This is a genomic window from Streptomyces sp. B8-7, from assembly GCF_058833805.1.
This window is the reverse complement of record NZ_JBYRRL010000001.1, coordinates 285,802-401,144: the sequence shown is the minus strand read 5'-3', so window position 1 is coordinate 401,144 and position 115,343 is coordinate 285,802. Positions and strand designations below refer to the sequence as shown.

87 protein-coding genes, 4 pseudogenes and 2 riboswitches (2 of these 93 only partly in view) are annotated in these 115,343 nt (G+C 73.0%); of the genes and pseudogenes, 43 read left to right on the top strand and 48 right to left on the bottom strand.

What is annotated here, in order from left to right; translation table 11 throughout:
- The 3 genes in view from AC5K6T_RS01750 to AC5K6T_RS01740 are tightly spaced (at most 47 nt apart) and all read left to right on the top strand, a layout consistent with a single transcriptional unit that may run on beyond the window.
- Positions 1–682, top strand: partial view of a cytidylyltransferase domain-containing protein gene (locus AC5K6T_RS01750; protein ID WP_493204992.1) — the 3' portion only. 557 nt of this gene lie to the left of the window's left edge; the window shows 682 of its 1,239 coding nt (coding positions 558–1,239); the start codon falls outside the window, past its left edge; it ends in the stop codon at positions 680–682.
- 13 nt (positions 683–695) lie between these two features.
- Positions 696–1,634 carry an N-acetylneuraminate synthase family protein gene (locus AC5K6T_RS01745; RefSeq protein WP_493204990.1) on the top strand — a complete coding sequence of 313 codons (939 nt, stop codon included), beginning with the start codon at positions 696–698 and terminating at the stop codon, positions 1,632–1,634.
- A 47-nt stretch (positions 1,635–1,681) separates the two neighbouring features.
- Positions 1,682–2,749, top strand: coding sequence for a hypothetical protein (locus AC5K6T_RS01740; RefSeq protein WP_493204989.1), 1,068 nt, complete (start codon positions 1,682–1,684; stop codon positions 2,747–2,749).
- 393 nt (positions 2,750–3,142) lie between these two features.
- Here AC5K6T_RS01740 and AC5K6T_RS01735 read toward each other — a convergent pair whose 3' ends face one another.
- Positions 3,143–5,488, bottom strand: coding sequence for a glycosyltransferase (locus AC5K6T_RS01735; protein WP_493204987.1), 2,346 nt, complete (start codon positions 5,486–5,488; stop codon positions 3,143–3,145).
- Positions 5,485–6,993, bottom strand: a complete 1,509-nt coding sequence (locus AC5K6T_RS01730) for a tetratricopeptide repeat protein (RefSeq protein ID WP_493204985.1) — start codon at positions 6,991–6,993, stop codon at positions 5,485–5,487. Before AC5K6T_RS01730 ends, AC5K6T_RS01735 begins: the two co-directional genes overlap by 4 nt.
- A 207-nt stretch (positions 6,994–7,200) precedes the next feature.
- On the opposite strand from AC5K6T_RS01730, the gene AC5K6T_RS01725 reads away from it, so the two are divergent.
- Positions 7,201–8,367, top strand: a complete 1,167-nt coding sequence (locus AC5K6T_RS01725; RefSeq protein WP_493204984.1) for an acyltransferase family protein — start codon at positions 7,201–7,203, stop codon at positions 8,365–8,367.
- A 258-nt stretch (positions 8,368–8,625) separates the two neighbouring features.
- Here AC5K6T_RS01725 and leuE read toward each other — a convergent pair whose 3' ends face one another.
- On the bottom strand, positions 8,626–9,285 hold the full coding sequence (gene leuE / locus AC5K6T_RS01720) for a leucine efflux protein LeuE (protein ID WP_493204982.1): 660 nt from the start codon (positions 9,283–9,285) through the stop codon (positions 8,626–8,628).
- A gap of 121 nt (positions 9,286–9,406) precedes the next feature.
- Positions 9,407–10,987: an acyl-CoA mutase large subunit family protein gene (locus AC5K6T_RS01715; protein WP_493204980.1), complete on the bottom strand. Its 1,581-nt coding sequence runs from the start codon at positions 10,985–10,987 to the stop codon at positions 9,407–9,409.
- Between the two features lie 79 nt (positions 10,988–11,066).
- Here AC5K6T_RS01715 and AC5K6T_RS01710 point away from each other — a divergent pair, with 79 nt between their 5' ends.
- Complete coding sequence (locus tag AC5K6T_RS01710) at positions 11,067–11,285, top strand: L,D-transpeptidase (RefSeq protein WP_493204978.1); 219 nt, start codon at positions 11,067–11,069, stop codon at positions 11,283–11,285.
- Positions 11,286–11,752: 467 nt separating this feature from the next.
- Here AC5K6T_RS01710 and AC5K6T_RS01705 read toward each other — a convergent pair whose 3' ends face one another.
- From AC5K6T_RS01705 to AC5K6T_RS01695, 3 genes are all read right to left on the bottom strand, one after another.
- Complete coding sequence (locus AC5K6T_RS01705) at positions 11,753–12,895, bottom strand: hypothetical protein (RefSeq protein ID WP_493204976.1); 1,143 nt, start codon at positions 12,893–12,895, stop codon at positions 11,753–11,755.
- Positions 12,895–13,557, bottom strand: a complete 663-nt coding sequence (locus AC5K6T_RS01700; RefSeq protein WP_493207278.1) for an RNA polymerase sigma factor — start codon at positions 13,555–13,557, stop codon at positions 12,895–12,897. Before AC5K6T_RS01700 ends, AC5K6T_RS01705 begins: the two co-directional genes overlap by 1 nt.
- A gap of 564 nt (positions 13,558–14,121) precedes the next feature.
- Positions 14,122–15,300: a helix-turn-helix domain-containing protein gene (locus tag AC5K6T_RS01695; RefSeq protein ID WP_493204974.1), complete on the bottom strand. Its 1,179-nt coding sequence runs from the start codon at positions 15,298–15,300 to the stop codon at positions 14,122–14,124.
- A 146-nt stretch (positions 15,301–15,446) separates the two neighbouring features.
- Here AC5K6T_RS01695 and AC5K6T_RS01690 point away from each other — a divergent pair, with 146 nt between their 5' ends.
- The 7 genes from AC5K6T_RS01690 (at position 15,447) to AC5K6T_RS01660 (ending at position 20,201) form a co-directional block, all read left to right on the top strand.
- On the top strand, positions 15,447–15,584 hold the full coding sequence (locus AC5K6T_RS01690) for a hypothetical protein (protein ID WP_493204973.1): 138 nt from the start codon (positions 15,447–15,449) through the stop codon (positions 15,582–15,584).
- Positions 15,585–16,817: a methyltransferase domain-containing protein gene (locus AC5K6T_RS01685; RefSeq protein ID WP_493204971.1), complete on the top strand. Its 1,233-nt coding sequence runs from the start codon at positions 15,585–15,587 to the stop codon at positions 16,815–16,817.
- Between the two features lie 560 nt (positions 16,818–17,377).
- Positions 17,378–18,175, top strand: coding sequence for a diaminopimelate epimerase (dapF, locus tag AC5K6T_RS01680; RefSeq protein ID WP_493204969.1), 798 nt, complete (start codon positions 17,378–17,380; stop codon positions 18,173–18,175).
- The gene (locus AC5K6T_RS01675; protein ID WP_493204967.1) at positions 18,172–18,948 is read left to right on the top strand and encodes a D-alanine--D-alanine ligase family protein; all 777 of its coding nucleotides are present in this window, start codon (positions 18,172–18,174) and stop codon (positions 18,946–18,948) included. The genes dapF and AC5K6T_RS01675 overlap by 4 nt, the downstream gene beginning before the upstream one ends.
- A complete protein-coding gene (locus tag AC5K6T_RS01670) occupies positions 18,924–19,262 on the top strand; it encodes a hypothetical protein (protein WP_493204966.1) in 339 nt (112 codons plus the stop codon). The genes AC5K6T_RS01675 and AC5K6T_RS01670 overlap by 25 nt, the downstream gene beginning before the upstream one ends.
- Positions 19,263–19,407: 145 nt before the next feature.
- Positions 19,408–19,821, top strand: a complete 414-nt coding sequence (locus AC5K6T_RS01665) for a cysteine peptidase family C39 domain-containing protein (RefSeq protein ID WP_493204965.1) — start codon at positions 19,408–19,410, stop codon at positions 19,819–19,821.
- On the top strand, positions 19,821–20,201 hold the full coding sequence (locus tag AC5K6T_RS01660) for a glutamate ligase domain-containing protein (protein ID WP_493204963.1): 381 nt from the start codon (positions 19,821–19,823) through the stop codon (positions 20,199–20,201). Before AC5K6T_RS01665 ends, AC5K6T_RS01660 begins: the two co-directional genes overlap by 1 nt.
- 313 nt (positions 20,202–20,514) lie before the next feature.
- Here the strand turns inward: AC5K6T_RS01660 and AC5K6T_RS01655 are convergent, their stop codons facing one another.
- From AC5K6T_RS01655 to AC5K6T_RS01640, 4 genes and pseudogenes are all read right to left on the bottom strand, one after another.
- Complete coding sequence (locus AC5K6T_RS01655) at positions 20,515–22,020, bottom strand: AAA family ATPase (protein WP_493204961.1); 1,506 nt, start codon at positions 22,018–22,020, stop codon at positions 20,515–20,517.
- A gap of 100 nt (positions 22,021–22,120) precedes the next feature.
- Positions 22,121–22,480 (bottom strand): annotated as a pseudogene (locus tag AC5K6T_RS01650) (Fic family protein); the annotation flags it as partial.
- An 18-nt stretch (positions 22,481–22,498) separates the two neighbouring features.
- A complete protein-coding gene (locus tag AC5K6T_RS01645) occupies positions 22,499–23,962 on the bottom strand; it encodes an NF041680 family putative transposase (RefSeq protein WP_493204859.1) in 1,464 nt (487 codons plus the stop codon).
- 197 nt (positions 23,963–24,159) lie between these two features.
- Positions 24,160–25,746 carry an IS1182 family transposase gene (locus AC5K6T_RS01640; protein ID WP_493204868.1) on the bottom strand — a complete coding sequence of 529 codons (1,587 nt, stop codon included), beginning with the start codon at positions 25,744–25,746 and terminating at the stop codon, positions 24,160–24,162.
- A 201-nt stretch (positions 25,747–25,947) separates the two neighbouring features.
- Here AC5K6T_RS01640 and AC5K6T_RS01635 point away from each other — a divergent pair, with 201 nt between their 5' ends.
- Together AC5K6T_RS01635 and AC5K6T_RS01630 are read left to right on the top strand one after the other, a co-directional pair.
- Complete coding sequence (locus tag AC5K6T_RS01635; RefSeq protein WP_493204859.1) at positions 25,948–27,411, top strand: NF041680 family putative transposase; 1,464 nt, start codon at positions 25,948–25,950, stop codon at positions 27,409–27,411.
- A 570-nt stretch (positions 27,412–27,981) separates the two neighbouring features.
- Positions 27,982–28,680: a hypothetical protein gene (locus AC5K6T_RS01630; protein WP_493204959.1), complete on the top strand. Its 699-nt coding sequence runs from the start codon at positions 27,982–27,984 to the stop codon at positions 28,678–28,680.
- A gap of 158 nt (positions 28,681–28,838) precedes the next feature.
- Here the strand turns inward: AC5K6T_RS01630 and rraA are convergent, their stop codons facing one another.
- Positions 28,839–29,321 carry a ribonuclease E activity regulator RraA gene (rraA, locus tag AC5K6T_RS01625; protein WP_493204957.1) on the bottom strand — a complete coding sequence of 161 codons (483 nt, stop codon included), beginning with the start codon at positions 29,319–29,321 and terminating at the stop codon, positions 28,839–28,841.
- Between the two features lie 479 nt (positions 29,322–29,800).
- Here rraA and AC5K6T_RS01620 point away from each other — a divergent pair, with 479 nt between their 5' ends.
- A complete protein-coding gene (locus AC5K6T_RS01620) occupies positions 29,801–32,530 on the top strand; it encodes an FG-GAP-like repeat-containing protein (protein ID WP_493204956.1) in 2,730 nt (909 codons plus the stop codon).
- Positions 32,531–33,434: 904 nt separating this feature from the next.
- Here the strand turns inward: AC5K6T_RS01620 and AC5K6T_RS01615 are convergent.
- Together AC5K6T_RS01615 and AC5K6T_RS01610 are read right to left on the bottom strand one after the other, a co-directional pair.
- Entirely contained in the window at positions 33,435–34,037 is a 603-nt protein-coding gene (locus AC5K6T_RS01615) for a hypothetical protein (RefSeq protein ID WP_493204954.1), read from the bottom strand.
- Between the two features lie 155 nt (positions 34,038–34,192).
- Positions 34,193–35,857 (bottom strand): beta-N-acetylhexosaminidase, encoded by a 1,665-nt coding sequence (locus tag AC5K6T_RS01610; protein ID WP_493204952.1) that lies wholly within the window; start codon positions 35,855–35,857, stop codon positions 34,193–34,195.
- A 274-nt stretch (positions 35,858–36,131) separates the two neighbouring features.
- Between AC5K6T_RS01610 and AC5K6T_RS01605 the strand changes: the two genes are divergently transcribed.
- The 9 genes and pseudogenes from AC5K6T_RS01605 to AC5K6T_RS01565 all read left to right on the top strand — a co-directional run bounded on the left by AC5K6T_RS01605 (position 36,132) and on the right by AC5K6T_RS01565 (position 44,317).
- Positions 36,132–36,692, top strand: coding sequence for a 2-oxo-4-hydroxy-4-carboxy-5-ureidoimidazoline decarboxylase (locus AC5K6T_RS01605; protein ID WP_493204950.1), 561 nt, complete (start codon positions 36,132–36,134; stop codon positions 36,690–36,692).
- A gap of 550 nt (positions 36,693–37,242) precedes the next feature.
- Positions 37,243–37,623: a succinate dehydrogenase, cytochrome b556 subunit gene (sdhC, locus tag AC5K6T_RS01600; RefSeq protein WP_493204949.1), complete on the top strand. Its 381-nt coding sequence runs from the start codon at positions 37,243–37,245 to the stop codon at positions 37,621–37,623.
- Between the two features lie 5 nt (positions 37,624–37,628).
- Entirely contained in the window at positions 37,629–38,111 is a 483-nt protein-coding gene (locus AC5K6T_RS01595) for a succinate dehydrogenase hydrophobic membrane anchor subunit (protein ID WP_493204948.1), read from the top strand.
- A gap of 22 nt (positions 38,112–38,133) precedes the next feature.
- A complete protein-coding gene (sdhA, locus tag AC5K6T_RS01590) occupies positions 38,134–39,888 on the top strand; it encodes a succinate dehydrogenase flavoprotein subunit (protein ID WP_493204947.1) in 1,755 nt (584 codons plus the stop codon).
- The gene (locus AC5K6T_RS01585; protein ID WP_493204945.1) at positions 39,888–40,649 is read left to right on the top strand and encodes a succinate dehydrogenase iron-sulfur subunit; all 762 of its coding nucleotides are present in this window, start codon (positions 39,888–39,890) and stop codon (positions 40,647–40,649) included. Before sdhA ends, AC5K6T_RS01585 begins: the two co-directional genes overlap by 1 nt.
- 107 nt (positions 40,650–40,756) lie before the next feature.
- Entirely contained in the window at positions 40,757–41,167 is a 411-nt protein-coding gene (locus tag AC5K6T_RS01580) for a VOC family protein (RefSeq protein ID WP_493204943.1), read from the top strand.
- Positions 41,168–41,732: 565 nt separating this feature from the next.
- Positions 41,733–42,734, top strand: coding sequence for a trypsin-like serine peptidase (locus AC5K6T_RS01575; protein ID WP_493204941.1), 1,002 nt, complete (start codon positions 41,733–41,735; stop codon positions 42,732–42,734).
- Positions 42,735–42,883: 149 nt separating this feature from the next.
- The gene (locus tag AC5K6T_RS01570) at positions 42,884–43,618 is read left to right on the top strand and encodes a TetR family transcriptional regulator (RefSeq protein WP_493204939.1); all 735 of its coding nucleotides are present in this window, start codon (positions 42,884–42,886) and stop codon (positions 43,616–43,618) included.
- 90 nt (positions 43,619–43,708) lie between these two features.
- A pseudogene (locus AC5K6T_RS01565) lies at positions 43,709–44,317 on the top strand (Uma2 family endonuclease).
- A 96-nt stretch (positions 44,318–44,413) separates the two neighbouring features.
- Here AC5K6T_RS01565 and AC5K6T_RS01560 read toward each other — a convergent pair.
- Entirely contained in the window at positions 44,414–45,955 is a 1,542-nt protein-coding gene (locus AC5K6T_RS01560) for an ABC transporter substrate-binding protein (RefSeq protein WP_493204937.1), read from the bottom strand.
- Positions 45,956–46,780: 825 nt separating this feature from the next.
- The gene (locus tag AC5K6T_RS01555; RefSeq protein WP_493204936.1) at positions 46,781–47,020 is read right to left on the bottom strand and encodes an SCO4848 family membrane protein; all 240 of its coding nucleotides are present in this window, start codon (positions 47,018–47,020) and stop codon (positions 46,781–46,783) included.
- A gap of 94 nt (positions 47,021–47,114) precedes the next feature.
- Here AC5K6T_RS01555 and AC5K6T_RS01550 point away from each other — a divergent pair, with 94 nt between their 5' ends.
- Positions 47,115–48,419 carry a D-alanyl-D-alanine carboxypeptidase family protein gene (locus AC5K6T_RS01550; RefSeq protein WP_493204935.1) on the top strand — a complete coding sequence of 435 codons (1,305 nt, stop codon included), beginning with the start codon at positions 47,115–47,117 and terminating at the stop codon, positions 48,417–48,419.
- Here AC5K6T_RS01550 and AC5K6T_RS01545 read toward each other — a convergent pair.
- Positions 48,373–49,302, bottom strand: coding sequence for a YihY/virulence factor BrkB family protein (locus AC5K6T_RS01545; protein WP_493204933.1), 930 nt, complete (start codon positions 49,300–49,302; stop codon positions 48,373–48,375). The two genes, AC5K6T_RS01550 and AC5K6T_RS01545, sit on opposite strands and share 47 nt — an antisense overlap.
- Before the next feature lie 295 nt (positions 49,303–49,597).
- Between AC5K6T_RS01545 and AC5K6T_RS01540 the strand changes: the two genes are divergently transcribed.
- Entirely contained in the window at positions 49,598–50,965 is a 1,368-nt protein-coding gene (locus tag AC5K6T_RS01540; protein ID WP_493204931.1) for an FAD-binding oxidoreductase, read from the top strand.
- A gap of 123 nt (positions 50,966–51,088) precedes the next feature.
- Here AC5K6T_RS01540 and AC5K6T_RS01535 read toward each other — a convergent pair whose 3' ends face one another.
- The 3 genes from AC5K6T_RS01535 to AC5K6T_RS01525 all read right to left on the bottom strand — a co-directional run bounded on the left by AC5K6T_RS01535 (position 51,089) and on the right by AC5K6T_RS01525 (position 54,892).
- Positions 51,089–51,673, bottom strand: coding sequence for a 2'-5' RNA ligase family protein (locus AC5K6T_RS01535; protein WP_493204929.1), 585 nt, complete (start codon positions 51,671–51,673; stop codon positions 51,089–51,091).
- Positions 51,674–52,028: 355 nt separating this feature from the next.
- Positions 52,029–53,105, bottom strand: a complete 1,077-nt coding sequence (gene trpS / locus AC5K6T_RS01530) for a tryptophan--tRNA ligase (RefSeq protein WP_493204927.1) — start codon at positions 53,103–53,105, stop codon at positions 52,029–52,031.
- A 335-nt stretch (positions 53,106–53,440) separates the two neighbouring features.
- Positions 53,441–54,892: a glycine hydroxymethyltransferase gene (locus AC5K6T_RS01525; RefSeq protein ID WP_493204926.1), complete on the bottom strand. Its 1,452-nt coding sequence runs from the start codon at positions 54,890–54,892 to the stop codon at positions 53,441–53,443.
- Between the two features lie 36 nt (positions 54,893–54,928).
- A riboswitch (ZMP/ZTP riboswitch) is annotated at positions 54,929–55,017 on the bottom strand.
- 103 nt (positions 55,018–55,120) lie between these two features.
- Here AC5K6T_RS01525 and rocD point away from each other — a divergent pair.
- Entirely contained in the window at positions 55,121–56,326 is a 1,206-nt protein-coding gene (rocD, locus tag AC5K6T_RS01520) for an ornithine--oxo-acid transaminase (protein ID WP_493204925.1), read from the top strand.
- A gap of 206 nt (positions 56,327–56,532) precedes the next feature.
- Here rocD and AC5K6T_RS01515 read toward each other — a convergent pair whose 3' ends face one another.
- Positions 56,533–57,753, bottom strand: a complete 1,221-nt coding sequence (locus tag AC5K6T_RS01515; RefSeq protein WP_493204923.1) for a helix-turn-helix transcriptional regulator — start codon at positions 57,751–57,753, stop codon at positions 56,533–56,535.
- Between the two features lie 365 nt (positions 57,754–58,118).
- Between AC5K6T_RS01515 and AC5K6T_RS01510 the strand changes: the two genes are divergently transcribed.
- Both AC5K6T_RS01510 and AC5K6T_RS01505 read left to right on the top strand, forming a co-directional pair.
- Positions 58,119–58,397, top strand: coding sequence for a hypothetical protein (locus AC5K6T_RS01510; RefSeq protein WP_493204922.1), 279 nt, complete (start codon positions 58,119–58,121; stop codon positions 58,395–58,397).
- On the top strand, positions 58,394–58,624 hold the full coding sequence (locus AC5K6T_RS01505; protein WP_493204920.1) for a DUF7848 domain-containing protein: 231 nt from the start codon (positions 58,394–58,396) through the stop codon (positions 58,622–58,624). Before AC5K6T_RS01510 ends, AC5K6T_RS01505 begins: the two co-directional genes overlap by 4 nt.
- A gap of 118 nt (positions 58,625–58,742) precedes the next feature.
- Here the strand turns inward: AC5K6T_RS01505 and AC5K6T_RS01500 are convergent, their stop codons facing one another.
- From AC5K6T_RS01500 to AC5K6T_RS01460, 9 genes are all read right to left on the bottom strand, one after another.
- The gene (locus AC5K6T_RS01500) at positions 58,743–59,702 is read right to left on the bottom strand and encodes an ABC transporter substrate-binding protein (RefSeq protein WP_493207276.1); all 960 of its coding nucleotides are present in this window, start codon (positions 59,700–59,702) and stop codon (positions 58,743–58,745) included.
- 80 nt (positions 59,703–59,782) lie between these two features.
- Entirely contained in the window at positions 59,783–61,795 is a 2,013-nt protein-coding gene (locus tag AC5K6T_RS01495; RefSeq protein WP_493204919.1) for an ABC transporter permease subunit, read from the bottom strand.
- A 112-nt stretch (positions 61,796–61,907) separates the two neighbouring features.
- Positions 61,908–63,026 (bottom strand): quaternary amine ABC transporter ATP-binding protein, encoded by a 1,119-nt coding sequence (locus AC5K6T_RS01490; RefSeq protein WP_493204917.1) that lies wholly within the window; start codon positions 63,024–63,026, stop codon positions 61,908–61,910.
- Entirely contained in the window at positions 63,026–64,582 is a 1,557-nt protein-coding gene (locus tag AC5K6T_RS01485; RefSeq protein WP_493204915.1) for a GMC family oxidoreductase, read from the bottom strand. The genes AC5K6T_RS01490 and AC5K6T_RS01485 overlap by 1 nt, the downstream gene beginning before the upstream one ends.
- 38 nt (positions 64,583–64,620) lie before the next feature.
- Entirely contained in the window at positions 64,621–66,129 is a 1,509-nt protein-coding gene (locus tag AC5K6T_RS01480; protein ID WP_493204913.1) for an aldehyde dehydrogenase family protein, read from the bottom strand.
- Between the two features lie 886 nt (positions 66,130–67,015).
- The gene (locus AC5K6T_RS01475; protein WP_493204911.1) at positions 67,016–68,005 is read right to left on the bottom strand and encodes a malate dehydrogenase; all 990 of its coding nucleotides are present in this window, start codon (positions 68,003–68,005) and stop codon (positions 67,016–67,018) included.
- A 745-nt stretch (positions 68,006–68,750) separates the two neighbouring features.
- Positions 68,751–69,992, bottom strand: a complete 1,242-nt coding sequence (locus AC5K6T_RS01470; RefSeq protein WP_493204910.1) for a helix-turn-helix domain-containing protein — start codon at positions 69,990–69,992, stop codon at positions 68,751–68,753.
- 465 nt (positions 69,993–70,457) lie between these two features.
- A complete protein-coding gene (locus tag AC5K6T_RS01465) occupies positions 70,458–70,931 on the bottom strand; it encodes a DUF3017 domain-containing protein (RefSeq protein ID WP_493204908.1) in 474 nt (157 codons plus the stop codon).
- Between the two features lie 25 nt (positions 70,932–70,956).
- Complete coding sequence (locus tag AC5K6T_RS01460) at positions 70,957–71,814, bottom strand: bifunctional methylenetetrahydrofolate dehydrogenase/methenyltetrahydrofolate cyclohydrolase (RefSeq protein ID WP_493204907.1); 858 nt, start codon at positions 71,812–71,814, stop codon at positions 70,957–70,959.
- A gap of 282 nt (positions 71,815–72,096) precedes the next feature.
- Here AC5K6T_RS01460 and AC5K6T_RS01455 point away from each other — a divergent pair, with 282 nt between their 5' ends.
- The gene (locus AC5K6T_RS01455; RefSeq protein WP_493204905.1) at positions 72,097–72,699 is read left to right on the top strand and encodes an RDD family protein; all 603 of its coding nucleotides are present in this window, start codon (positions 72,097–72,099) and stop codon (positions 72,697–72,699) included.
- A 256-nt stretch (positions 72,700–72,955) separates the two neighbouring features.
- Here AC5K6T_RS01455 and purH read toward each other — a convergent pair whose 3' ends face one another.
- Both purH and purN read right to left on the bottom strand, forming a co-directional pair.
- A complete protein-coding gene (purH, locus tag AC5K6T_RS01450; RefSeq protein ID WP_493204903.1) occupies positions 72,956–74,521 on the bottom strand; it encodes a bifunctional phosphoribosylaminoimidazolecarboxamide formyltransferase/IMP cyclohydrolase in 1,566 nt (521 codons plus the stop codon).
- Positions 74,518–75,147, bottom strand: a complete 630-nt coding sequence (gene purN / locus AC5K6T_RS01445) for a phosphoribosylglycinamide formyltransferase (RefSeq protein WP_493204902.1) — start codon at positions 75,145–75,147, stop codon at positions 74,518–74,520. Before purN ends, purH begins: the two co-directional genes overlap by 4 nt.
- A 424-nt stretch (positions 75,148–75,571) precedes the next feature.
- Here purN and AC5K6T_RS01440 point away from each other — a divergent pair, with 424 nt between their 5' ends.
- Complete coding sequence (locus AC5K6T_RS01440; protein WP_493204901.1) at positions 75,572–76,444, top strand: hypothetical protein; 873 nt, start codon at positions 75,572–75,574, stop codon at positions 76,442–76,444.
- A 378-nt stretch (positions 76,445–76,822) separates the two neighbouring features.
- Here AC5K6T_RS01440 and AC5K6T_RS01435 read toward each other — a convergent pair whose 3' ends face one another.
- A complete protein-coding gene (locus AC5K6T_RS01435; protein WP_493204899.1) occupies positions 76,823–78,769 on the bottom strand; it encodes a cell division protein PerM in 1,947 nt (648 codons plus the stop codon).
- Positions 78,770–78,865: 96 nt separating this feature from the next.
- Between AC5K6T_RS01435 and AC5K6T_RS01430 the strand changes: the two genes are divergently transcribed.
- Positions 78,866–80,182 (top strand): sigma factor-like helix-turn-helix DNA-binding protein, encoded by a 1,317-nt coding sequence (locus AC5K6T_RS01430; RefSeq protein WP_493204898.1) that lies wholly within the window; start codon positions 78,866–78,868, stop codon positions 80,180–80,182.
- A gap of 176 nt (positions 80,183–80,358) precedes the next feature.
- On the opposite strand, the gene sucD is transcribed toward AC5K6T_RS01430, so the two are convergent.
- From sucD to AC5K6T_RS01405, 5 genes are all read right to left on the bottom strand, one after another.
- Positions 80,359–81,243, bottom strand: a complete 885-nt coding sequence (gene sucD / locus AC5K6T_RS01425; protein ID WP_493204897.1) for a succinate--CoA ligase subunit alpha — start codon at positions 81,241–81,243, stop codon at positions 80,359–80,361.
- Between the two features lie 27 nt (positions 81,244–81,270).
- Complete coding sequence (gene sucC, locus AC5K6T_RS01420; protein ID WP_493204896.1) at positions 81,271–82,452, bottom strand: ADP-forming succinate--CoA ligase subunit beta; 1,182 nt, start codon at positions 82,450–82,452, stop codon at positions 81,271–81,273.
- A gap of 743 nt (positions 82,453–83,195) precedes the next feature.
- On the bottom strand, positions 83,196–84,362 hold the full coding sequence (locus AC5K6T_RS01415) for a VWA domain-containing protein (RefSeq protein WP_493204895.1): 1,167 nt from the start codon (positions 84,360–84,362) through the stop codon (positions 83,196–83,198).
- The gene (locus tag AC5K6T_RS01410) at positions 84,359–86,848 is read right to left on the bottom strand and encodes a DUF5682 family protein (protein ID WP_493204893.1); all 2,490 of its coding nucleotides are present in this window, start codon (positions 86,846–86,848) and stop codon (positions 84,359–84,361) included. Before AC5K6T_RS01410 ends, AC5K6T_RS01415 begins: the two co-directional genes overlap by 4 nt.
- A gap of 141 nt (positions 86,849–86,989) precedes the next feature.
- A complete protein-coding gene (locus AC5K6T_RS01405; RefSeq protein ID WP_493204892.1) occupies positions 86,990–88,354 on the bottom strand; it encodes an ATP-binding protein in 1,365 nt (454 codons plus the stop codon).
- Between the two features lie 185 nt (positions 88,355–88,539).
- On the opposite strand from AC5K6T_RS01405, the gene AC5K6T_RS01400 reads away from it, so the two are divergent.
- Positions 88,540–90,000, top strand: coding sequence for an SWIM zinc finger family protein (locus AC5K6T_RS01400; RefSeq protein WP_493204891.1), 1,461 nt, complete (start codon positions 88,540–88,542; stop codon positions 89,998–90,000).
- 193 nt (positions 90,001–90,193) lie between these two features.
- Complete coding sequence (locus AC5K6T_RS01395) at positions 90,194–91,942, top strand: DUF5691 domain-containing protein (protein ID WP_493204890.1); 1,749 nt, start codon at positions 90,194–90,196, stop codon at positions 91,940–91,942.
- Between the two features lie 523 nt (positions 91,943–92,465).
- Here AC5K6T_RS01395 and icmB read toward each other — a convergent pair.
- Positions 92,466–92,882, bottom strand: a complete 417-nt coding sequence (icmB, locus tag AC5K6T_RS01390; RefSeq protein ID WP_493204889.1) for a coenzyme B12-dependent isobutyryl CoA mutase small subunit — start codon at positions 92,880–92,882, stop codon at positions 92,466–92,468.
- Between the two features lie 524 nt (positions 92,883–93,406).
- Between icmB and AC5K6T_RS01385 the strand changes: the two genes are divergently transcribed.
- Positions 93,407–94,294 (top strand): esterase/lipase family protein, encoded by an 888-nt coding sequence (locus AC5K6T_RS01385; protein ID WP_493204888.1) that lies wholly within the window; start codon positions 93,407–93,409, stop codon positions 94,292–94,294.
- Positions 94,295–94,775: 481 nt separating this feature from the next.
- Positions 94,776–96,548: a M23 family metallopeptidase gene (locus AC5K6T_RS01380; protein ID WP_493204887.1), complete on the top strand. Its 1,773-nt coding sequence runs from the start codon at positions 94,776–94,778 to the stop codon at positions 96,546–96,548.
- Between the two features lie 142 nt (positions 96,549–96,690).
- Here the strand turns inward: AC5K6T_RS01380 and pcrA are convergent, their stop codons facing one another.
- A complete protein-coding gene (gene pcrA, locus AC5K6T_RS01375) occupies positions 96,691–99,234 on the bottom strand; it encodes a DNA helicase PcrA (protein WP_493204886.1) in 2,544 nt (847 codons plus the stop codon).
- A 229-nt stretch (positions 99,235–99,463) separates the two neighbouring features.
- Positions 99,464–99,630, top strand: a riboswitch (cyclic di-AMP (ydaO/yuaA leader).
- An 8-nt stretch (positions 99,631–99,638) separates the two neighbouring features.
- Here pcrA and AC5K6T_RS01370 point away from each other — a divergent pair.
- Positions 99,639–100,838 (top strand): C40 family peptidase, encoded by a 1,200-nt coding sequence (locus AC5K6T_RS01370; protein ID WP_493204885.1) that lies wholly within the window; start codon positions 99,639–99,641, stop codon positions 100,836–100,838.
- A gap of 421 nt (positions 100,839–101,259) precedes the next feature.
- Positions 101,260–102,258, top strand: coding sequence for an SLAC1 family transporter (locus AC5K6T_RS01365; RefSeq protein WP_493204884.1), 999 nt, complete (start codon positions 101,260–101,262; stop codon positions 102,256–102,258).
- Here AC5K6T_RS01365 and AC5K6T_RS01360 read toward each other — a convergent pair.
- A complete protein-coding gene (locus AC5K6T_RS01360) occupies positions 102,236–102,616 on the bottom strand; it encodes a hypothetical protein (RefSeq protein WP_493204883.1) in 381 nt (126 codons plus the stop codon). The two genes, AC5K6T_RS01365 and AC5K6T_RS01360, sit on opposite strands and share 23 nt — an antisense overlap.
- 709 nt (positions 102,617–103,325) lie before the next feature.
- Between AC5K6T_RS01360 and AC5K6T_RS01355 the strand changes: the two genes are divergently transcribed.
- Positions 103,326–104,408, top strand: coding sequence for a C40 family peptidase (locus AC5K6T_RS01355; RefSeq protein WP_493204882.1), 1,083 nt, complete (start codon positions 103,326–103,328; stop codon positions 104,406–104,408).
- Between the two features lie 679 nt (positions 104,409–105,087).
- On the opposite strand, the gene AC5K6T_RS01350 is transcribed toward AC5K6T_RS01355, so the two are convergent.
- Both AC5K6T_RS01350 and AC5K6T_RS01345 read right to left on the bottom strand, forming a co-directional pair.
- Positions 105,088–105,357: a DUF397 domain-containing protein gene (locus AC5K6T_RS01350; protein WP_493204881.1), complete on the bottom strand. Its 270-nt coding sequence runs from the start codon at positions 105,355–105,357 to the stop codon at positions 105,088–105,090.
- Positions 105,344–105,451, bottom strand: a pseudogene (locus AC5K6T_RS01345) (DUF397 domain-containing protein); the annotation flags it as partial. The pseudogene AC5K6T_RS01345 and the gene AC5K6T_RS01350, both read right to left, overlap by 14 nt.
- A 142-nt stretch (positions 105,452–105,593) precedes the next feature.
- On the opposite strand from AC5K6T_RS01345, the pseudogene AC5K6T_RS01340 reads away from it, so the two are divergent.
- Together AC5K6T_RS01340 and AC5K6T_RS01335 are read left to right on the top strand one after the other, a co-directional pair.
- Positions 105,594–105,932, top strand: a pseudogene (locus AC5K6T_RS01340) (ATP-binding protein); the annotation flags it as partial.
- A gap of 305 nt (positions 105,933–106,237) precedes the next feature.
- Entirely contained in the window at positions 106,238–107,674 is a 1,437-nt protein-coding gene (locus AC5K6T_RS01335; RefSeq protein ID WP_493204880.1) for a hypothetical protein, read from the top strand.
- Between the two features lie 34 nt (positions 107,675–107,708).
- Here AC5K6T_RS01335 and AC5K6T_RS01330 read toward each other — a convergent pair whose 3' ends face one another.
- From AC5K6T_RS01330 to AC5K6T_RS01320, 3 genes are all read right to left on the bottom strand, one after another.
- On the bottom strand, positions 107,709–109,415 hold the full coding sequence (locus AC5K6T_RS01330; protein ID WP_493204879.1) for an IS1182 family transposase: 1,707 nt from the start codon (positions 109,413–109,415) through the stop codon (positions 107,709–107,711).
- A gap of 744 nt (positions 109,416–110,159) precedes the next feature.
- Positions 110,160–110,777 carry a YdeI/OmpD-associated family protein gene (locus tag AC5K6T_RS01325; RefSeq protein ID WP_493204878.1) on the bottom strand — a complete coding sequence of 206 codons (618 nt, stop codon included), beginning with the start codon at positions 110,775–110,777 and terminating at the stop codon, positions 110,160–110,162.
- 60 nt (positions 110,778–110,837) lie between these two features.
- Complete coding sequence (locus tag AC5K6T_RS01320; protein ID WP_493204877.1) at positions 110,838–111,782, bottom strand: alpha/beta fold hydrolase; 945 nt, start codon at positions 111,780–111,782, stop codon at positions 110,838–110,840.
- 192 nt (positions 111,783–111,974) lie between these two features.
- Between AC5K6T_RS01320 and AC5K6T_RS01315 the strand changes: the two genes are divergently transcribed.
- The gene (locus tag AC5K6T_RS01315) at positions 111,975–112,961 is read left to right on the top strand and encodes a helix-turn-helix transcriptional regulator (protein ID WP_493207274.1); all 987 of its coding nucleotides are present in this window, start codon (positions 111,975–111,977) and stop codon (positions 112,959–112,961) included.
- A gap of 153 nt (positions 112,962–113,114) precedes the next feature.
- Here AC5K6T_RS01315 and AC5K6T_RS01310 read toward each other — a convergent pair whose 3' ends face one another.
- A complete protein-coding gene (locus AC5K6T_RS01310; RefSeq protein WP_493204876.1) occupies positions 113,115–113,858 on the bottom strand; it encodes a LuxR C-terminal-related transcriptional regulator in 744 nt (247 codons plus the stop codon).
- Positions 113,855–115,147 (bottom strand): ATP-binding protein, encoded by a 1,293-nt coding sequence (locus AC5K6T_RS01305; protein WP_493204875.1) that lies wholly within the window; start codon positions 115,145–115,147, stop codon positions 113,855–113,857. Before AC5K6T_RS01305 ends, AC5K6T_RS01310 begins: the two co-directional genes overlap by 4 nt.
- Positions 115,148–115,327: 180 nt before the next feature.
- Between AC5K6T_RS01305 and AC5K6T_RS01300 the strand changes: the two genes are divergently transcribed.
- Positions 115,328–115,343: the beginning of a PspC domain-containing protein gene (locus AC5K6T_RS01300; protein ID WP_493204874.1), read on the top strand. The gene runs 1,559 nt beyond the window's last position; the window shows 16 of its 1,575 coding nt (coding positions 1–16); its start codon is at positions 115,328–115,330; the stop codon falls past the right edge of the window.

The window sequence follows — 115,343 nt, the reverse complement described above, 5'->3', positions numbered from 1 at the left end:
GGAGACCGGCGCCGCCTACGCCATGGACGCGGCCGGCTTCCGCACCCACCACCACCGCTTCTTCGGCCGCACCGAGCTCGTGCGCACCGACCCGGCACGGGTGCTGGAGATCGACGACCCGCACGACCTGGCGCGGGCCCGCGCGCTGGCGCCGCTGTTCGACGCGGACCGCCCCGGCGCGCTGCCCTCCTTCGACGACATCGACGCCGTGGTCCTGGACTTCGACGGCACCCAGACCGACGACCGGGTGCTGATCGACTCCGACGGACGGGAGGTCGTCTCCGTGCACCGCGGGGACGGGCTCGGCATCGCCGCCCTGCGCCGGAGCGGCCTGCGGATGCTCATCCTGTCCACGGAGCAGAACCCTGTGGTCGCCGCCCGCGCGCGGAAGCTGAAGCTTCCCGTGCTGCACGGCATCGACCGCAAGGACCTCGCACTGAAGCAGTGGTGCGAGGAGCAGGGCATCGCGCCGGAGCGCGTGCTCTACGTCGGCAACGACGTCAACGACCTCCCGTGCTTCGCCCTGGTCGGCTGGCCCGTGGCGGTCGGCAGCGCCCACGACGTCGTACGCGGCGCCGCACGCGCGGTCACCACCGTCGCCGGTGGCGACGGCGCGATCCGAGAGATCGCCGGCTGGATTCTCGGACCCTCGCTCGACTCTCTCGACCCCCTCACCAAGTAAGGAACTCCCTGACATGAGCACCAACTCCCGTCTGCGCAGCTTCGGTTCGCGCGAGGTCGGCCCCGGCAGGCCCGTCTACATCTGCGGCGAGATCGGCATCAACCACAACGGTGAGCTGGAGAACGCCTTCAAGCTCATCGACGTGGCCGTCGAGGCCGGCTGCGACGCCGTGAAGTTCCAGAAGCGCACCCCGGAGATCTGCACCCCGCGCGACCAGTGGGACATCGAGCGCGACACCCCCTGGGGCCGGATGACCTACATCGACTACCGCCACCGCGTGGAGTTCGGTGCGGACGAGTACGGCCGGATCGACGCGTACTGCAAGGAGAAGGGGATCGACTGGTTCGCCTCCCCGTGGGACACCGAGGCCGTCGCCTTCCTGGAGAAGTTCGACGTCCCGGCCCACAAGGTGGCGTCCGCGTCGCTGACCGACGACGAGCTGCTGCGCGCCCTGCGCGCCACCGGCCGCGCGGTCATCCTGTCCACCGGCATGTCGAGCCCGAGGCAGATCCGCCACGCGGTGGAGGTGCTGGGCAGCGACAACATCGTCATGTGCCACGCCACCTCCACCTACCCGGCGAAGGCCGAGGAGCTGAACCTCCGCGTGATCAACACGCTGGAGAAGGAGTACCCGAACGTCCCGATCGGCTACTCCGGCCACGAGACGGGCCTGCAGACCACGCTGGCCGCGGTCGCCCTCGGCGCGGTGTTCGTCGAGCGCCACATCACCCTGGACCGCGCGATGTGGGGCTCCGACCAGGCCGCCTCCGTCGAGCCGCAGGGCCTCACCCGCCTCGTCCGCGACATCCGCACCATCGAGGCCTCCCTCGGCGACGGCGTCAAGAAGGTCTACGACTCCGAGCTCGGCCCGATGAAGAAGCTGCGCCGCGTCACCGGTGTCGTCGCCGAGGCGGAGATCGCCGCCGCAGCCGGCGAGCCGGTCCAGGTCTGAGCAAACCCGGATCACGATCCATCTACGACGGGACGGTCGTACCGCGAATGAGCCCCCGCGCCGGTGAAGCCGGCCCCCGCACTCTCGCGTTCATCGAGAGCCCGGTACAGCTGCTGAACGTACTGGAGTGGGCGCACACCCGTGCGCCCGGCGCGGGGCTCACACTCGTGGTCCTCTCGCCCGTCGACCCGATGACCCGCGGCCAGCTCCGCCGGATGTCGGAACTGGCCCGCGAGGAGGGCTACGAGGTCCGCTGGGAGGAGGCCCGCGGCGGCACCGCGGCCCCCTTCCAGACCGTCGGCGGCCTGATGGGGCCGCTGCGCCGGGCGGACCGGATCGTCCTGGGCGACCCCTTCTCCCGGTACGTCCAGCTGCTGCTGACCTTCGCCTCCGCGAGCGAGGTCGTCGTCGTCGACGACGGCACCGCGACGATGGAGTTCATCACCCAGCTCGCCCGCGGGGAGCGGCTGGTGCGCTGGCACCGCAAGGGCAGCCGGCGCGGGCCGCGCGACCTGGTGCTCGCCCCGGTGTCCGCGGCCGCGCGGCGCCGCCTCACGCCGGGGGCGGGGCGGGGCGTCGAGGTGTTCTCCTCGATGCCGATCGAGGAGGCCCCAAAGGGGGTCACCGTCACCGCGAACCGCTTCGCGTGGACCCGGGCCCGGTTCGGGCCGCCCCGGCTCACCAAGGGGGCCGACATGGTGGGCACGTCGCTGGTCGAGACGGGCGTGGTCGACGGGGACAGCTACCTGGAGGCGGTCGGCCGCCTCGCCAAGATCCACGGTGTGGCGCGGTACTTCGCCCACCGCCGGGAGAGTGCGGAGAAGCTGCACCGGCTCTCGGTGGAGACGGAGCTGGAGATCGTCCGGCCCGATCTGCCGCTGGAGCTGATCGCGCGCCGCGGGCCGATCGGGCGCACGATCCTCAGCTTCCCCTCCACCGTCGTGCACACGTTGCCGCTGGCGCTGGCCGGGACCCAGGTGCGGGTGGCCGTCTGCGACATCGACCCCGCGTGGCTGACCCGGAGCGCGTCGCCCCGCGCCCAGGGCTTCCTGTCGGGCGTGACCGGCTCCGCCCGGGACGTCCACCGCCTGCGCGCCGTCCCCCACCCGGGCTGACGGAGCCTGCGCCCCTCCGCCCCTTCGCCCCTTGAGCCCCTCCGCCCCTTGAGCCCCTGCAGCCCCTTCGGCCGGCTGCGACACGGTCGCGGCTCCCCGGCTGCGCCTCCGCCGTTCACCGGCTGCGGGTCCGTCGTGGCCGGTCGCGCGGTTCCCCGCGCCCCTGGGGCGCGCCCGCACGGCGTTGCCCCGCCGAGGCCTCTTGCCGCCCCTCCCGCCTGCCGCCCGCCGACTGCGGCGCCGTCCTGGCCGCCCGCGCGGTTCCCCGCGTTCCTGAGGGCGGAGCTCGCCTGAGCGAAACGGCGTCCGCCCGATGTGGCGCGAGCTGGGGGTGGCGTGGGGGAGGGCCCCCTCCGGCCGGGGTGCGGCGCGGTGGGGGCCCTCAAGGGGGTGTCAGGCCAGGAGGGTGCGGAGGTCTGCCGCGTTGGCCTGGGTGATCTTCCAGAGTTCCTGCTGGCGGGCGTGGACGTCGGCGACCGTCCCGGCGTGGTCGGCGAGGAGGTCGGTGGAGCGTTCGACGAGGCGGGCGGCGAGGTCGCGGTCGTGGACGGACACGCCCCACTCGGGCCGCTCGATGTCGGCGAGGAAGTACGCCATCTTCGGGTGCGAGATCAGGCTGATGACGGGCGTGCCGCAGCCGAACGGGATCATGCCCGCGTGGCCGCGCATGCCGATGACCAGCTTGGTGCGGGCGTAGAGGTCGCGGATCTCGTCGTTCTCGAAGTCGTACATCGGGATGACGGGCAGCGACACCCCGTGGACGCGGCGCAGGTCGAAGGCGAGCTTCTCGTCGTCGAGGGAGTGCGCGACGATCTTCACCTCGGCGAGGGCGCCGAGGCCCTTGACGGCCTGCGCCATCTGGGCGAGGAAGTAGCCGTAGTCGTGGCCGAAGCGCAGGCCCGCGCGGTCGTAGGCGGCGTTGACGAGGATGGTGTCGTCGCGCTGGGCCGGGTCCTTCCAGTCGGGGACGAGCTGGCGGGTGACCGTCGTCGGGCAGGGCTGGAAGCGGACCTTGTGGTGCAGGTGCTCGGGGATCATGGCGCGCACCTTGGCGATGGAGCCGTGGTTGCGCAGGCCGAAGAAGGACGACTTCTCCACCAGCCTGCGCAGCGACTCGCGGAAGCGCTGGGCGCGGTAGGACTGCCCGTCGAAGGCGTTGAAGCCGACCGCGTACACCGCGACGGGCACGTCGATGCGGTCGAGGAGTTCGTCGGGGACGTTCCACTGCCAGGCGCTGTTGCCGTTGGGCATGGTGTCCGGGATGAACAGGCCGCCGCCGCCGATGACCAGGCCGCGGCGGGAGTTGACGCGCTCCAGGGCGGCCTCGTCGAACAGCCGGTGGGCGTGCACGGAGTGCCAGCGCCGGGGGCCGGGGTCCGGGTCGAAGGCGAGCCGGACGCTCTCCGGCAGGAGCTTGTCGCCGGCGTTGCCCTGGCGGTCCATGTAGAAGGCGACGTGGGCGAGCTGCTGGTCGGCGCTGCCCTGCTGCTGGGTGGGGACACCGAGGGCGCGCTGGTGCCAGATGCGGCTGGCGCGGTGCGTGGGGTCGACGGTGAGGCCCTGCAGGGCGTGCCGCTGCGCGGTGGCGTCGTCGCCGTGCACCCAGGCGATCTGGGCCAGCCGGGCGAGGGCGGTGGCGGCCCGGTTGGGGGCGGCGCAGGCCAGCAGGAGCTGGGCGCGGGCCTCGTCGTAGCGGGAGACGCTCATCAGGGCGTGTCCGTACACCTCGTGCGGCCAGGCCTCGTCGACGGGTATGTGGACGCGCTCCATGATGTCGACGGCGGCCTGGTACTCCCCGGCGCCGATGTGGGCGAGGGCGACCCGGCGGGCGGTGTCGACGTGGCCGGTGCGTTCCACGTGCGGGGTGCCGAAGTGGACCAGGAGGTCGCGGTGGAGGGTGCCGCCGCCGGTGAGGTAGGCGGCGTGCAGCTCGGCGTCGCTGAGGTCGAACTCGCTCCAGCGCTCCTGGGCCCTGGTGTAGCCGGCCTCGCCGCCCTGCCAGGGCTTGTGGCGGCCGGTGAAGTGCAGGACGGCGGTGTCCTCGGGGACCTCCAGGTCGCCGGACAGGCGGCGCTTGACGAAGTTGTACCTGGGGTCGAGGCGGACGAAGTCGCCGTCGAGGACCGCGTTGAGGATGCCCTGGTCGTGCTTGTCGAGCTCGTAGGAGCCCTCGCGGCCGACCTTGTCGATCTTCGCGTAGAACGCGTCGGTGAGGTATTCCCGCTGGATGACGAGCAGGCCGGAGTTCAGCTTGTGCTGGCCGTAGAAGAACTGCGGTACGGCGGCCAGGCCCTCGCGCAGGCAGAGCAGTTCCGCGAGGGAGCCGAGGACGACCATGTCGGTGTCCAGGGTGATCACGGTGTCGTAGTCGCGGATCTTGAAGACGTCGAGGATGAAGTACGCCTTGCGGACCAGGTAGTTGTCCTGGTCGCCCTTGGCGTACGAGTCGTAGTGGTCGGCGTCGACGCGGCGGAAGTCGACCCGCGGGTGCAGGGCGCGGATCTGCGCGACGGAGGACGGCTTGAGGTCGTCGTGCAGGACGATGAAGTCCTCGCACACGCCCGGGTTGGTCAGGGCGAGGGAGCGCAGCAGGACGAGGAAGCCCGGCAGGTAGTTCTCGTCGACGAAGCTCGCGAAGGCGATGCGGCGCTTGCCCGTGAGGGTGCGGGCGTCGGTGGCCGGGGCGGCGCCGGCCGGGGCGGTCCGGCTCGGCGCGGCGGATATGGGGGTGGCGGTCATCGCAGGGAGATCCTCATGCCGGAGACGCTCTGGGCCCGTTCCATGACCCACGCCTTCTCGCTGGTGTATTCGTGCACGGACGTGATGGGCATCTTCATGGCGGCGTCGATGCGGTAGGCGCCGGACTCGTAGAAGTCGAAACCGATCAGGTCCAGGGTGGGGCTGACGTCGAGGAAGTCGAGCAGCCACAGCATGTTGAAGCCGCTGGTGGGGATGGCGGGCCAGACGTCGGTGCCGAGCTTGCCGATGTTGCGCACCGGCCAGCGCAGCGACTCGTCGCCGAGGTACTTCTGGGCGCCGGGCACGAGCCGGGTGCGCAGGGAGTACTTCCAGTCGCCGGAGATCCCGCCGAAGATCAGCCGGGTGTCGACGTGCTTCTCCCAGTTGAAGCCGTGCTTGTGGATGGTGGCGTGGATGTCGGTGCGGCGGCCGGTGTGGGCGGCGTCGATCCGGTACGAGTTGAAGCGGACCACGAGGTCGTAGGCGTCGATCTCGGCGCCCATCGCACTCGTGCCGACCTTGCCGGAGTTGGCGATGAGCGCGATGGACCTGCCGGCGATGCGGTTGCGGAACTCGCCGAGGCTGATCCACTCGACGCCGCCGTAGGTGGGGTCGGGCACCGGGCCGCGCATGCGGTTGCGCCGCTGCTCGGCGAACAGGCCTATGGCCTCCGTGAGTTCGGCCGTGGGCCGGGCCTGAGCGCCGGTGGCGAGGTCCAGGTAGTGGCCGAGGGCCTCCTGGAAGTCCGGTTCGGGCGCGTCGGCGGCGTCCATGGCGAGCAGCGCCCCCACGAGGCGGGCCTGCGCGCTCTCCCAGTCGCCGTCCGCCTGCGCGGCGAGTCCGTCCGCCCAGCTGTCGGTGGCGGGCCGGCCGGCGAACTGCGCGGCGGCGGGCACGGTGGTGCGCAGCAGGGCGAGCAGTGCGGACCGCTTGTCCTCGGCGAGGCGCAGGCCGGCCACCTTGGCGCGGACCCCGAAGCCGTCGTCGTCGGTGAGCGCGAGGTAGCGGTCGAAGGCCTCGACGGCCGCGGCCGGGTGGCCCATGGCCTCCAGCAGGCGGCCGCGCAGCCGCCAGCCGGCGCGGGAGTTCTTGCGCAGGGTCAGCACGGTGTCGCTGATGAGCAGCGCGAGGTTCAGCTCGTCGTCGTACCCGCAGTCCAGGGCCTTGGTGCCGACACCGAGCAGGGCGTCGAGGAGGTCGTTGCCGACGGTGGCGCCGGAGCCCTTGACGCTGCGTCGGAGCAGCGCGCCCGCGCCGCTCGGGGCGGGCGCGGCCTGCTCCTGCGCGGCCCAGAGGGCGAGCAGCCGGCGCAGCTGCTCGGCCAGGGCGACCCGCCGGGGGTCGAGGCTGCCGACGAGCTTGCCGCTGTGCACGGCGCACGCGCGCAGGCAGTCGTCCAGCTCGGCCGGGGTGACCTGGGCGGTCGGCGGGCCTGCGTCCGTGGGCGCGGATGATGCCAGATCCCCGGTCCGGGGACGTGACCATCTGCTGCGAACCCTCGTCATGGTGCTCCTGCTCTGGGGTGAGGCTGAGAAGGCAAACAAGATGCCAAAGCATGGGTGAAGGTCCCTGAACAGTAAGAAACCAATGCGACGGGAAGGTGAACCACTCGGGACCGGCGAGCAAATCGTGCCTCGCTCGAACGGAATTCCGCGAGGTGACATCTAGGGTTGGCCTGTTGACATCTCCGGTGACTGACGAGGAATGGCTCCATGACCGAAACGGTCGTCGGAACTCCGGCGCCCCAGCCCGCCCCGGCCCCGGCCGGCGGGATGTCCCGCGGGAACGTTCCGGCGAAGACGGAAAAGCCCGGGGGACGGCTGCGCGCGCTCGACGGACTGCGGCTGCTGGCCGCGCTGATGGTGGCCTTCTACCACTACGGCGGCCGCGGCGGCGAGATCACCCGGGCCTGGGGCTCCTCGCCGAAGACCCAGTTCCCCACGCTGCACGCGTGGTTCGCCTACGGCTGTCTCGGCGTGGAGATCTTCTTCGTCATCAGCGGGTTCGTGATCTGCATGAGCGGCTGGGGCCGCCCGCTGCGCTCCTTCTTCGCCTCGCGCGTGTCGCGGCTGATGCCCGCCTACTGGGTGGCCGTCGTCCTCGTCACGGCCGTGTTCGCGCTGCCGGTGGTGGCCTACCACGCGGTCTCGCCGAGCGACGCCCTGCTGAACCTGACACTGCTTCAGCAGCCGCTGGGTGCCGACCGGGTGCTCGGGGTGTGCTGGACGCTGTGGGTGGAGGTCCGCTTCTACGCCCTGTTCGCGCTGTGCATCGTGCTGCCGGGCGCGAACCGGCGGCGGGTGGTGCTGTTCTGCGTGGTGTGGACGATGGCCGCGGCGGTCGCCGACGCGGCGGGCGAGCCGCTGCTGGACCTGGTGCTGATGCCCGAGTACGCGCCGTTCTTCATCGGCGGCATCGGCATCTACCTGCTGCACCGCGACCGCAGGGACGTCACCGCGTGGGGCATCGTCGCGGTGAGCTGGCTGACCGGGCAGCACTACGCGGTCGCCGACCTGTGGCACCGGCCCGGCCCGGGCCACTTCTCCTACCGCTCGGCGTACGTGATCATCGCGGTCGTCACCTTCGGCTTCGTCGCGGTGCTCGCGGTGGCGCTGGGCTGGCTGCGCCGGGCCGACTGGCGCTGGCTGACGGTCGCGGGCGCGCTGACGTACCCGTTCTACCTGGTGCACGAGCATCTGGGCTGGGTGGCCGTGGAGGCCTTCCACCAGCGCCTGGGGATGCCCGCCCATGCGACGCTCGCCGCGACACTGGCGTGCATGCTGCTCCTGGCGTGGCTGCTGAACCGGTGCGTGGAGCGCCCGGCGACCCCGCTGCTGCGCGACGCGCTGGCCCGTCCGCTGCCGTACCCGAAGCACTGAGCTCGGCCCTCCCCCGGTCCCCGTCCGCCGGGGGCCGGCCGCACCGGCCCCCGGCGGCCACGCGCCCGGGCCGCCCCCGGGCCGCGGCCCGAGGGGCCTCGCGCCCGGTCCGTGGCCGCGGGCCTCCCCTTCGGGACCACCGACCGCCCGGCCGCCTCCCACGGCCGCACTCCCCGCGCGGCCGTGCGCGGCGGTGCGCGGCGCGTGCGGCGGTGTGCGGCGCGTGCGGCGGTGTGCGGCGCGTGCGGCGGTGTGCGGCTACGCGCCCGCGAGGGACAGCTTCACCGCGAAGCCCAGGAAGACCGCCCCCGCCGCGGACGTGGCGCCCGCCGCGAGCCGCCGGCGGCGCCGGAACGCGTCGGCCAGCCGCGTGCCGCCGAATATCAGCAGCGACAGGTAGAGGAAGCTGGCCGTCTGCAGCAGGACGCCCAGGACGACGAAGGACAGCGCCGGGTAGGCGTAGTGCGGGTCGACGAACTGCACGAAGAAGGAGATCAGGAACAGGATCGCCTTCGGGTTGAGCAGGGAGACGATCAGCGCCCGCCGGTAGGGGCGCTCCTCGGCCGCCGGGTCGGCCGCCGCGGCGACCGCCTCCGCCAGGGGCCGCTCGGCACGCGTCCGCCACATGCCCCACGCCGAGCGCAGCATCCCGAGCGCCATCCAGGCCAGGTACGCGGCACCGGCGTACTTGACGACCATGAACAGCAGGGGCGTGGTGGTGAGCACGGAGGCCGCGCCGAGCGCCGCCAGCGTCATCAGGACGGCGTCCCCGGTGAAGACGCCGGCCGCGGCCAGGTATCCGGTGCGCACGCCCTTGCGGGCGGCGACCGAGAGGACGTAGAGGGAGTTGGGGCCGGGCAGCAGGACGATCAGGACGAGACCGGCCAGATAGGTGGGGAGGTCGATGACTCCGAACATGGAAGGGAGTGTCGCACGCGGATACGACACTCCCTCCGGACTCCCCCGGAGTCCCCCCCCCCGGACTCCCCCCGGACTCCCCCGGCCGTCCGGCAGTCGGTCAGCGGGCCCGCCCGATCGGTCAGAACGCGTCCGAGGGGACGTACGTGCCCCACACCGCGCGCAGGGCGTTGCAGACCTCGCCGACGGTGGCGCGGGCCTTCAGGGCGTCCTTCATCGGGTACAGGACGTTGTCCTCACCCTCGGCGGCCTTCCGCAGCGCCTCCAGGGCGGCGTCCACGGCGGCCTGGTCCCGCTCGGCGCGCAGCGTGGCGAGCCGCTCCGCCTGGCGGGCCTCGATGGCCGGGTCGACCCGGAGGGGCTCGTAGGGCTCCTCCTCGTCGAGCTGGAAGCGGTTGACGCCGACCACGACGCGTTCGGCGGAGTCGGTCTCCTGGGCGATGCGGTAGGCGTTGCGCTCGATCTCGGCCTTCTGGAAGCCGTGTTCGATCGCCGTGACCGCGCCGCCGAGGTCCTCGACCTTCCGCATCAGCTCCAGCGCGGCCGCCTCCACCTCGTCGGTCATCGTCTCGATGACGTAGGAGCCGGCGAACGGGTCGACGGTGGCCGTGACGTCCGTCTCGTAGGCCAGCACCTGCTGGGTGCGCAGCGCCAGCCGCGCCGACTTGTCGGTGGGCAGCGCGATGGCCTCGTCGAAGGAGTTGGTGTGCAGCGACTGGGTGCCGCCGAGCACGGCCGCGAGGCCCTGGACGGCGACCCGGACCAGGTTCACCTCCGGCTGCTGCGCGGTGAGCTGCACGCCCGCGGTCTGGGTGTGGAAGCGCAGCATCATCGACTTGGGGTTCTTCGCGCCGAACTCCTCCTTCATGACCCGGGCCCAGATCCGGCGCGCGGCGCGGAACTTGGCGACCTCCTCCAGGATGGTCGTCCGGGCGACGAAGAAGAACGACAGGCGGGGCGCGAAGTCGTCGACGTCCATGCCGGCGGCGACGGCGGTACGGACGTACTCGATGCCGTCGGCGAGGGTGAAGGCGATCTCCTGCGCGGGCGAGGCACCGGCCTCCGCCATGTGGTAGCCGGAGATCGAGATGGTGTTCCACTTGGGGATCTCGGCCCGGCAGTACTTGAAGATGTCCGCGATCAGCCGCAGGGAGGGCTTGGGCGGGAAGATGTACGTCCCGCGCGCGATGTACTCCTTCAGCACGTCGTTCTGGATGGTGCCGGTGAGCTGGTCGGCGCTGACGCCCTGCTCCTCGGCGACCAGCTGGTACAGCAGCAGGAGCAGCGCGGCGGGGGCGTTGATCGTCATCGACGTCGACACCTTGTCCAGCGGGATGCCGCCGAACAGGACCCGCATGTCGTCGACCGAGTCGATGGCCACGCCGACCTTGCCGACCTCGCCGTGCGCGATCGGGGCGTCGGAGTCGTGGCCCATCTGGGTGGGCAGGTCGAAGGCGACCGACAGGCCCATGGTGCCGTTGGCGATGAGCTGCTTGTAGCGGGCGTTCGACTCGGTGGCCGTGCCGAACCCGGCGTACTGGCGCATGGTCCAGGGGCGGCCGGTGTACATCGACGGGTACACACCACGGGTGAACGGGTACCTGCCCGGCTCGCCCAGTTTCTCCGCCGGGTCCCAGTCCTGGAGCCCGTCCGGCCCGTACACGGGCTCGATGGGGAGTCCGGACTCCGACTCGCGTGCCATGGTGTGCCTCCGCGTCACTGAACTACCTGCCGGTACGGCAGGCCTTCGCCACGGACTGTAGCGGCGGGCGTGCTCCCCGGTGGAGTGCCCCACGCTGGGACCTTGCTCACAACGTGGCAACGTCGTGCGCGACCGGTCAGGTGCGGCGGTGCACTGCTCGGCGCACTGCTCGGCCGACTTCGCCGCCCGCGGCTACGCGGGTGCCTCGCACGGCTGTGTGAACGTACGCGACCAGGCGGCGATCGCCGGCCTGTTCGCCCGGGTGCGCAGCGGCGACAAGGTCGTCGTGCACCGGTGAGGAGTGTGGGCGCGGGTGGGACCGGGGGAACGTGTCCCACCCGCGCCGGGTGCACGAGCCCTGGGGTACGGGGGGAACCCCGGCTCTGTGCGAGGGCCGATGACCAGTCGGCTCACCTACTACTGCGCCACCCCGCGAGAAAACGTCACACCTACTCGGGGGAAACCTCAGAAGACCCCCGTCACCGCAGCTCAGACCGTTTTCGCAGGCGCGGGGAACCGCCCGGCCGGCGAACGCCGCACCCGCACCCGCACCCGCACCCGCACCCGCACCCGCACCCGCACCCGCACCGGAGAACGAGCGCGCCCCTCAGGGGGACGCGGGGAACTGTGCGACCAGCCCTTCAGGAGCGCGGGGAACTGCCCGACCGCCCCCCTCAGGGGTTCGGGGAACCGCACGACCGGCCGCACACGACCCGCGCCCGGCCCACGGCCGAGCACGACTGCCGACGGCAGGCCCCCGCGGCGTCAGCCGCGCTCACCCGCATCCCGGGCGTCCGAGCGGCCCCACCGCCCGTGCGCACGCCCGTGCCCCTCGTCCCCGTGCCCCTCGTCGTGCCCGTGCCCCTCGTGCCCGTGCCCCTCGTGCCCGTGCCCCTCGTCCCCGTGCCCCGGGTGGTGGTCCCCGGAGCCGGAACCCCCACCCCTCCGATCGCTCTCGCGATCACCCTCGCCCCGACCGCCCTCGCCGCCGTCACGCTCGCCCCGACCGCCCTGGCCCCGGTCGCCCTCGCCCCGGCCCCGCTCTCCGGAGCCGTCCCGCACACCGCTCCCGCCGGCGGCGGCGGAACCGGCCTCCGCGAGCAGCCCCTCGCAGTAGGTCCGCACCCGGCCCGCGCCCCCCGCGGCGCCTTCCAGCGCGTGCTGCAGCCTCGTGGCGAGGGGCCGCCCGTCGCGTACGGCACGGCAGGCGGCGACCGTCTCCCCGTCGGTCGGGGCACTCCCGCCGCCGCTCCCCCTGCCGTCGCCGGGCACGGTGGCGGTGGGCCGTTCACCGGGCGCGTCGCCGCCGTCGCGGGCCGTGTCACGGCCGGCCCCGGCACGGGACCCGGCCCCGGCACCGGCGCCCGCACCGGGGCCGCCCCCGGGCGTACCCGGCAGGCCGGTCCCGTCCGGCGACGCCGTCGCCGGCGGACGCAGCGAGGCCTCGTCCGTGGTGACCGAGGCGACGGGACCGGGTGCGGTGGGCTCGAACGGCGTCGGCAGCACTCCGGTTCCGGTCGCGACGGCCACGCCGCCGACCGTGCCGACGGCCAGCGCGGCGGCCAGGACGTAGCGCAGCGGGCCCGTCCAGCGCGGCCGGGCCGCGGCCGGCGCGGCGGCGCCGAGGCGGTACAGCCCGGCGTCGCGGCCGCCGCCCCCCAAGGCGCCGAGGACTTCGGCACGGGCCGTCGTACGGTCCGCGCGGGCAGCCCGGAAGGCGGCCAGCGCGGCGGCCTCGCCAGGGAGTTCGTCGCTGGTCGGAGGGGGTTTCGCGGAGAGCTCGCCGAGTGCTTCGGCGAGTCTGGCGGCCTGCTCGCGCGCGTCGGCGCCGACAGCCTCCGGTGGCTCTCCGCGCAGCATGCGCTCCGCTGTTTCGCGGTCCAGCCACCCGTACTGCTCGTCGGCCATCACATGTCCTTCTGCGTCCTCGCGCGCGGATGCGTCACACTCGCGGACGTCACCGTCCGGTCGTGTGGTTCTCGCGGTGAGGGCATGGCGTCGAGCCCGCCGGTGGATTCCGGATCGTCGCCGAGCAGCTCGGCGAGCCGTTTCAGCCCGCGGTGCGCGGCCGTACGGACCGCTCCGGCGCGCTTGCCGAGCGTCTCGGCGGCGGACTTGGCGTCGAGGCCGACGACCACCCGCAACACGACGGCCTCGGCCTGTTCCTGCGGGAGCCGGGCGATGAGGGAGAGGGTGCGGCCGGTGGCCAGGGCCTCGATGGCCTCTCCGGCGGTGTCGGACTCCGCGGCCTTGCCGGTCAGCTCGGTCTCGTCCCCGCCGATCGCCGGCCGGCGTCCGCGCATGCGGATGTGGTCGAGGGCGCGGTTGCGGGCTATCCGGGCGGCCCAGCCGCGGAAGCGGTCGGCGTCGCCGTCGAACCGGTCGAGGTCGCGCGCTATCTGGAGCCAGGCCTCGGACGCGACGTCCTCGGCGTCGGGCTCGCCCACCAGTGTGCGGACGTACCCGAGCAGCCGCGGGTGCACCGCGCGGTACACAGTCCGGAACGCGGTCTCGTCCCCGTCCTGCGCCGCAAGCACCGCGGCAGTCAGCTCCGCGTCGTCCCCCAGCACCGCGCCCCTCTTGCGCACCGATCAGGTCGTACGCCGCCCCAGAGGTCACCCCGACCTGGCAGTCCGGCGCGAAAGGCACGTTACGGCCTGAAACCTCTCCTCGTCCATGCGCTCAGCGGACAGGTACAAGATGCAACTAACTCGTGACGCAGTGGTCGGCTGCGGGGTGTGACACAAATCGCGCGCCCGGCGCTGAAGGGAGTACGGGCCGCCGCGCGGCCCGTCCGCGCGACGGCCGGGGCCTCTCCTGTGGGGGGTGGCGGCCCCGGCCGTCTCGCGTACGCCCTGCCTTCTCGCCAGGCATGTGCCAGGAGGCGGGGCGTCTGTGTGACCAACGGCGTGGCCAACGGGCCGGACGACTTGACCGCCGCCCGCGACGGCGTCAGCGGCCTCGCCGTGTGCTACCGGATCGAGTGCGGCGTCGGGAAGATCGCGGCATACCTGAGTGGCAGGCCCGCGTGGACCGCTACGACGCGTTGGCGGACCAGTCGGCCATGCAGTGAGAGTCGACGACGCGAGGAAGGCTCCGATGGAGGCGGGGCCCTCGTCTACTTCAGAGATCGCTCACGAGGCGAGCCCTGTCCGCTTGGCCATCGTCATCAGGTCGGGGCGGCTCCGCTGGTGCATGACGAAGAGAACTCGCAGCACTTCGCGGCTCATCGGGTGGATCTCGGCCATCTGTGGAGAGATCTCGAACGCCTTCTTCAGTGCCTCCTCCGCGCCATGAAGATCCTTGGTGGCGAGCCTGGCCCTGGCCACGTCGATGTAGAGGCGCCCCACGCGGTTCGGCTTGAGGCCCGGCGGCGGAGTCAGCATCAGCGGGTCGGACATCGCGGTCGCCTTGTTCGGCTGATCCAGCTCGATATGGGCCGCGAGTTCGTAGAGGGCTGTATTCCCGGCACCGAAGGTGAGGTTGTGCCGCAAGAGGTCGCCGTCGAGCTGTCCGGCGAGCGTCTTTGCCCTGAGGAGGTGATCCGCGGTGGCGTTCTTGTCCTTGTGGCGGGAAGCGAGCACGACTCCCCGGAGGTGGAGCGAGCCGAGCGCTATGACGTACTCCGGCCCGTTCCCTCCGGCGGACTCGTACTTCGAGATGGCACGCTCAACGATCGCGAGCCCGTCGTCGTACTGCCCCGCCGACTGGAACGTTCCGGCCTCATTCCACGCGGCTGCGGCCTCGGCTGTCGGGTTCCAGGTCTGCTGGGCGGCCCACTGCTGCCGGGAGACGATCATGTCCGCGAGATCCGGCTGCGCCAGGCGGTGAGCCACTGCGTAGGCGCATCCGTACAGATCAGCCACCTGCCCCCAGGCTTGAGCATCGCCCCTTGCGTCGATCGCGGTCGCTGTCGCCTGCCCCAGCAGTTTCGGCAGAACTCGCAGCAACTGGAGGTAGCGGGTTTCCGCCCGCAGATCGGCCGCACCTTTGAGGCTGGCCGCGAGCTCGTCAAGCGGCGGCGTGTCCTCCTTGGGCAGAGTGTGCCGACGAACGGCACCACGCAGGTCATTGAGGAGATCGGCTTGCTCCGAGGGCCCGAGAAACGGCTGCCCGTAAATGCGGGCGGTGGGGACGTGGAGAGCCTTCGCGATGGCCGCAACCACGGGAGGTGTGGCCGGCCGGAGCCCAGTCTCGACCTTCGTCAGATAGGAGACGGAAATCTTTGCTTCCCGAGCCAGCTTCGTTTGGCCCATCTCACGAGCCTTGCGCAGTACGGCGATGTTCTCACCGGCGGTGGGGGTGCTCTCCATGTAGCTACTCTTCCATGTCAAGAAGCCCGGCAACAGCAACTAGAGCCTGGCGCATTGCAGTTGTGCAAGCGCTGTGTTAACTGATCTTGATCCTCCACGGTTCTCTAGTTACAGACAGTGAGCCGACTGCAACAAGGAGGTACCTCGTGCGCACCTGGTGGATGCTCAAGGCCGACGGTGGCAACGCCCAGGACGACTCGAACAGCGGGAACAAGCACGGCGGCGGCGGTTCCGACGAGGGCGGTAACACCAACGACGGCCAGGGTCCGGCGGACGGCAAGTAGATGACCGAAGAGACCGCGACCCCCGCCACGCAAGAGTCCCTCGCGACGGAGCTGGTCAGCAAGGGGGTCCTCACCTCCGACTGGCTTCCCGCCTTTACGGCCTGCCCGAGGGACAAGTTCCTCCCGGACGCGATCTGGCCCGGCCGGGCCGGCATGAACCGTCAGGACGACCGTGTCTTACGCTCCGAGAGCCCGGAGCTGTGGCGCCAGGCCGCCTGGACGGACGCGCCGATCACGACGCAGTGGGACCGAGGCAGCTACGACGGGGCGGGGCGTGGGCGCACGCCCACGTCTTCTTCGTCCATGCCGACGATGGTCTTCTCGATGCTTCACGACCTCGACGTGGAGCCTGGGCACCGCGTGTTGGAGATTGGCACGGGTACCGGGTGGAACACCGCGCTGCTGTGTCACCGACTCGGTGACCAGAACGTCTTCACCGTCGAGGTCGACCCCGAGTTGGCTCAGGCCGCGCGGGGGCGCCTCTACGACTGCGACTTCGCTCCCCGCATCATCATCGGCGACGGGACCCACGGGTACGGGAAGAAGTCGCCGTACGACCGCATCCTCGCGACCTGCTCGGTCGGCGAGATTCCCACCCAATGGATCGGCCAGGCCAAGCCGGGTTCGATCATCGTCGCCCCCTGGGGACCGGGGTACGGCGGCGAGGGGGTAGTCCGACTGACGGTCGACGAGTCCGGCGTCGCACATGGGCACTTCACCCGGTCATCGGCGTTCATGCGCATCTCGCGGCAACGCAAGCAGTTCCCCCAGATCCCTGACCGTCTCGGTGGTCAGGACTGGCCGGCCGACGCCGACCTGACGGTCACCGAGTTGTCTCCGGACAACGTGGGCGACTGGATTCACATGTTCGCCATCGGCGTTCAGGTTCCGGATCTGTTCTGCCGCGTCGCCTATGGCGAGCCGGTGGAGGACAGGGACCCGGACCAGACCGTACGTGATGGCTGGTACCGGCTCTGGCTCGGCAGCACTCGTGACGCCTCCAGCTGGGCCACGGCCGACTACGCCCCCGACCTGGACAACTACGTGATCGCGCAGTCCGGTCCCCGTCGGCTGTGGGATGAGCTGGAAGCGGCCTGGCGCTGGTGGGACGGCCAGGGCCGTCCCGGATTCGAGCGCTTCGGCCTCACGACGACGGGTGGCGCCGACTTCACCGTGTGGCTCGACTCGGCCGACAACCCGGTACCGAGGCAGGCCGGAGGCTGTACCGCCTGACGTGTGCGCCGACTTCCGCCCCGCTGTTCTCGGGGCGACGGAAGCGGCCACCAGCCAGCCCGAGAAGCCCCCTGCCCCGCCCGCGCGGTCCGGCCAAAGAACGTCGCAGGCGAGGCAGGTCTCAACTCGATCACCCAACGAGGGAGGAAGGGCCTCCTCATGCGTGACCGGAACCAGCTTGCCCCTCCGAGTAGGCCATCCGTCAAGAAGTGCACCTCACGCAGGCCGAGGACCACCAGGTCGATCGGTCGGTGGAAGGTCACTTCGGACGGCTGGTTCTGGGGCGGCCTCCTTGCCCTCCTTGTCTGGGGATCTATCTGCACGTTCCTGGTGATGGTCGTCACGGGACAACTGCAACCGGGAATCGAGTAGCCAGCTCCTCACCTCGCCACGTCGGCCGGCCTTCCTGCGTCGCGGCTGCCGTACCGAACTGAGGTGAGTGCAGATCCCCGCCCGCTGTCGCCTTGGGTACCCGACCTGGCTCCCCCGTCCGGTCAGAATCCGCGGCAGCGGGCGGGCTCCAACATCATCGCCCCGCAAGGGGACCAAGGAGCTCTGCTATGCATTTCCGCAAGATCCATGGAGCGGGGAACGACTTTGTCCTCCTGTCCGACCCCGCACCCAGTAGCAATAAGGACTGGGCGAAAGAAGTCGAGCGGCTCTGTGCCCGCCGTACCGGAATCGGCGCTGACGGCCTCGTCGTGACCAGGCGCCGCGACGACGACGGGCGGCTCCTCGAAGTCGAGTGCTTCAACGCCGACGGCTCGACCGCCACCATGTGCGGCAACGCCCTCCGCTGTACGGCGTGGAACGCGCACCAGCTCTACGGGGTCACGGAGTTGCAGCTCATCATGGCCGGGGTGACCCACGAGGCCGCGGTGCGGCGGGACGCCGTGTGGGTCACCGCCGAGGTCGGCACCCTCCAGCCCCGGCTGGTGAGCACCGTGATCAAGGGGCGTCTCGCCTGGTTCGATGGACTCCACACCGGCACCGAGCACGTCGTCGCCTTCGTGCCGGATGTCGATGCCATCGACGCCGTGACCGTGGGACGCCTGATCCGGTATCACGAAGCGCTTTCCCCGCTCGGTACGAACGTGAACTTCGTGCAGTCGGCCGGCCCCCAGACGCTGAAGATCCGCACGTACGAGCGCGGCGTCGAGGCCGAGACCCTCTCCTGTGGCAGTGGGGCGGTCGCGGCGGCCGTCGTCGGCACCATGCGCGGACGGGTCGCCGACGGCACCGTGACCGTTCAGAACCGGGCCGGAGAGCCGCTGATCGTTCGCCCCCACGCCGACCGCCCGCAGACCAGGTGGGTCGGCGGTCCGGTCACTCAGGTCTTCGAAGGAGTTCTCTCGTGACGAAGTTCCTCGACTCCACCGATGCGGAGTCCGTGCAGCGTGCCACCGGATGCTTGAGGGGTTGGAGGCGTGAGCACCAGGGTCTCAAGGTCGCGGTGGTGTACGGCCCCCTGTCCGCCGAGGACCAGCTCTACTCGACGAAATGCCCGGTCGAGCAGAGGTCGAGCACGGCGCTGGCCGAGTCGCTCGCGAGCCTGGGGGTCTGGTTCAAGATCCTCGACCCGACCAGCCCCGACTTCATCGAGGAGGTGAGTCGCTACGACGTGGCCCTGTCCAACCTCCACGGCCCGTTCGGAGAGGACGGCAAGTTCCAGGGCCTCATGGAGTACCTGCGCGTGCCCTACTGCGGGAGTGGCGTCCCCGCTTCGGCAGTGGCCGCCGACAAGATCCTCTGCAAGCGCGTCATGGAGACCCTCGGAGTCCCGACCCCCGACTGGCGCGTCTGGTCCGGCGGCCCGGCCGAATGGGATGGCGGCAGCGTCATGGTGAAGGACCCGCTTGGGGGGTCCAGCGTCGGCATGACCCTGGTGCATGAGGAAGTGCATCTCGCGGAAGCGCTCAGGGCTGCCTCCGGCGCCGACAACCGCCAGGTGCTCGTCGAGACCTACACGCCCGGCACGCCGGTCACCGTGGGGATGCTGGAGCTGCCCACAGGTGAAGTGCTGGTCTTCCCCCCGCTGGAGACCCGGGTACACGAGGCCGAATACTACGAGCCGAGACGAAGCTCGACGCGGACTCGAAGGGAAGCGTGTCCGTCGAACGCGCCGACCTGACTCCCGATGTCCTGATGCGGCTGATCGGCCACGCGAAGACGCTGTGGGAGGGGCTCGGCCTGCGCGGTCAGGCGAGGGTCGACTTCATGGTCACGGGGGCCAGTGAGCTGTACGCGCTGGAGGTGAACACGACGCCAGGCATGTCATGGGGCAGCAACTACATCGTCGGTGCCGTGCTGAGCGGCCTCAACCACAGCGATGTGGTGCTGGCGATGCTCCACGAGGCGCTCACCCGCCAGCCGTACGATGTCCCCCTGCCCGCTCCCGTGTTCTCCGGCACCACGGCGACCCGGGAGACCGCTGTCTCGCTGTAGGAGCCCTGCCGCTGTGCCGCGCGTCCACGATGTCCCCCTGTGCCGTCAGCTCATCGCCTCTACCGAATGGGATCAACACGGAGGCTGGGCACTCGGGGACAGGATCGAATGGTCCAACCGGGCGTGCGGCCTGGCGTCCCTCCGGATGATCCTGCTCGCCTACGGTCAAGAGGCGCCCACGGTCACGGAACTCCTGAAACTCGCGGTCAAACACGAAGTTCTGACACCTCGCGGAGCGCTCCACGCGGGTATCGCAAGCCTGGCGACCGACCTGGGAGTTCCGTCGGCCGCCGAGCCGGTACTCGCCGAGGAGCTGACGAGGCGACTCGACACCGCGCCGCTGATCGTCTCCGTGACCGAGCAACTCCCCGATGACGGCCGCAAGGGTGGCCACTTGATCATCCTTCGCGGCTACGAGGACGCCCCGGACCCGATCATCCACTTCCGTGACCCGTCGGCCTGGGGCCAGACGCATGACCGAGCCCCGCTCAGCCGCCTGGCCCACTCGTACACTGGCCGCGCGATTACGTTCGCGCCCCTGATCGACGGAGACTCCTGATGACCGAGGCGGGTGCCGAAGCGCCTGAGACGGCCGGCGGCCGACGGATCGCCGTGCTCGGGGAAATGCTTGAACTGGGCGACGAGTCCGTGGAGGCGCACCGCGAGGTGGGCCGTTTCGCTGCCGAGGCCGGCATCGACCTCGTTCTCGCGATCGGCGGAGACCTCGCAAAGCAGCTCGCCCTCGCCGCTGGCGACGCGGGTGTCCCCGATGTTGCAATGGTGGGTGACATCAAGACTGCCGCGGCCTTCCTGCACACCATTCTTCAGCCGGGAGACAAAGTGCTCGTCAAGGCGTCACGCGGCGGCCAACTCTGGCAGATCGCCCAGTCCCTTACGGGGCAGCCCGTGACGGACCTGTCCGGCAACCATCTGCCGTAAGGGACCACTGAACTGCGCGTGCAGGCGCTGTACTCCGGTCAGGCATGTGACCAACGCATGACCAACAGCGGCCGGAAACAGGCAGAAACACCGAGATCGGGGCCGAACCCGAAGCGAACCGGAAACCCCTGACCAGGCCGCAAAAGCCCAGGTCAGGGGCCCTTCAGGCACTAATACAGCCAGGGGTGGCGGCCCCGGCCGTCGTCCAAGGTCCACCGCTCCCACCCGCGCGCCGCGGCGAGCCGGTGCCCCGCGCGGCCACTGCCCGGCCGGCCCAAGCCAACCCGGGGCTGTCCCGGACGGCATCCGGGTTTCAGCCGCTGTAGAGCGTGGACAGATCGACCAGGAGGAGGTCGTCACGGCGATCGGCCAAGTCCACCAGGTCCGGGTAGAAGCCGTGCAGGGAGTACAGGGCCAGGGTGCTGGCGGCTGTGTCGTAGCCCTGCTCGGCGAGCAGACCACGGATGCGTTCCAGTCGCTCCAGGTCACCGGTCCCCCGGCGGGCAGCGGTCGCCTTGGCCTCGCCCAGCAGCGCGATCCTCGCCCGGGGAGCCTGCGGGCGCTCGCCGGCAGCCAGGGCGATGACATCGACCTCGTGCTTCGTCCGGGCGGCCTGGTCGGCGACCTCGGTGGTGCCGACCGGGCCGGGCAGTCCACCGGGCAACAGGGCGTGGGCGTAACGGCGGGTGAAGTCGCGTGCCAGATCCTCGAAGTGAGGTCCGAGGATCTTGGAGTTGAAGGTCGGAGCGGCGTGCTGCCACACCTGCTCGGCGAGGCCCTGCTCCACGGCGGCGGCCTGCGGGAGGGTGACGAGCTGGTTGAAGCGGATGACGGGGTCGGCGAGCGTGATGACGGGGTGCCTGGGGCGGAGGATGTCCTGTTCCCGCCGGATGTATCCGGTGGACTCCAGAACTCCGAGGGGGTGGGCGACGGCGTTGCGTGGGCGCTCCAGGGCGGCGCCGATCTTGCTGGGTGTGGTGGCCCCGTTCGCGATCGCGGTGAGGATGTCGTAGTACAGCGTGTGCTGCGTGATCCTTGGGTCCTCGCGCAGCAGGTACTCGGTCTCGGTCCGCGAGTACACCGCCCGCCCCGGGTCCAGCAGCGTCCGGGTGAGCCAGGAGTCGAAGCCGTCGTCCGGATGCGGTCGCCCCGCCACCGGCCGGTAGCCGGGGGCCCCGCCCAGGACCGCGTGTACCTTCAGCGCGGTCATCGGGTCGGTGATCTGCCAGAAGGCCCGGCTGTCGCGGTAGTCGAAGGCGCCCAGCCGTAGATCGACCACGGCGCGTCCCCGCAGCGGCTTGGTACCCGAGAGCAGTTCGTGCATGACGCTCATCGCCGAGCCGCACAGGATCAGCCGCGGACCCGGCCCGGCACCGGGCCGGACACCGCGCTGGCGCTCGTCGTAGAGCTGCTGCAACAGCCCCGGGATCTCGGGCGAGTGCTGGAGCAGATACGGCAACTCGTCGATCACCAACAGCGGGTGCGCCGAACGGGCCGTCACCTCAAGGGCGTTGGACAGGACGTCACGCCAGTCGGTCAGGCGCAGGCTCCCCGGCCGCAGGCCGGCGTGGGTGGCGACCGCGTCACTGAACCGCTGGATCGCGATCAGCCGCCCCTCCTCCCGGACCGCTGCGACATACAGGCCGCCGACCTGCTCGGACAGGGCATGCAGAAGGTACGACTTGCCATGCCGTCGTCGCCCCGACACGATGCCGAGCCGCATCGCCGGGTCCGGATCGGCGAGGAACTCCGCGAGCAGACCCCACTCCCGGTCCCGGTCGACCACATCGTCCGGCTTGACCGGCAGGCTCTTCGTCACTCGCCCCTCCCACACCTCGGGCCACACCTCGGGCACGTACGGAATCCGTCTAAGTGTACTTCGACGGATTCCGTCGTACTCGAATCACCCGCTACCGACAGAGCCCTCCCTCTCTCGCGATCACGAGCGTCTGGAGGGACCGGGACATGCGGCCGTTCCCGTCGGCCCACGGGTGGATGGCGACGAGGTGCAGATGCGCCATGGCGGCCCGTACCAGCGGATGGGCGTCGTCGTCCGCGTTCAGCCACTCGACCAGTTCACCCGTCGGCGCGGGCGCCTCGGCCGCGTCCGGCGCCGTGTGGACCGCGATGCTGGGGTCGCGGGCGTCCGTCACGTACCCCGCTCCGCGCCGCCACTGCCCTGCCGGCCTGCGCGGGGTGTGCCGGTGCCCCCGCAGCATCCAGTGGAGCGCGTTGAGCAGTTCCCTTCCATGGCGGAAGTCCGCGACATCGGGCAGCGTCTACTCCTAGCTTGTTTTTTATGGTTTGCGAGCTTTGAGTTGATTACGTTCCGCGATACTTTCGGGCCGCCTGGTCGTTTTGCCCACGTCGTAACGAGTGGCGGGCCGTCGGTTCTTGGAGCCAAGTGGGCGTCCTGGGCCTGGAGTTGACGGTTTGGGTGCACGGGCCGGATTGTGCAGGTGGGGGCGGATGTTCCTGAACCCTCGGCGGACTCGGGCCGGGGTGAGCCGGCCGGGCTCGGCCGGCTTCTCCCAGGGGCGGCGGAGATCTGCGGCGAGGGGCCGGGTGAGCCGGAGCTGGGTGTGCGCGGCGATGACGATCCATGTCCACCGGTCTGCCGCCTCGGGAGTACGGAGCCGGGGACGCGTCCAGCCGAGCGTCTGTTTCTCAAAGCGGAAGGTGTGTTCCAAATCGAAGCGACGAAGGAAAGCCTGCCAGCGCAGATCGACTTCTTCGCCGGCCATGCCGGTCTTCGAGGACCACAGCCACAAGGGCAGCGGCTCACGGTCGCCGGGCAGGTGGTCGACCTTCAGCCGGATCAGGGTGCCTTCGATGACGGGGAGTTCACCGTCGTGGTCGATCCATGCGGAACGAGTGGTGAGGCGAGGATGGATCCGGTCCCAGGCCATCGCCTGTGCGGTGCCGTAGCGGTCGGTGACCTGCACGGTCTCCGCGTCGGGCTCGCCCCAGGTGTCGGGCCTGGCGAAGCGGAACTCCTTGCCGTGCTTCGGCGGCCTGCCGCCCTGGGGGTAGGCCAGGGCGTACTGCTTGAGCGAGGGTGCCGGACGGCGCATCACCCGGTCCGAGCGCATCCGCCCGAGCACCTCGACGGGGAGCCCGTCAAGGAGGTAGGCCATGCGCGGAGCGTCGTAGCCGGCGTCGAAGACGACCAGGATGTCCGGGTCTCCCTCCTCCCACTGGCCGCCGTCGACCAGGTCGGTGACAACACGGCGGACCTGGGCGGCGGTGACCTCGGCGACGTCGTCGTCGGGGCCGAGCCGGACCGCGTCGAGCAGCTGGCACCACGAGGTGCGGCCCGTCTCCAGCGCGGCCACGAACGAGTACGGCCAGCCAGGGATGAGCTGGTCCGAAGAGCGTCCCGAGCGTCCGTAGACATGACAGAACAGACGGTCCGGGCTGGTCGGCGCGTCCGGGCGCAGCCACGCGGAGACATCGACGGCCAGGACCAGACGGTTGTCGGCGGCCTTGGGCTGCGGCAGCATCGCCAGAGCCTTGCGCAACCGGTCTGCGTCGATGCGGCCCCGGTTGAGCGCATCGTACATCGCTCCGTGCCCACGCCGGTGCTCGGCCAGCAGTGTCAGGTCGACCGGCGAGGTCACCGGCCCGTCCTCGCAGAGCATCGCGTCCGTGAGTTCGAACAGCGCGTCCCCGCGCCGGGTCAGACACGCGAACAGGTCTTCCCGAAAGTGGGACGTGAAGTCGAACGCATCCCGCCGGGCATCGTGGTCCAGCACACTCACCTCTGCAGCCTTCGTATGAACGTGATTCCGTGGCGGAACGCATGGTCATACGAAGGCCGTCAGCATGCCCGGCGAATCCCCAGACGAGCGAGCCTGTACGAGGCAACGTTCGAGGCCAGAGGTAAAAGAACAAGCCTAGAAGGCTGCTGAAAATCTTGTTGGGGGCTGTCCGGCCTGAGGCCGGATGGCCCCTTTCCCTATGCGGTGGCGGGGGTGAGGTGCCAGGTAGTGCTGGTCCGGGTGAGTCCGAGGTTGATCAGTCGGCGGAGGTTGAGGGCGGCGGCGCGGTGGTGGAGCCAGATGTTGTTGGCGATCACGCCGCGGTGGGGGACTCTGCGGTTGCCTTTGCCGACGAGCCAGGCGATGGCGCGTTCGACGGGGGGCCGCCATCGGCGGTATTCGTCCTGCCAGGCGGGGTCGGTGGCGGCCTGGTGGCGGGCGGCGGCCAGCAGTTCGTGCTGGGGGTGGACGTTCACGGTGCGTCCGGTCTTGGAGGTGGTGCAGCGTTCCCGCAGGGGGCAGTCGGCGCAGAGGCGTTTGAACTGGGCGGTGCGGGCGCCGTCTGCTTTGACCTGCCCGAGGTTGGCGGTGTGTCCGGCCGGGCAGGTCGCGGTGCCGGCGGCCAGGTCGAGGCGGAAGTCGTCGATGGTGAAGCCGCCGGGGACGGCCGTCCGGATCGGCGGCGGTTTGATCACCAGGGTGTGGCCCTGGCCTTGAAGGCGCTCGCGCAGTTCGCCGGTGCCGTAGGCGGAATCGCCGAGCACGGTTAACTCCGTGCCCTCTTCTTCGTCGGCCAGCAGGTCGGCGGCGATGGCGGCCTCGTGGTTGCCGGGCCCGTAGCCGCCGGTCAGGGCGACGGCGGTGAACAGTGCGGTCTCCGGCTCGAAGGAGACATGTCCTTTGAAGCCGTCCTGGTGGCGGGTGCGGTTCTTGTGGATGTGCCGGGCGTCGGGGTCGACGGTGGACACCGTCCGGTCGGGTGCTGTGCGCTTGGCGATGCGCCAGCGGCCGTCGCGGCCGTCGGAGTCCTTGGCGGGTTCCACGTCCTGTCCGGCGACCAGGGCCAGCAGGCCGACGGCGTCCGCCGCCTTCTCGCCCAGGTTCTGCTCGGGCAGGTGTCCGAGCAGGTTGAGGGCGTCGGTGACCAGCGCGTCGACCAGCGCGGCGCGGGCCGTCTCGTCGTCCCAGGCGATCCTCGGTTTGCCCGGGTTGGTGTAGTCGTGGGCCGTGCACCACCGGCCGGCCGTCTCCTGGCCGCCGGGAACCTCTCGGATCACCCGCCGGATCGCGGAAATGATCTGGGTGACGGTGTCCTGGGTGGCCACCGCGTCATCGAGGACGGTGGAGTCCAGCGCCCGCCGCTGCTTGCCCTTGAGCACCCCGGTCGCGGCCACGACCTCCTTGACCTTGGTGAAGATCCGCGTCGGATCGGCCGAGTTGCGCAGGCGGCGCCGGAAGTACGTCAACAACGACGGATCGAACGCGGTGTCGTGCAGGCCGAGCCCGCAAGCGGCCTTCCACCGCAGGTCACACCGCAATTCCTGAACGACCTCGAAGTCCGACAGCCCGTGCAGGCTCTGCAGCACCACGGTCGCGGCCAGGACCTGTGGCGGCAGACTCGGACGGCCGTTGGACGAGGGATACATGTCCGCGAACATCTCCGCCGGGAACAGCACCTCGCGGTGCTCGGCCAGGAACGCGAACACACTCCCCGCCGGGATCAGCTCCCGGCACGTCTCCCACACATCCGGCCCGACCGGCTCCCCGGCCCATTCCCCCTGCATGCCTACAAGACTGGCCCCGACTCCACGGAGCCGGGGCCAGAACACCAGATTTTCAGCAGCCTTCTAGCTTGTTCTTTTACCTCTGGCCTCGAACGTTGCCTCGTACAGGCTCGCTCGTCTGGGGATTCGCCGGGCATGCTGACGGCCTTCGTATGACCATGCGTTCCGCCACGGAATCACGTTCATACGAAGGCTGCAGAGGTGAGTGTGCTGGACCACGATGCCCGGCGGGATGCGTTCGACTTCACGTCCCACTTTCGGGAAGACCTGTTCGCGTGTCTGACCCGGCGCGGGGACGCGCTGTTCGAACTCACGGACGCGATGCTCTGCGAGGACGGGCCGGTGACCTCGCCGGTCGACCTGACACTGCTGGCCGAGCACCGGCGTGGGCACGGAGCGATGTACGATGCGCTCAACCGGGGCCGCATCGACGCAGACCGGTTGCGCAAGGCTCTGGCGATGCTGCCGCAGCCCAAGGCCGCCGACAACCGTCTGGTCCTGGCCGTCGATGTCTCCGCGTGGCTGCGCCCGGACGCGCCGACCAGCCCGGACCGTCTGTTCTGTCATGTCTACGGACGCTCGGGACGCTCTTCGGACCAGCTCATCCCTGGCTGGCCGTACTCGTTCGTGGCCGCGCTGGAGACGGGCCGCACCTCGTGGTGCCAGCTGCTCGACGCGGTCCGGCTCGGCCCCGACGACGACGTCGCCGAGGTCACCGCCGCCCAGGTCCGCCGTGTTGTCACCGACCTGGTCGACGGCGGCCAGTGGGAGGAGGGAGACCCGGACATCCTGGTCGTCTTCGACGCCGGCTACGACGCTCCGCGCATGGCCTACCTCCTTGACGGGCTCCCCGTCGAGGTGCTCGGGCGGATGCGCTCGGACCGGGTGATGCGCCGTCCGGCACCCTCGCTCAAGCAGTACGCCCTGGCCTACCCCCAGGGCGGCAGGCCGCCGAAGCACGGCAAGGAGTTCCGCTTCGCCAGGCCCGACACCTGGGGCGAGCCCGACGCGGAGACCGTGCAGGTCACCGACCGCTACGGCACCGCACAGGCGATGGCCTGGGACCGGATCCATCCTCGCCTCACCACTCGTTCCGCATGGATCGACCACGACGGTGAACTCCCCGTCATCGAAGGCACCCTGATCCGGCTGAAGGTCGACCACCTGCCCGGCGACCGTGAGCCGCTGCCCTTGTGGCTGTGGTCCTCGAAGACCGGCATGGCCGGCGAAGAAGTCGATCTGCGCTGGCAGGCTTTCCTTCGTCGCTTCGATTTGGAACACACCTTCCGCTTTGAGAAACAGACGCTCGGCTGGACGCGTCCCCGGCTCCGTACTCCCGAGGCGGCAGACCGGTGGACATGGATCGTCATCGCCGCGCACACCCAGCTCCGGCTCACCCGGCCCCTCGCCGCAGATCTCCGCCGCCCCTGGGAGAAGCCGGCCGAGCCCGGCCGGCTCACCCCGGCCCGAGTCCGCCGAGGGTTCAGGAACATCCGCCCCCACCTGCACAATCCGGCCCGTGCACCCAAACCGTCAACTCCAGGCCCAGGACGCCCACTTGGCTCCAAGAACCGACGGCCCGCCACTCGTTACGACGTGGGCAAAACGACCAGGCGGCCCGAAAGTATCGCGGAACGTAATCAACTCAAAGCTCGCAAACCATAAAAAACAAGCTAGGGCGTGTTTCGAAAGTCCCGCCTGCCTGGCGGCGTCTGGCACGCACGCTCGCCGCGTTGTCGGGCTCGCCCCGATACATCCAGTATCGGGGCGACCCTCCGCCTTGCGATCGCACGCACCAGACGCCGCCAGGCCTGCCCTTCGGGCAGACGACGCTACTTTCGAAACACGCCCTAGCTGGCCGACGCGGTCCTTCCGGCCCCGCCCCGGCACGGACACGGCCCCGCCGCTGCCTCCCACGACTCGGCCCCGCCGCATCACCAGGTCCGTCCGCAGCCGGGCGTCCGGGCATCCCGGTCGCCGGCGGCTGCGGCCGGCCGCAGGCCCTCGGCCCTGGCGGGAGCCGTCCCGTGGCATGCGCGCCGGGGCGCCGACTTCTCCTCGAAGCACCCGGGCCGCCGAAGCTCAACAGATGCTCTGTGATCGGTGAAGATGAGCGGCGGCCCCTCCCGGATCGGGCGGTTCCGGACCTATCTTGATCACCTTCGGTGACTGACCACGCACCGACGGGCGTCGGTCGTACCGGCGCCGGCACCGACACGTACGGGGGAACGACCGATGAGTGATGTCGCGCAAGGGCGGGACTCACGGCGCACGGCGTTCGTCGTGACGGGGATTCTCTCCGTCGCCTGCGCACTGCTGGCGACCGGATGCTCCGACGCGGATTCCCTCGGGCGCGTTCACCACGACGACTCCGGCAAGGGCGGCCCGCTCTCCGCCGGCTCCGGCGAAGGCATTTCCAGTCTGTACGCACCGGAGACGGTCCCCTGGTACGGAAGCTTCGGTTCGTTCCTCCTGTGTGCTCGCACGCCGGGGGACGAGATATCCCTGCGCAGCATCGACTACGAGGCGGATGTCGAGCCGCTTGAGGTGCGCACGTTGCTGAGGACCGTCCGGAAGGACGAGCTCGCCTTGGCCGAGGACGGCTCGCTCACCGAGGAGACCTCCCCGTTCACCACCGCGCTCGGCCGTCCTCCCAGGTTCGAGGAGTTCGGGAAGGCCGAGGCCGGCACCTTCACCTCGAAGATCAACGGCCACCGCATCACCCAGTCGTGCGGGGACGCCGAGGGCGACAACGGCTACACCGAACTCGTCTTCGTGATGAAGTTCGGCAAGGAGGGCGGGCACGTACCGCGTGCCTCGATCGACTATGTGGCCGACGGCGGTCGGTACGTCCTCGAACTGAAGTGGGCCATGACCGGCTGCGGCACGAAGATCCCGATCCCGGGGGACGAGCTCACGGAGAACGCCTGCTGAGCGCTCCGCCGGAGGGCATGCCGCGATGTGGAGTCGGTCCACCGAGGCGCCGTCGTGGCAGGCCCCGCAGTTCCCCGCGTCTCAGGGCGCTGCCGGACCGCAGCGGACTGCGCCAGGCCTGCTCAGCGCTGCGAGGTGTCGGACCGACTCCGCACGCGTCAGGCGTCCGGCAGGAGGACGACGCCGTCCTCGTCGGCGTGCAGGACGTCGCCGGGACGGAAGGTGACGCCGCCGATGGTGACGGGGACGTCCACGGCGCCCTCGCCCGCCTTGCTGCTCTTGCGCGGGGTGGTGCCGAGGGCCTTGACGCCGAGTTCCAGTCCGGCCAACGCGACCGCGTCCCGTACCGCGCCGTGCAGGACGAGGCCGGCCCAGCCGTTGTCCCGGGCGGATCCGGCGATGAGGTCGCCGACCAGCGCCGTGCGCAGGGAGGCTCGCCCGTCGACGACGAGCACGCGGCCCTCGCCCGGGGTCCGCAGCAGTTCGCGCAGCAGGCCGTTGTCCTCGTGACAGGAGACGGTCCGTACGGGGCCGGCGAAGGAGCGGACACCGCCGAACTGGCGGAACTGCACGTCGCAGACGCGCAGTGCGGTGCCGTACCGGTCGACCAGGTCGGCCGTGGGGACGGGGGCCTCGGGCATGGTGCTACCTCACGGTGGGAGCGGGCGGCTGCTGGGCTTGCGCGGGGGCGTTCCGGGGCGTGCGCGGCCCGTGTGCGGCGGCGCGCGTGCGCAGTCTCTCGGACGCGTGCGCGGTGCCCCGGACGCGTGCGCGGTGCCCCGGGGCAGACGGTACCGTCCGGCGGTCTTCGCCCGTCCGCCCGCCGGACCGGGTGACCGATCCCACACACCGCGCGCGGATCGGCCGCACAACCATCTCACGGCCCAGGAGTCTGTGGTTGCGATGCGGGTGACACCTCGGCGGGCCGTCGTGCCCGGAGAGATCCGGAGAGATCCGGAGAGATCCGGAGAAGTGTCGTCCGCACCTGGTCCCCGTGGCGTCGGAAGGCCGTCGACACGTCCGAGATCTTCTTCTAGGGGTGGGAGATTTGAGTCCTCGAAAGGCCCATGCGCGCAGACCGCTGCGCCTGAGGCGGAGAGCCTGGCTGACGATCGGAGCCGTGGTCCTGGGCGGCGCCGGCGTCGTCACCTACGCCTCCGCGAACGAGCCGGCGGCGTCGGACGCCAAGTCCCGGCACCGCCGCGCGGCCATCCACACGCTCAAGCTCGCCGACGAGGGCCGCGGCCGCAAGGGCCTGAACCGGCGTACCACGCAGCGGTTCAGCGCGGTCCTGCTCACCTGGGACGACGCCGACCGGCAGGCCGAGGGCACGCCGCAGGTGCGGACCCGGGACGCCGAGACCGGGGCGTGGTCGGGGTGGCGGACGGTGGAGGCGGAGCCCAGCCAGGCCGACGGCACGGAGGGCGAGCGCGCGGCCCTGCGCGGCGGCACCGAGTCGGTGTGGACCGGCGACTCCGACGGCGTCGAGGTCCGGCTGGTGAACGCCGACGGCACCGAGGCCACCGGGCAGCCCGCCGGCATGGACGTCAAGCTGCTCGACCCCGGCAGCGAGCCCGAGGGCGCCCCGGTCACCGCCCTGGAGCCGGCCGCCTTCACGGCGCGGACCACGGCTCAGACCAGGGCACAGAGCACGGCTCAGAGCGCGGCACAGAGCGCGGCGCCGACCGCCACCGAGGCGGCCGGGTCGACCGGGGTGACCGACGCGGGCACCGAGACGGCCGCGGAAGCGGCGCCCGCCTCCGGGACCGTCTCTCCCGGCGCGTCCGGCGCGTCCGGCGCGTCCGACGCGCCGCCCGCCGCGCAGCAGGCCGCGCCGGACGCGGACGGCCCGGACGGCTCCGCGGACGCCGCCGCGGACGAGGCCGAGCCCGAGCCGACGCCCACCGTGCCCGCGCCGCGCCCCTCCACCGTGGCCAAGCCGCCGATCATCACACAGGCGGAGTGGGGCGCGTCGACCGACTACGACGGCACGCCGTCCTACTCCGACGGCATCAAGGCCGCGGTCGTCCACCACACCGGGGTGGACTCCGACAACCAGGTGTCGTGCGCGGAGTCCCGCGCCCGGATGCGCACCATCCAGCAGGAGCACTTCAGCCGCGGCTACTACGACATCGGCTACAACTTCGTCGTCGACCGGTGCGGGCAGATCTTCGAGGGCCGCAGCGGCGGCATGGACCTGCCGGTGGTCGGCGCGCACGACGCGGGCTTCAACACCGACACGCTCGGCATCTCCTACATCGGCAACTACGAGACCGCCCGCCCGAGCCGGGCCGCGATGGACGCGATCGCGCGTGTCATCGCCTGGAAGTTCGGCATGTACGGCATCGACCCGGCAGGCCGGGTCACGCTGACGTCGCGCGCCCCCAAGGGCTACAGCGGCAACAAGTACGAGGAGGGCCGGCAGGTCGAGATGCCGCGCGTGCTCGGCCACCGCGACACCAACGCCACGGCCTGCCCCGGCGCCCACCTGTACGGCAAGCTCGGGCTGATCCGCACCCTGGCCGGGCTGCCGGGCGTCTCGCACGCGCTGGCCACCTCGGACTACAACGGGGACGGCGTGGGCGACCTGGTGGCGGGCACCCCGAAGGGCGAGCGGGTCGTCATCGTGCCCGGCAGTGTCGAGGGGCCGGTGAAGTCGGCGCGCAGGGTGATCACCCAGAACAGCAAGGGTGTCCTCAACAAGACCGAGAGCGGCGACGGGTTCGGCTGGTCGACCGCCTGGGGCGACGTCAACGGCGACGGCTACGCCGACCTCGCGATCGGCGCGCCCGGCGAGGACGACACGTACGGCCACCCGAACCGCGGCCTGGTCACGCTGCTGTACGGCCCCGGTCTGACGACGGGCTGGGCCTACACCACCTCCGGGGTCAAGGAGACCGGGGCGGGCCTCGGCGCGGCCGTCGCGGTCGGCGACTTCAACGGCGACGGCCTGGCCGACGTGTTCGCCGGGGGCCAGGGCAACGGCGGAAGCTACCGCGTCCGGCTGACCGGCAAGGGCCTCACGTCCGGCACGATCACCGGCTCGTCCGGCTCGCTGTCCTACCTGGACGCCGCGACCGGCGACTTCAACCGGGACGGCTACACGGACCTGGCGCTCAACTACCGGGATGCCTCCGGCACCGGCCGCGTGATGCGGTTCGCGGGCTCCGCGAACGGCCTGACCAAGGCGGGCGTGCTCTCCGTCCGCGGCGGCCGGTCGATCGCCGCGGGCGACGTCGACGGCGACGGCTACGACGACATCGTGATCGGCCAGGCCGTCGCGAAGGAGTCCGGCGGCGCCCAGGGCGGCCAGGTCACGATGCTGTTCGGCACCTCCTCCGGCTTCACCACCAAGGGCATGAAGGTGCTCCACCAGGACTCCGCGGGGGTGCCCGGCACCGACGAGTACCTCGACGGCTTCGGCGCCTCCGTGTCGCTGGGCGACTACGACGCCGACGGCTACACGGACGCCCTGGTCGGCTCCCCGTACGAGGACATCAACCGCAGCGGTGTCCGCCGGGGCAACGCGGGCGCGGTCACCCTGCTGCGGGGGACCTCCTCGGGCCTGACCGGCTCGGGCGGGAAGTTCATCTCTCAGGACACCTCCGGCATCCCGGGCGGCACGGAGAAGGACGACCAGTTCGGGTGGTCGGTGTCGCTGTCCGACCTGTCCGGCTACGGACGTGCCGACCTCACCATCGGTGCCAAGGGGGAGAACACCTGGGACGGCCTCCTCACGTACGTGCCGAGCAACAGCACCGGCATCGGGCTGTCCCAGGCGGTGATCTACAGCAAGACGTACCTGGGCACACCGACCGACGGCCAGCTGGGCTGGACGCTCGCGCCCTGAGGAGCCGGCCCCTCCGACACCGGCCCGGCACCTCCCGGCACCGTCCGGGAGCCGGCCGGGGCCCCGCCGCGGGTCCCGGCCGGCCCGCGTCCGGGGCACCGACCGGCGTACCGGACACCGAGCCGTGTCCGGGGCGGCCCGGCCCGCGTACGCGCGCTCGGACACCACGCCGCAGGGGCGCGGGGAACCGCGCGACCGGCCACAACCCGCACACGCGCGGTCAGGCAGCACCCCGCAGGGGCGCGGGGAACCGCGCGACCAGCCACGACGGCGCCGCAGCCGACCGACGCCACCGCACGGCACCACCCCCGGACAACCCGGCGCACCTCCCGGGAACACCGGCACACCCCCCAGGCACCAACCCGCACCCACGCGGTCAGGCAGCACCCCGAAGGGGCGCGGGGAACTGCGCGACCAGCCACGACGGCGCCGCAGCCGACCGACGCCACTGCACGGCACCACCCCCGGACAACCCGGCGCACCTCCCGGGGACACCGGCCTGCGCACACGGCGCACCGGACCGCGTGCGGGACACCGGAGCCACCTCGTACAGGCCACCGGACCGCGTACGGGAGCGGTCAGGCCGACCCACGAACCCGGCGGGCCCGGACCTCCTCCGGCAGGCGCCGAGGCCGGGCCCGGGCCTCCGCCCCCGCAAGGCCCCCGTCCGCAAGGTCCCCCGCCCGCAGGGCCCCGCGCGGGCGGCCCCGCCCACGGACAGGCCGGCTAGGGCGTGTTTCGAAAGTCCCGCCTGCCTGGCGGCGTCTGGCACGCACGCTTGCCGCGTTGTCGGGCTCGCCCCGATACATCCAGTATCGGGGCGACCCTCCGCCTTGCGAACACGCACCAGACGCCGCCAGGCCTGCCCTTCGGGCAGACGACGCTACTTTCGAAACACGCCCTACTAGGCCTCCTGCTTGCGGCTGCGGCGGGAGACCACCGCGCGCAGCACCCGGCGGCCCTCGGTGCTGACCTCGAGGGCGCGCCGCAGCCCGGCCGCGCCGTGCGCGGCGAGCAGTTCCAGAACGGCGGCCTGGCGGCGCAGCTCGGCCTGGACGAGCGGCGACATGCCCTCGGTGCGGCCCTCGCGGTGCGCCTCGACGCTCCCGGCCGGGTCCTCGGCGGTGTCCGCGGCCGGGCCGTCGGCGGGATCGAGCAGCCGGTGGACCCGGAGCGAGGCGACCGAGCAGGCGTCCGCCCAGGCCCGCAGCGCGGGGTCCGAGCGCGCGGCGGGGGCGGCGGCCAGCATCCTCCGCACCAGGGCGGCGGCCTCGTCCGGACCGCCCTCGTCCTCCCCGGTGTCCGGCACGCCCAGCTTGGCGCGGACCTCCTCCAGCAGGCCGCCCCAGGCGTCCGGGTCGGCGCCGTCGGCGAGGCTGGCCCACAGCGGGCGCAGCAGCTCCTCGTCGGCGTCGCCGAACAGGGGCACGCACCGATCCAAACAAGCCAGCCCGCTGGCGGCCAGTCCGCGCTCGTCGGCCTGCGCGATCAGTTCCACCAGACTCATCCACGCCTCCCTCGACGGGGCGCCATCCGTCACGGAGCCCGCACTTTCCCTTTCTGCGCGTAACGGCCCGGTTGTGTCACAGGGGCGGCGTGCCGCGCCGGCCGGGGTGCCGGAAGGAACCGGAAGAGGATGTTTTCGGCCAGGCCTGCCGGCGTTCAGTCCAGCCGGTCGGCGAGTGCGCGGAACTCCGTCCAGCTGAGGGCGGGGGTGTCGGCGTCCCAGAGTTTCTGCGCGGTCGCCCGCAGCGGCATCCGGATGCCGGCCGCGACCTGGGCCTGGGTCTGCGAGCCGGCCAGGTCGCACCAGACGGCGAAGGTGGCGCCGAGGATCTGCCCGTCGTAGCGGGCGGGGACGGCCTCGGTGCCGCGCAGTACGCGCGGGGTCCACTGGCCGTATATCCGCTCGCCCGTGGGATACACGAAGGTCTGCGGCTCGCCGAGGACGTAGTAGAGGAACTCGTCGTTGTAGTTGACGACCTTGCGGCCGGCCGACAGGTACTCGGCGGGCTGCCGGGCCCCGATCTCCTTGCCCGTCCAGTAGGCGACCTGGATGTCCTGGTCGGGGGTGACGTGCGTGTCGCGCTGGAAGCCGTCGTTCCAGGCCCGCGGGTCGCGGCCCAGCTTCCGGACGGTGGCGGCGCGGTCGTTGATCCAGCCGGTGGCCAGGTCGGCGACGCCCGCCCGGGCGCCGTAGGCCTTGCGGGCGGCGGCGGCGAGCTGCGGGTAGGAGGCCTCGGGGTCGGCGGCCGTCAGGGCGCGGTACTCGTCGCCGCCCAGGTGCCAGGGCCGGCCGGGGAACAGCTCCGCGTACTCGGTGAGCAGGTCGTCGACGAGCTCGGCGGCGGCCGGGTCGGATATGTCGACGGCGCCGGTGGCGGCCACGCCCTGAGCGTTGCGCAGCTGGAGGCCGGGGTGGGCGTCGATGACCGCGCCGAGGTGGCCCGGGGAGTCGATCTCGGGCACGACGGTGATGTGCCTGCTCTCCGCCAGCGCCACGATGCGGCGTACCTCCGCCTTGGTGAGGTGCTGCGCGGAGACGATCTCGGGGTGGGTGTCGGACTCGATGCGGAAGCCCTGGTCGTCGGAGAAGTGCAGGCCGAGCTGGTTGTACTTGAGGTCGCCGAGCTCGCGTATGCGGTCCTCGATCCAGCCGGCGGTGAAGTGCTTGCGCGCGATGTCCACCATCAGCCCGCGCACGGGCTTGGCGGGCTGGTCGCGCACCACGCCCTCGGGTGCGGCGCCCTCGCCGCGCACCATCTGCTTGAGGGTGCGGGTGCCGTAGAAGACGCCGGCCTCGCCGGGTCCGGTGACGGTGACGCGCCCGTCGCGGACGGTCATGGCGTACGACTCCGCGCCGCCGTCCCCGCCGCCGAGCGTGAGCAGCACGTCGCCGGGGCGCGGGTCCCCGGCGTCCGCGGCGTCCCCGCCGTAGGTGAGGCCCAGCTCGCCCGCGAGCAGGCGGCCCTCGTCGCGGAGGGCGGCGTCGCCGACGACGACGCGGTAGGCCTTCTGCGGCTTCCAGCCGGGCCCCCGGGCGGGGGTGTGTCCGTCCACGGCGGGGATGGTGCGCGGGGCGCGGGAGAGCGGGTAGGTCCGGGTGGGGCTCGGCGAGGGCGTCGCGCCGGAGCGGGCGGAGTCGCTCGTGCGGGTGACGCCCGGGGAGGCGGTGGCCCGGGAGCCGCCGTCACCGCCGGACGCGGCCCAGACGCCCACGCCCGTGCCCACCACGGCGACGGCCGCGCCGACCGCCAGGGCCCGCTGCCACCCGTTCCGTTCCGCTCGCGCCGGGGCCTTCGCCCGGGAGCGCCTGTGCCGACTCACAGGGCCAACCTACGACCGTTCGGGGCGCCTCTGGTCCATCCGAGATTCCAAAACTCTCCCTTACGGGTGAAATTCGGGCATCCGTCGGACAGGTGATGACCGGTCTCGATACGGTGGTGACGCATCTCTCGCACCATCTCCCGCTGACGCCGGACCCCGTGCCGCCCCGTTGCCGTCCCGCCGCCCTCCCCTGCCCCGCCGCCGGCCCTCCCTTCTCCCGTACCTGCCGTCCCACCTGCCCCTTTCCTGCTCTCCCACCCCTTTCTGCCGAAACGTGACTCGTCTCCTTCCCGAGCAGATCCGCGCCGAGCCGTCCCCGCTGGAGCGCTTCAACTCGATCCCGGCCGCCGAGGCCCGCCGCATCCTGCTGGGCTGCCTGCACAGCCCACACTGGGCCGAACGGGTGACCGCGCACCGGCCGTACCCCGACCTGGGCTCCCTGCTGGCCGCCTCCGACGAGGCCGCCTACGACCTGGCCCCCGCGGACCTCTCAAAGGCCCTGGCGGGCGAGACCCTCGCAGCGCTGCCGGAGGACGCGTACGAGGCGGCGCACCTGGCGCTGGGCGCGGCCCACGCGGCCTACGAGGCGAAGTTCGGGCACGCCTTCGTGATCTGCCTGGACGGCACGCCGCCCGCCGAGGCGCCCGACCGCACCCTGGAGGCCATCCGGTCACGATTGGCGAACGATCCCGAGGACGAACGGGTGCTGGCGGCGGAGGAGCTGCGGCGGCTCGCCGGGGGCCGCCTGGCGGCGCGGCTCGCCCCGGGCGGGCCGGCGGCGGACGGACGGCGGCGGACCGGCCCACGGCGGGGTGACCGGCAGCGGACCGGCTGACGGCGCACCGGCCGGCCACGGCCCCGCCTCCCGGACCGCCCCGCCCGACCGCCGCCCGACCGCCGCCCGACGGCAGGCCGGGAGGCGGACGCGAGCACGGCGACAGGCCGGGAGGCGGACGCGAGCCCGGCGACAGGCCGGGAGGCAGGCCGGGGAGACGGCCCCGGGCGGCGGACCGCCCCACGGCCAGGGCGGGGCGGGGCGGGGCCGGTCACGGCGAGGGCCTGGGCGAGGCAGCAGGAGCGAGGCAGCAGGAACGAGGCCGCCGGGGCGGAGCGGCCGGAACGAGGCGGCCGCCGGGCCGGGGTCCGCGGCTCCGTCGCGAGGCGCGACCGGCCGTGCGCGGCACGCGACCGGCCTCCGCCGCAGAACCCCGCAGATGCCCAGAAAATCACCCGTCCGCGTGCCACTTTGATCACAGAGGCAGGCCCCGCCTCAGCCCGGCCGCAGCGCGTCGCTACGATGCTGGGGGCCGGTGGACCGTACCCGGCCGGGCCCGACCGACAGTGAAGCCGGCGCGGCCCTAGTCCCCGCTCCCGGAGGGTCTTCCGTGCCGGCTGGAACGCTGTACCGCGGCCGGGAAGGAATGTGGTCCTGGGTGGCTCACCGAGTCACCGGCGTCCTCATCTTCTTCTTCCTGTTCGTACACGTACTGGACACCGCTCTCGTGCGTGTCTCCCCCGAGGCCTACGACAACGTCGTGGCCACGTACAAGACGCCGATCGTCGCGCTGCTGGAGTACGGCCTCGTCGCCGCCATCCTGTTCCACGCGCTCAACGGTCTGCGCGTCATCGCCGTCGACTTCTGGTCGAAGGGCCCGCGCTTCCAGAAGCAGATGCTCTGGTCCGTCGTGGGTCTCTGGGTGGTGCTGATGGCCGGTGCCGTCTACCCCGTCCTCGGCCACGCCGCTCGTGAACTGTTCGGGAGCTGACGCGCATGTCCACGACTGAAATCAAGGCCTCCGGCATCGGTCCCGTGGAGGGCGAGCCCCTCTACGGCGTCGACAACCCGGCGCCCCTCATCGAGGCCCCCCGCAAGCGCACCCAGAAGACGCCGCGCTCGACCCGCGGCAACTTCGAGATGGCGGCCTGGCTCTTCATGCGCCTGTCCGGCATCGTGCTGGTCGTCCTCGTCATCGGCCACCTGGTGATCCAGCTCGTGCTGGACGGCGGCGTCTCCAAGATCGGCTTCGCGTTCGTGGCCGGCCGCTGGGCGAGCCCGTTCTGGCAGGTCTGGGACCTCGGGATGCTGTGGCTGGCCATGCTGCACGGCGCCAACGGCCTGCGCACGGTCATCAACGACTACGCCGAGCGGCCGAACACCCGCCTGTGGCTGAAGGGCCTGCTCTACACCGCCACGGTGTTCACCATCCTGCTGGGCACGCTGGTGATCTTCACCTTCGACCCGAACATCCGCTAGGCACGGGGCTGAGGAATACCTGATGAAGATCCACAAGTACGACACCGTCATCGTCGGTGCGGGCGGCGCCGGAATGCGCGCCGCGATCGAGTCGACGAAGCGCAGCCGCACCGCGGTGCTGACGAAGCTGTACCCCACCCGGTCCCACACGGGCGCAGCGCAGGGCGGCATGGCCGCCGCGCTCGCCAACGTGGAGGAGGACAACTGGGAGTGGCACACCTTCGACACGGTCAAGGGCGGTGACTACCTGGTCGACCAGGACGCCGCCGAGATCCTGGCGAAGGAGGCCATCGACGCCGTCCTCGACCTGGAGAAGATGGGCCTGCCGTTCAACCGGACCCCGAACGGCACCATCGACCAGCGCCGCTTCGGCGGCCACTCCCGCAACCACGGCGAGGCCCCGGTCCGCCGGTCCTGCTACGCGGCCGACCGCACCGGCCACATGATCCTCCAGACGCTGTACCAGAACTGCGTCAAGGAGGGCGTGGAGTTCTTCAACGAGTTCTACGTCCTGGACCAGCTGATCACCGAGGAGGACGGCGTCCGGAAGTCCGCCGGCGTGGTCGCCTACGAGCTGGCCACCGGCGAGATCCACGTCTTCCAGGCGAAGGCCGTCATCTACGCCTCCGGCGGCTGCGGCAAGTTCTTCAAGGTGACGTCCAACGCGCACACCCTGACCGGTGACGGCCAGGCCGCCGTGTACCGGCGCGGCCTGCCGCTGGAGGACATGGAGTTCTTCCAGTTCCACCCGACCGGCATCTGGCGCATGGGCATCCTGCTCACCGAGGGTGCCCGCGGCGAGGGCGGCATCCTGCGCAACAAGGACGGCGAGCGCTTCATGGAGAAGTACGCGCCCGTCATGAAGGACCTCGCCTCCCGCGACGTCGTCTCCCGCTCCATCTACACGGAGATCCGCGAGGGCCGCGGCTGCGGTCCCGAGGGCGACCACGTCTTCCTGGACCTCACCCACCTGCCGCCGGAGCAGCTGGACGCCAAGCTGCCGGACATCACCGAGTTCGCGCGGACCTACCTCGGCATCGAGCCCTACACGGACCCGATCCCGATCCAGCCGACCGCGCACTACGCCATGGGCGGCATCCCGACCAACGTCGAGGGCGAGGTGCTGTCGGACAACACCACCGTCGTGCCCGGCCTGTACGCGGCCGGCGAGGTGGCCTGCGTGTCCGTGCACGGCGCCAACCGCCTGGGCACCAACTCGCTGCTGGACATCAACGTGTTCGGCCGGCGCGCGGGCATCGCCGCCGCCGAGTACGCGCAGCGGGCCGAGTTCGTCGGACTGCCGGAGCACCCGGCGACGTTCGTCGAGGAGCAGATCGAGCGGCTGCGTGCCTCCACCGGCACCGAGCGCGTGGCGCAGCTGCGCCGCGAGCTGCAGGACACCATGGACGCCAACGTCATGGTGTTCCGCACCGAGCAGACGATCAAGACGGCGGTCGAGAAGATCGCCGAGCTGCGCGAGCGCTACAAGAACGTGGCGATCCAGGACAAGGGCAAGCGGTTCAACACCGACCTGCTGGAGGCGATCGAGCTGGGCAACCTGCTCGACCTCGCCGAGGTCATGGCCGTCTCGGCGCTGGCCCGCAAGGAGTCCCGCGGCGGTCACTACCGCGAGGACTACCCCAACCGCGACGACGTCAACTTCATGCGCCACACCATGGCGTACCGCGAGGTCGGCGCCGACGGGTCGGAAACCGTCCGTCTCGACTACAAGCCGGTCGTCCAGACCCGCTACCAGCCGATGGAGCGTAAGTACTGATGGCAACCCCTGTTCTGGACAAGGCCGAGGCGGAGGCCGCCGCGTCCCCCTACATCACGGTCACCTTCCGGATCCGCCGCTTCAACCCGGAGGTCTCGGCCGAGGCGACGTGGCAGGATTTCCAGCTGGAGATCGACCCCAAGGAGCGCGTCCTCGACGGCCTCCACAAGATCAAGTGGGACCTGGACGGGACGCTGACGTTCCGCCGCTCCTGCGCGCACGGCATCTGCGGCTCCGACGCCATGCGGATCAACGGCAAGAACCGCCTGGCGTGCAAGACGCTGATCAAGGACATCAACCCCGAGAAGCCCATCACGGTCGAGCCCATCAAGGGCCTGACGGTCCTGAAGGACCTGGTCGTGGACATGGAGCCGTTCTTCCAGGCGTACCGGGACGTGATGCCCTTCCTGATCACCAGGGAGACCAACGAGCCGACGCGCGAGCGTCTGCAGTCGGCCGAGGACCGCGAGCGCTTCGACGACACGACGAAGTGCATCCTCTGCGCGGCCTGCACCTCCTCGTGCCCGGTCTTCTGGAACGACGGCCAGTACTTCGGCCCGGCGGCCATCGTCAACGCGCACCGCTTCATCTTCGACTCGCGTGACGAGGCCGGCGAGCAGCGCCTGGAGATCCTCAACGACCGTGACGGCGTGTGGCGCTGCCGTACGACGTTCAACTGCACGGACGCGTGCCCGCGCGGCATCGAGGTCACCAAGGCGATCGCCGAGGTGAAGAAGGCGCTGATCACGCGCCGCTTCTGAGCCGGTGGAGCCCCGCGCCGGGGGCCCTGCTCCGTCCGGAGCAGGGCCCCCGGCGTTTTCCGCGCCCCTGCGGCCGCCCGGCGCCACCGGGGACCTAATCTGACGACATGTCAGACGAAGAGTCGTACGAACTGCTCGGGTTCGACCACGTCCTCCTCCCGGTCGGGGATCTCGCCGAGGCCGTGGACTTCTACCTGCGCGCCGGTCTCACGCTCGGCTTCCGGCTCGACGAGGCCGGGATCGCCCTGCTGAGGGTGGGCGGCGAGATGCCGGGCGTGCTGCTCCGCCGGGAGGACGGGCTGGGGCACCGGCCGCCGCCCTGGCCCTCGGTGCGGGTCTGGCTGGAGGTGCCGGACGCGCGCACGGCGGCACGCAGGCTGCGGGAGGCCGGGGTCGGCCTGCTGGACGAGCCGTTCTCCGGGGCGACCGGGTGGACGACGGAGGTCGCCGACCCCTGGGGCAACGTCATCGGGTTCACGGACTACACCAAGCGTCCGGAGCTGAGCCGGAGGCCTTGAGGCGGCCGGCCCGGCGGGGGCGAGGCGGAGGCGGTCGGGTGCGGGGCGCTCCGCTGGGGGGCGCTCCGCTGGGGGGCGCGGGTGACGTGGGTCGGCTGCGGCGCCGTTGTGGCCGGTCGCGCAGTTCCCCGCGCCCCTTCCGGGTGCGGCCCCGCCGGTGGACCCCGCCCGGCACGCCCGGCCGACCCCGCACAGGCCCGCACCGGGCACCCCGCCGGGAGCAGCCCCCCCCCCCGATGACGCCGGTCGGCTGCGGCGCCGTCGTGGCCGGTCGCGCAGTTCCCCGCGCCCCTTCCGGGTGCGGCCCCGCCGGTGGACCCCGCCCGGCACGCCCGGCCGACCCCGCACAGGCCCGCACCGGGCACCCCGCCGGGAGCAGCCTCCCCGACGGCGCCGGTCGGCTGCGGCGCCGTCGTGGCCGGTCGCGCAGTTCCCCGCGCCCCTTCCGGGTGCGGCCCCTTCGAGGTGGCGCGATCCGGCGTGATTTTGACATGCACCCTTCCAAAATGGGGGCGAGGTTGGCACGCTGCCCCCCGCAGCTCGACCCCACACAGAAGGAGTTCGCGTGCGAGGCATATCCCGCATACCCGGAACCCTCCTCGGCGCCCTGACCGGCGTCACCGCGCTGCTCGTCACCGGTGTCCTGGCCGGCCCGGCGGCCGCCGCCCCCGCGGCCCCGCCCGGCCCCTCCGAAGCACGCGTCCCGGCCGCAGCGCAGCAGAAGGCGCGCGACTTCTGGACGCCGCAGCGGATGCGCGAGGCGAGGCCGCTGGACCTGCTGAGCGTGGGCAGGCACGCCGCGGCCGGCGCCGCCCCCCGCGCGGGCACGCCCAGCACGGTCCCGCCCACCACGGCCCGGCCGGGCCTCGACCTCGGCGTCCAGGCGTTCCCCAACGGCGGCGGGGCCTGGACCGGCGGCGGCAGGGTCGTCTCCACGGCGGGCCGGGTGTTCTTCACCTACCAGGGCCGCACGGCCTCCTGCTCCGGCAACGCGGTCACCAGCACCAACCGCAGTACGGTCATCACCGCCGGCCACTGCGTGAAGCTGGACGGCGCCTGGCACACCGACTGGGTGTTCGTGCCGGGTTACCACGACGGCCAGGCCCCCTACGGCCGGTGGAGCGCCGCCAGGACCCTGTCCACCCCGCAGTGGACCGCGAGCGAGGACATCAACTACGACATCGGCGCGGCGGTGGTGTCCCCCCAGGGCGGGCAGTCGCTGACGGACGTCGTCGGCGGGCAGGGGCTGGCCTTCAACACCGGCTACAACATCCCGATGTACTCCTTCGGCTTCCCGGCCGGCTCCCCCTACGACGGCGAGAAGTTCATCTACTGCAGCGGCAACACGAGCCGGGACTTCCTCTTCTCCCGCGACCACGGCATGGCCTGCGACATGACCGGCGGCTCCAGCGGCGGCCCCTGGTTCACGCAGTTCGACGAGGCCACCGGCACCGGCCTGCAGTCCTCGGTGAACAGCTTCAAGTACAACTTCCTGCCGAACCGGATGTACGGCCCGTACTTCGGCGCGGACGCGCAGAACCTCTACCAGACCGCGCAGTCCTCCTGACGACGCCCCGGAGGCGCCCCCGAAGGCACCCCCGAACGCACCCCCGAGACGGGGCGCGAGGGACCGCGTGGCCGGCCGACGGCGCCCCTGCCGCCGGCCGGCCGGCGGCCCGGTCCCGGCGCCTCCGGCCGAGAGCCTAGGCTCAACGTGTGCCCTCGAAGAACGACCGTCCCGAGCCCAGCAAGTCCGAGCAGACCCGCGCGCTGATCCTGCGGACGGCCATGCGGCTGTTCCAGGAACAGGGCTACGACCGGACGACCATGCGGGCCATCGCCCGCGAGGCCGGGGTCTCGGTCGGTAGCGCGTACTACTACTTCGAGGGCAAGGAGCACCTGATCCAGGGCTTCTACGACCGGATCGCCGCCGAGCACCGGGCGGCGGTCCGGGAGGTCCTGGCCCGCGAGACCGACCTGGAGGCGCGCCTCGCGGGCGTGCTCACGGCGTGGCTGGACATCGCCACGCCGTACCACGAGTTCGCGGTGCAGTTCTTCAAGAACGCCGCCGACCCGGACAGCCCGCTCAGCCCCTTCTCGCCCGAGTCGGAGCACGCGCGGGCGGAGGCGGTCGCGGTGCACCGGGAGGTGCTGGCGGGTGCGACCCGCACCAGGGTCCCGGAGGAACTCCGGGACGCCCTGCCCGAACTGATGTGGCTCTCCCAGATGGGCCTGGTGCTGTACTGGATCTTCGACCGCACCGGGGGCCGCGAGCGCAGCTACCGCCTCGCCCGGCGCGGCGCCCGGCTGACCGCCCGCGGAGTGGCCCTCTCCCGATTCCGGGTCCTGCGCCCCCTGGTCCGCGAGGTCCACGAACTGTTCACGGACTTCCTGCCCGGCATGACCAGGTCCGCGCCGGCCCCCGCCCCGGACCACGGGAACGGCGGATGATCCCGCTCGGGTGAGCGGTCCGCAGCGGGACAGGCCGGCGGCGGCGCACCTACGATGACGTTCTCGGCACCAGCCCACGGGAGGCACGTGTTGTCCGCAGCATCCGTCGAGCGGGCCCATGAGCACCGTCCCCTCCTCGGGGAGGCAAACCGGCTCAAGGAGTGCAATCCGGGCTACGGCGTCGAGATCGTCGGAGGCCAGATCCTGGTGAGCCCGCCCCTGGACGGCCCGCACGCCCGCGTGCTGACGCAACTCATGCGCCCCTTCGTCACGGCGGGGCCGGACGACGACGAGACCTGCGTGCTGCAGGGGTGGGGCTGTGGCTTCCCAGCGGCGCCGAGGACTACGCCGTCCCCGGCCTCGTGGTCGTCGACGCCGACTTCGACGACCGTCCGGCCGAGAACAACTGCCACGCCCCGGCCTGCTTCCGCCTGGTCCTGGCAGTGACGTCCGGCAACCTCCGGACGGCCCTGCGCGTCGAGGTCGCCTCGTACGCCGGGGCCGGTGTCCCCGTGTACGTGATCGTGGATCGCACGCACCAGCGGCTCCACATCCTCACCGAGCCCGCCGGGGGACGAGTACACGGGGCACCGCGTGCACGCCCCCGGCGAGGTGGTGTCGCTGCCCGACACGATCGGTGCCAAGGTCTCCCCCGACGCGGAGCAGGTCCTCAGGGCCGGTCGGCCGACGGCCGGTTGAGGGGGTCGGGGCCGGCCTCCCCCGTCGGCTGCGCCTCGTGTGCCGGGGGCTGCCCGGGGCCGGGAGTGAACCGGCCTCCGCGCGCGGGCGTGTGCGTCAGATCCAGTCCAGGCGCCACAGGCGGAAGACGCCGGTGCCGTCGGAGAGGTACTGGCCGCCGCCGACGTCCAGGCTGGTGACGACGTACTCCTTGCCCTGCCACAGCGGGATGACCGGGACGTCTTCGGCCACGGCCCGCTGGAGTTCCTTGAAGGACTTCACGGACTCCCCCCGGTCGGCGTGGCGCTGGCTCTCCCGGACGAGCCGGTCGACGGTCTTGCTGGAGTAGCCGGTGTTCATGGTGCCGTCGGTGCCGACGAGGGGGGCGCCGAAGGTGTCCGCGTCGGGGTAGTCGGCGACCCAGCCGACCGCGTAGGCGTCGAGCTTGCCGCCCACCCAGCGCTTCTGGAAGTCGGTCCACTCGTACCCCTGGAGGGTGACCTCGAAGAGTCCGTCCTTCTCCAGCTGCTTCTTGATCGCGCGGGCCTCGGCCTCGGCGGCGCCCCGTCCCTCGCCGTAGCCGTAGGTGAACCGGACGGGGAGGTTTACGCCGGCCTCGGTGAGCAGGGCGCGGGCCTTGGCAGCGCTCTGCTGGGGGTAGGCGTCGAAGAACGAGGTGGTGTGGCCGGTGATGCCGGCCGGGATGAGCGAGTAGAGCGGGTCGACCGTGCCGTCGTAGACGTTGACGGCGATGTCCTCGCGGCTGATCAGCCAGGCCATGGCCTTCCGGACGCGCACGTCGTGCAGGGGCCTGCCGTCGCGGGTGTTGAGGTAGAGGTTGCGGATCTCCGCGCCGTCCGCCTCGGAGAAGCGGATCCCCGGGTCGCTCGGGGAGAGCCCGGCGAGGGTCTTCGGCGGCAGCTGTCGGGCGGCGACCTCGACGTCGTGGGCCTTCCAGGCGTCGCCGAGGGCCTCGGAGTCCTCGAAGTAGCGCAGTTCGACGGGCTTGCCGGTGGTCTTCAGAGCGCCGCGGTAGCTGCCGTTGGGCCGGAGGACCGCGCTCTCGTCCTCGGTGAAGGAGGCGAGGGTGTACGGGCCGGTGCCGTCGACGGCGTCGCCCTCGCGCAGGGTGTCGGCCGGGTACTTCTCGCGGTCGACGATCGCCCCGGCGCCGGTGGCGACCTTGAGCGGGAACGTGGCGTCGGCGGAGGACAGCCGGAAGGTGACGGTGCGGCCGTCGGCCTCGACGGAGTCGAGCGTGCCGAACAGCGAGGCGGGGCCGACGTCGGAGTTGATGCGGACCATCCGGTCGAAGGAGAACTTCACGTCCTCGGCGGTCATCTCGCGCCCGCTGGGGAACTTCAGCCCCTCGCGCAGTTCGCAGGAGTAGACGCGCAGGCCGGTGCCGTCGAACGCGCACGAGTCGGCCGCGTCGGGGACGGGTTCGCCGCTGCCCGGCTCGAAGGTCAGCAGTGACTGGAACACGTTGCTGAACAGAGCCCAGGAGCCGGCGTCGTAGGCGCCGGCCGGGTCGAGCGACGTCACCGCGTCGGTGGTGCCGACGGTGATCGGATCGTCTCTCTCGTCGTGGGACGGCAGCAACTGCCAAGCCCCCACCCCTACCACCGCGATCACCAGCAGTGTCACGAGAATGCGCATGCGAACCGACCGCACCCGTGCCCCTCCCCAGGCCTGTCCCAGACCGCCTCCCCAGCGGCCGCGATCAATTAATCACATCGGACGGAAGTGGCGGAAGAGTCATCAGGGGGGTTGAGGAAGAACTTACCCGAAGTTGTTATCGGAACGTTTCAAAGGCCGTTCTCGGCCAAATCGAATCGGGTCGGGCCGGCTCCCCGTGTGCGGGACCCGGCACACGGGGGCCGGCCCGTGGGAGCCCTGCGCACAGGGGCCCCGCGCACGGGGCGGGCAGGGGCCGTACGGCCGCGGGCGTGACGGGTCCGCCGGGCGGTACGGCCGTACGGCCGCAGGGCGCGGCGGCGACGGGGAGGCGGCTGCCGGGAGTACGGCGCGCGGAGGAGGCGGCCGCGGGGCGGGAGGCCGCGGGAGGCGGGAGGCCGCGGGAGGCGGGAGGCCGCGGGAGGCGGGAGGCCGCGGGAGGCGGGAGGCCGCGGGAGGCGGGAGGCCGCGGGAGGCGGGAGGCCGCGGGAGGCGGGAGGCCGCGGGAGGCGGGAGGCCGCGGGAGGCGGGAGGCCGCGGGAGGCGGGAGGCCGCGGGAGGCGGGAGGCCGCGGGAGGCGGGAGGCCGCGGGAGGCGGGAGGCCGCGGGAGGCGGGAGGCCGCGGGAGGCGGGAGGCCGCGGGAGGCGGGAGGCCACAGAAGCCGCGGGGCCGCCGGGTGCCGCCGGGTGCCGCCGGGTGCCGCCGGGTGCCGCCGGGAAGGGGACAGCCCGCAGAGGGGCGGCCCGCGAGGGAACGGCCCGCAGGCGAACGGCCCGCGGGGTACGGCCCGCGCGGGCGCGGCGGCGTTATGACGTCCGGCGCAGTGCGCGCAGTCCGCGCAACCCGATGCCGCCGATGACCGTCCCCAATACGAAGGAGACGACCGCCAGCAGCAGGTGCACCCAGAAGTACCCCGTCGGGTCGCCGTCCTCGAAGGCGAGCCCGCTGCCGTCCTTGACCAGGTTCTTGACGAAAGTGATCCAGATGAACCAGCTCCACACCCCGAAGGCGAGCAGGAACCAGGACACGGGGCGGCTGAGTTTCATACGTCCAGTATCACCGTCGGGGAACCCGGCCCGGTCCGGGGGCGGGGAGGGGCGGCGTGCGGTGCGGCAGGCCGGTGCCTGTACGTTCTCGGTCGTGCCCGCATCCAAGAACACGGTGAGGCGGTCCCTGCTGGTCGCGTCCGCCGCCGCGCTGCTGTCCGTCCCGCTGACCGCGCCCGCCGCCCTCGCGGCGCCCTCGCCGGCGCCGACCGGTTCGGCGAGCCCGTCGGCGTCGGCGACTCCCCCGGCGGCCATGTCGACCGTCGGCGGCGCCCGGCTCGGCCGGCCCGGCACCCAGGTGGAGCTGGCGCCCGGCGTGCCGGTGCTGCCCAAGGACCTGACCGCACGGTCGTGGATCGTGGCCGACGCGGAGTCCGGGGAGGTGCTCGCGGCGCACAACGCGCACTGGCGGCTGGCCCCGGCGAGCACGCTGAAGATGCTGTTCGCGGACACCCTGCTGCCGAAGCTGCCGCCCGGCACGGAGCACAAGGTGGTCCCCTCCGACCTGGCGGGCGTCGGCGCCGGCTCCAGCCTGGTCGGCATAAAGGAGGACGAGACGTACACCGTGCACGATCTGTGGCTGGGCGTGTTCCTGCGCTCCGGCAACGACGCGGTGCACGTGCTGTCCGCGATGAACGGCGGCGTCGACGCCACGGTCCGGGCGATGAACGAGCACGCCGAGGAGCTCCAGGCGCTGGACACCCGGGTGGTCAGCCCCGACGGCTACGACGCCCCGGAGCAGGTCTCCTCCGCCTACGACCTGACCCTGTTCGCCCGCTCCGGGCTGCAGAAGAAGGACTTCCGGGAGTACTGCTCCACGGTGCGAGCCCAGTTCCCCGGCGAGACCGGGAAGGACAAGAAGGGCAAGCCGGTCCGCAAGTCCTTCGAGATCCAGAACACCAACCGGCTGCTGACCGGCGACTACGACATCTCGCAGTACCAGGGCATCGCGGGCGTCAAGAACGGCAACACCACCAATGCGGGCGCGACCTTCACCGGGGTCGCCGAGCGCGACGGCCGGGTGCTGCTGGTGACGGTGATGAATCCGGAGAAGAGCGACCACAACGAGGTCTACAAGGAGACCGCCCGGCTCTTCGACTGGGGCTTCAAGGCGGCCGGCAAGGTCGAACCGGTCGGCGAACTGGTGGCCCCGAGGGGAGCGACGGGCACCGGGTCCGGCGCCTCGCCCTCCACCGGGGCGGCCGGCGCGGACGACGGCGCCGCCGCCGGCGCGGGGGACGGACGGCAGCAGGCGGCGGTCGGGGCCGCCGGCTCGGGCTCCGGCGGCGCGGGCGTCGCGGTGGCGGTCACCGCGGGTGTGCTGGCGCTGCTGGCGGCCGGGGTGTTCCTGGTCAACCGCCGGTGGCCGGTGCCGGATCGGATGCGCCGTCGCCGGTGACCTCGCCGGGCCCCTCCTCGGCCGCCTGCTCGGCGCCGGCGTCCTGCGTCGCCGTCCAGGCGGCACAGAACAGCAGCAGCTTCGCCATGAAGTTGATCCACAGCAGCAGCGCCACGGGCACTCCGAACGCGCCGTACATGCTCTTCGCCGCCACGCCCTGGATGTAGCCGCTGAGCAGCAGCTTCAGCAGCTCGAAGCCGACCGCGCCGATCAGCGCCGCGACCAGCAGGCTGCGGCGCTGCGGCTCGACGCGGGGCAGCAGCGTCAGGACGTAGAGCAGGACGAGGAAGTCGGCGAGCACGGCGACGGCGAACGCGGCCATGTGCAGCAGGACGCTGCCGGCACCGCCCTTCTCGATGCCCAGCAGGTCGACGATCCAGCCCACCGCGCTGGAGGCGATCGCGGACACCACGAGGGTCAGCAGCACCGCGCCGCCGAGCCCGAGCAGCACACCGGCGTCCTTCGCCTTGCGCAGCAGCGGGTTGTCCTCCTTGTCGGGCAGCTCCCACACCGCGCGCAGGCACTCGCGCATGGAGCCGACCCAGCCGATGCCGGTGAGCAGCAGCAGGGCGCCCGCGATGAGGCCGACCGTGCCGGCGTTGTCGATGAGTCCGCCGATGTTCAGCTGGTCGGAGATGCCGGGCACCTGCTCGGCGATCTTGTCCTCCAGCTCGTCCTGGCGGCTCTTGCTCAGGGTGGCGGCGCCGATCGCGGCGGCCAGGGTGAGCAGCGGGAACAGCGCGATGAAGCTGACGAACGTCATCGCGGCGGCCAGCCGCGTCCACCGCACGCGGTCCAGCCGCTCGTACGACCACCAGGCGTGCGTGGTCATGAGCCAGGTGATCGCCGGTCCGGCGACGGGGAGCTTCTTCAGCCAGTCCATGATCCGACTCTGCCCTGTGTGTGGAAGACCGATGTGCGGTCCGTCCGGCCCGCCTCGGCGGCCCCGACGGTCCTCGTGCGGATGCGGGTACCCCGCGAGCCGGGGCGCTCACCGCGGGCCCGCCCGGAGCGGCCCGGGGCGCGCCGGGCGTCCCGGGGACGCATCGCCCTCACTGTTCACCCCGCACCACGGGTCATTTCGGCCATATGGGTCGACATACCATTAATCACCCATTCTGGTCAGTACAGGGATGTTCCCGAACTGGTCACCGCCGTACGGCGATACGGTCGCCGACATGTCTGCCGACACCGCTCCCCTCGACGGGCGGGGTCGCACCGCCGAGTGCGCCGCCCGGCCGGTCCGCCCCCGCAGCTACGCCGAGGCCGTCGCCGCGGTCCGCGCCTGCGGCCCCCGCGGCGGTGTCCCGCGCGGCCTGGGACGGGCCCGCGGGGATGCCGCGCGGAACGCGGGCGGCGTCGTCCTCGACCTCACCGCGCTGGACCGCGTGCACGCCATCGACGCCGGCGAGGGCGTCGTCCTGTGCGACGCGGGCATCAGCCTGCACCGCCTGGCCAGGGTGCTGCTCCCGCTGGGCTGGTGCCTGCCGGTGACTCCCGGCACCGGCCGGGCGACCGTCGGCGGTGCCGTCGCCGCGGACGTCCACGGCATGAACCACCCCTCCGCCGGGTCCTTCTCCCGCCATGTGCGGGCCCTGGAACTCCTCACGGCCGAGGGGGAGATCCACACCGTCGCCCCCGGCACGCCCCTGTTCGAGGCGACGGCCGGCGGGATGGGCCTGACCGGGGCGATCCTCACCGCGACGCTGCGCCTGCACCCCGTACGGACCTCGATGATGACGGTCGACACCGAGCGCGCCCGCGACCTCGACGACGTCCTGGCCCGACTGGCCTCGCCCGGCCCCGGCCACCGCTACGCGGCCGCCCGGCTCGATCCGTTCGCACGCGGCGCGGCCGCCGGCCGGGCGGTGCTGGTCCGCGGCGGCCACACCCCCCTCCAGGCCCTGCCGGCCCGCGCGCGCCGGGACCCGCTCGCCGTCCGTCCGGCCCGGGTGCCGGCCGTGTCGGCCTTCCTTCCGGACGACCTGTTCGGTCCCCGCACGGCAGCGCTGCTGCACGAGCTGAGGTTCCGTACGGCGCCCCGCATCCGGACCCGGCGGCTCCAGCCGATGGACGCCTTCCTCCATCCGTCGGACCCGTGCGGCCCGTTCGGCGGGCCGCACGGCGGGCTCCGGCCGCCGGGCCGGGGCCGGGCCGTGCCGTACCGGATCGCCGTCCCGGACGGCCGCGAGGACACCCTGCGCCGGATCGTCGCCCGGATCGCCGAACGCCGCTGCCCCGGTCCCCCGCCGGTCCTCCGCCGGCTCGGCGAGGCCGGTCCGGGTCTGCTGTCCTTCCCCGTCCCCGGCTGGTCCCTGTCGCTCGGTCTGCCCGCCCGGCTGCCCGGCCTCGCCGCCTTCCTCGACGGCCTGGACGAGGAGGTCGCCGCCGCCGGCGGACGGGTCTGCCTGGCCGACGACACCCGGCTGCGGCCCGAGCTGCTCGCCGTGATGTACCCGCGCCTGGACGCGTTCCGCGCCCTGCGCGCCGAGCTCGACCCGCGCGGCGTGTTCGCCTCCGGACTGTCCCGCCGCCTCGCCCTCTGAGGGCCGGCCGTGGTCCCCGGCCGGGGAGCGCGCGGCGGAGGCGGTGCACCGGGGCCGCGCCCGGTGCCGTCCCGGGTACGGCACCCGCCGCGCAGGGCGTTCCGCTGGCTGTCGCCCCGGTGCTCAGTGGGCGGGCAGCGGGCCCTGCTCGACGGAGCGCGACGTGGCCTGCGGCGGCACCACCGAGCCGCCGAAGGGGTGCTCGCGCAGCTTGCGCCACACCCCGTCGGCGCCCTGCTCGTACAGGGCGAAGCCGGTGCAGGGCCAGGCCGCCTCGTACGCGGCGAGTTCCGCGAAGGCCCGGTCCATGGCCTGCTCGTCGATGCCGTGCGCGACGGTGACGTGCGGGTGGTACGGGAACTGCAGCTCGCGCGGGACCGGGCCGGAGGCGTCGCGCACCTGGGCCTGGAGCCGGGCGCACTCCTCGGCGCCCTCGACGACGTTGACGAACACCACCGGCGACAGCGGGCGGAAGGTGCCGGTGCCCGACAGCCGCATCGGGAACGGCCGGCCGGCCGCGGCGACGCGCGTCAGATGCGTCTCGACCGCCGGCAGCGCACCGGCCTCGACCTCGGTCGGGGGCAGCAGGGTGACATGCGTGGGGATGCCGTGAGCGGCGGCGTCGCCGAAGCCCGCGCGCCGTGCCTGGAGCAGGCTGCCGTGCGGCTCCGGGACCGCGATCGACACACCGATCGTTACGGTCCCCACGTCGTCTCCTGTCGTCGAGTCGGCTGTCGGGCCGGCTGCCGGTACGTGCTGCCGGTCACATGCTGCTGGTACGTGCTGCCGGTACGTGCTGCGGGGTTACGTGCTACGGGATACGTGCTGCGCGTTTGCGTGCTGCTGGCTTGCGTGCTGCTGGTTTGCGTGCTGCTGGTTTGCGTGCTGCTGGTTTGCGTGCTGCGGGTACCGCCTGCCGATACCGGCGGGCCGGGCGCGAGCCCGGCCGTCCGGCTATCGACTGTACGGCCACGACCGCGCCCCGGGCAGGCGCAGCCGGAGTGATGTGCAGCGCTCCGGCCCGGCCGTACGCGTGTGCGGGCGCGCGCGGCGCGCGCCCGGCTCAGTGCTTGGCGGGCAGGAATCCCACCCGGTCGTACGCCTGCGCCAGGGTCTCCGCGGCGACGGCGCGCGCCTTCTCCGCGCCCTTGGCGAGGAGCGAGTCGAGCGTCTCCGGGTCGTCCAGGTACTGCTGGGTCCGCTCCCGGAACGGTGTCACGAAGTCGACGACGACCTCGGCGAGCTCCGTCTTGAGCGCGCCGTAGCCCTGGCCCTCGAACTTCGCCTCCAGGTCGGCGATCGTCGCGCCCGTGAGGGTGGAGTAGATGGTCAGCAGGTTGCTGACGCCCGGCTTGGCCTCGGCGTCGTAGCGGATCACCGTGTCGGTGTCGGTGACCGCGCTCCTGACCTTCTTGGCGGTGGCCTTCGGCTCGTCGAGCAGGTTGATGAGGCCCTTCGGCGTGGACGCCGACTTGCTCATCTTGATCGCCGGGTCCTGGAGGTCGTAGATCTTCGCCGTCTCGCGCAGGATGTACGGCTCGGGGATCGTGAAGGTGTCCCCGAAGCGGCCGTTGAACCGCTCGGCGAGGTCGCGGGTCAGCTCGATGTGCTGGCGCTGGTCCTCGCCGACGGGCACCTCGTTCGCCTGGTACAGCAGGATGTCGGCGACCTGGAGCACCGGGTAGGTGAACAGGCCGACGGAGGCCCGTTCGGCGCCCTGCCTGGCGGACTTGTCCTTGAACTGCGTCATGCGGGAGGCCTCGCCGAAGCCGGTGAGGCAGTTCATGATCCAGGCGAGCTGGGCGTGCTCGGGCACGTGGCTCTGGACGAAGAGGGTGCAGCGCTCCGGGTCGAGTCCGGCCGCGAGCAGCTGCGCGGCGGCGAGGCGGGTGTTGGCGCGCAGCTCCTGCGGGTCCTGCGGGACCGTGATCGCGTGCAGGTCGACGACCATGTAGAACGCGTCGTGGGTCTCCTGCAGGGCCACCCACTGGCGGACGGCACCGAGGTAGTTGCCGAGGTGGAACGAGCCGGAGGTGGGCTGGATGCCGGAGAGCACACGCGGACGGCTCGGCACGGCGGTGCCGTTCCCCTGGGGGCTGTGCTGGGCGGCGGAGGGGCGGTCAGAGGCCATGCTCACCATTCTCTCAGGTCGCGGGGAGCGCTCGGGCCCCGGTCGGAAACAGCCGGGATCCGGTTCGCCTGCGGCGGTGTAACAGGGCCGGGCCGGGTGTACGGGCGGACCGGGCCCGGCCGCTTCCGGCGCGGTCCGCCGCGGCCGGCTACCGCCGCCGGGGCGCCGCCGGGCGGGGACGCCGCCGGGGCGCCGGGAGGCGGGGCGTGCCGCCGGGACCGCACCGGGCACAGCGGCGGGCACGGCGGCGGGCGTGCCGCGCCCGGTGCCGGGACGGGGACACGGCGCGCGGCGCCCGCCCCGGCGCCCGCCGCCGCGGGCCGGGCGCCCTGCGCGGCGGGCCGTCAGCCGAGGTCGACCTCGGGGTAGAGCGGGAAGCCGGACACCAGGTCGCCCGCGCGGTGGGCGATCTCCTCGGAGATCTTCGCGTCGAGGACGTGGGCCGCCTTGGAGGGGGCGCCGGACTTGGTGGTGCCGGGCTCGGTGGCGGTCAGGACACGGTCGATGAGTGCGGCCACCTCGTCCATCTCGGCGGTGCCGAGGCCGCGGGTGGTCAGGGCGGGCGTGCCGATGCGGATGCCGGAGGTGTACCAGGCGCCGTTGGGGTCGGCGGGGACGGCGTTGCGGTTGGTGACGATCCCGGAGTCCAGCAGGGCGGCTTCGGCCTGGCGGCCGGTGAGGCCGTAGGAGCCGGCCACGTCGATCAGGTTGAGGTGGTTGTCGGTGCCGCCGGTCACCAGGGTGGCGCCCCGGCGGGTGAGGCCTTCGGCGAGGGCGCGGGCGTTGTCCACGATCCGCCGGGCGTAGTCCTGGAAGGAGGGCCGCCGGGCCTCGGCGAGCGCCACCGCCTTGGCGGCCATCACGTGCGGGAGGGGGCCGCCGAGGACCATCGGGCAGCCGCGGTCGACCTGGTCCTTGAGGGAGTCGTCGCACAGCACCATGCCGCCGCGCGGGCCGCGCAGTGACTTGTGGGTGGTGGTGGTGACGATCCGGGCGTGCGGGACGGGGTCGAAGTCGCCGGTCAGGACCTTGCCCGCGACCAGGCCCGCGAAGTGCGCCATGTCGACCATGAGGGTGGCGCCCACCTCGTCGGCGATCTCCCGCATGGTCCGGAAGTTCACCAGGCGGGGGTAGGCGGAGTAGCCGGCGACGATGATCAGCGGCTTGAACTCGCGGGCCTGGGCGCGCAGGGCGTCGTAGTCGATGAGGCCGGTGGCGGGGTCGGTGCCGTAGGAGCGCTGGTCGAACATCTTGCCGGAGATGTTCGGGCGGAAGCCGTGGGTGAGGTGGCCGCCGGCGTCCAGGGACATGCCGAGCATGCGCTGGTTGCCGAAGGCCTGCCGCAGTTCGGCCCAGTCGGCCTCGGTGAGGTCGTTGACCTGGCGGGCGCCCGCCTTCGCCAGGAAGGGGGCCTCGACGCGGTCGGCGAGGACGGCCCAGAAGGCGACCAGGTTGGCGTCGATGCCGGAGTGCGGCTGGACGTAGGCGTGGCGGGCGCCGAAGAGTTCGCGGGCGTGCTCGGCCGCGAGGGACTCGACGGTGTCGACGTTGCGGCAGCCGGCGTAGAAGCGGCGGCCCACGGTGCCCTCGGCGTACTTGTCGCTGAACCAGTTGCCCATCGCGAGGAGGGTGGCCGGGGAGGCGTAGTTCTCCGAGGCGATCAGCTTGAGCATCTCGCGCTGGTCGTGCACCTCCTGGCCGATGGCGTCGGCGACCCGCGGTTCGACGGCGCGGATCACGTCGAGGGCGGCGCGGAAGGCGGTGGACTCGGTGGACAGGGGCTGCTGCTCCGGCATGGCGGCCTCCGGGGTACGTGGGTGTGTTCACGGTTCACGGCTGGCCCAGGCGCGCGGCACTGATCTCCAGGCGGCCGCTCCCCGATGGTCGGTCCCATCTCAGCACGCCAGTCACGGCCCGCGGCCAGCCTACCGGGCGTCTCCTCGCGCGCGGCTCCCGCGTCCACCATGCGGGCGACGGTAGGAAGGAGGCCCCGCCTTCTGTCTGCCACCCCCTGGGGAGACGCCATGACCGCGACCGAAGCCCTCATCGCCGCCGCCGAGGAGCACAGTGCGCCCACGTACCACCCGCTGCCGGTGGTGGTGGCCGAGGCCGAGGGGGCCTGGATGACCGATGTGGAGGGCCGTCGGTACCTGGACCTGCTCGCCGGGTACTCGGCGCTGAACTTCGGGCACCGCAACCGGCGGCTCGTCGACGCGGCGAGGGCGCAGCTGGACCGGGTGACCCTCACCTCGCGGGCGTTCCACCACGACCGGTTCGCGGCGTTCTGCGGTGAACTCGCGGAGCTGTGCGGCATGGAGATGGTGCTGCCGATGAACACCGGCGCGGAGGCGGTGGAGACCGCGGTGAAGACCGCCCGGAAGTGGGGCTACCGGGTCAAGGGCGTGCCGGCCGAGATGGCGAAGGTCGTGGTGGCGAGCGGCAACTTCCACGGCCGTACGACGACCGTGATCAGCTTCTCGACGGACCCGGCGGCACGGGCGGACTTCGGACCGTACACGCCGGGCTTCGAGATCGTGCCGTACGGGGACCTGACGGCGATGCGGTCGGCGCTGACGGAGAACACGGTGGCGGTGCTGCTGGAGCCGGTGCAGGGCGAGTCGGGGGTGATCGTCCCGCCGGCCGGCTACCTGCCGGCGGTGCGGGAACTGGCGCGCGAGCGGAACGTGCTGTTCGTGGCGGACGAGGTGCAGTCCGGACTCGGGCGTACGGGGCGGACGTTCGCCTGCGAGCACGAGGGGGTGGTGCCGGACATGTACGTGCTCGGCAAGGCCCTCGGGGGCGGGATCGTGCCGGTGTCGGCGGTGGTGTCGAGCGCGGAGGTGCTCGGGGTGTTCCGGCCGGGCGAGCACGGGTCGACGTTCGGCGGGAGCCCGCTGGCGTGCGCGGTGGCGTCGGAGGTGGTCGCGATGCTGCGGACGGGCGAGTTCCAGGAGCGGGCGGCCCGGCTCGGCGAGCGGCTGCACGGGGAGCTGGCGTCCCTGGCCGGGACCGGCGCGGTGACGGCGGTGCGCGGACGCGGGCTGTGGGCCGGGGTGGACGTCTCCCCGGCCCTCGGCACCGGCCGCGAGATCTCCGAACGCCTCCTGGACCGGGGCGTCCTGGTCAAGGACACGCACGGCGTCACGATCCGGATCGCGCCACCCCTGGTGATCTCCGAGGAGGACCTGGACTGGGGCCTGTCCCAGCTGCGGGAGGTGCTGACGGGGTGAGGGTGGTCGGCCGCGGCCCCGGTGTGCGCCCGCCGACCACCGGCACCGTCCGGCGCCGCGCCCGTACGCTGGTGGTATGGCTGAGCACTTGGGCGACCGGCTGAAGCGTCTGCGCCAGTGATCCGCACTGCTCCGGGTGACGCACACAGCCGCCGGCCGAGTGCCTCGGGGGCCCCTGTACCCGCGCGGCCGGAAGCCGACGGGTGTCAGGCGGGGTGTTCCGCGAGCAGGGCGTCGACTTCCGGTACGCCTGCGAAGTGCCGCAGCCGGGTGAGGACCGCTCGGGCCCGCTCGGCCGTGCGGTGGGAGGCCACTTCGGCGGAGATCGCGATCACTCGCCGGGCCACGTCGGTGGCCTCCTCCGGTTCGTTGGCGTCGCAGAGGGCGACGGCGAGCCAGGAGAGGTACAGGGCCATCTCCCGCATGTGCGTGGCGTCGTAGGAGCCGAGCACCTCCCGGAGCAGCGGCACGGCACGCAGCGGACGGTGCAGTTCGGTGTGGACGCGGGCCTCCATGACGCGCAGTTCACCGGCGTCGACCCAGTAGAAGTAGGCCGGGGACTCGGTGCCGTCACTGTGCTCACCGAGGGCTTCGGCGGCCTCGCCCAGCGCTCGCACGGCCTGCTGGCCGCCGTGGTGCCCGCCGCCTGCCTTGGTGTGCGCCCATGCGATGCGGTCGAGGTACAGGGCGCGGGCCTTCGGGGGCGCTTCGGCCCTGCTGTCGTGGAACGCCGCCCGGGCGAGTGCCAGGCCTTCGGCGGCCCGGCCGGTGTTGCTCATCTGGTAGGCGAGCGAACCGGCGAGGTTGCCGGCGAGCGTGTGGTCCTCGGCCTGCCGGGCCGCGCCGATTCCCAGCCGGTAGATGCGCTCGGCGTCCTCGTGCTGTCCGGCGTCGCTCGCGATCCACCCGGCGATCTGCGCCAGCTCGCCGATCTGCCGCAGGAGTTGCCGTCCCGTTTCGGCGGTGTGCGCGCCCTCCCGGTAGAGCCGTACGGCGGAGCGCAGCTCCCGGAGCGCGGGCCGGATCAGGTCACCCCCGGCCAGCACGTCGTCGGCCAGTCTGAGTCCGTGCACGCGCTGCTGGAGGTCGTGGACCTGCCCGATGCCGATACGCCGCCCGGTGCGGGTGCCGGGCGCGCCCAGCGGATCGTTGCCGGGCAGGAGGTCGGCGAGGGCCGGCGGCGGGGCGGGGGGCGGGGCTTCCTGCGGCGCCCGCAGGGCTTCCACGGGGACGCCGAGGGAGGTGGCGAGGGCCGGTAACCACTCGCGCGGTGTGCGCCTCCCCGTCTCCCAGCGGGAGATCTCCTGACGGCCGACCGGTTCGCCCCGTACGGCCGCGACGCGGCAGACCTCGTGTGCCAGGCGGGCCTGGCTCCACCCGCGCTGTTCCCGGTACCGCCGGATGTTGGCCCCGATGAGGCTGGTCATCCCCTCATTCTGGCCGACAGCGGGCCTACGTGTGGCCGCTGTGCGGACCCTCGCGGGGGCGGGAGGCTCCAACCGGCAGCAAGTGCCCCCGCGACGGCCGACGGTGCGCGGGCGTGGACCACCCGAAGGAGTCAGGCAGCGATGGCAGACGGTACGCGGTGCCCGCGGAGTGCGGGATGCGAGCCGGGGACCGGCACGGACACCGACGCACGCCGGTGGGAGTACACCACCTACGCCCCGGCCGGGGAGGTCTGCCCGGCGTGCGGGGAGGTGATCGGGAGCCTGGAGAGGTGCCGTCGGGGCATACTGCCGCGCGGGGTCGCGGCGTACTGGCACGCGGGGTGCGCCGGGCAGGGGGGCGGGCGGTGACGCCGGGTCAGGGGCAGGGGCGCGCCGGCCCGGGGGCGGAGCCCGGGGCGGGTCTGCCGCGCGGCTGGCGTGCCTTCTCCTCGCGGGCCGACGGGCGGGACGCCCCGTACTGGTACGCCGTGTCGCCGTACCCGGTGGACGCGCTGAAGGCGGAGTGGGGCGGGGCGGCGCATCCGCTGTGCCGGACCGTGTCCGCCGCCACCTGGGCCGAGCTGTCCGCCGAGGTCAGGGCGCAGGCGGAGTGGTACGAGCGGCTGACCGGAGGCCCGGCGTGACCCGGGCGGTGCTGCGGTTCGTGCCGCACACGATCCGGCATGTCCCCGAGGGCGGGGCCGTGTTCGAGGCGTGCTGCGCGGCGCCGGGCTGCGGTGCGGGGTCCGGGCCGCGGCCCGCTCAGGAGGCGGTCCTGGACTGGTGCCTGCGGCACACCGGGCGCAACCCCGGGCACAACCTGTTCCGCCGGGTGGTGACCGATCTGGCCCGGGTGACGCGGGAGGAGTGAGACGACCGGGGGCCCTGCCGCGCGTCCCCCGGGAACGCCGGACGGCCGGGCTCCCCACGCAGGTGGGGTGCCCGGCCGGTCAGCCTGGTCGCGGGGCGGGGCCGCTCCGCGGCGGGGGTCAGCTCTTGGGGAGCCACGCCTTCCAGACGTCCTCGTTGTCCTTGGCCCACTGCTCGGCGGCCTTCTCCGAGCTCATCTTCTTGTCGGCGATGAGGGCGGCGACCTCGTTCTGCTGCTCGTTGGTCCACTTGAAGTTCTTCAGGAACTCCGCGGCCTTCTCGTTGTTCTCGGTGAAGTCCGCGCTGAGGTACTTCTGCAGCGGGGTCTCGGCGTAGCCGCAGGCGATCTTCGCCGGGTCGGAGTCGCAGCCCTCCTCGTAGGCGGGCAGATTGACCTCGACCAGGTCGAGCTGGGAGTTCAGCCACTGCGGCGTCCACCAGTAGCTGATGAACGGCTTCTCGGCCTTGTAGCTCTCGCGGATCTGGGTGATCTGCGCGGCCTCGGAGCCGGCGTAGACCGTCTTGAGGTCCAGCTTCAGGTTCTTGATGATCGCGTCGTCGTTGGTGGTGTACGACGGCGAGCCTTCCAGCAGCTGGCCCTTGTCGCCGCTCTCGGCGGTCTTGAACAGGTCGGCGTACTTGTTGAGGTTCTTGTAGTCGGTGATGTCCGGGTGCTCGTCGACGAGGTACTTCGGCACGAACCAGCCGATGTGGCCGGTGACACCGAGGTCGCCGCCCTCGACGACGGACTTCTTGTCCTCGACGTACAGCTTGACCTTCTTCGGCGCGCCGCCCCAGTCCTCCAGCAGGGCGTCGGCCTTGCCGCTGTTGAGCGCGTCGAAGGCGACCGACTCGTCGAGCTGGGTCAGCTTGACCTCGGTGTCGAGCTCGTTCTCCAGGATGTACTTGGCGACGGCGGCGTTGGCCTCGGCGCCGACCCACGACGGAACGGCGATGGTCACCGTGTCGGAGCCGCCCGACGAGGCGTCGGTCTTGGCGGCGCTGCAGGCGCTGAGGCCGGTGACGCCGAGGACGGCGACGGTGGCGGTGGCGGCGCGGAGGAGGTGCTTTCTGTTCATCATGGGTGTGTTTCTCTCGTTCGGTCGAGCAGGAGGGTGGGTCCTGCGGGACGGCGGGGACAGACGGGGGCGGATGCCGGTCAGCGGGAGCCGGACGGGCGGGTCGAGCGCTGCGTGGTGCGGTCCAGGACCAGGCCGAGCAGCACGATCGCGACACCCGCGGTGAGGCCGACGCCGAGCTGGCTCTTCTGCAGGCCGTAGACGACGTCGTAGCCGAGGGCGCCGGAGCCGACGAAGCCGCCGACGATGACCATGGCCAGCACCAGCACCACGCCCTGGTTGAGGGCGAGCATCAGCGCGGGCCGGGCCAGCGGCACCTGCACCTGGCGGATCTGCTGGAAGGTGCTGGCGCCCATGGAGCGGGCGGCCTCCAGGGTGGCGCCGTCGACCTGGCGCAGGCCCTGGATGGTGATCCGGACGACGGCGGGCAGCGCGTACAGCACGGCCGCGGCGACGGCGGCGGAACGGCCCACGTTGAACAGGGCCACCACCGGGATCAGGTAGATGAACTGCGGCAGGGTCTGCAGGGTGTCCAGCACGGGCCGCAGCAGCCGTTCCAGCAGGGGTACGCGGGCGGCGGCCACGCCGATCGCGAAGCCGAGGACGAGCGTGACGGCGACGCCCGCGATGGCCTGGGACAGGGTGTCCAGGGAGTGGTCCCACACGTCGATCACGCCGACGCCGGCCATCGCCAGGGCGGCCGTGCACATCGCGCCCCAGCCGCCGGCCAGCAGGGCCAGTACGGCGACCAGCAGGACCAGCGCCCACCAGGGGGTCGAGGTGAGCAGGTCGCGGAGCGGGTCGAGCACCCAGGTGGTGAAGTTGTCGGCCCAGGTGCGGGTGCCGCCGACGACGGGCACGCCCTCGGCGAGGTGGTCGGTGCACCAGCCGACGAAGGTGTTGACGGGGCGGGCGATGTCCGCGGTCCACGCCTCGGGCCACTCGGCGATCAGCAGCAGCCAGCCGACGGTGCCCGCCACCGCGGCCGTCACGGCCGCCACCGCCCAGGCGCGCACACCGTGCAGCCAGCGGGAGCCAGCCGGGGCGGCGCCCCCGCCGAGCCGTTCGCCGGCCACCGCGGTGATGCGGTCCAGCCAGACGGCGAGCAGCACGATCGGGATGCCCGCGGCGAGGGCCTGGCCGACGTCGACGGTGGACAGCGCCCGGAACACCTCCTCGCCGAGGCCGCCGGCGCCGATCACGGACGCGATGGTGACCATCGACAGCGCCATCATGATCGTCTGGTTGAGGCCGAGCAGGATCTCCTTGCGGGCCAGCGGCAGCCGCGCGGTCAGCAGCCGCTGCGCCGGGCTGGTGCCCAGCGACTCGGCGGCCTCCATCACGCCCTGGTCGGCTCCGCGCAGACCGAGCGCGGTCAGGCGGGCCATCGGCGGGGCGGCGTAGATGATCGTCGCGATCAGCGCGGACGGTACGCCGATGTCGAACAGCAGCACCAGCGGCAGCAGGTAGGCGAACGCCGGCATGATCTGCATGGTGTCGAGCACCGGGCGCAGGATCCGCTCGAAGCGGTCGGAGAGCCCGGCGGCGAGCCCGAGCAGGGCGCCGATCACGGCGGAGACCGTGACCGCGACCGACATCAGGGCCAGCGTCTCCATGGTGGCGTGCCACATGTCGAGCACGCCGCACACCGCGAACGCGGCGAAGGTGACGCCGGCGAGCTTCAGCCCGCGCCGGTCGCGCAGACCGCCGATGCGCCAGGACAGCAGCACGGCGACGGTGATCACCGGCGCCCAGCCGAGGGTCTGCAGCAGGTCGCTGGTCCAGGCGACCGAGCCGTCGGCCCAGTTGCTCAGGTGCAGCAGGAAGTAGAGGAACACCGGGTTGGTGTCCCGGTTGTGCACGACCCAGCTGTAGGCGTCGTCCAGGGGGGACTTGACGTCGACGGTCAGCTGGTCGGGCCAGCCGCCGCTGCCCCACAGCACGGCGGCGAGCGGCACCAGCACGACGGCGGCGGCCAGCAGCGGAAGCATCCGGCGCACCAGCGGGTGGGTGAGCGGCGACAGCCGGGTGGTGCCGGTGGACTCCTCGGCCGGGGGCCGGCGCGGCGGGGCGGGGGTGACGACGGCGCTCATGCGGTCCACCCCCCGCTATGCGTGACGGCGCTCCGGGCGGCGGCGCGTGCGGGGACGCGTGCCGGCTCGGGGGCGGCGGGGACGCTCAGGGGGCGTGTGTCCGGGGTGCGTGTCACGCGGCCACCTCCTCGCGCTCCAGGCCGGCCACGACCCGCAGCAGGTCGGCGTGGTCGACCTGGCCGAGGCAGCGGCCGTCCTCGACGACGCAGGCGGCGCGGCCGGTGCGGGCGACCCTCTCGATGGCGTCGGTGACGACGGTGCCGGGGGTGAGCGCCGAGGGGTGCTCGGGACCCTCGCAGCCGCCGGGGCGCATCGCCGTACGGACGGTCATGACCTGCTCGCGGGGCACGTCGCGGACGAAGTCGCGGACGTAGGCGTCGGCGGGCGAGCCGACGATCTCCTCGGGCGTGCCGAGCTGCACGATCTGGCCGTCCCGCATCAGGGCGATGCGGTCGCCGACGCGCAGCGCCTCGCTCAGGTCGTGGGTGATGAAGACCATGGTGCGGCCCTCCTCGTGGTGCAGGCGGATGACCTCCTCCTGCATGTCCCGCCGGATCAGCGGGTCGAGCGCGCTGAACGGCTCGTCGAACAGCAGCACCTCCGGGTCGGAGGCGAGCGCGCGGGCCAGGCCGACGCGCTGCTGCTGGCCGCCGGAGAGCTGGCCGGGCCGGCGGGCCTCCAGGCCCTCCAGGCCGACCTTGGCGACCATCTCGGCGGCGCGCTCGCGGCGCTGCGCCTTGGGCATGCCCTGGATCTCCAGGCCGTAGGCCACGTTGTCCAGGACGGAGCGGTGCGGCAGCAGGCCGAAGTGCTGGAAGACCATGGCGGCGCGGTGCCGGCGCAGCTCGCGCAGCCGGTTCTTGTCCATGGCGAGGACGTCCTCGCCGTCGATCTCCAGGGTGCCGGAGGTCGGTTCGATGAGCCGGGTCAGGCAGCGCACCAGGGTGGACTTGCCGGAGCCGGACAGGCCCATGACGACGAAGACCTCGCCCTTGCGGACGTCGAAGGAGACGTCCCGGACGGCCGCGGTGCAGCCGGTCGCGGCACGCAGGTCGGCCTGGGACAGGCCGGCGTACTCCGGGTTGCCGGGGACGCGGTCGGCCTTCGGGCCGAACACCTTCCACAGCTCACGGACGCTGAAGACGGGCGGCGCGGCGGCGGCGCCCGCGTCCGCGGGGGTGCCGCCGTCCTCGCCGAGGACGGGCTTCGCGGGGTGGGATATGCCGCTCATCAGGCCTGGTTCCCTTCACTGGGGCCGGCCAGCAGCTCTGCTGCCTTCTCGCCGACCATGAGTACGCCGATCATCGGGTTCACCGAGGGCAGGGTGGGGAAGACGGAGGCGTCGACCACGCGCAGGGCGTCGAGGCCGCGGACCCTCAGCTCCGGGTCGACGACGGCGAGTTCGTCGTCGGCCGCGCCCATCCGGCAGGTGCCCGCCGGGTGGTAGACGGTGTGGTGGGCCTTGCGCAGCAGCTCGCTGAGCTGCTCGTCGTCGGTGACCTCGGGTCCGGGGAAGACCTCCCGCTCCAGCCAGCCCGCGAACGGTTCGGTCTTCGCGATCGCGCGGGCGATCTTCACGCCGTCGACGAGGGTCTGCGCGTCGTAGCCGTCCTCGTCGGTGAAGTAGCGGAAGTCCAGGGCGGGCTTGGCCTCGGGGTCGGCGCTGGTCAGGTAGAGCCGGCCGCGGGCGCGGGACTTGGGGATGTTCGGGGTCATCGACACGCCGTGCGCGGGGCGTTCGTAGCCCAGCCGCTCCGGGTTGTCGGTGAACGGGATCTGGTAGAAGTGGAACATCAGGTCGGGCAGGTCCTGCGTGTCGTCCCGGCGCACGAACAACGCGGCGTCGGAGTCCATCGCGGAGTTCTCCGGCAGCGGCCGGTTGGTCTCCCAGACGATCACCGACTCGGGGTGGTCCTGGAGGTTCTCGCCGACGCCGGGCAGGTCGTGCACGACGGGGATGCCGAGCTTCTCCAGGTCGCCCTTGGGGCCGATGCCGGACAGCATCAGCAGCCGCGGCGAGTCCACGGCTCCGGCCGAGACCACGACCTCGCGGCGGGCGGAGATCAGCTGCTCGGTGCCGTCCTTGGTGCGCACGTGGACGCCGGTGGCGCGGGTGCCGTCCAGCTCCAGCCGGTGGGCCCAGGTCTCCAGCAGCAGCGTGAGGTTGGGGCGGTCGCCGGCCTCCATGTGCGGGTGGAGGTAGGCGACGGAGGCCGAGGAACGCTTGTTGTTCTCGGGGTGGTAGGCGAGGTCGAGGAAGCCGACGCCCTCGTGGAAGGGCTTGGCGTTGAAGCCGGTGACCTCGGCGACGCCGGTGGCGGCCTTGGTCGCCTCGATCCAGTCCTTGGCGATGGCGTTCTGGTCCTGGTCGGCGACGCGCACGATGTTGTTGCGCAGCCGCGCGTAGTACGCCTCCATCGGCACCGCGCCCCAGCCGGTGGCGCCGGCGGCCTCCCACTCGTCCCAGTCGGCGGGCAGCGGCTTGAACGCGATGAGGGTGTTGTGCGAGGAGCAGCCGCCGAGGACCTTGGCGCGGCTGTGCAGGATGTGGGAGTTGCCGTTCGGCTGCTCCACGGTCGTGTACTCGTAGTCGAGTTCGCCGCCGAGCAGGCCCATCCAGCGGCGCAGGGTGAGGACGTCCTCACGGTCGATGTCGCTGGGGCCGCCCTCGATGACGGCGACGGTGACGTCGGGGTTCTCGGTGAGGCGGGAGGCGATGACGGAGCCTGCGGTGCCGCCGCCGACCACGACGTAGTCGTAGAGGTGCTCAGGGGTGGTGTCGGACACGGGATGTTCTCCGGAAGTCTGCGGTGGGGGGTGGACGGTCAGCCGGCGAACCAGCGGACGGGCTCGGGCGCGAGGTTCTGGTAGACGTGCTTGGTCTCGCGGTACTCGGCGAGCCCGGACGGGCCGAGCTCGCGGCCCGTTCCGCTCCTGCCGAAGCCGCCCCACTCCGCCTGCGGCAGGTACGGGTGGAAGTCGTTGATCCAGACCGTGCCGTGCCGCAGCCGGGCGGCGACCCGCCGGGCGCGCCCCGGGTCGGCGGTCCACACGCCGCCGGCCAGGCCGTACTCGGTGTCGTTGGCGAGGGTGACGGCCTCGTCCTCGGTACGGAAGGTCTCCACGGTGAGGACCGGGCCGAAGACCTCCTCGCGGACGACCTTCATGTCGCGGTGGCAGCGGTCCAGGACGGTCGGCTCGTAGAAGTAGCCGGGCCCGTCGGGGCGCTTGCCGCCGGTGCGCAGCACCGCGCCCTCGTTGAGCGCGGACGCCACGTACGCCTCGACCTTGTCGCGCTGCTGCTCGGAGACCAGCGGGCCGCACTCGACGCCGTCGTCGGTGCCGCGGCCGAGGCGGATGCGGGAGGCACGCCGGGCGAGTTCGGCGACGAAGCGGTCACGGACGGACTCCTCGACGATGAGGCGGGAGCCGGCCGAGCAGACCTGGCCGCTGTGGATGAAGGCGGCGTTGAGGGCCTGGTCGACGGCCGTGTCGAAGCCCTTCTCGGTGGCGCAGGCGTCGGCGAAGACGACGTTGGGGTTCTTGCCGCCGAGTTCGAGGGCGACCTTCTTGACCGTGACGGCCGCGGCCTGGGCCACCTTGACGCCGCTGACCAGGCCGCCGGTGAAGGAGACCAGGTCGACGTCGGGGTGTTCGGCGAGGCGGGCGCCGACGGTGTGGCCGGGCCCGGTGACGAGGTTGGCGACCCCGGCCGGCAGGCCCGCCTCGGCCAGCAGGTCCATCAGGGCGATGGTGGTCATCGGGGTGATCTCGCTGGGCTTGACCACGAAGGTGTTCCCGGCGGCCAGGGCCGGCGCGATCTTCCAGCTGGCCTGGAGCAGCGGGTAGTTCCAGGGCGTGATCAGCGCGCACACGCCGACGGGCTCGTGCACGACGACACTGTGCACGTCCGGGGTGCCGGCGTCCACGACGCGGCCGGGGGCCTCCGCGGCGACGAGGTCGGCGAAGTAGCGGAAGGCGGCGGAGACGCAGTCGATGTCGATACGGCCCTCTTCGGCGGTCTTGCCGGCGTCGCGCGCCTCCAGCAGACCGAGCCGCTCACGGTCGCGGTCCAGGAGGTCGGCGACCCGCCGCAGCAGGGCGGCGCGCTCGGCGACGGGGGTACGGGGCCAGGCCCCCTGCCCGCCGTCGAAGGCGCGGTGAGCGGCGGCCACGGCCAGGTCCGCGTCCTGTGCGTCGCCCTCCGCGACGACGGCGAAGGGGATGCCGTCCGTCGGGTCGAGGATCTCGCGTGTGGCACCGGCGACCGCCGCGTGCCACTGTCCGGCCACGTGGACGGTCTGCCGAGTGCGATGTTCCGCTGTGTCCGCCATTGCTGGGTTCTGCCTTCCGTTCCTGTTTCGTTCCCCTGTGTCACGTCTGTGTCACCCTCGGGGACCGGGAGCGCCTGCCCCCACCTGCACCGGGGCATGCCGAATTGGTGGCGGAAAGTGTTCGGCGTCACTGAAAGTCCCCGGGTACGGGCCCGAAGGGCGGGTGCATACACGAACGAAACGGGCAAACCTACGGTCGGGCGCTCCGGAGCGAAGACGACGCCACCGCCTCGGCCGGTTCGGCATCGCGACAGCACAGAGTCACCGTCCGACCACGTCACGGCACCGCCGCACCGCGCTGTCACGGTGCGGCCGCACCGCGGCCTCGCCGCATCGCGGTACCTCCGGACCGCGGCATCGCCGGACCGCGGCACCGCCGCACCGCGGCATCGCGGCATCGCCGCACCGAGCGGCCTCGCCGCACCGCGGCACCACCGCATCGCGGCACCACCGCACCGCGGCATCGCGGCATCGCGGCGGCATGGGCGCCGGCGCGCCACGGGCACCGGCGCGGTGGGACCGGGAAACGCGAAAGTCCCCCTCCGCCAGAGGCGGAGGGGGACTTTCGGCGATGGAGCGCTGGGCAGGCCTTGCACCTGCATCTCCCCGCAGGAAGCGGGGCGTCTTTCCTTGGACCACCAACGCACGGCCGGTTCCGGGTGGTTCCGGCGACCGGTGCGTGATCAACTCTAGCGCATGATCGCGGACCCGGTCACACACCGGCCGGACGTCGCGGAGCCCGCCCGGGACGGAGGCCGCGGACGACGGTCTCGGAGCGGCACCGGAACCCCGGCCGGGCCCCACCGGGATCCCGGCCGGGTATCGCCCCGGAGCCCTGCTCCGGGCCCCTGGACCGGACCCCGGAGGAGAGCCTCGTACGGCGGACTCAGATGAGGCCGAGGGCGCGGACCGCCTCGCGCTCCTCCGCCAGCTCCTTGACGGAGGCGTCGATGCGGGCGCGGGAGAACTCGTTGATCTCCAGGCCCTGGACGATCTCGTAGGCGCCGTCCTTGCAGGTGACGGGGAAGGAGGAGATGAGGCCCTCCGGGACGCCGTAGGAGCCGTCCGACGGGATGCCCATGGACGTCCAGTCGCCGTCGGCGGTGCCGTTGACCCAGGTGTGGACGTGGTCGACGGCGGCGTTGGCGGCCGAGGCGGCGGAGGACGCGCCACGGGCCTCGATGATCGCCGCACCGCGCTTGGCGACGGTCGGGATGAACGTGTCGGCCAGCCACTGCTCGTCGTTCACGACCTCGGCGGCGTTCTTGCCGGCGAGCGTGGCGTGGAAGATGTCCGGGTACTGGGTCGCGGAGTGGTTGCCCCAGATGGTCAGGCGCTGGATCTCCGACACCGGCGTACCGGTCTTCTTCGCGAGCTGGGTCAGCGCGCGGTTGTGGTCGAGGCGGGTCATCGCGGTGAACCGCTCGGCCGGCACGTCCGGCGCGGCGGCCTGCGCGATGAGCGCGTTGGTGTTGGCCGGGTTGCCGACGACCAGGACCTTGACGTCGTCCGCGGCGTGGTCGTTGATGGCCCGGCCCTGCGGCTTGAAGATGCCGCCGTTGGCCTCCAGGAGGTCGCCGCGCTCCATGCCCTTGGTGCGGGGGCGGGCGCCGACCAGCAGGGCCACGTTCGCGCCGTCGAAGGCGACGTTCGGGTCGTCGCTGATCTCGATGCCGCGCAGCAGCGGGAAGGCGCAGTCGTCCAGCTCCATGGCCGTGCCCTCGGCGGCCTTGAGCGCCGGGGTGATCTCCAGCAGGCGCAGGTTGACCGGTACGTCCGCGCCGAGCAGCTGGCCGGAGGCGATGCGGAAGAGCAGGGCGTAACCGATCTGGCCGGCCGCGCCGGTGACGGTGACGTTCACGGGAGTGCGGGTCATGGCGTTCTCCGTATGAAGCTGACATGGGGCGGCACTGCCCCGGTGCGGACGTACAGATGATCGATCTCTTGGTATCAAGAGATCCAGCGGTCAGGCTATCGCGCCCGCGTGATCCCCGTCGTCCGGGTCGGTGTGGCCCGGCCCACAGGAGTCACGTACCGGCCAGGACGGCCCCGGGGGGACGCGGGCGACGGCCGTCCGCCCGGGGGAGGACGGGCGGTCCGGACGCCGAACGGGCGTGCCGAACGGACCGGACTCCTGAGGGGGCACCGCACACATGCCCCGGATCCGGTCACCCATGCCTGCCCGTCCGGCCCCGGCACCCGGCCGGCCGGGGCGGCGGAGCGGGGGGGGCGCCGGATCGGTCTGCGGCCGGGCGGGACGGCACCGCGAACGCGTGGGCGGGGGCCGGGAGGACCGAGGGGCGTGCGCCGCACCGCGCGGGGCAGGGCCCGGACGCCCGGGCGGGCGGACCGCCCGCGCGCCGGTCCGGGGAGGGCGGAGACGACGCCGCGGCCCGAAGTGCCGGGGATCCGCGCGGACACATGCGCTCAGGCTCCGGTCCCGCCGGAGCGGCCGGGAACACCCGGAGGCCTCGGCCCGCGTGCCGGAGTCCGGCGCGTACGGCCGCGGGCATCCGGCGCCCCGCCACGTCGCTCGCCGGCGGCGCGCCCGGAGGGGCCGCCGGCCCGGGCCCCGCCACGGAAGCGGCGTTCCCGGCCCGGCCCAGCGGCCGGGGGCGGCGTCACTCCGTGCAGGTGGTGGTGCCGGCCGCGAGGGCCGCGCAGGCCACCGCCTCGGCCGCGTCCCGCACGGCCACCATCGGGGTGTACGCGCTGGTGTCGCCGGCCTCGGTGACGGTGCTGCGCCGGCTGCTCGTACCGACCTTGACCGTCACCTCGTCGCCCTGGGCGGCGGCGGTGATGCGGCCCCACGCGGCCTGGCACGTCTCGCTGTAGCGGACCTCGACGACGGTCGTGCCGGCCGTGGCGGTGGCGGTGGTGGTGACCAGGTCGCCGCTGCACCCCATCGCCTCGGCGTCCTCGCCGGTGCAGCTCGCGCCGACGCAGTCCACCCCGGGCGGCAGCACGGGCTCCTCGGTCACGGTGGGCGAGGCCGTGGGCGCGGCGGCCTCGCCGTCCCGGCCGCCGCGGTCGGCGAGCAGGTACGCGGCGGCCAGCACGACCACCAGGCCGACGGCACCGGCGACGAACATGGCCGGCCGGCGGCCGCGGCCGCCTCGTGCGGCCGCCGGGGAACCGCCCGGCGGCGCCCCGAACGCGCCGCCGGAACCCGGCGTGTCCTCGGCACGGCCGCCGCCGTCCGCCAACCCCGCACCCGCCCCGTGGCCCGCGGCCGGGGCGGCGGCCGCGGCCGGTGCAGTGGCGGGCCTGCGGCCGGTCGGGGAAGGGCCCCGGTAGCCGGCGACGTTCCAGGAGTTGACGCCCGAGGGCTCCTCGCCCGCGGGCGTCCCGGCGTCGCGGAGGTCGGCCGCGGGCCCCGACGGCTGGACCGGGACGCCGGGCACGGCACGCCCGGCGTGTCCGGGGACCGGCCCGCCCGCGGAGTCGTCGGCGCCCGGCGCGACGGTCGCGGAGCCGCCCCTGCGGGACGTCCCGGCGCCCTTGGCGTTGCCCGGAGGCGGCCCGAACTCGCTGAGCGCGGCACGCGCCTGCGAGATCCTGATGGCTTCCATGGTCATGTCGTGGCGCATCTCCGCACGGCTCCAGGCGCGTTCGGCGAGCTCCCACATGGTGGTCAGGTGGACCGGGTTGGTGCCGGTGACCTCGGCGAGGGCGACGATGGCTCCCTTGGGCGCGAGCAGCCGTCCGTTCAGGTAGCGGTCCCAGGACGTCCTGCTGTAGCCGGTCTGGTCGGAGACCGCGGCGACGCTCAGGCCGCTGCGGTCCACCAGGCGCCGCAGCTGACTGGTGAACTCCCTGATCTGCGGATCGAGCTCATCGGGCAAAGCCTTCCAGCGAGGCATCGCTCTCCCCCTCTTCCCCCCGGTACGTGCTCATGGTGTGCCCCCGTGTGACCGCCCTGCCGCCGGGTCGCGAGCCGGCCATCCACAGGGATGCGCGGTTCGGGATCCCGGTTCCCGGGGTGCGGGGCGCACGGGGCGCGTTCCGCGGGGGTGCTCCGTCGCACTCCGTCGGACCGCGGTCCAGTGTTCCACCGATTCCGGCCGGAGACAGCCACACCCCGGACGTGACCTCCGCCCGGCGGCGAGGGGCCGCGCCGCGCGCCGACGGGCCGGCCCCGACGGTCCCGACGGTCCCGACCGTCCCGACCGTCCCGACCGCACACGGTATCCACCGGCGGGCGGGCACGTCGGGTCCGTGCCGCGGACGTATCCGTACATCGACACAACGGACACCGGCACGTGACCTTGCCGCTGCGCGTCGCTCCCGCCCCGCCCTCGTGCCGGGCCGTGCGGGCCGGCGGCGCGTCAGTTGTCGACGGTGAAGTGCAGCGTGTCCTTCAGGAACGGGATCTCCAGCCACGGCTTGGGCTGGACCATCAGCGCCAGCAGCACGATGGCCAGCCCCAGCACGCCGTACGTCACGATGTCGGTGAAGCGGGAGCGCACCGCGAGCATGCCGACCCGGGGCAGCAGCCAGCGCAGGACGGCGCCCGCGAGCAGCGCGGCACCGATCAGCAGCGCGCCGACCCGGAAGTGGTCCAGGGCCGTGACCAGCAGGCCGACGGCGACCGTGCCGAGCACGGCGAGCAGGGGCCACTGCCGGGCGGGCGCGACACCGGACGCGGCGCGGCCGCCGCCCTCGGGCCGCGCGGTGTCGCGGGTGATCCGCGGGAAGCGCCGCGTCGTGCGCCGTGGAGGGTCCTCGGCGTCGGGGGCGTCGGGGGCGTCGGGGGCGTCGGGGGCGTCGGGGGCGTCGGGGGCGTCGACCGCGTCCCGCACCCGGGGCGCGGCACCCTCGGGCCGGCTACCGGCCCGCACTGCGCTCGGCCGCCTCGACGACGTTGACCAGCAGCTGGGCCCGGGTCATGGGGCCGACGCCACCGGGGTTGGGGGAGATCCAGCCGGCCACCTCCCGCACGTCGGGGTGGACGTCCCCGACGATCTTGCCCTCGGCGCTGCGGGAGACGCCGACGTCGAGCACGGCGGCGCCCGGCTTGACGTCCTCGGCGCGGATCAGGTGCGCGGAGCCGGCCGCGGCGACGATGATGTCGGCGCGCTTGAGGTGCGAGGACAGGTCGCGGGTGCCGGTGTGGCACTGGGTGACCGTGGCGTTCTCGGAGCGGCGGGTCAGCAGCAGCGGCATCGGCCGCCCGATGGTGACCCCGCGCCCGACCACGACGACCTCGGCGCCCTTGATCTCCACGCCGTGGCGGCGCAGCAGGGTGAGGACGCCGTTGGGCGTGCAGGGCAGCGGGGCGGGCTCGTTGAGGACGAGCCGGCCGAGGTTCATCGGGTGCAGTCCGTCGGCGTCCTTCGCCGGGTCCATCAGTTCCAGGATGCGGTTCTCGTCGATGCCGCGGGGCAGTGGCAGCTGCACGATGTAGCCGGTGCAGGCCGGGTCCTCGTTGAGCTCGCGGACGACCGCCTCGATCTCCTCCTGGGTGGCCGTGGCGGGCAGTTCGCGCTGGATGGAGGCGATGCCGACCTCCGCGCAGTCGCGGTGCTTGCCGGCGACGTACTTCTGGCTGCCGGGGTCGTCCCCGACGAGGATCGTGCCGAGGCCGGGCGTGACGCCCTGCTCCCTCAGCGCCGCCACGCGGGCGGTCAGGTCGGACTTGATCGCGGCTGCGGTGGCCTTGCCATCGAGAATCTGGGCGGTCATGGCCCCATCCTCCCGGATGACGGGCCCGCGGTACCAATCCGGTCCGCCCTCCGTGCGGAGACCGGGCCGACGGCGGCCACCGCCCCGGATGTCCAGACATGATCATATTGTTGCACTTGCACAACGTCTTTCGATCTGACTGGACAAGAAGTTGCCTCTCCGATCACGATGAACGGCGCAGCATCGCGGTCCGGTTGGGGGGCAAACCGCTCAGATCCTGACGTTCCTCCGTTCCATCCGCGTCCCCGCACCATCAGCAGTGTCAACGGAGGAAAAACCGCCATGAGTTTCGGCGCGCCCAACTCGCCCTACGGCCGGCCCGACGACGGGCAGCAGGGCTACGGCCAACCGCAGACCCCGCCGGGCGTCCCCCCGCAGGGCGTCCCCCCGCAGCAGCCCGGCTACGGCTACCCCCAGCAGCCCGGTTACCCGCAGCAGCCCGGATACCCCCAGCAGCCGGGGTACCCGCAGCAGCCCGGCTACGGCTACGGCATGCCGCCGGCCTACGCGAACTGGGGCCAGCGCGTCCTCGCCCGGCTGGTCGACAGCCTGATCTACATGGTTCCGTACCTGCTTGTCCTGTTCGGCGACAACAGCCCGTTCCTCGCCATGATCGGCTTCCTCGGCTGCGTCGGCGTGTTCGTCTGGCTGGTGATCATGGAGGGCAAGACCGGCCAGACCATCGGCAAGAAGGCGGTCGGCATCCGCACGCTGAAGGAGGAGACCGGGCAGCCGCTCGGCGGCGGCATGGCGTTCGTGCGCCAGCTGGCCCACTTCCTGGACAGCCTGCCCTGCTACCTCGGCTACCTGTGGCCGGCCTGGGACTCCAAGCGCCAGACCTTCGCCGACAAGGTGTGCGGCTCGATCGTGATCCGCTCGAACTGAGCCCGTCCGGCCCGGTCCGGTCGGATCGGGCCGGGTCAGGTCGGATCGGGCCGGGTCAGGTCGGATCGGGTCAGGTCGGATCGGGTCGGGGCAGGTCACGTCAGGTTCGGTCCCGTCCGGGGCAGACCTGGCCGGACCCGACCCGACGGCTACGACGGAGGGCGGCCTCCACCCCGCGCGGGGTGGAGGCCGCCCTCCGTCGTACTGCCCGACGGCCGGTCGCCGGGCGCTCGGCGACCGGCGACCGGCCGGAGCGTCAGTGGAAGAAGTGCCGCGTCCCCGTGAAGTACATCGTGACGCCCGCCTTCCGCGCGGCCTCCACGACCTGCTCGTCGCGGACCGAACCGCCCGGCTGCACCACGGCCTTGACCCCGGCCGAGACGAGGATCTCCAGTCCGTCGGGGAAGGGGAAGAAGGCGTCGGAGGCGGCGTAGGAGCCGCGTGCCCGGTCCTCGCCCGCCCGCTCCACCGCGAGCTTCGCGGAGTCGACGCGGTTGACCTGGCCCATGCCGACACCGACGGAGGCGCCGTCCTTGGCGAGCAGGATGGCGTTGGACTTCACCGCGCGGCAGGCCCGCCAGGCGAAGGCCAGCTCGGCGAGTTCCGGCGCGGAGAGCGCCTCGCCCGTCGCGAGCGTCCAGTTGCCGGGGTCGTCGCCCTCGGCCTGGAGGCGGTCGGCGGCCTGGAGCAGTGCGCCGCCGTCGACGGCCCTGACCTCGACGGGCGCGGCCGGGGCGGCCGGTGCCCGCAGGACGCGGATGTTCTTCTTCCTGGCGAGGGCCTCCAGCGCGCCCTCCTCGTAGTCCGGGGCGACGATGACCTCGGTGAAGATCTCCGCGACCTGCTCGGCCATCTCCCTGCTGACCGGCCGGTTGACGGCGATGACCCCGCCGAACGCGGACAGCGGGTCGCAGGCGTGGGCCTTGCGGTGCGCCTCGGCGACGTCCGCGCCGACCGCGATGCCGCACGGGTTGGCGTGCTTGATGATCGCGACAGCCGGCTCGTCGTGGTCGTACGCGGCACGGCGCGCGGCGTCGGTGTCCGTGTAGTTGTTGTACGACATCTCCTTGCCGTGCAGCTGCTCCGCCTCGGCCAGGCCGCCGCCCGTGCCGTCCACGTAGAGCGCCGCCGGCTGGTGCGGGTTCTCGCCGTAGCGCAGGGTGCTGCGGCGCTCCCAGGTGGCGCCCAGGAAGTCGGGGAACGGCGACGCGTCGACGGGCGCGTAGGACGACGCGAACCAGCTCGCCACCGCCACGTCGTAGGCCGCCGTGTGCTGGAACGCCTCGGCGGCCAGCCGCTTGCGGGCGGCCAGGTCGAAGCCGCCGCCCCGGACGGCCGCCAGGACGTCGGCGTACCGGGCGGGGCTGGTGACCACGGCCACCGACGGGTGGTTCTTGGCGGCCGCGCGGACCATGGACGGGCCGCCGATGTCGATCTGCTCGACGCACTCGTCGGGCGACGCTCCCGAGGCGACGGTCTCCCGGAACGGGTAGAGGTTCACGACCACCAGGTCGAACGGCTCCACGCCCAGCTCGGCGAGCTGCTCGCGGTGGCTGTCCAGCCGGAGGTCGGCGAGGATGCCGGCGTGCACCTTCGGGTGCAGGGTCTTCACCCGGCCGTCCAGGCACTCGGGGAATCCGGTGAGCTCTTCGACCCTGGTGACCGGGACCCCGGCCGCGGCGATCCGCCCGGCGGTGGACCCGGTGGAGACCAGCTCGACGCCGGCCTCGTGCAGCCCCCGCGCGAGGTCCTCCAGACCGGTCTTGTCGTAGACGCTGACGAGCGCCCTGCGCATCGGCCTCTTGTTGCTCTCGGCGGTCACTGGATAACTACCTTTCGTCCCTCGATGCGATAGCCGTTGCGGGCGAGCCGCCCCACGACGTCGACGAGCAGCCTGCGCTCGACTTCCTTGATGCGCTCGTGCAGAGCGCTCTCGTCGTCCTCGTCCCGGACCTCGACCACGCCCTGGGCGATGATCGGTCCGGTGTCGACGCCGTCGTCGACGAAGTGGACGGTGCAGCCGGTGACCCTGGCGCCGTACGCGAGCGCGTCCCGCACGCCGTGGGCCCCGGGAAAACTGGGCAGGAGAGCCGGATGGGTGTTCACGAACCGGCCGCCGAAGCGGGCCAGGAACTCCTTGCCGACGATCTTCATGAAGCCCGCCGAGACCACCAGGTCGGGCTGGTACGCGGCCACCGCCTCGGTGAGCGCGGCATCCCACTCCTCGCGGCCGGCGTGGTCCTTGACCCGGCACACGAAGGTCGGCAGCCCGGCCCGCTCGGCACGGGCGAGCCCCTCGATGCCCGCCCGGTCGGCGCCCACGGCCACGACCTCGGCGCCGTACGCCTCCGGGCCGACGGCGGCGATCTCGTCGAGGAGTGCCTGGAGGTTGGTGCCGGATCCGGAGACCAGCACGACGAGGCGCTTGGCCACGGGCTTGGCGGCCACGGCGGGGCCCTTTCTCGGGGGTGCGACGGGAGGGGCCGGGGTGCACGTCCGTTGCGTCTGTACGTTCGTACGAATGCTTCGCGCCCTCCGATACGGGGAAGCCTACGAAGCGGTCGGCCGTCAGCAACGATACCGGCACTCCGGGCGGCCCCCACGGGACGGGGGCGTGGCCGGGAGGTAGCGTCTGGGGGAGCCGGACCGGGAACGTGCCTCGCGCGCGGTGCGTTGAGCAGTCGACGGGCCCGGTCGAGCTGGCATCGTCGGTCGTTGTCGCGCCGCCGTCGCCGCCCGTCCGTGTCAGCACCAGCCAGGCCAGTCGTCACCGCGTTCCTCACCGCCAGTCCCCGTCACCAGTCCCCGTCACCAGTCCTCGTCACCAGTTGTCATCACCAGTTGTCATCACCAAAGGGAAGACGCTCTCTTGATGCCGGATCGCAGCCTGCGACTTCTCACGCTCCCCCCGCTGTCGGCGCAGGGAGGGGGGAGCGGCGGCCTGCTGCTGCGGGAGCGCCCCTCCTCGCCGCCCGACGCCCCCTCGGGCGGATCGTCCTCCGGGTCCTCGGGGTCCGCAGGGTCTTCGGGGTCTTCGGGGTCCTCCGGTTCCCCGGGGGCGTCCGGTGGTTCCGACGACCGCGGCCGCGAGGGCGGGCCCGGCCAGGACGACAACCCCTTCGCCCCGCCGCCGGAGGGCACCCCGGACCGACCGTGGCAGCCTCGCCACCGGCCGTCCGGCGACGACTCCGGCGAGGGCTCCGGTGACGACCGTGGCGACGACTCGTCCTGGGGCCCCCGGTGGAGCGACCGCCAGCCCGGCCGCTCCTCCGGCGGCTTCGGCGACCGACCCCGCGGCGACCAGAACGGCGGCCCCGGAGGCGGCCGGCCGGGCCCCCCGATGCGCTGGGACCCCACCGACCCCGCCCAACGCCGCGCACGCTACGCGCTGCTGTCCGGCATGTGGGCCTTCTTCTTCGCCCTCTTCGGCTGGCCGTACGTGGCCCTGCTGCTCGGCGCGCTCGCCCTGTACTGGGGCATCAGCTCGCTGCGCACCCGCCCGCGCACACCCGACCCGGACCAGCCCGCCCCCGCCCCGCAGGGCCGTCCGCAGACCACCGCCGCCGTCAGCGGTCTGGTCACCGGGTCCCTCGCACTCGCCCTCGTCGCGGCGACCTTCACCGCTCAGCTCGTCTACCGCGACTACTACACCTGCACCAAGGACGCCCTCACCAACGAGGCGAAGCAGGCGTGCAGCGAGCTCCTGCCGGAGGAACTGCGCGGCGTGCTGGGGACCGACAGCTGAGACGCTGACCGCAGAGGTCCGCCGCAGGGGCACGGCCTGCCGCCGGTCCGGCACGCCGATACGGCGGCGAGACCGCCAAGCAGACCGGACCGGACCCGCCGCGGCTCCACCGCGCCCTGAGGGGACGCCGGGAACTGCGCGGACAGCCACGACGGCGCCGCGGTCGCACGACGGCGCACCGCGGCACCTTGAGCGGGGAGCCTAGGGCGTGTTTCGAAAGTAGCGTCGTCTGCCCGAAGGGCAGGCCTGGCGGCGTCTGGTGCGTGCGATCGCAAGGCGGAGGGTCGCCCCGATACTGGATGTATCGGGGCGAGCCCGACAACGCGGCGAGCGTGCGTGCCAGACGCCGCCAGGCAGGCGGGACTTTCGAAACACGCCCTAGTCGCATCGGCCCGGCAGGTCGGTCGGCGGCGGCTCCCCCGGACTCCCCGGGACCCGGCCTTCCGGAATCGGGCTCCCCGGGGCCGGACCTTCCGGAAACGGGCTCCCTGGGGCTGGGCTCGCTCCGGCCGGACTCTCCTGTCCTTGCCCCTCCTTCTCCGGCGCCCCGGGGGTCTGGCCCGGTGCCGCCGCCTCCTCCAGGGCCCTCCAGCGGGCGCGGCGCGAGTCGTCATCGTGCCGGAAGTCGTGCCGGAAGTCGCGCCGGGAGTCGCGCCGGGAGTCGTGCCAGGGCGGGTGCGGGTGCGGCACGGACTCCGGGTGAGGACCGGCCGGGAGCAGATCGTACGGCTCCTCGGCCGGGTGCCCGTCCGGGGCGGCGCCGCTCTCCGGGCCCCCTGGTTCCCCGGGCCCCGCGGACCCCGCGTCCCCACCGTCGGCCGGCCCACCGACCGGCTGCGCTCCATCCGCACCAGCCGCATCACCCGGAGACAGGGGCGTCGTCGTCCGGGCGCGCTGCCGGGCGATGCGTACCCGCAGCGGCACCCGGTCACGGCAGCGCCACGCACGCCCGGTCACGGCCACCGGCAGCGCCACCAGCCCGCCCCAGAGCAGCGCCGCCACCCCGGCCTGCCACCACACCGGGCCGAACCGGGCGAGCGCGGCCACCCCGAGCGGGCCGCCCGACAGTGCGGCCGCCCCGGCCAGCCCGGCAGCGCACAGGGCGACCGCGACGCCGGTCACCCGCACCAGCCGGCCCCGGGACCACACCTCTCCGCCCGTCCGCCCGCCCGTCCGCGAGTCCGTCCGCGGGTCCGTCCGCGGGTCTGTCCGCGAGTCCGTCCGCCGTTTCGTCCGTCCGGCCGGCCGCCCGTGCCGCGCATCCCTCTTCCCCGGCGCCGCCGCGCGGGCCGTGAACCAGCCCAGCGCCATCCCGGCCGCCAGCGGCACCCCCGCCGCCGACCAGGTCAGCGGCGAGCCGGGACCCGGCTCCGGGACCGCCGCCAGCAGCGGGAAGGGCGGCAGCAGCGGAGCCGGGTCGGAGTGCAGCGGATGCGTCAGATGCCCGGCCGCCAGCGCGAAGCCGGGGCCGAGGGCGTAGCAGGCGGACCAGATCACGGCGTTGGGCAGCAGGGCCAGGCAGAGCAGCAGCACCGCGAACCGGCCCGACCAGCCCTCCGTCAGCTGCGCGAAGGACGCTCTGGCCGCCTCCCCGTGCCAGACCAGGGACGCCGCGAGCAGCAGCGCCCCGCCGCCGAGGTGCACGCTCAGACCGACCGCCGCCGACCGGACCGCCGTGGCGAACCGGTCGCGCCGGTCCGGGTCCAGGGCGCGGCGGCGCGGCCCGGCGGGCAGCAGGAGCAGCAGCCCGGCCAAGGGGTCTCCGGGGCGGCCGTACGCCGTCCACACTCCCGCCCCGGCCGCGGCCGTCGCGACGAGCGGCAGACAGACGCAGGTCCAGGGCCAGTCGGGGCGCAGGTCGCCGCCCGCCGCGTACAGCGCGGCGAGCGCGGCGACGGCCAGATAGCCGAGCACCACCCCCGCCCACGCCGTACGCCATCCCACCGGCGGCGCGTCCTCCGTGCCGTCCGCAGCGTCCCGCGCCGCCCGGTGCAGCAGCCACAGCGGCAGGACGAGCAGCAGCAGGGGAACCACTCCCACCGGGGCGGGCAGCCCGGAGAGCGTGTCGGCGCGGACCAGTTCGGCGCCGTGCGCCAGCAGCCACAGCGCGGCCGCGACATGCAGCGCGCCGCCCGGCCCGCCGTCGGGGTACGGCGAGCTGACCCACAGCAGCATCACCGGCACCGCGCACATCCCGAGGCCGAGACCCGCGGCCAGCGCACCACCCAGGAGGCTGGCGGCCACTCCGGGCGAACGTCCGCGCATCCGGGTGAGCAGGAGCGACAACGGCGGTCGACGTGCGGTCAGCGGCATCACGCCCGTCATGCTCCCAACGACACGCGCTTTCCCGTCGTAACGGGCAAACCTCCGACGTGTCACCCAATATATGTTTATGTTCCTTATTGCCCGAAGGGGCGCCCTGTGACACAGAGCCCTGCGACCCCCCTCCCGCCGCCGAAGGAACGCCGACGCCTGCGTGAGGCCGCCTCACTGACCCAGAGTCAGCTCGCGGAGCGGATGGGTGTCTCCCGCGAGACGGTCCGTGCGTGGGAGACCGGCCGCACCACGCCGCGCGGCCGCAAGCGGGAGGCGTACGCCAGGCTCCTGGCCACGCTCGACCGCGCCCCCGCCGAGCCGCAGACCGTGGGAGCCGTTGCCGCCGGGGCGGCGTCCGGTGGACCGGCGTCCGGCGCGGAGGCCGCTGTGACGGCACGTCAGCCGGAGGACCACGGGGGAGGCAGCGACAGCGGGCGGGACGGTGCGGTCGAGGCCACGCTGGGCGGTGCGGTCGAGGCCACGCTGCGGCAGCCTGCCCTCCCCGCGGTGAAGGCCGCTCCCCGGCCCCTGGCCGCGCCCGCGCAGGCGACGACGGCAACGGCGGCAGGCGCGGTGACGACGGCCGCGGCGGCACCGGCGGGGTCCGGGCCGGAGACCGGGAGCCCCCTCACGCCCGACCAGGCCTTCGACGCGCTGTACTCCCTCTGCGCACCCGCCCTGGTACGGCAGACCTATCTGCTCGGCGGGCGGCGCGAGCTGGCCCGGGAGGCGGTCGAGCGGTCGTTCCAGCTGGCCTGGGACCGCTGGCCCGAGGTGGCCGTGGACCCGGACCCGGCGGGCTGGGTGCGGGCGGCGGCGTACGAGTACGCCCTGTCCCCCTGGCACCGCTTCCGGCCGCGCTACCGGCATCCCGAGCCGCCGCCGGCCGACGCCTCCGACCGCGCCCTGCTGGACGCCCTGCTGCAGCTGCCGCCGCCCTACCGGCGCACGCTCGTCCTGCACGACGGGGTGGGGCTGCGGCTGCCCGAGACCGCGGCGGAGACCGAGGCGAGCACGCCGGCCGCGGCGCACCGCCTGCTGCACGCGCGTGCGGAGGTCGCGGCGCGGCTCCCTGAGCTGTCGGATCCCGTCGTGCTGGGCCGGCGCCTCGCCGAGCTGGCCTCCACCGAGCGGCTGCGGGCCGCCCGGCCCGTGGTCGTCCGGGACGGCAGCGAACGCCGGGCGCGGTTCTGGACCCGGGCCGCGATCGCCGTCACGGTCGCGATCGTCGGCGCCACCGCGCTGACCGTGCGCACCGCGCCCACGCACTACGAGCCGCCGGTCGCACCGGGCGAGACCGTGCGCGGCCTGCCGCCCAGGTCCGCGCCCGGCCCGCTGTCGGAGGCGGAGCTGGAACTGCGCGCCAAGCTGCGGCGGGAAGCGGCGAACGGCCCGGAACGCCTGATGCCGATGAGCCGATGAGCCGGTGAGCCGGTGAGCCGGTGAGCCGGTGAGCCGGTGAGCCGGGACCGCCGCGGCGGCCGGTCCGGTCACGGTGCCGCCGACGGGCGGACAGGCGCGAGGCCCGCGCCCCGGACGGGGTGCGGGCCTCGCGCCGTGCGGCGTGCGCCTGGGACGTGCGCCTGAGGGCGGCGCCGTCAGCCGGCGAGGATCTCGCGCGCCAGCTTGGCGGTCTCGGTCGGGGTCTTGCCGACCTTGACCCCGGCGGCCTCCAGGGCCTCCTTCTTCGCCTGGGCGGTGCCGGAGGAGCCGGAGACGATGGCGCCGGCGTGGCCCATGGTCTTGCCCTCGGGCGCGGTGAAGCCCGCGACGTAGCCGACGACCGGCTTGGTCACGTTGTCCTTGATGAAGGCCGCGGCCCGCTCCTCGGCGTCGCCGCCGATCTCGCCGATCATGACGATCAGGTCGGTGTCGGGGTCCTCCTGGAAGGCGGCCAGGGCGTCGATGTGCGTGGTGCCGATGATCGGGTCGCCACCGATGCCGACGGCCGTGGAGAAGCCGATGTCGCGCAGCTCGTACATCATCTGGTACGTCAGCGTGCCGGACTTCGAGACCAGGCCGATGCGGCCCGGCTTGGTGATGTCGCCCGGGATGATGCCGACGTTCGACTGGCCCGGGGTGATGATGCCGGGGCAGTTCGGGCCGATGATGCGGGTCTTGTCGCCCTTCTTGCCGGCGTACGCCCAGAAGGCGGCTGTGTCGTGCACGGCGATGCCCTCGGTGATCACGACGGCCAGCGGGATCTCGGCGTCGATGGCCTCGACGACCGCGTCCTTGGTGAACTTCTCCGGCACGAAGATGACGGAGACGTTGGCGCCGGTGGCCTCGATGGCCTCCTTGACGGTGCCGAAGACCGGTACCTCGGTGCCGTCGAAGTCCACCGTGGTGCCCGCCTTGCGCGGGTTCACGCCGCCCACGACGTTGGTGCCGTCGCCGAGCATGAGCCTGGTGTGCTTCATGCCGGTGGCGCCGGTCATGCCCTGGACGATGACCTTGCTGTCCTTGTTGAGCCAGATAGCCATGGTGTGTTGTGTCCTCGTCCTGAGTGCTTAGTTGGCGGCGTGGGCCAGCTCGGCGGCCTTGGCGGCCGCACCGTCCATGGTGTCGACGCGCTGCACCAGCGGGTGGTTGGCGTCCGTGAGGATCTGCCGGCCCAGCTCGGCGTTGTTGCCGTCGAGACGGACCACCAGCGGCTTGGAGACGTTCTCGCCGCGGTCCTCCAGGAGCTTCAGCGCCTGCACGATGCCGTTGGCGACCTCGTCGCAGGCGGTGATGCCGCCGAAGACGTTGACGAAGACGGACTTGACGTCCGGGTCGCCGAGGATGATCTCCAGGCCGTTGGCCATGACCTGGGCGGAGGCGCCGCCGCCGATGTCGAGGAAGTTGGCGGGCTTGACACCGCCGTGGTTCTCACCGGCGTACGCGACGACGTCCAGGGTGCTCATGACGAGACCCGCGCCGTTGCCGATGATGCCGACCTCGCCGTCGAGCTTGACGTAGTTGAGGTTCTTCTCCTTGGCGGCCGCCTCCAGCGGGTTGGCGGCGGCCTTGTCGTGGAGCTCCTCGTACTCGGGGTGGCGGAACTCGGCGTTGTCGTCGAGCGACACCTTGCCGTCGAGGGCGAGCACCTCGCCGGAGGCGACCTTCGCCAGCGGGTTGACCTCGACGAGGAGGGCGTCCGACTTGATGAACGTGTCCCAGAGCCTGACCAGGACGTTGACGACCTTGTCGGCGACCTCGGCGGGGAACTTCGCGGCCTCGACGATCTCGCGGGCCTTCGCCTCGTCCACACCGTCGATCGGGTCGATCGGGGTCTTGGCGACGGCCTCCGGACGCGTGGCCGCCACCTCCTCGATCTCCACGCCGCCCTCGACGGAGGCGATGGAGAGGAAGGTGCGGTTGGCACGGTCGAGGAGGAAGGAGACGTAGTACTCCTCGACGATCTCCGGCGCGGTCTCGGCGATCATGACCTTGTGGACCGTGTGGCCCTTGATGTCCATGCCGAGGATGTCCGTCGCGCGCGCCACGGCCTCGTCCGGCGTGGCGGCGAGCTTCACGCCACCGGCCTTGCCGCGGCCACCGACCTTCACCTGCGCCTTGACGACGGACTTGCCGCCCAGACGCTCGGTGATCTCGCGCGCCGCCTCAGGCGTGTCGATGACTTCACCGGCCAGCACCGGTACATCGTGCTTGGCGAAGAGGTCCCTCGCCTGGTACTCGAACAGGTCCACGCGCTTCCGTCCCTATCAGTGATCTCGCGGTTCGTTGGATGCGTGGGCGTGCCGCGAAGGGCAACGTGACGTCCGCTGTGTCACAAGGGGGGCGCACACGGTGACCGAGCGCGCGGCATGTCCGTCTCGCAGGTTATCGCTGCTTCCGGGAGGCCTCGAAATCAAGGGTCGCCCCTGAGCGGTGATACCTGTCACACGATGCCGCACCCGATGACACGCCGTGCCGGTGGGCCGGCGCCGGGGGTGAGGCCCCACCGGACCGGGGTCGGCCCGGTGGGGCCTGGTGGGGCCTGGTGGGGCCTGGTGCGGCGCGGTGCCCCGCCTCCGTGCGGAGGCGGGGCCGGGGATCCCCCGTCCCCGGGGAGGTTCCCGGTCCCGTGGCCGCGGCCCGGGCCCGGACGCGTCCGACGGCTTTCGGCCGTCCGGGGGTGCAAAGGCCTCGGGTACGGGGTCCCGGCGCGGCGGTGTCGGCGCCCCCTGGCAGGCGGGGGATTCCGGCCGGAGGCACGCTCCCGCCGACGGGCACGGTCCGGCCGGGGTCCCGCCGGACGGCGGGAGGTGCGGGCAGGGCGACACGTCCGGGCAGGCCGGTGCCACGACGGCCGGGGCGGCGTTCCCGCCGACGGGCACGATCCGGCCGGGGTCCCGCCGGACGGCGGGAGGTGCGGGCAGGGCGACACGTCCGGGCAGGCCGGTGCCACGACGGCCGGGGCGGCGTTCCGGCGGAGCGGCCGGCGGGCTCGTCACACGGTGTCCGGCAGCGGCAGCGGACGCTGTTCGATCGCGGCGGCCATCACCTCCGGGAACAGGTCGGGCGTGCAGGCGAAGGCCGGCACCCCCAGCTCGGCCAGCGCGGCCGCACGCTCCCGGTCGTAGGCCGGGGTGCCCTCGTCCGACAGCGCGAGCAGGACCACGAACCGCACCCCGGACGCCTGCATCGACGCCACCCGCCGCAGCATCTCGTCGCGCAGGCCCCCTTCGTACAGGTCGCTGACGAGCACGACCACGGTCTCCGCGGGGCGGGTGATGCGCTGCTGGCAGTAGGCGAGCGCCCGGCTGATGTCGGTGCCCCCGCCGAGCTGGGTGCCGAACAGGACGTCGACCGGGTCGTCGAGCCGGTCGGTGAGGTCGGCGACCTCGGTGTCGAAGACCACGAGCCGGGTGCCGAGCGACGGCAGGGACGCCAGCACCGCCCCGAACACCGAGGCGTACACCACCGACGCGGCCATCGACCCGGACTGGTCGACGCAGAGCACGACCTCCTTGCGCACCGACCGGGCGGCCCGCCCGTGGCCGACGAGCCGCTCCGGCACGACCGTGCGGTGCTCGGGCAGGTAGTGCCGGAGGTTGGCGGCGATGGTGCGGTTCCAGTCGATGTCCTGGTGGCGCGGGCGCCGGACCCGGGAGCTGCGGTCGAGGGCGCCGCCGAGGACGGCCCGGGTCCGTGCCGCCAGCCGCTTCTCCAGGTCCTCGACGACCCGGCGGACGACGGCCCGCGCGGTCTCCCGCGCGGCCTCGGGCATCACGCCGCCGAGCGACAGCAGCGTGCCGACCAGATGCACGTCCGGTTCGACCGCCGCCAGCATCTCCGGTTCCAGCAGCAGCGTGGCCAGGCCGAGCCGGTCGATGGCGTCGCGCTGCATGACCTGCACGACCGAGGCGGGGAAGTACGTGCGGATGTCGCCGAGCCAGCGCGCCACAGAGGGCGCCGACGCCCCGAGGCCCGCCGCCCGCTCGCGGCCCTCGCGCGGCCGGTCCGGTGCGCCGTAGAGCGCGGTGAGTGTCCCGTCCATCGCGGCGTCCCGGCCGTCGAGCACACACCCGGTGCCGTCGGCCGCCTCCCCGCCCAGGACGAGCCGCCACCGCCGCGACCGCTCCCGCGCCGCCGCGTCGTCCCCTCGCTCCGTCATGCGCCCACCTCCCTCGGTTCGGTGTCGTCGAGCCCCAGCAGGAGCCGGACGGCCGGCAGCACCGCGTCGGCCCGCCCGGCGTCCAGGCCGTCCGCGAAGCCCGGCGCGGGCCCGGTGGCGGCCGCGGCCCGCCCGCCCGGCCCGCCCCGGACCAGTTCGCCGAGGGTGCGGCGCACGCCGGGCTCGAACCGGGCGAAGGTACGGCGCAGCAGCGGCAGCACATCGGTGAAGGCCGCGGCGGGCACCCCGGTCAGCCAGCCGTCGACCAGGTCGAGCAGCGGCCCGTCGTGCACGAGCAGCAGCCCGCCGCCCGCACCGCCGGCGAAGCCCTCGATCCAGGCGGCGGCCTCGGCGGGCGGGGTTCCCCGGGACAGCGCCGCCCCCATCAGCCGCGCCGCCTCCGCCCCGGGCAGCCCGCCGCCGTCGAGCAGCAGCCGGACGGCCCGGCCCCGGATCGCGCCGGGCACGGTGTCCCGCCGGGACAGCACCCCGAGCACCGCCCGCCACCGGGTCCGCAGTCCGGCCCGGCACGCCGGGCCCGGCAGGTCCTCGTCCGCCAGCAGCCCCACCGCCCCGTGCACGGCGTCGACGTGGCCGCGCATCTCCTCGGCCGCCTCCACGCCCAGCCCGGTGCAGGCCGGGGGCAGTCCGACGAAGACCCGCCCGGCGAGGCCGGCGGTGACCTCCGCGAGGGCGCCGGTGTCGGTTCCGCGTACGTCCCCGTAGCGCAGCGCCCGGACCAGGGCGGGCAGGGCCTGCGCGAGATGACCGACGTCCGTGTCGAGCGCGGCGCGGTCGGCGAGGGCCCGCATCACCGCGGGCAGCGCCTCCGGCAGGGCGGCCGGCAGGCACCGCTCGGCCAGCGCGGTCACCTCGGCCAGGGTCGGCGCGGCGGCCGCGTCGGCCTCCGCGCGGGCCTGCGCCGCGGACCGCACGGTCGTGCCCCACACCCCGGCCTCGGCGACCCGCAGCGACAGCTCCGGCTCCCAGGCCAGCCGCCAGGTCTCCCGGAACGTCCCCGTGCCGCCGTGGGAGGCCAGCGGCTCGCCCCACGGCACGTCCAGCAGCCGCAGCCGGTGCAGGAGTCCGCTGCGCCGCGCGTCGGTCTCCTTGCGCAGGTCGAGGTCCAGTTCCCGCGGCTCCGCCGCCGGCCGGAGGCGGAGCCGCCGCTGGAGCCGGTCGAGGTCCCGCTGCAGGGGCACCGCCGGCGCCGAGGCGGGTACCCGCCCCAGGACGTCGCCCACCACCAGCCGGTCCCGTATCAGGGCCATCGGCAGGTCCGAGCCCTCGCACATCACCGCCCGGACCGCGTCCGTGGTCTCGCTCAGGCCGGGCAGCGGGCGGCCGCGCAGCGCGGCGAGGGTCCCGGCCAGCCGCACCGCCTCGATGACGTGCGCGGGGGAGACGGCCCGGCCCTCGTCCCGCAGCAGCCCGGCCGCCCTGGCCAGCCACCGCTCGACGGGCCGGTCCGGTGCCTCGAACAGGTGCCCGTACCAGCCCGGCGCGTCGACACCCGCCCCGTACCCGCCGGCCCGTGCCAGCCGGCGGTGCGTCCACGGCACCCAGGTCAGTTCGGCCCGTACCTTGGCGAGCCCCTTCAGCAGCGCCCGGTCCGCGGCGAGTGTGGTGCGCCGCCGCAGCGCGGGAACGTGCCACGCTCCGCACACCACGGCCACCCGGTCGCCGAACTCCCGCCGTGCGGCCCGCACCCGGAGCCGCATGTGCGCCTCCCGGAGGAGGTCCCGGTCGTGGCCCGCGTCGCCGTACTCCTCCCGCAGCGCGCCCATCGCCTCCTCGACCGCGGCGAACGGCGCGAGCGGGTCGGCGCGGCCCGGGCCCCGGTGCTCGACGACGTCCTCCCACCAGCGTTCGGGGTCGTCGTGGCCGGCGAGACCGGCGAGCACGGCGAGCGGATCGAGCCGGACCGCACCGGCGGGACGGGGCCCGCCCGTCGGCCCGGCCGCCGCGGTGGGCCCGGGCCCACCGCCGGGCCCGGCCGCCGCGGCCGTGGGCCCGGCCGCCGCGGCCGTGGGCCCGGCCGCCGCGGCCGTGGGGTCGGCGGGCGTGGCCGTGGGGTCGGCGGGCGTGGCCCCGGCGGCGGGCTCCGCCGCCGGGGCAGGCGTGTCCTCCGGCACGGCCCGGGCCAGCGTGTGAGCGGCGGGCAGGTCGATGAAGCGCACCGGAACGCCGTGCTGAAGGGCCCAGCGCAGGGCCGTCCACTCCGGGGAGAACCCGGCCATCGGCCAGAACGCCGACCGGCCGGGCTCGTCCACGGCGTGGGCGAGCAGTGCCACCGGCGGCCGCATGGCGGGGTCCGCGGCCAGCGGCACGAGTGCGTCGGCCTCCGGCGGCCCCTCGATCAGGACGGCCCGGGGCCGCACCGCGTCGAGCGCGGCCCGCACGGCCCGGGCGGAACCCGGGCCGTGGTGCCGTACCCCCAGCAGCACGGGTGCGGCCGCACCGCTCGTCCGCTCAGCTCCGCGCATGCCCGCTCCCCGGGCGGGCCGAGCGGTCCCGGGCACGCCGTGGCCATCTCGTGTCGTCGTCGCGGTCCGGGCGGCGGGCCGCCGGCACCGCCGCGGCCGTGCACCGCTTCGTGGCCTGTCCCCGGATGGAGGTGTTGTCGCTCATGCGGCCACCTCCCGGCAGGCCCGGTAGAGGTCGCCCCAGCCGTCCCGCTCCCGGACCACCGCCTCCAGGTACTCCTGCCAGACCACTTGGTCGGAGACGGGGTCCCGTACCACGGCGCCGAGCAGGCCGGCGGCGATGTCACCCGGCCGCAGCACACCGTCGCCGAAGTGCGCGGCCAGCGCGAGCCCGCTGGTCACGACGGAGATCGCCTCGGCCGTGGAGAGGGTGCCGCTGGGCGACTTCACCTTCGTCCGGCCGTCGGCGGTGACCCCGCCGCGCAGTTCGCGGAAGACGGTCACCACCCGGCGGATCTCGGCGGCCCCGTCGGGGACCGAGGGCAGGTCGAGGGAGCGGCCGATCTGGTCGACGCGCCGCGCCACGATGTCGACCTCCGCGTCGACGGTCTCCGGCAGCGGCAGCACCACGGTGTTGAAGCGGCGGCGCAGCGCGCTGGACAGGTCGTTGACCCCGCGGTCGCGGTCGTTGGCGGTGGCGATGAGGTTGAACCCGCGGACCGCCTGCACCTCCTGGCCCAGTTCCGGTATCGGCAGGGTCTTCTCGGACAGGATCGTGATGAGGGTGTCCTGCACGTCGGCCGGGATGCGGGTCAGCTCCTCGATCCGGACCGTCATGCCGTCGGCCATCGCCCGCATGACCGGACTGGGCACGAGGGCTTCTCGGCTGGGGCCGCCGGCGAGGAGCCGCGCGTAGTTCCAGCCGTAGCGGACGGCTTCCTCCGGGGTGCCCGCGGTGCCCTGCACCAGCAGGGTGGAGTCCCCGCTGACGGCCGCGGCCAGGTGCTCGGAGACCCAGGTCTTCGCCGTGCCGGGGACACCGAGGAGCAGCAGGGCCCGGTCGGTGGCGAGGGTGGTGACCGCGACCTCGACCAGGCGGCGCGGGCCGACGTACTTCGGCGTGATCACGGTGCCGTCGGGCAGGGTGCCGCCCAGCAGATAGCGGGCCACGGCCCACGGCGACAGCTTCCAGCGGGCCGGGCGCGGACGGTCGTCGTGCGCGGCCAGCGCGGCGAGTTCCGCGGCGAAGGCGTGCTCGGCGTGCGGCCGCAGCACCTGTGTGTCGGATCCGACCGGTCCGGCGGACCCGACGGGACCGGCCGGCGCGCAGCGCTCGCCGGCCGCCGCCGGACGGCCGGTCCGGGCCGGACCGGCGGCCCGGACCGGATCACCGTCGTGCGCCGGACCGGCGGTGTGCGTCAGGTCGGCGGTGTGCGCCAGGTCGGCGGTACGTGCCGGACCGCCGGTCGGCGTCGGATCGGTGGTCTTCGCGGGTTCGTCGGGCGTCGGACGTTCGGGCGTCGGACGTTCGGTCGTCGGACCGGTGGTCATCGGTCCGGTGGACATCGGTCCGGTGGACATCGGATCGTCAGGCTTCGTTTCGACGGACACGGACATGGCTGAGTGCCCCCTCCGGCTCGGCCGGTTCGGATCTGGCAACCACCGTGCACCACACCACTGACAATGCGATCCGACCTGCGAGAACGCCTGCTCAGGGCCGATTGTCAGTGGGGCGTTCTACCTTCGACGACATGACACAGCAGGAGGTGCGCTGGACGGCGGACCAGGTGCTGGCACTGGCGCCTGACGCCGCGTCACGCGCGGCGGGAAGCAGGCTCGGCGCGGCCGGGTCGTGGTCCGGCACGGGCAGTTCGTCCGAGGGGGCGGTGTGGGGTGTGTGCGCGGGCGGCGGCGGCCGGCCGCACCGCACGGCCGTCGACCTCGCGGACCCCTCCGGCCCGGCGTACACGTGCAGTTGCCGCAGTCGGCGAGCCCCGTGCCGGCACGCGCTCGGGCTGCTGCTGTTGTGGGCGGACGGGAAGGGTGCCGGAGTGCCACGGGGGCGGGCACCGGACTGGGCCGGGCGGTGGATACGGGAGAGCGGAGCACGAGCGGAGCGGGAAGGAGGCGTCGAGGCAGCCGGCCGGGCAGACGGCCACGGCCAGGGAGACGGCGGCGGCCGGGCAGACGGCGACGGCCGGGGCGAGGACACCACCGGATCGGGCGCCGGTACCTCTGCCGGCGCGGGGAGTCCGGGCACCGCCTCCCCCGATGCCGGGGCCGCGCTCCGCCGGGCGGAGCGACGGGCCGGACGGATCACCGCGGGGGCCATGGAGATGGAGCAGCGCCTCGCGGACCTGCTGCGGGGCGGGCTGGCGGCGGCACATCAGGCGGGGCCGGGACCGTGGGAGGAGACGGCGGCCCGCATGGTCGACGCCCAGGCCCCCGGACTGGCCTCCCGGGCCCGCGAGTCGGGGGCGGTCGTCTCCTCCGGACAGGGCTGGCCGGTGCGCCTGCTGGAGGAGTGCGCGATGCTGCACCTCCTCGCCCGGGGATGGCTGCACCGCGATCGGCTGCCCGCGGAACTGGCCGCTGCCGTCCGCTCCCGCGTCGGACTCACCGCCCGCGCCGAGGGTCCGCCGCTTCGGGACCGCTGGTTGGTTCTCGCCCAGTACGACACCGCCGACGCGATACTGACGACGCGCCGGATATGGCTGTACGGCACCAGCTCCGGCAGGACGGTGCTGCTGCTCTCCTACGGTGCCGCCGGCCGGCCTCCGGAGATGGCGCTGCCGGTGGGGATGGCCCTGGACGCGGAGGTGTCCGCCTACCCCTGGTCGTCCCGCGGCGCCCTGGGGGAGCGGTTCGCCCCGCCGGAGCCCACGGCGGCGCGGCCGCCGGGCGTGTCCGTGACGCGGGCTCTCGCCCGGTACGGCGAGGCGGTGCGCCGCGACCCGTGGCGGGAGTCGGTCCCGGTCACCCTCGACGAGGTGGTGCCCGTCCCGGACGGCGACTCCTGGCAGCTGGCCGACTCCGGTGCGGACGCGGCCCTGCCGCTCACCCCGGCCGCCCGCACCCGGCCCGGCCTGTGGCGGCTCGTCTCCCTGTCCGGCGGTGCCCCGGTCAGGGTCTTCGGCACCTGCGGTCACCGCGGCTTCACCCCGCTGGCCGCCTGGCCGGAGGGCACGGGTGCGGCCGTCGCCCTGTACTGATCCGACCCGCGCGCAAGGGAACCCGCTCCGGCGCCGGGGGCGCGGGCTCGTGACACGGCCCGGCCAGGTCGCGCCCGCCGAGCGGAATGCAGAAGGAGAGGGAAGAACGAGCAAAGAGAGAAGAGAGACGAAGAGGGACGAAGAGAGAAGAAGAGAGAAGAGAGAGGACGCCGACCATGAGAGAAGGCAGACCTTGACCGGCCCGGCCGGCTCCTCGGACGCGGCCGCACCCGGCCTCTGGGAGGAACTCGTCACCACGGCCCTGCTGGGCACGGACCGCCGCAGCCCGCCCACCGGCGCGGACCCGGCGGGGTCGCCGGTCCCCCCGGCCCCGACAGGGCCGGCACCGGCCGGCCCGGACCTGCCGGGGCCGCCGCCCGCCGGGTCCGGCGGTGGCCGGGTGCCCGCCCCCGTCGCACTGCTGGACGCGGCGGCGCGGGAGACCGTACGGCGGCGGGCGGGGCTGCGGCCCGGGCGGGCGGGGCGACGGCTGGACCCGCTCCCGGCCGATCCGCGCCCCGCGCTGCCGGGCGCCGCGGCCCGGCGCCTCGCGGAGCTGCTGGCGGACCGGCCCGGCCCGGCCGGTGGCGGACGCCGCGCCTCCGCACCGGATCTGCGGGAGCTGCTGCCGCAGTGGCTGGCCCTGGCCAACGCCCGGGGGTACGCGGCACCGCCGGAGCTGCTGCCCGCGCTGCTGGACACGGCCAGGGGCCGCACCGACCTGCGGTCCGCGGTTCTGGTCTTCGCGGGCGGGCGTGCCGGATGGCTGGCTCGCCTCAACCCGGACTGGCGGTTCGTGCTGCGCGCTCTCCCCGGGTGCGGTGCGCTGCGGCCCGGCCCCGAGGACGCGGAGGAGGTGCGGCGGCTGTGGGAGGAGGGGCTGTTCACCGAACGGGCCGCGCTGCTCGGCGCGCTGCGCTCCCGAGGGCGCGCCGCCGCGCGCGAACTGCTGGCGTCGACGTGGGAGACGGAACGGGCCGAGGACCGGCTGATGTTCCTCGACTCGCTGCGGGTGGGGCTTCACCCGGCCGACGAGCCCTTCCTGGAACGGGCGTTGGACGACCGGAGCCGCAACGTGCGGGCCACGGCCGCGGAGTTGCTGTCGGCGCTGCCGCAGTCGGCGCTCGCCGGGCGGATGGCGGTGCGCGCCCTGGCGTGCGTGGCCCTGGACCGCACGCTCCCCTCGCCCACGATCGGGGTTGAAGCACCTCACGAGTGCGATCCGAGCATGGAGCGGGACGGTGTCGTGGCCAGGGCTCCGGCGGGACGGGGTGAACGCTCATGGTGGCTGGGCCAGTTGGTGGAGGCCGCTCCGCTCGGCAGCTGGGCCGGGCGGCTCGGCGGCCGTACCCCGCGGGAGATCGTGGCGCTGCCGGTCGCGGACGGCTGGCGGGAGGACCTGCACGCGGCCTGGTGCCGGGCCTCGGTCCGGCAGCGGGACGCCGCCTGGTCGCGGGCGCTGCTGGGGCCGCCGTCCGCACCCGAGGCGGGTGGTCCGGGCGCGGTCTCGCTGGCGGAGCGGGCCCGGCTGCTGGACACCCTGGAGCCGGGAGAACGGGCCGACTGGGTGGCCGGGTTCATCGCGACACACGGGCTGTCGGAGGCGTTCCAGCTGCTCGGCGTGTGTGCGGTGCCGTGGGCGGAGCCGCTCGGCCGGGCCGTGGTCGACGCCCTCGACATCGCGCGGGACGCCGGCAGCTACCCCTGGAGTTTCAGCGGGGTCATGGGGCTGGCGGAGCGGTGCCTGGACCCGGCGGAGGCCGGCCGGCTCGACGGTCTGCTCGCGGTTCCGGAGGAACCGGAGGACGGCTCCCCCGGCGCCGGCGGCTACTGGGCGGAAGCCTTCCAGCGGCTGGCCGCAACCCTCCGCCTGCGCGCGGCGATGGCGGAGGAACTGGGCCCGCCGCAGCCCCGGCCGCAGCCCCGGCGAAGCGACGTCTGACCTGGTCCCCTCCCCCGGCGGACCCTCTCGGCCCCGGTCACTCGCCCCGGGTGGCCCCGCCCCGGCCCCGGGCCTTGCGGCGTCCGGGCCGGCCGGACGCCCGGACCCGGCGCCCGGCCGTGTCGGGGGCGGCGGGGGCGGCCCGGGGGCGGCCCGGGGGCGGCCCGGGGGTGTGGCGCCGGCGGTGCCGTCCGCCCGGAGGGCGGGGCTCACGCCGTCCGGAACGGCGCATCGCGGACCGGACGGGCGCCCGCGGACCGGACGGCCGCCGGGTCCGGGCGTCCGGCCGGGCGCCATGCCGGGCAGCGCGGGCCGGACGGGGGCTTCGCCGTGCGCCCCGAAGGCCGCCGCGGCGCCGAACCGCTCCACGCAGGCGGGCGGGACGGGCCGCAACGCACCGGGGCCACGGCCCGGACCCATCCGGGCGACCCGGCGGCCGCAACGGCGCTCTACCCCCGCGCCCCGGCGGGCGGACGGGCCGTGCCCCGGCGGAGGGCTCTCCGCCTCGCGGCTCCCCGCCGGGTCACGCCCCGGCGGGCTGGCGGACGTTCGCGCGGACCCAGTCCACGATGGACGCGGTGGTGGCGCCCGGCGTGAAGATCTCGGCGACGCCCTTCTCCTTCAGCGGTGCGATGTCCCCTTCGGGGATGATGCCGCCGCCGAACACGAGGATGTCCTCGGCGTCACGCTCCCGGAGCAGTTCGATCACGGCCGCGAACAGCGTGTTGTGGGCACCGGAGAGGATGGACAGGCCGATCGCGTCGGCGTCCTCCTGGATCGCGGTGTCGACGATCTGCTCGGGGGTCTGGTGAAGCCCGGTGTAGATGACCTCCATACCGGCGTCGCGCAGCGCCCGCGCGATCACCTTGGCACCCCGGTCGTGGCCGTCGAGCCCCGGTTTGGCCACCACCACGCGGATCGGACCGGTTGCCACGCCCATCACTGCCTCCATGAAGTGACTACATCCATCCGTAACGACAAGTACCGCACACATCCGGCACCCCGTACATGTGGCGCAGGCCACACGCGCACAGGGCGGGGCGCCGCGAGCGCTCCACCCCGGGCCGGGACGGTGCCGCCACGGTACGGACGCCACGGTCCGCACCGACCGGAGAAGTGAACGAACGTTATCGCCAGCATCCCGCAACCGGCAGTTTCGCGAGGAAGACCGAGGGGGAAATCACACGTGGGACACGTTCGCCGCGCACCGTTCCGGGTCTTCGCGGCCCACGCGCCGCGACGCTCCGCGGCCCGGGGACCGCGCGCCGCACCGGAGCACGCGCAAGGAGAGCCGCGACGAGGCCGCCGCACCGGCGGAGGGCCTCGCCTTCGCAGCGGCGCCCGTCGCGCCGCCCGCCGGGGTCCGGCCGCGCGCCGCACCCGGCCGACCGCGCGCACCACGGCTTTCCACGAGGGCTTACGGGGGACAGCGCCGTCCACCCGTGCGCCGAGGGGAGGTCGGTCGTGAAGGTCGCCCTGGAGTTGCCGCGCCTTCCGTCACTGTGCAGGCAGCTGCTGCCGGACAGACCGGCCGGTCTGTCCGTGGCGCTGCTGAAGGCAACCGTGCTGGAGATCGCGCTCCTCGGCGGGCACCTTCTCCTCTACCCCTGGGGCGTCCTGGCCGAGAGCCGCTCCGAAGGTCCGGCCGCGGAGCCCGGACACGGCGCCGACGGTCCGGCCCGGCTGCCCTCGGCCGGCCGGCCCCCGGTGGTGCTGCTGCACGGGTTCATGGACAACCGCTCGGTGTTCCTGCCGCTGCGCCGCGCCCTGGCCCGGCAGGGCAGGCCGCACGTCACCTCGCTCAACTACTCCCCGCTCACCTGCGACATCCGTGCCGCCGCGGAGCTGCTGGGGCGGCATGTCGAGGAGATCTGCGCGCGCAGCGGCAGCGGGCGGGTGGACGTGGTCGGGCACAGCCTGGGCGGCCTGATAGCGCGCTACTACGTGCAGCGGCTGGGCGGCGACCTCAGGGTGCGGACACTGGTCACGCTGGGTACCCCGCACGCGGGCACCCGGGTCGTGCCGCTGGCGGACGCGCACCCGATCGTGCGCCAGATGCGCCCGGGGTCGCCGGTCGTGGAGGAGCTGTCCCGCCCGGCCGAGGGCTGCCGGACCCGGTTCGTGAGTTTCTGGAGCGACCTCGACCACCTGATGGACCCGCCGGAGACCGCCCGTATCGCGCACCCGGACCTGCTCGCGCGGAACGTGCCGGTGACCGGGATCGGCCACCTCGCGCTGTCCGTGCACCCCGCGGTCGCGGACGGCATACGGCAGGCCCTCGACGCCGCGGACGACGCGGACGACACGGCGGAGCCGGCGGCCGCCCCGGGCGACGGCCTGACCGTGGCCTGAGGCGGAGCCGCAGCCTCCCCCGCCCCCACCGCTCCCGCTCCCCCGGCCTCCACACTCCCGCCCCTCCCGTTGCCCCGCCGCTCCGGCTCCTCCCGCGCCCCGCCCCTCGGCTCCCCGGCTCAGCCACCCGCCTCCCCCTCACTCCTCCCCTCTCTCCTCCCCTCTCTCCTCCCCTCTCTCCTCCTCTCACACCGCCCCTCTCTCCTCTCCCCTCCCCCGCGACGCGCCACGGCCTCGGCCCGGCCTCGCCCCGCCCCGGCGCCACGCCGCTGACCTGGCATCTCGCGGGCCGGGAGGCCGGCCCACAACCGCGCGTTCACCAGGTCCACTTGGGTTCTCCACCTCCCGGACACCCGCCCCGGCACGGCCGCTCGGCGCCACGCACGGGGCCACCGGAGCACCACTCGACACCCACCAGAAGTCGAACGCTCTTCGAACACAAGGCCAAGGTCGTCCCCGCAAGCCGCCGAAACACGGCCGAATGCCCGTTTCCTGCCCGCACGAAACCTGCAGAAGATTGTCGTGCCCGCGTACCGCCGGGTACAGTCGCCGCACTGCTCTGGCAGCCCCTGTTGTCGAGGCGAAAGAGAAGTTGGTGAACGACCGTCACCCGTCGGGGATCATGACCACCCCGGCTCCGGCTTCCGATGCCGCCTCGGCGCACTACACGCCGTACGGCGCGCAGGAAGCCTCCTACGGTGACGTCACCCATGGCGACTTCACCAGTGGCGACTTCACCACATACGGCGGCTATGACGCGACCGGATTCACCGCGGGCGCCGCGGCCACCGGGGCGTACGCCGCGGACCCGCTGTTCGGCACGCTGCCCGGCGGCGGCCACGAGACCGCCGCGTACGACGCCTCGCAGTGGTCCGCGGCCGGTCACCAGCCCCACCACGACGCGTACGGGACCGGGCACCACGCCGCCTACGACGTGAGCGGCTACGACTCCGGCGCGTACGACGTGAGCGGCTACGACTCCGGCGCCTACGACTCCGGCACACACGACGCGACCGGCTGGGCCGCCGGCCACCAGCCATCGCCGCTCGTACCGCCGCAGTGCGCCGGGGAGGGCCCGAGCGCGCAGTGGGACGCGAGCGCCTGGCTCCAGCCCGGCGGAACGGGCGCCCCCGGCGACCAGGCGACCCAGCAGTGGTCCTGGGACACCCAGAGTTCCGACACCGGCGCCTACGACGCCACACAGTGGAACTCCGACGGCACGCCGGTCTCGTACGAGCAGTCCTTCGAGCAGCAGGCCACGGCGGCCTTCGAGCAGGTGGCGCACACCGAGCACGAGCCGACCGGCTACACCGAGGGAACTGGCTACACCGAGGGAACCGCCTACCCCGACGACGCCGCGTACGGCGGCAAGAGCGGCCACGAGCACGGCGGCGGACACGGCGATCCGGCCGCCACCGGCGAACTGCCCGCCCTGGAGCTGCAACTCCTCGCCGAACAAGGGGACAAGCGGGCCACGGCCCGCCCGGCTGCCTCCCGCGGCGGGTCCCGCTCCCGCCGCCGCACCCCCGCCAAGCGGTCCGCGCTGCTGACGATCGCGGTGCCCTCGGCGTGCGTGATGGGTGTCGCCGGTATCGCCGCCGCCTCGGTGGGCAGCCTGACCGGCGACGACGGCCAGGACATGGCGACGACCGCGGCGGACGTGCCGGACGCGACGCAGGTGAAACCGTCCGCCGCCAACAGCAAACTCGACGTCCAGCTGCAGAAGGTCACCGCCGGCGCCGACGACTTCATGGACCGCGCCAGCCGCACCCAGGAGCGCATCGACCTCAAGGCGGCGCAGGAGCTGGAGCGGAAGCGGGCGTCGGAGGAGGCGGCCCGCAAGGAGCGGCTGCGTCCCAAGTTCGCGCTGCCGGTCGCCCGGCACGGACTCAGCGCCTACTACGGGCAGTCCGGCATCAACTGGATGTCCGTGCACACCGGGATCGACTTCCCCGTCTCGTACGGCACGCCGGTGATGGCCGCGACCGACGGCACCGTACGGACGCAGTGGAACAGCGCCTACGGCAACATGGTGATCGTGACCGCGATGGACGGCACGGAGACGTGGTACTGCCACCTCTCCAGCTACCAGGTCCCCTCCGGTGCGACCGTCAAGGCCGGCGACACGATCGCCTACTCGGGGAACTCCGGCAACTCCACCGGCCCGCACCTGCACTTCGAGGTGCGCCCGGGCGGCGGCTCGTCGATCGACCCGCTGGCCTGGCTGCGCAGCCACGGCCTGAACCCGCAGTAGCCCCTCCCCGCGGCGTTGGCGGTGAGCCCCGTCGGCCGCCCGGCGGGGCCTTTCGCGGTCCTGACCTCCTGACCCGCCCCGGTGCCGCGTGCCGCGTGCCGTGCATCCGCGCGGGTGCGCGGCACGCGGCACCGGGCGGTTGTCAGAGTTTCTCCACCGGCGCGTACCGCAGCACCAGCCGCTTCGGCTTCCCGTCGCCGAAGTCGATCGACGCCTGCGCGTTGTCCCCGGAGCCGGTCACCGCGAGGACCGTGCCGAGCCCGAACTGGTCGTGGGTGACCCGGTCGCCGACCGCGAGGGCCACCACCGCCTTCTGCGCGACGCGCTTGGTGGCGAACCCGGACGCACCCGACGCCGACGAGCGGGAGCGGGTCGACGACAGCGAGGCCGCCGCCGCTGCGAGCGGCCCGGCGGGGGCGGGCGCGGCCGATCCGGTCCGCTTCCACTCCAGGTGCGCGGCCGGGATCTCCTCCAGGAACCGGGACGGCGGGTTGTACGACGGCTGCCCCCAGGCGCTGCGCAGCGTCGACCGCGTCAGGTAGAGCCGCTCCCGGGCGCGCGTGATGCCGACGTAGGCCAGGCGGCGCTCCTCCTCCAGCTCCTTGGTCTGGCCGAGGGCGCGCATGTGCGGGAAGACGCCGTCCTCCATGCCGGTGAGGAAGACCACCGGGAACTCCAGGCCCTTGGCGGTGTGCAGGGTCATCAGCGTGATGACGCCGGAGCCCTCCTCGTCCTCCTCGGGGATCTGGTCGGAGTCGGCGACGAGTGCCACCTGCTCCAGGAACTCGGCGAGGGTGGGCGGCACGCCCGGCTGCTCCTCGCCCTCGCCGCCCGTCCCGCGCTCCTGCTCGAACTCCAGCGCCACGGCGGCGAGTTCCTGGAGGTTCTCGATGCGGGTCTCGTCCTGCGGGTCGGTGGAGGCCTGCAACTCGGCGAGGTAGCCGGTGCGTTCCAGGACGGCCTCCAGCACGGTGGCCGGGCCCGCGCCGGACTCGACGATCGTACGGAGTTCCTCCATCAGCGTGTTGAACCGCTTCACGGCGTTGGCGGACCGGGCGGCCATGCCGTACGCCTCGTCGACCCGCCGCAGCGCCTGCGAGAAGCTGATCTTCTCCCGCTGGGCGAGGGCGTCGACCATCGCCTCGGCGCGCTCCCCGATGCCGCGCTTGGGCACGTTGAGGATGCGGCGCAGCGGGACGGAGTCCTCCGGGTTGGCCAGCACCCGCAGATAGGCCAGGACGTCCCGGACCTCCTTGCGCTCGTAGAAGCGGACGCCGCCGACGACCTTGTACGGCAGGCCGACCCGGATGAAGACCTCCTCGAAGACACGGGACTGGGCGTTGGTGCGGTAGAACACCGCCATGTCCCCGGCCCTGGCCTCGCCCGCGTCGGTGAGGCGGTCTATCTCGTCGGCGACGAACTGCGCCTCGTCGTGCTCGGTGTCGGCGACGTAGCCGGTGATCTGCGCGCCGCTGCCCGCGTTGGTCCACAGGTTCTTGGGGCGACGGGACTCGTTCCGCTCGATGACGGCGTTGGCCGCGGAGAGGATGGTCTGGGTGGAGCGGTAGTTCTGCTCCAGCAGGATCGTCGTCGCGTCCGGGTAGTCCTCCTCGAACTGGAGGATGTTGCGGATGGTCGCGCCGCGGAAGGCGTAGATCGACTGGTCCGCGTCACCGACCACGCACAGCTCGGCGGGCGGCAGGTCGTGCTCGGCGGGCGGCACGTCGACCGGGTGCTCCCGGGTCCCGACCAGTTCGCGGACGAGGGCGTACTGGGCGTGGTTGGTGTCCTGGTACTCGTCGACGAGGACGTGCCGGAAGCGGCGGCGGTAGTGCTCGGCGACGTCCGGGAAGGCGCGCAGCAGGTTGACCGTCGTCATGATCAGGTCGTCGAAGTCCAGGGCGTTCGCCTCGCGCAGCCGCGACTGGTACAGGGCGTAGGCCTGGGCGAGGGTCTTCTCGAAGCCGTCGGAGGCCTGGGCGGCGAAGTCCTCCTCGTCGATCAGCTCGTTCTTCAGGTTGCTGATCTTGGCGCTGAACGACTTGGGCGGATAGCGCTTGGGGTCGAGGTCCAGATCACGGCAGACCAGGGCCATCAGGCGCTTGGAGTCGGCGGCGTCGTAGATCGAGAAGGACGAGGTGAAGCCCAGCTTCTTGGACTCGCGGCGCAGGATGCGCACACACGCGCTGTGGAACGTCATCACCCACATCGCGTTCGCGCGCGGGCCGACGAGCTGCTCGACGCGCTCCTTCATCTCGCCCGCGGCCTTGTTGGTGAAGGTGATCGCGAGGATCTGCCCCGGGTGCACCTGCCGCTCGGCGAGCAGATGGGCGATGCGGTGGGTGAGCACCCGGGTCTTGCCGGAGCCGGCTCCGGCGACGATGAGCAGCGGGGAGCCCGCGTGGACGACGGCGGCCCGCTGGTTGTCGTTGAGCCCCTCCAGCAGCGCCGCGGGGTCGACCGGCGGGCGGGGCGCGCCGCCGCGGTAGTACCCGCCCGCGCTCCCCTCGTCGCCCGCGTCACCGGTGGCCCACCGGTCCGGGGGCACGTCGAACTTCCCGCCGAACAGATCGTCCGGAACCCGCTCCGGAGTGTGATCGTCCTCGGGCGGCGGCGGGTGCTCCTCCTCGTGCCCGCGGGGGGGCTGGAGGTCCGCCAGGAAGCTGTCGTCAAAGAGGCTGCTCATCGCTCTCCGAGTCTAGGCGGCCCCACCGACAACCGGCCCCGGTCCCGCGAACTCCCCGCCGCCACGCTCCGTCACCCGACCGGCACCGCCCGCACCGGGACATGCCCGGACCGGCCGAGGTCACAAAAATGTATCGGGCATATCACCCGCCAACCTTCACACAAGCCACACGAGTTGGCTACCGTTCCGGGCAGGACGCACGACCCCCACCGGCGAACCCCGCCGGGCCGCGCGGCCTCCGCCGAGTCCGGTGCGCACTGCGCCCACCGGAGCCGGGGACCCACCGAACCCGGGGTGAATCGGCCCACTCCCACACGGGAGCGGCCGTAGGGCAACCCTTCCGAAGCACCCGCCCGAACCCGACAGCTAACCCGGTAGGCGGCCGATGGAAGGAGTCGCCTCTCTTGGCGTCGCACCGCAGGACGCGTCCCACCGGGCCGCGTGTCGCAGGCATCCGCACCCCCGCACTGGCCACCGCCGCCCTCACCTCGGTGGCCCTGATCTCCCAGTCGGCCGAAGCCGCTCCCACCGACGACGGCAGGCCGACCCTGGAGGAGATCGAGAAGAAGGTCGACGACCTCTACCGGCAGGCAGGATCCGCGACCGAGAAGTACAACTCCGCCAAGGAGCGGACCACGAAGCAGCGCAAGCGCGTCGACGTCCTCCTCGACGACGTCGCCGAGCGCACCCAGAAGCTCAACGACGCGCGCGAGGAGCTCGGTTCCCTCGCCGCGGCCCAGTACCGCACCGGCGCCGCCACGCCCGGCACGGCATCGGTCCTGCTCGCCGACAGTCCGCAGGACTACCTCGACCGGGCCCAGCTCATGGACCGGATGACCGGCCGTCAGAAGCACGCGGTCGACGACTACGTCACCCAGCAGTCGACGACCATGGAGAAGCGCCGCGAGGCCACCGAGAGCCTGGCCACGCTCACCGACTCCCAGGCCGAGCTGAAGGCCGCCAAGGCCACCGTGCAGGCCAAGCTGGCCGACGCGCGCGAGCTGCTGTCCCGGCTGACCGCCGAGGAGAAGGCCCGGCTCGCGGCCGTCGAGGAACGCGAGCGCGAGGAGGCCGCCCGCAAGGCCGCCGAGCTGGCCGAGCAGCAGCGGGCACGGGAGGCCTCCGAGGCCGCCGAGGCCGCCGCCCGGCAGGAGGCCGAGCCCGGGCCGAGCCCGTCCGCCGGCGTCCCCTCGGGCACGTCCGCCGACAGCCCGGCCCCGCCCGCCCAGGATCCCGGCGCCGCCGCCTCGAAGGCCGACATGGCGCTCGCCTTCGCCCGCGCCCAGATCGGCAAACCGTACGTCTGGGGCGCGGCCGGCCCCGGCTCCTACGACTGCTCCGGCCTCACCCAGGCCGCCTGGCGGGCCGCGGGCGTCACCCTCCCGCGCACCACCTGGGACCAGGTCGGCGCCGGCACCACCGTCCCGCTCTCCGACGCCCGGCCCGGCGACCTCGTCTTCTTCTACGACGACATCAGCCACGTCGGCCTCTACATCGGCGACGGCATGATGATCCACGCCCCCAAGCCGGGCACCTACGTCCGCGAGGAGTCCGTCTTCTACGACGGAGAGTCCGCCATCCACAGCGTGGCCCGCCCCGCCTGACCCTCCCACCACCCGGGGTGCTCCTCCCCCGCCCGGAGGAGCACCCCAGCCACCCCGACGGCACAGGAACCCGCGCACCAAGAGGGGCGCGGGAAACCGCGCACCGAAGGGGCGCGGGGAACTGCGCACCGAAGGGGCGCGGGGAACTGCGCACCGAAGGGGCGCGGGGAACTGCGCACCGAAGGGGCGCGGGGAACTGCGCGACCAGCCACAACGCACCCCGCACCCAACCACCCACCGAAGCACCCACCACCCACCCCACCCCACCCCCCAAGCAGCGCGAGAAACCGCACACCAAAAGGGGCACGGGGAACTGCGCACACACAGGGGCGCGGGGAACTGCGCGACCAGCCACGACGCACCCCGCACCCAACCACCCGCCTACCCCGCCCCACCCAGCGGAGCGCCTAGCATCGGCCGCATGCCCGCACCCTCCTCCCCGCCCGCCCGGCGGAGGCCGCCCGCGGCCGGGGCCGCCGTGATCGCCACCGGCGTCCTGTCCCTCGGCATGCAGCTGGCCGGCCACGCGGTGCTCTCGGGGATCCTGCTCGTCCTGGCCTGCGCCGCCTGGCTCCCGCTCGCCGTGTACTCCGCCGTACGGCTGCTGCGCGAGCGGGGGTGGTGGCGGACCGAGGCGGCGTCAGCCGCGGGGCTGGCCGCCGTGACCGCGACGACCGTGCTGGGCACCCGCTTCTCGGACCTGGACTGGCGCCCCCTGGCCGCCGCGCTGCTGGCGCCGGCCGCGCTGCTGTGGGCTCCGCTGCTGCTGGTGTCGGTCCGGCACTGGCGCCGGGCGATGCCGGGGACCGTGTTCCTGGGCTCGTTGGCGACGCAGGGGCTCGCCCTGCTGGCGGCGGCCCTGGCCGGGGCGGAGGCGGTGGCCTGGCTCGCCCACGCGGCGCTCGTCCTGTTCTGGCTGGGCCTCGTCGTCTACGGTTTCGCGCTGGCCCGCTTCGATGCGCGCGAGCTGGTCCGCGGCGGCGGGGACCAGTGGATCGCGGGCGGTGCGCTGGCCCTGTCCGCGCTGGCGGGTGCGGAGCTGATCGCCGCCGACAGCGCACGGCTCTATCTCTGGAACGACGACGACCAGGGCGTCCTCCGTTCGACCACCCTGACCCTCCTCGTCCTGGCCCTGGCCGCGTACGCCGCCGTGCTCGCCGCCGAGATCCGGTGGCCGCGGCCGCGCTACGACGTCCGCCGCTGGTCCACCGTGTTCCCGATGGGCATGACCGCGGTGGCGGCCCAGTCCGTCGCCGCCGAGCTGGACGTCACCTGGCCGGACGGCCTGGGCGAGGTGCTGCTGTGGGTCGCCGCGGCCGCCTGGCTCGCGCTCTGCTGCTGGGCCGTCGTGGACGCCCGCGGCGCACTGCGCGGGCCCCGGCCCGCACCGGACGGGGTCAGGTCCAGAGCACGGCGATGAAGACGTTCGCCGTGGTCAGCAGGCCCACCAGCCCGAACAGCCGCCTGTCCACCTTCTCCTGCTTCTCCTGCTTCTCCTGCTTCTCCTGGTCGCGCTGCACGTAGACGAGACCCAGGATCACCACCAGCAGGGCCAGCTTCACGCCGATCTTGATGTTGTCGACCGACTGGTCGTCGGCCTGGTTGAGGCCGACCAGGACCACGCCGGTCACCAGCATCGTCAGGGCGCCGTGCAGCATGGCCGGGACGAACCGGGCCGTGCCCTGGCCCATCGCCTTCATCTGGGTGAGGAAGCCGCCCAGGAGGGCGGCGATGCCGATGATGTGCAGGCCCACGAAGAGATGGATGAGTACGTCCATGAGGCCGGAGCCTAATCAGGGCCCGCCACCGGCCGGGCACCGGGCCCACCCGCGCCGGGCCCACCCGCACCCGGCGCAACGCCCCGGACGGGCGCCGCGCACCGACCGGCGGCGGGCTGTGCGGAGGGAGGCCGGGCACGCCGGCCGGCCCCCACCGGACGGAAACAGGCCGGACCTGAGCGGGCCGGGAGCAGGCGGGCCGGGATGCAGGCCCCGGCCAAGGCCTGCATCCCGGCCGCCCGGCACACTGCCGCCCGGCCGCCCGGCCGCCGGTACGGCCACCGTGCGACGGCCGCCCGACCACCACCCTGCATATATGCGTGCCATAGCACCCCACCGCCCGCTCGGGCCGCGGAACCCGCACTTCGATCAGCGCACCCGGTGAAGTCGGCAGCCCGGGCCCCCGGTCCCGGTCAGGTCCGGTCACCTGCCGGTCGGCCCCCGGCACTTCCGCACATCACGTCACCACTCCGTCACTCTCCGGTCTAGCGTCCACCCCCAGGTGACCGGCTCCCCACCGCCGCCCGGCCCGGGCGGCAGCCGGACGCCACCGCCGAGAAGTCCGGCGGCGACCGCTCCCCCTGTGCGGGCGCCGCCGGATCCGCGGGAGCCCCGGGCTCCCGCAGGCCGCTCCCCCCTGGCGGTGCCGCCCCGTGCCCGCCGGGGTGGGGCGGTCCCGGCGGTCCGAGGAAAGGACGTACAGGCCCACGTGGCAGCGCACCGCAAGTCCCGACAGCGCTCGGCCGGCGGCAACACGGCCCGTACCGCGGCCACCCTCGCCCTGGCCGGGGCCGCCACCGCGACCGTCTTCGACGGCGTCGGCACGGCCGCCCCGGAGCCGACCGCGGCACAGGTCAAGGCCCGGGTGGACCAGCTGTACCAGGAGGCCGAGCAGGCCACCGAGAAGTACAACGGCGCCAAGGAGAAGGCCGACGCCGCCGAGCAGCGGCTGGCCGAACTGCGCGACGAGGCCGCCCGCAGGGAGGACCGCCTGAACGCGGCCCGCGACGCCCTCGGCTCCCTCGCCGCCGCCCAGTACCGTCAGGGCGGCCTCGATCCGGCGTTACGGCTCGCGCTCTCCGACGACCCGGACGGCTTCCTCGACCACGCCTCCTTCGCCGAGCGCGCGGGCGACCGCCAGTCCGCCGCCGTACGCCGGGTGCGCGACCAGCTCCGCGGCATCGAGCAGCTCCGCGGCGCCGCCCGGGTCCAGCTGACCTCGCTGAAGGCCCGCCAGGCCGAACTGCGGCGCCACCGCGGCACCGTCACCGCCAAGCTGGCGACGGCCCGCCGCCTGCTGTCCCGGCTCACCGAGGAGCAGCGCCGCAGCTACGCCGCGGGCGTCACCGCCGCCGGTACGGACCGCGCCTCCCGGGCCGGGGCTCACCCCCGCGACACCCTCCAGGCCTCCACCGCGACGACCGCGTCCAGCGCCGCCCCCACCTCACGCGCCTCCGCGGCCGTCTCCTACGCCTACAGCAAGCTCGGCAGCCCCTACGTGTGGGGCGCCACCGGCCCCGACGCGTTCGACTGCTCCGGCCTCGTCCAGGCCGCCTACCGCTCCGCGGGCGTGCAGCTGCCCCGCACGACGTACGCCCAGATCGGCGCCGGCCGCCGCGTCTCCCGCGCCGAACTCCTCCCCGGCGACCTGGTGTTCTTCTACTCCGGCATCAGCCACGTCGGCCTCTACGTCGGCAACGGCCGGATGATCCACGCCCCCAACCCGTCCGCCCCGGTCCGCGTGGCCCCCGTCGACCAGATGCCCTTCGCGGGGGCGACCCGCGTCGTGTGAGCCCACCGCCCCGCCCAGCGCCGCCCCGCCCGGCGACGGCCCGGCGCCGCGACAGCCCCGGCACAAGCCCCCGACGAAGGCCGCCGGACGCCCCGGCACACCGCACTCGGTGCACTCCGGCATGAAGCACGGCCGCACGGCACCCGTGGCGTCGGCGCCCGCCTCCGGCACGGCGGCGGACCCGGGCACGGGCACGGCTACGGGCACGGGCGGTGACGCTTCCGCGGGGACGGGCGGCAGCTTGTCCCGCAGCCTCCGGGCCACGAACGCCCGCGGGAAGTGGACGGTGTCGGGCAGGCCGCCGGTCAGCGCCCGGACGACCGAGACGGTGCCGGCCCCCGTCTCCAGCCAGGGCACGACCAGTTCGGCCAGTGCCGCGCAGTCGGCGGCGGACAGCGCCAGCCGCGGCTCATGACCGCCGAGCCGGGCGAGCAGCCGGTACGCGACGTCGGTACGGGACTCGGCGGGCGCAGCCACGCGGGGCCCGGCCGGGGCCGGGACGTCGGCGGACGGGGTGGTCCGCACGGGAGCCGCGTTGACGGGCGGCGCACAGGCGGGAGCCGCGCACGGTGCCTGGCAACGGCGCGAGTTGGACGCTCGGGAGGGCGGGTGGCGGGTTGAACCCGACCACCCGTTCCTCACAAACGCCGCTCGAACCCCGGCCCTCGCAGCTCGAAGCTCAAGCCCCGGTCCGGGCGCGCGCCACGAACGCCGCCCAGGCGGGCCCGGCGACGGCGAACCGGGGGCTCCGTGACCCGGGCTTCGAGTCCCGGACGTGCACGGTGTGGGAACAGGAGGCGACTTCGAGGCAGCCTGCGTCCTCCTTGTCGCTGCAGCCGGACTTGCGCCAGCCGAGGGCGACTTCGGGGCAGTCGCCACCCTGGCTGTCGCTGTAGCCGGACTTGCACCAGTCGACGGCGACTTCGAGGCAGGGCTCCGCCCTGGTCATCGCTGCAGCTGGACTTGCGCCAGCCGAGGGCGACTTCGAGGCAGTCGCCGCCTTCGGTGCCGCTGTAGCTGGACTTGTACCACCGCAGGTCCATCTTCAATGCCCCTCCGCCACGTTGTCGATGAAACGCCCGGACTCCGAAAGACTCAGCGCCTGCCGAAGGATCCTTGCATGGCGCTGCGTGGCGACGCTGCACCCGATCAGGGTCCGAGTAGAGCACTCAGGCGGCCTCCTGGGAGCTGTCGCGGGACGTCACGGACACGGCGGAACTGCTCCTCAGCGAACTGGTGACGCACGCCTACCGCCACGCCCGGGTCCCGGCCGGCCGCGAGATCCTGGTGCGCTGCGCGGTGACGGAGGACCGGGCCCGGGTGACGGTGACCGACGCGAGCGACCGGCTCCCGACGCCGGGCACGGCCTCCCCGGACGACGAGTCGGGCCGGGGCCTCCCGCTCGTGGCGGCCCTGGCCGAGGACTGGGGCACCACCCGAAGAGCGTGCGGGATCGGCAAGGAGGTGGGGTGCGAACTGCGCCTCACTCCCCTTCGAAGGGACCGGTGTTCCGATCCACGGTGACCGGGGCCCCGGCGCGTGCGGGGCGCCGAGGAGGCGGCTTGGAAGGATTCTTGCGGCATACGCCACTCCTGCTACTCACACCGGACGACGCCTCCGGCGAAGGATGAGACCTGGTGAGCGGCGGTGGCCCTGGGCGTCCCCGGATGCCCGGCAGGGCCCTGCCGCCCCGTGTCGTATCGGCTTCGGTGAGAGGACCAAGTGCAATGCGCCTGTTCCGGCGTACTTCCGCGGTGGCAGGGACCGCGACAGGTTTAGTGGCGGTGGCGCGCAGAGGGGGTGCGGAGCGGCCCGGGCGACGATGGCGCGTGCGGCTGGCCGCGCTCCTGGTCACCCTGCCGAGTGCGGTCGCGGCACCGCTGCTCACGGCACATCCGGCTGCCGCGGCGACCGGCAGCACGGTCTGCAGGCAGTCGCAGGACGGCGTCTTCCGCTGGGACGGGGGCACCTCCTGGACCCGGATCAGCGGGCAGGGAAGCGCCGACCAGATCTACGGGGGCGGCGCCGGCCTCCTCAGGTCCGCACCCGACGGCAGCGGCGTCTACCGCTACCAAGGCTCCGGACAGAACTGGGAACGCATCGGCACCGCAGGCCCAGGCTCCCAATGGGCTGTCACCGACAACGCCATCTACGGCCGATCCCCCGACGGCGTCTACCGCTGGAACGGAGGCACCTCCTGGACCCAGATCAGCGGGCACGGAACCGCCGACCAGATCTACGCAGGCGGCGCCGGCCTCCTCAGGTCCGCACCCGACGGCAGCGGCGTCTACCGCTACCAAGGCTCCGGACAGAACTGGGAACGCATCGGCACCGCAGGCCCAGGCTCCCAATGGGTCGTCACCGACAACGCCATCTACGGCCGATCCCCCGACGGCGTCTACCGCTGGAACGGAGGCACCTCCTGGACCCAGATCAGCGGGCACGGAACCGCCGACCAGATCTACGCAGGCGGCGCCGGCCTCCTCAGGTCCGCACCCGACGGCAGCGGCGTCTACCGCTACCAAGGCTCCGGACAGAACTGGGAACGCATCGGCACCGCAGGCCCAGGCTCCCAATGGGTCGTCACCGACAACGCCATCTACGGCCGGTCCCCCGACGGCGTCTACCGCTGGAACGGAGGCACCTCCTGGACCCAGATCAGCGGACACGGAACCGCCGACCGGATCGCACCCTGCGCCTCCGTCAGCACGGCGGTCGGATGGACCACCTACTCGGCCGACAGCGACGACGGCAAGACCGTTCTCGAGGTGTGTGCGGGCTCTCAGTGGGTCTGCACCATGACCTACACCCCGCAGAGCTACCGCACCTTCCCGGGGCCGGAACACCCGGTCGGAGACAGCGTCTTCAACTACACCTCGCAGACCGCGACTCACACCCTGAGCTGGTCGGACACGGTGGAGAGCTCGGACACGCTGGAGGTGAGCTCGTCCGCCAAGGCCACGATCTGGGGGGTGGCGGAGGTGGGGGTGAGCGCGACCTACAGTCACACCTGGGGCAAGTCGAGCACCACGTCGGAGACCGAGAGCCTGCCCGTTCCCCCGTGCAGCGTGGGCTGGCTGGCCCGTGCCGCCGAAATGGGCACCGCCTCGGGGGACATCCACGTGCACTTCGCCAAGGGGACCCACCTGGACGGCCACCGGGACTTCATGATCGTCAATGCCGCCTTCACGGCACCGACCGGAGGCGGCTCGATCATCGCCCGCTCCCGGGCCATGACCGCATCCGAAAGCGCCTGGTGCTCCTAGCTTGACTCTGTCGGGGATCTTGGAGTTGTCGAGGTCAGGTTCCCAGGGTGCGCCAGGATTTCGGCCGGGGTAGCTGCCTCTGGTCGAGGTAGTTCTGGAAGGCCGTTGGTCGGCGGGGTGTGCGGGCTTCCTCAGTCGGTGACAGCCCGCCGAGGCGCTCGATGTTGACGGCGATGGCCGTCAGCACGTGCTGGACGTGGGCTTTGCGCTGTCCTCGGTAGCGGCAGCGCCGCATGCAGTGTCCGTGGGCGAACTCGTTGACCGTGCCCTCCACTCCGGAGCGGACCGCGTATCGGGCCTTCCACTCGGGCGTCTGCTGTTCGGCGCGGACGCGAAGTTGCAGGTCGCGAAGTTCGCGTGGCGGAAAGCCCACGGTGCGGGCGCTGTCGGCGGTGCTGGTGCACTGGGCGCGTGCCGGGCAGGGACGGCACTGGCTCTTGGTGAACCGTGCCACGATCAGTGGGGCCGCGGTGGGCGAGGATGTCGGGTAGGGGCCGTGCCAGCCCGCGCTGACCTGCCCCTGCGGGCAGGTGACCTGCTGCCGGTCGAAGTCGATATGGAAGTCGTCCCGGGCGAAGCCCTCGCCTCGGCGGTGCTGGTGAGTGGGGTTGGTCTTCAGCGGACCGGAGACGGTGACCTGGTGTTCTCGGGCTGCTTGTTCGAGGTGGGGCAGGGAGGTGTAGCCGGCGTCGACCAGGTGCTCGGCGGGCAGCAGCCCGCGGCGGGCCAGGCGGGTGTGGATGCCGGGCAGGACCTGGCTGTCGTGGGTGGTGGCCGCGGTGGTGGCCACGTCAGTGATCACGTTGGGGCCGTCGGGAGCGCAGGTCTCGGTCAGATGGGCGGCGAACCCCTTCCAGCTGATGATGTGTCCGTGCCGTGCATAGCGGGCGGAGGTGTCGTAGGGCGAGACGATCGCCCCCGACGACGGCGGCAGACCCGCCCCGCCTTCCTTCTTGCTGGTGCGCCAGCGAAGGTGCCCAGCAGCATCACGGTGATAGTTCTGCACCATGATCTGCCGCAGGGCCTGAACGCGGGGACCGGACGTGCGGTCCGCTCCGTACCGGTAGAGGTGTTCCAGGAGCCGGACGGCGTCGTTTCCGGTGGCAAGGATCCTGGTCATGGGCTTGGTGGGGTTCTTGCCCAGCCGGACCGGCCGGCCGTAGCGCAGCCCCCAGCCCTCGTCGACCAGCCCGTCCAGCAGGTGGGGGGAGATGCCTGCGATCTCTTCGAGTGCGGCGCGGACCGCCTCGGTGATCAGCTCCAGGCGGGTCAGGTCGCGCACCGCGGCCAGGACGTGGGTGGAGTCGGTGCGCTGTGTGGTGCGCTCGCGCACCAGTCCCGCCTCCTTGAGACGGGCCAGCGCGAGGTCGAGAAGACGGTCGGCACGGTCATCCTCGATAAGTCGGTCGCGGAAGTCGGCCAGCACGCTGTGGTGGAAGCCTGGATCGTCCAGTTCCATGGCCATCGCGTACTTGAAGTCGATGCGGCAGCGGACCGCCTCGGCGGCCTGCCGGTCCGACAGGCCGAGCAGGAACTGCAGTACGCAGACGGTGGCCAGCTGAGCGGGCGAGAGACCCGGCCGTCCGTCCCTGGGGTACCAGTCGGCGAAGTCCTCGTCGCGCCACAGCCCGTCCAGCCGGTCACGCACCCATATCGCCGTCGTGCCGCCCGGGTTGCTCGCCCGCGCGATCTGCGCGGTCAGAGGCGGAACGTGCTCACCGGAACGGGGGCGCAGGGACAACGGGCACCTCGACAGCTGCTTCGGTCGGCAGAACTACCCGAGCATGCCCGTTGACCATGCTGCCACACCGGGAAACTCCAAGATCCCCGACAGAGTCAAGCCTAGGGCGTGTTTCGAAAGTCCCGCCTGCCTGGCGGCGTCTGGCACGCACGCTCGCCGCGTTGTCGGGCTCGCCCCGATACATCCAGTATCGGGGCGACCCTCCGCCTTGCGATCGCACGCACCAGACGCCGCCAGACCTGCCCTTCGGGCAGACGACGCTACTTTCGAAACACGCCCTAGAGTCCGGTCGTGACGCTCGGCCGGCCTCGGCCTCGCTCGACGGTGTGACGTCCAGGCGTCCTCTCCGCGCCGCCACCTGCACACGAGCGGTCTGACCGGCAGGCGGCGGGACTTCGTCGAAGGTGTGACTACGGCACCCCGACCTCGGCGGCGTCCCGGCCACGGCATCGGGCCGGGACGCCGCAAGAAGTACACCGGGCGGGAGGAGACGCGCACATGGGCCGGCCCGCATCGGCCTCCACCCGCGGGCCGGCGCCCCTCCCCCGCCTGCGGCACGACGGACACGCCGGACACACCGGACACACCGGACACGACCTCACGTGCAGCCCTCCCGGGGTTCAGGTAGCGGCAGTCCGGTACTCGTGGCACTCGTGGCACTTGTGGCGCTCGTGGCACTCGTGGCGCTCGTGGCGCTCGTGGCGCTCGTGGCGCTCGTGGCACTCGGAGTCTTCGCGTCCGAGGTCAGCCCCGGGCTTGCCGTCCGTTCGCCGCCTCGGCGACGACGGCCGCGATGCGGCGGGCCCGCGTCTCCGGCCGCGCCGCACTGACGATCCACCACAGCGTCTGCTTGCGGGCGCTCGGGGGAAAGCGGTCCCAGTTGGCTCGTGCCTGAGGGTGTTGGTCGAGCGAGGTGGCGAGGTCGGCGGGTTCTTCGAGGTCTTCGACCTGGTCGGAGATGGTCCACCAGCCGTTCGCCTTCGCCGCGTCGATCGCAGCCCGACCGGCGTCCGTCATGAGGCCGCGCCGTTCCATCTCGGCGGCGCGTTGGCGGTTGAGCCGCGACCAAGGGCTCTTGGCCCTTCGGGGGGTGATCAGCTGGAGGCCGCGTTCCTCGTCGAGGACGTCGGCGGTCGAGTCGATCCACCCGAAACAGATCGCTTCCTCGACGACGTCGGGATAGGGGCATCGCGGTCGGCCGGTGCCGGTGCGCCACGAGCACAGCCACACGCCGCGGGTCGACGTGTGGTTGTGCTCGAGCCACGACCGCCATTGGGGCCGGGTCTCGACGTGGTGGATCGGGTAGCCGAACCTCCACGTGGCGGGGTGCTCGGACGCCGACGGTCGGGGTTCAGAGCTCACGTGTGTCCTCGGTGTCTAGCGGAACGGCCACTTTCCGGATGCCGGCCTGTCATATCACGGTCAGGTGGCATCCTGTTGTTCGAGCCACGTCAAAATCACCTGGTTCGTTTCGTCCGGCTTCTCCTGCTGGACCCAGTGACCGCAGTCAAGGCTGACCACCTCCACGTCGGGCACGAACTCCGCGAGGTTCTCACCGCGTTGGACCGAGTCCCGGTCGCCGTAGATCATGAGTGCGGGCTGCCGGATGATCGGGTCCACGTCTGCCAGAAGGTGCCAGTTGCGGTCGAGGTTCCGGTACCAGTTGATGCTCGCCGTGAACCCTGTGGATTCGAAGGCCGAGACGAAGACGGCCAGCTCGCTGTCGCTCATGAGGGGCTCACCGAGCGGCGTCTCCGCTCTGGCGAGGTTGATCATCGCCATTCCCGGCTGGGGCTCGTCCGCGGGCTCGTTCTTCCGGAAGATGTTGCGGAGGAACTGGAACGTGTGCTCGTCGAGCACCGCGTCCGCGACGCCCGGCCGTCGGTTGAAGTGGACGAAGTAGAAGTCGCTGCCCAGCGTGGCCTCCATGGACTCCACCCATGGCCGCTCTCCACGCTCGGGATAGGGCAGGCTGAGCGCGATCACCTTGTTCACCCGGTCCGGATGCAGGAGGGTCAGCCCCCAGACCACGAATGCTCCCCAGTCATGGCCTACGAAGGTGGCGTCTTCGTATCCATAGTGATCGAGAAGTGCGACGAGATCGCCGGACAGATGTCCGATGTCGTAGTCGGTGACGTCGCCGGGACGCGATGAACCGCCGTAGCCCCGTTGGTTCGGGACGATGACGTGGTAGCCGGCCGCGGCGAGGGCGGACATCTGACGGCGCCAGGAGAAGGCGTGCTCCGGCCAGCCGTGACAGAGAACGATCGGCTTCCCCGCACTTCGGGGTCCGGCCTCGAAGACTTCGAGTTCCACGCCGTTGACTGGAATTCGGGTGGGCTCGGGAAATTCGTTGGGATGGAACACGTGCACGTCCACTTCGTCTGTTCGGGTTGGTGGGCGACGGAAGGTGACCCTGGAGCCCCGAAGACGGCGCTGCGGACCCGTGACCGACCGTGGGCCTGCGGGGTCGAGGGGCTCGTTGTCGGGGTCACGTCGCCATCGTGGCGAACGAAACAGGTCATCTTCTGATCGGTTTGATATGAAAGTGTCGTGGCCATGCGAGCAGACCGGCTGGTGGCCATCCTTCTCCTCCTGCAACAGCGCGAGCTGGTGACAGCGGCGGAGGTCGCCCGAGAGCTGGAGGTCTCCGAGAGCACCGCCCGCCGTGACCTCGACGCTCTGTCCATGGCAGGGGTCCCCGTGTACTCCGCCCAGGGCCGAGGGGGCGGCTGGCGCCTCGTGGGCGGTGCCCGCACCGACCTGACCGGGTTGACTGCTCGGGAGGCCAGGGCGCTGTTCCTGGTGGCCGGCCCGGCCTCGTCGGCGAACCCGGCCGCGAAGGCCGCTCTGCGCAAGCTCGTCCAGGCCCTGCCGGAGCCCTTCCGCGTACCAGCACAGGCAGCAGCGTCGTCGATGCTGGTGGATCCTCATCGATGGGGTGTGAGCCGGGTCGAGCACCCGACCCCGCCGTTCCTCGACGACATCCAGGACGCGGTGATCCGTGGCGTCCAGATTCGGCTCGGCTACGTGGACGGCGGCGGCTCCGGAACCGAGCGGATCGTCCACCCGCTCGGCGTTGTCGCCAAGGGACCGGCGTGGTACCTCGTCACCGACACCGACGCCGGTCCACGGACGTTCCGGGTCGACCGCGTGTCATCCGTCGAGCCGACCGACGATCCCGTGCGCCGGTCCGAGGGGTTCGACCTCGCTGAGAGCTGGAGGCAGATCGCCGACGAAGTCGACCGAAGGCGAACACCCCTCGCAGTCCGGGCCGTGTGCACTCCCGAAGGAATCGGCAAGCTCCGCATGGTGCTCGGGGACCGGCTTGAGGTGGGAGGTTCCACGCCCGACGGCCGCATCGAGGTCGCGATCCGCGGCTACAACGAGTACGCGCTCGCCGGCGAGCTCGCCGGACTGGTCGAATGGCTCGAAGTGACCGGCCCCCCTGGTGTGCGGGACCACCTCGCCCTGATCGGCGACACGCTCATCGAGCGATACGGCCGAGACAGCCGAGACAGCCGAGACAGCCGCAACGATCCCTGAACACGTCACGCAGGTCGACCTGAGCCGGCTCTTCGGTGGGTCGGCGTTCGAGCCGGGCGTTCCGCCAGGCCGTCCCTGCACCCGGGACGAACCCGGTCGAGCCAGGGCGCTCATCCATGCCGCGTACCGGTCTTGACCTGTATGAACGCCCTCTCACACCAGGCGTCTCGCCGTGGCCCAACGCGTCAGCTCGTGGCGGTTGGAGAGCTGGAGCTTGCGCAGGACGGCCGACACATGGGACTCGACGGTCTTCACGGAGATGAACAGCTGCTTGGCGATCTCCTTGTAGGCGTACCCGCGCGCGATCAGCCGGAGCACCTCGCGCTCGCGCTGGGTGAGCCGGTCCAGGTCCTCGTCGACGGGCGGGGCGTCGGTGGAGGCGAAGGCGTCCAGGACGAAGCCGGCCAGGCGGGGCGAGAAGACGGCGTCGCCCTCCTGGACCCGGAAGACGGAGTCGATGAGGTCCGAGCCGGTGATGGTCTTGGTGACATAGCCGCGGGCGCCGCCGCGGATCACCCCGATGACGTCCTCGGCCGCGTCCGAGACGGACAGGGCCAGGAACCGCACCGGCTGCTCGGCATCCGCCATCAGCGCCGCGCATCTGCGCAGCACCTCCACGCCGCCGCCGCCCGGCAGGTGCACGTCCAGCAGCACCACTTCGGGCCGGGTGGCGGTGATGACGGTGACGGCCTGGTCGACGTCCGCGGCCTCGCCGACCACCTCGACACCGGTCTGCGCGGTCTGGCCGATCTCGGCCTGCACGCCGGTGCGGAACATCCGGTGGTCGTCGACGAGCACCACCCGCACCCGGCGCCCGACGGCCTCGCCGGCCGCCTCCGTGCTCTCGGCCGCCACCTCGGCGTCCGCGCCGCCGTTCGTCCCGGTCGGATCACTCATGACGTCTTCTCCGCCCTCTCCATCTCCAGCTCGACCTCCGTGCCGCCGCCGGGCACCGCGCGCAGGCGCGCCGTTCCGCCGTTCCGTTCCATCCGGCCGATGATCGATTCTCTAACGCCCATGCGGTCGGCGGGTATCGAGTCCAGGTCGAAGCCGGGACCCCGGTCCCGGACGGACACGAATACCGTCCTGCCCTCGACCTCGGCGTAGACCTGCACGGCCCCGCCCTCGCCACCGTACTTGGCCGCGTTGACCATCGCCTCGCGCGCGGCCTGCATCTGTGCCCCGAGCCGCTCGTCGAGCGGGCAGTCCCCCACCACGACCACCTCGATGGGGACGCCGTGCTTGTCCTCGACCTCGGCGGCGTTGGACCGCACCGCGTCGGCGAGGGTGGCCGGCTCGTCGGCCTCGTCCTTGCCGGTGCCCTCCGGCTTGTACAGCCAGGTGCGCAGGTCGCGCTCCTGGGCGCGGGCGAGCCGGCGGACCTCGCCCGCGTTCTCGGCGTTGCGCTGGATCAGGGTCAGGGTGTGCAGCACCGAGTCGTGGACATGGGCCGCGACCTCAGCTCTCTCCTGGGCGCGGATGCGCATCAGCCGCTCCTCGGAGAGGTCCTGCGTCATACGCACCAGGTAGGGCCCGGCCAGGAGCGTTATCCCGACGAGGACCGCGAGGGCGGCCTGGAGCACCGAGCCGAGGTGCGCGGCGGAGCCCTGCAGGACGAAGATCCCGGTGACGCCGGCCGTGACCAGCAGGACACCGGCGACGGCCCGCACCAGAGTGAGGGTGCGTCGACGCCGCCCGACCTCGACCCAGCGGGCCCGTCGGGCGTTGTCCGCCTGCCGCCACACCAGGGCGACGCCCGCCCCGACGAGCACGGTCGGCACCAGGTAGGCGGTGGCGCCGCCGCCCAGGTCCACATTGCCCACGAAGGCCATGGCCACCACGACCATGAGGAGCAGGGCGACGATCTGCCCCTTGTCCGGCTTGCGCGCGACGCGTCTGCGCCGGCCGTCGGGCGCGGTCTCGGTGGTGAGCGCGGAGGGCGGCTTCTGGGCGCCGACCCCGCCGACGCCCAGCGGGACGAAGAACCAGAACGCCGCGTACAGCAGAGCGCCGAGCCCGTCCGCCATGAACAGGCCGACGAACACGAGGCGCACCCAGATCACGGGCAGACCGAGATGCCCGGCGAGCCCCCGCGCCACGCCACCCAGCCAGCGACCGTCGCTGCTGCGGTAGAGCTTGCGCGGAGGCCGCGGTTCGGCGACGGGTGCTGCTGCGGCTTCCGGCATGCCATCGATGGTCACACGCCCGGCCGCGGCGGAGCATCAGGGTCGGTCCCCGAGACGCCCCTGATCTTCGCCCGGCGTGTCCTTCGCACGCTTCCCCCGCGTCGCCTCGGGGGAGATATCAGGGTCCGGCCAGGGTCATACCGACTCCCGTCCCGCGCTGCGGACCGTCACCATGGCTGTATGACTGATCACCAGC

Coding starts and splice junctions, on each gene's coding strand:
- sdhA (WP_493204947.1), top strand. CDS start 38,134: ATGAAGATCCACAAGTACGACACCGTCATCGTCGGTGCGGGCGGCGCC.
- AC5K6T_RS01560 (WP_493204937.1), bottom strand. CDS start 45,955: ATGCGCATTCTCGTGACACTGCTGGTGATCGCGGTGGTAGGGGTGGGG.
- AC5K6T_RS01555 (WP_493204936.1), bottom strand. CDS start 47,020: ATGAAACTCAGCCGCCCCGTGTCCTGGTTCCTGCTCGCCTTCGGGGTG.
- AC5K6T_RS01435 (WP_493204899.1), bottom strand. CDS start 78,769: ATGACGGGCGTGATGCCGCTGACCGCACGTCGACCGCCGTTGTCGCTC.
- AC5K6T_RS01455 (WP_493204905.1), top strand. CDS start 72,097: ATGAGTTTCGGCGCGCCCAACTCGCCCTACGGCCGGCCCGACGACGGG.
- AC5K6T_RS01525 (WP_493204926.1), bottom strand. CDS start 54,892: ATGCCGGAGCAGCAGCCCCTGTCCACCGAGTCCACCGCCTTCCGCGCC.
- AC5K6T_RS01495 (WP_493204919.1), bottom strand. CDS start 61,795: ATGAGCGCCGTCGTCACCCCCGCCCCGCCGCGCCGGCCCCCGGCCGAG.
- AC5K6T_RS01410 (WP_493204893.1), bottom strand. CDS start 86,848: ATGCGCGGAGCTGAGCGGACGAGCGGTGCGGCCGCACCCGTGCTGCTG.
- AC5K6T_RS01640 (WP_493204868.1), bottom strand. CDS start 25,746: ATGCAGGGGGAATGGGCCGGGGAGCCGGTCGGGCCGGATGTGTGGGAG.
- AC5K6T_RS01730 (WP_493204985.1), bottom strand. CDS start 6,993: ATGACGAGGGTTCGCAGCAGATGGTCACGTCCCCGGACCGGGGATCTG.
- AC5K6T_RS01665 (WP_493204965.1), top strand. CDS start 19,408: ATGATCCTGCTCGCCTACGGTCAAGAGGCGCCCACGGTCACGGAACTC.
- AC5K6T_RS01695 (WP_493204974.1), bottom strand. CDS start 15,300: ATGGAGAGCACCCCCACCGCCGGTGAGAACATCGCCGTACTGCGCAAG.
- icmB (WP_493204889.1), bottom strand. CDS start 92,882: ATGGGCGTGGCAACCGGTCCGATCCGCGTGGTGGTGGCCAAACCGGGG.
- AC5K6T_RS01685 (WP_493204971.1), top strand. CDS start 15,585: ATGACCGAAGAGACCGCGACCCCCGCCACGCAAGAGTCCCTCGCGACG.
- AC5K6T_RS01360 (WP_493204883.1), bottom strand. CDS start 102,616: ATGGACGTACTCATCCATCTCTTCGTGGGCCTGCACATCATCGGCATC.
- AC5K6T_RS01725 (WP_493204984.1), top strand. CDS start 7,201: ATGACCGAAACGGTCGTCGGAACTCCGGCGCCCCAGCCCGCCCCGGCC.
- AC5K6T_RS01350 (WP_493204881.1), bottom strand. CDS start 105,357: ATGACCAGGGCGGAGCCCTGCCTCGAAGTCGCCGTCGACTGGTGCAAG.
- pcrA (WP_493204886.1), bottom strand. CDS start 99,234: ATGAGCAGCCTCTTTGACGACAGCTTCCTGGCGGACCTCCAGCCCCCC.
- AC5K6T_RS01540 (WP_493204931.1), top strand. CDS start 49,598: ATGTCTGCCGACACCGCTCCCCTCGACGGGCGGGGTCGCACCGCCGAG.
- AC5K6T_RS01740 (WP_493204989.1), top strand. CDS start 1,682: ATGAGCCCCCGCGCCGGTGAAGCCGGCCCCCGCACTCTCGCGTTCATC.
- AC5K6T_RS01615 (WP_493204954.1), bottom strand. CDS start 34,037: ATGAGTCTGGTGGAACTGATCGCGCAGGCCGACGAGCGCGGACTGGCC.
- AC5K6T_RS01745 (WP_493204990.1), top strand. CDS start 696: ATGAGCACCAACTCCCGTCTGCGCAGCTTCGGTTCGCGCGAGGTCGGC.
- AC5K6T_RS01595 (WP_493204948.1), top strand. CDS start 37,629: ATGTCCACGACTGAAATCAAGGCCTCCGGCATCGGTCCCGTGGAGGGC.
- AC5K6T_RS01735 (WP_493204987.1), bottom strand. CDS start 5,488: ATGACCGCCACCCCCATATCCGCCGCGCCGAGCCGGACCGCCCCGGCC.
- rraA (WP_493204957.1), bottom strand. CDS start 29,321: ATGCCCGAGGCCCCCGTCCCCACGGCCGACCTGGTCGACCGGTACGGC.
- sucD (WP_493204897.1), bottom strand. CDS start 81,243: ATGGCTATCTGGCTCAACAAGGACAGCAAGGTCATCGTCCAGGGCATG.
- AC5K6T_RS01545 (WP_493204933.1), bottom strand. CDS start 49,302: ATGGACTGGCTGAAGAAGCTCCCCGTCGCCGGACCGGCGATCACCTGG.
- AC5K6T_RS01400 (WP_493204891.1), top strand. CDS start 88,540: ATGACACAGCAGGAGGTGCGCTGGACGGCGGACCAGGTGCTGGCACTG.
- AC5K6T_RS01405 (WP_493204892.1), bottom strand. CDS start 88,354: ATGTCCACCGGACCGATGACCACCGGTCCGACGACCGAACGTCCGACG.
- AC5K6T_RS01440 (WP_493204901.1), top strand. CDS start 75,572: ATGCCGGATCGCAGCCTGCGACTTCTCACGCTCCCCCCGCTGTCGGCG.
- AC5K6T_RS01660 (WP_493204963.1), top strand. CDS start 19,821: ATGACCGAGGCGGGTGCCGAAGCGCCTGAGACGGCCGGCGGCCGACGG.
- AC5K6T_RS01475 (WP_493204911.1), bottom strand. CDS start 68,005: ATGACCCGCACTCCCGTGAACGTCACCGTCACCGGCGCGGCCGGCCAG.
- AC5K6T_RS01315 (WP_493207274.1), top strand. CDS start 111,975: ATGCGAGCAGACCGGCTGGTGGCCATCCTTCTCCTCCTGCAACAGCGC.
- AC5K6T_RS01380 (WP_493204887.1), top strand. CDS start 94,776: ATGCCCGTTTCCTGCCCGCACGAAACCTGCAGAAGATTGTCGTGCCCG.
- AC5K6T_RS01310 (WP_493204876.1), bottom strand. CDS start 113,858: ATGAGTGATCCGACCGGGACGAACGGCGGCGCGGACGCCGAGGTGGCG.
- AC5K6T_RS01580 (WP_493204943.1), top strand. CDS start 40,757: ATGTCAGACGAAGAGTCGTACGAACTGCTCGGGTTCGACCACGTCCTC.
- AC5K6T_RS01415 (WP_493204895.1), bottom strand. CDS start 84,362: ATGACGGAGCGAGGGGACGACGCGGCGGCGCGGGAGCGGTCGCGGCGG.
- AC5K6T_RS01470 (WP_493204910.1), bottom strand. CDS start 69,992: ATGCCTCGCTGGAAGGCTTTGCCCGATGAGCTCGATCCGCAGATCAGG.
- AC5K6T_RS01460 (WP_493204907.1), bottom strand. CDS start 71,814: ATGACCGCCCAGATTCTCGATGGCAAGGCCACCGCAGCCGCGATCAAG.
- AC5K6T_RS01365 (WP_493204884.1), top strand. CDS start 101,260: ATGCCCGCACCCTCCTCCCCGCCCGCCCGGCGGAGGCCGCCCGCGGCC.
- AC5K6T_RS01515 (WP_493204923.1), bottom strand. CDS start 57,753: ATGACCAGCCTCATCGGGGCCAACATCCGGCGGTACCGGGAACAGCGC.
- rocD (WP_493204925.1), top strand. CDS start 55,121: ATGACCGCGACCGAAGCCCTCATCGCCGCCGCCGAGGAGCACAGTGCG.
- dapF (WP_493204969.1), top strand. CDS start 17,378: ATGCATTTCCGCAAGATCCATGGAGCGGGGAACGACTTTGTCCTCCTG.
- AC5K6T_RS01630 (WP_493204959.1), top strand. CDS start 27,982: ATGAGTGATGTCGCGCAAGGGCGGGACTCACGGCGCACGGCGTTCGTC.
- AC5K6T_RS01490 (WP_493204917.1), bottom strand. CDS start 63,026: ATGAGCGGCATATCCCACCCCGCGAAGCCCGTCCTCGGCGAGGACGGC.
- AC5K6T_RS01500 (WP_493207276.1), bottom strand. CDS start 59,702: ATGAACAGAAAGCACCTCCTCCGCGCCGCCACCGCCACCGTCGCCGTC.
- trpS (WP_493204927.1), bottom strand. CDS start 53,105: ATGGTGAGCATGGCCTCTGACCGCCCCTCCGCCGCCCAGCACAGCCCC.
- AC5K6T_RS01480 (WP_493204913.1), bottom strand. CDS start 66,129: ATGGCGGACACAGCGGAACATCGCACTCGGCAGACCGTCCACGTGGCC.
- AC5K6T_RS01715 (WP_493204980.1), bottom strand. CDS start 10,987: ATGGCACGCGAGTCGGAGTCCGGACTCCCCATCGAGCCCGTGTACGGG.
- AC5K6T_RS01305 (WP_493204875.1), bottom strand. CDS start 115,147: ATGCCGGAAGCCGCAGCAGCACCCGTCGCCGAACCGCGGCCTCCGCGC.
- leuE (WP_493204982.1), bottom strand. CDS start 9,285: ATGTTCGGAGTCATCGACCTCCCCACCTATCTGGCCGGTCTCGTCCTG.
- AC5K6T_RS01585 (WP_493204945.1), top strand. CDS start 39,888: ATGGCAACCCCTGTTCTGGACAAGGCCGAGGCGGAGGCCGCCGCGTCC.
- AC5K6T_RS01705 (WP_493204976.1), bottom strand. CDS start 12,895: ATGGCCGACGAGCAGTACGGGTGGCTGGACCGCGAAACAGCGGAGCGC.